Source organism: Streptomyces sp. Z423-1, from assembly GCF_013009255.1.
Taxonomy (GTDB): domain Bacteria; phylum Actinomycetota; class Actinomycetes; order Streptomycetales; family Streptomycetaceae; genus Streptomyces; species Streptomyces gossypiisoli.
This window is the reverse complement of sequence record NZ_CP053109.1, coordinates 1,416,765-1,531,171: the sequence shown is the minus strand read 5'-3', so window position 1 is coordinate 1,531,171 and position 114,407 is coordinate 1,416,765. Positions and strand designations below refer to the sequence as shown.

General features: G+C 70.6%; 102 protein-coding genes and 10 pseudogenes (2 of these 112 cut by a window edge). 69 read left to right on the top strand and 43 right to left on the bottom strand.

The features are described from left to right. Positions 1-716, top strand: the 3' portion of a protein-coding gene (gene alc, locus HJD23_RS07155) for an allantoicase (RefSeq protein ID WP_171116838.1). The gene continues 409 nt to the left of window position 1, outside the view; the window shows 716 of its 1,125 coding nt (coding positions 410-1,125); its start codon lies beyond the left edge, outside the window; it ends in the stop codon at positions 714-716. A 79-nt stretch (positions 717-795) separates the two neighbouring features. On the opposite strand, the gene HJD23_RS07150 is transcribed toward alc, so the two are convergent. After that, positions 796-1,563: an SDR family oxidoreductase gene (locus tag HJD23_RS07150; RefSeq protein WP_171116836.1), complete on the bottom strand. Its 768-nt coding sequence runs from the start codon at positions 1,561-1,563 to the stop codon at positions 796-798. Between the two features lie 100 nt (positions 1,564-1,663). Here HJD23_RS07150 and HJD23_RS07145 point away from each other — a divergent pair, with 100 nt between their 5' ends. Both HJD23_RS07145 and HJD23_RS07140 read left to right on the top strand, forming a co-directional pair. After that, on the top strand, positions 1,664-2,488 hold the full coding sequence (locus tag HJD23_RS07145; protein WP_171116834.1) for an AIM24 family protein: 825 nt from the start codon (positions 1,664-1,666) through the stop codon (positions 2,486-2,488). Positions 2,489-2,586: 98 nt separating this feature from the next. Continuing rightward, positions 2,587-3,213, top strand: a complete 627-nt coding sequence (locus HJD23_RS07140) for a dihydrofolate reductase family protein (protein ID WP_171116832.1) — start codon at positions 2,587-2,589, stop codon at positions 3,211-3,213. Between the two features lie 294 nt (positions 3,214-3,507). Here the strand turns inward: HJD23_RS07140 and HJD23_RS07135 are convergent, their stop codons facing one another. After that, entirely contained in the window at positions 3,508-5,577 is a 2,070-nt protein-coding gene (locus HJD23_RS07135; RefSeq protein WP_171116830.1) for a glycoside hydrolase, read from the bottom strand. A gap of 268 nt (positions 5,578-5,845) precedes the next feature. On the opposite strand from HJD23_RS07135, the gene HJD23_RS07130 reads away from it, so the two are divergent. Then, positions 5,846-6,844: a LacI family DNA-binding transcriptional regulator gene (locus HJD23_RS07130; RefSeq protein ID WP_171119050.1), complete on the top strand. Its 999-nt coding sequence runs from the start codon at positions 5,846-5,848 to the stop codon at positions 6,842-6,844. 122 nt (positions 6,845-6,966) lie between these two features. Here HJD23_RS07130 and HJD23_RS07125 read toward each other — a convergent pair whose 3' ends face one another. Next, positions 6,967-7,167: a hypothetical protein gene (locus tag HJD23_RS07125; protein ID WP_171116828.1), complete on the bottom strand. Its 201-nt coding sequence runs from the start codon at positions 7,165-7,167 to the stop codon at positions 6,967-6,969. A 171-nt stretch (positions 7,168-7,338) separates the two neighbouring features. Here HJD23_RS07125 and HJD23_RS07120 point away from each other — a divergent pair, with 171 nt between their 5' ends. The 6 genes from HJD23_RS07120 to HJD23_RS07095 all read left to right on the top strand — a co-directional run bounded on the left by HJD23_RS07120 (position 7,339) and on the right by HJD23_RS07095 (position 12,965). Then, the gene (locus tag HJD23_RS07120; protein WP_171116826.1) at positions 7,339-8,607 is read left to right on the top strand and encodes a histidine kinase; all 1,269 of its coding nucleotides are present in this window, start codon (positions 7,339-7,341) and stop codon (positions 8,605-8,607) included. Between the two features lie 240 nt (positions 8,608-8,847). Further along, complete coding sequence (locus tag HJD23_RS07115) at positions 8,848-9,519, top strand: response regulator transcription factor (RefSeq protein WP_171119048.1); 672 nt, start codon at positions 8,848-8,850, stop codon at positions 9,517-9,519. A gap of 157 nt (positions 9,520-9,676) precedes the next feature. Beyond that, positions 9,677-10,159: a VOC family protein gene (locus HJD23_RS07110; RefSeq protein ID WP_171116824.1), complete on the top strand. Its 483-nt coding sequence runs from the start codon at positions 9,677-9,679 to the stop codon at positions 10,157-10,159. A 12-nt stretch (positions 10,160-10,171) separates the two neighbouring features. Then, positions 10,172-10,528 carry a YciI family protein gene (locus tag HJD23_RS07105; protein ID WP_171116822.1) on the top strand — a complete coding sequence of 119 codons (357 nt, stop codon included), beginning with the start codon at positions 10,172-10,174 and terminating at the stop codon, positions 10,526-10,528. Next, the gene (locus HJD23_RS07100) at positions 10,525-11,793 is read left to right on the top strand and encodes a sigma-70 family RNA polymerase sigma factor (RefSeq protein WP_171116820.1); all 1,269 of its coding nucleotides are present in this window, start codon (positions 10,525-10,527) and stop codon (positions 11,791-11,793) included. Before HJD23_RS07105 ends, HJD23_RS07100 begins: the two co-directional genes overlap by 4 nt. Further along, a complete protein-coding gene (locus HJD23_RS07095) occupies positions 11,781-12,965 on the top strand; it encodes a cytochrome P450 (protein WP_171116818.1) in 1,185 nt (394 codons plus the stop codon). Before HJD23_RS07100 ends, HJD23_RS07095 begins: the two co-directional genes overlap by 13 nt. A 511-nt stretch (positions 12,966-13,476) precedes the next feature. Here HJD23_RS07095 and HJD23_RS07090 read toward each other — a convergent pair. Further along, positions 13,477-14,499 carry a Gfo/Idh/MocA family oxidoreductase gene (locus tag HJD23_RS07090; RefSeq protein WP_171116816.1) on the bottom strand — a complete coding sequence of 341 codons (1,023 nt, stop codon included), beginning with the start codon at positions 14,497-14,499 and terminating at the stop codon, positions 13,477-13,479. A gap of 130 nt (positions 14,500-14,629) precedes the next feature. On the opposite strand from HJD23_RS07090, the gene HJD23_RS07085 reads away from it, so the two are divergent. The 8 genes from HJD23_RS07085 to HJD23_RS07050 all read left to right on the top strand — a co-directional run bounded on the left by HJD23_RS07085 (position 14,630) and on the right by HJD23_RS07050 (position 25,323). Continuing rightward, positions 14,630-15,367 carry a GntR family transcriptional regulator gene (locus HJD23_RS07085; RefSeq protein ID WP_171119046.1) on the top strand — a complete coding sequence of 246 codons (738 nt, stop codon included), beginning with the start codon at positions 14,630-14,632 and terminating at the stop codon, positions 15,365-15,367. Between the two features lie 270 nt (positions 15,368-15,637). Next, positions 15,638-16,609 carry a sugar ABC transporter substrate-binding protein gene (locus tag HJD23_RS07080; protein ID WP_240980975.1) on the top strand — a complete coding sequence of 324 codons (972 nt, stop codon included), beginning with the start codon at positions 15,638-15,640 and terminating at the stop codon, positions 16,607-16,609. Beyond that, positions 16,606-17,634, top strand: coding sequence for an ABC transporter permease (locus tag HJD23_RS07075; RefSeq protein WP_171116812.1), 1,029 nt, complete (start codon positions 16,606-16,608; stop codon positions 17,632-17,634). Before HJD23_RS07080 ends, HJD23_RS07075 begins: the two co-directional genes overlap by 4 nt. Continuing rightward, entirely contained in the window at positions 17,631-18,422 is a 792-nt protein-coding gene (locus HJD23_RS07070; RefSeq protein ID WP_171116811.1) for an ATP-binding cassette domain-containing protein, read from the top strand. The genes HJD23_RS07075 and HJD23_RS07070 overlap by 4 nt, the downstream gene beginning before the upstream one ends. Positions 18,423-18,527: 105 nt before the next feature. Continuing rightward, positions 18,528-19,673: an ROK family glucokinase gene (locus HJD23_RS07065; protein ID WP_171116809.1), complete on the top strand. Its 1,146-nt coding sequence runs from the start codon at positions 18,528-18,530 to the stop codon at positions 19,671-19,673. Further along, the gene (locus HJD23_RS07060; RefSeq protein ID WP_171116807.1) at positions 19,670-20,263 is read left to right on the top strand and encodes a sugar kinase; all 594 of its coding nucleotides are present in this window, start codon (positions 19,670-19,672) and stop codon (positions 20,261-20,263) included. Before HJD23_RS07065 ends, HJD23_RS07060 begins: the two co-directional genes overlap by 4 nt. 114 nt (positions 20,264-20,377) lie before the next feature. Further along, positions 20,378-23,191: a DEAD/DEAH box helicase gene (locus HJD23_RS07055; RefSeq protein ID WP_232107566.1), complete on the top strand. Its 2,814-nt coding sequence runs from the start codon at positions 20,378-20,380 to the stop codon at positions 23,189-23,191. 59 nt (positions 23,192-23,250) lie between these two features. After that, positions 23,251-25,323 (top strand): SWIM zinc finger family protein, encoded by a 2,073-nt coding sequence (locus HJD23_RS07050; RefSeq protein WP_171119044.1) that lies wholly within the window; start codon positions 23,251-23,253, stop codon positions 25,321-25,323. Positions 25,324-25,405: 82 nt separating this feature from the next. On the opposite strand, the gene HJD23_RS07045 is transcribed toward HJD23_RS07050, so the two are convergent. Next, the gene (locus HJD23_RS07045; RefSeq protein WP_171116803.1) at positions 25,406-26,521 is read right to left on the bottom strand and encodes a transaldolase family protein; all 1,116 of its coding nucleotides are present in this window, start codon (positions 26,519-26,521) and stop codon (positions 25,406-25,408) included. Between the two features lie 262 nt (positions 26,522-26,783). Here HJD23_RS07045 and asnB point away from each other — a divergent pair, with 262 nt between their 5' ends. The 9 genes from asnB to HJD23_RS07000 all read left to right on the top strand — a co-directional run bounded on the left by asnB (position 26,784) and on the right by HJD23_RS07000 (position 37,048). Then, positions 26,784-28,637 (top strand): asparagine synthase (glutamine-hydrolyzing), encoded by a 1,854-nt coding sequence (gene asnB, locus HJD23_RS07040; protein ID WP_171116801.1) that lies wholly within the window; start codon positions 26,784-26,786, stop codon positions 28,635-28,637. Between the two features lie 4 nt (positions 28,638-28,641). Next, positions 28,642-29,334, top strand: coding sequence for a dithiol-disulfide isomerase (locus tag HJD23_RS07035; protein ID WP_171116799.1), 693 nt, complete (start codon positions 28,642-28,644; stop codon positions 29,332-29,334). A 115-nt stretch (positions 29,335-29,449) separates the two neighbouring features. Next, positions 29,450-30,712: a multidrug effflux MFS transporter gene (locus tag HJD23_RS07030; RefSeq protein WP_171116796.1), complete on the top strand. Its 1,263-nt coding sequence runs from the start codon at positions 29,450-29,452 to the stop codon at positions 30,710-30,712. 209 nt (positions 30,713-30,921) lie between these two features. Further along, positions 30,922-32,094, top strand: a complete 1,173-nt coding sequence (locus tag HJD23_RS07025; protein WP_171116794.1) for a 3-deoxy-7-phosphoheptulonate synthase — start codon at positions 30,922-30,924, stop codon at positions 32,092-32,094. A 62-nt stretch (positions 32,095-32,156) separates the two neighbouring features. Then, a complete protein-coding gene (locus tag HJD23_RS07020; protein ID WP_232107565.1) occupies positions 32,157-32,954 on the top strand; it encodes a 2,3-dihydro-2,3-dihydroxybenzoate dehydrogenase in 798 nt (265 codons plus the stop codon). Beyond that, a complete protein-coding gene (locus HJD23_RS07015) occupies positions 32,951-33,643 on the top strand; it encodes an isochorismatase family protein (protein ID WP_171116790.1) in 693 nt (230 codons plus the stop codon). Before HJD23_RS07020 ends, HJD23_RS07015 begins: the two co-directional genes overlap by 4 nt. Beyond that, on the top strand, positions 33,640-35,517 hold the full coding sequence (locus tag HJD23_RS07010; RefSeq protein ID WP_171116788.1) for a chorismate-binding protein: 1,878 nt from the start codon (positions 33,640-33,642) through the stop codon (positions 35,515-35,517). Before HJD23_RS07015 ends, HJD23_RS07010 begins: the two co-directional genes overlap by 4 nt. Then, a complete protein-coding gene (locus HJD23_RS07005) occupies positions 35,514-35,861 on the top strand; it encodes a hypothetical protein (RefSeq protein WP_171116787.1) in 348 nt (115 codons plus the stop codon). Before HJD23_RS07010 ends, HJD23_RS07005 begins: the two co-directional genes overlap by 4 nt. Continuing rightward, on the top strand, positions 35,858-37,048 hold the full coding sequence (locus HJD23_RS07000; protein ID WP_171116785.1) for a 3-hydroxybenzoate 6-monooxygenase: 1,191 nt from the start codon (positions 35,858-35,860) through the stop codon (positions 37,046-37,048). Before HJD23_RS07005 ends, HJD23_RS07000 begins: the two co-directional genes overlap by 4 nt. Positions 37,049-37,128: 80 nt before the next feature. On the opposite strand, the gene rfbB is transcribed toward HJD23_RS07000, so the two are convergent. Further along, positions 37,129-38,118 (bottom strand): dTDP-glucose 4,6-dehydratase, encoded by a 990-nt coding sequence (rfbB, locus tag HJD23_RS06995; RefSeq protein ID WP_171116783.1) that lies wholly within the window; start codon positions 38,116-38,118, stop codon positions 37,129-37,131. Then, a complete protein-coding gene (locus HJD23_RS06990; protein WP_171116781.1) occupies positions 38,115-39,176 on the bottom strand; it encodes a glucose-1-phosphate thymidylyltransferase in 1,062 nt (353 codons plus the stop codon). Before HJD23_RS06990 ends, rfbB begins: the two co-directional genes overlap by 4 nt. A gap of 162 nt (positions 39,177-39,338) precedes the next feature. On the opposite strand from HJD23_RS06990, the gene HJD23_RS06985 reads away from it, so the two are divergent. Beyond that, positions 39,339-40,469: a nucleotide disphospho-sugar-binding domain-containing protein gene (locus HJD23_RS06985; protein ID WP_171116779.1), complete on the top strand. Its 1,131-nt coding sequence runs from the start codon at positions 39,339-39,341 to the stop codon at positions 40,467-40,469. An 81-nt stretch (positions 40,470-40,550) separates the two neighbouring features. On the opposite strand, the gene HJD23_RS06980 is transcribed toward HJD23_RS06985, so the two are convergent. From HJD23_RS06980 to HJD23_RS06965, 4 genes are all read right to left on the bottom strand, one after another. Next, positions 40,551-41,396, bottom strand: coding sequence for an AfsR/SARP family transcriptional regulator (locus tag HJD23_RS06980; protein ID WP_171116777.1), 846 nt, complete (start codon positions 41,394-41,396; stop codon positions 40,551-40,553). 153 nt (positions 41,397-41,549) lie between these two features. Next, positions 41,550-42,449 (bottom strand): LLM class flavin-dependent oxidoreductase, encoded by a 900-nt coding sequence (locus HJD23_RS06975; RefSeq protein WP_171116776.1) that lies wholly within the window; start codon positions 42,447-42,449, stop codon positions 41,550-41,552. Positions 42,450-42,481: 32 nt separating this feature from the next. Beyond that, positions 42,482-42,787: an antibiotic biosynthesis monooxygenase gene (locus HJD23_RS06970; protein ID WP_171116774.1), complete on the bottom strand. Its 306-nt coding sequence runs from the start codon at positions 42,785-42,787 to the stop codon at positions 42,482-42,484. Positions 42,788-42,867: 80 nt separating this feature from the next. Beyond that, positions 42,868-44,388, bottom strand: coding sequence for an MFS transporter (locus HJD23_RS06965; RefSeq protein WP_197972321.1), 1,521 nt, complete (start codon positions 44,386-44,388; stop codon positions 42,868-42,870). Between the two features lie 209 nt (positions 44,389-44,597). On the opposite strand from HJD23_RS06965, the gene HJD23_RS06960 reads away from it, so the two are divergent. Next, complete coding sequence (locus HJD23_RS06960) at positions 44,598-45,902, top strand: NDP-hexose 2,3-dehydratase family protein (RefSeq protein ID WP_171116772.1); 1,305 nt, start codon at positions 44,598-44,600, stop codon at positions 45,900-45,902. After that, positions 45,899-46,867 (top strand): Gfo/Idh/MocA family oxidoreductase, encoded by a 969-nt coding sequence (locus tag HJD23_RS06955; protein ID WP_171116770.1) that lies wholly within the window; start codon positions 45,899-45,901, stop codon positions 46,865-46,867. Before HJD23_RS06960 ends, HJD23_RS06955 begins: the two co-directional genes overlap by 4 nt. Positions 46,868-46,884: 17 nt before the next feature. Here the strand turns inward: HJD23_RS06955 and soxR are convergent, their stop codons facing one another. Then, positions 46,885-47,340 carry a redox-sensitive transcriptional activator SoxR gene (gene soxR / locus HJD23_RS06950; protein ID WP_171116768.1) on the bottom strand — a complete coding sequence of 152 codons (456 nt, stop codon included), beginning with the start codon at positions 47,338-47,340 and terminating at the stop codon, positions 46,885-46,887. Between the two features lie 235 nt (positions 47,341-47,575). Between soxR and HJD23_RS06945 the strand changes: the two genes are divergently transcribed. After that, the gene (locus HJD23_RS06945; RefSeq protein WP_171116766.1) at positions 47,576-48,712 is read left to right on the top strand and encodes a transposase; all 1,137 of its coding nucleotides are present in this window, start codon (positions 47,576-47,578) and stop codon (positions 48,710-48,712) included. Here the strand turns inward: HJD23_RS06945 and HJD23_RS06940 are convergent. Continuing rightward, entirely contained in the window at positions 48,688-50,658 is a 1,971-nt protein-coding gene (locus HJD23_RS06940; protein ID WP_171116764.1) for a helix-turn-helix domain-containing protein, read from the bottom strand. The genes HJD23_RS06945 and HJD23_RS06940 overlap by 25 nt on opposite strands. A 194-nt stretch (positions 50,659-50,852) precedes the next feature. On the opposite strand from HJD23_RS06940, the gene HJD23_RS06935 reads away from it, so the two are divergent. From HJD23_RS06935 to HJD23_RS06920, 4 genes are all read left to right on the top strand, one after another. Continuing rightward, positions 50,853-51,563: a class I SAM-dependent methyltransferase gene (locus HJD23_RS06935; protein WP_171116761.1), complete on the top strand. Its 711-nt coding sequence runs from the start codon at positions 50,853-50,855 to the stop codon at positions 51,561-51,563. Positions 51,564-51,595: 32 nt separating this feature from the next. Then, positions 51,596-53,695 carry an aminodeoxychorismate synthase component I gene (gene pabB, locus HJD23_RS06930; RefSeq protein ID WP_171116759.1) on the top strand — a complete coding sequence of 700 codons (2,100 nt, stop codon included), beginning with the start codon at positions 51,596-51,598 and terminating at the stop codon, positions 53,693-53,695. A gap of 134 nt (positions 53,696-53,829) precedes the next feature. Further along, positions 53,830-54,006 carry a hypothetical protein gene (locus tag HJD23_RS06925; protein ID WP_171116757.1) on the top strand — a complete coding sequence of 59 codons (177 nt, stop codon included), beginning with the start codon at positions 53,830-53,832 and terminating at the stop codon, positions 54,004-54,006. Between the two features lie 111 nt (positions 54,007-54,117). Beyond that, on the top strand, positions 54,118-54,945 hold the full coding sequence (locus HJD23_RS06920) for a transglutaminase domain-containing protein (RefSeq protein WP_171116755.1): 828 nt from the start codon (positions 54,118-54,120) through the stop codon (positions 54,943-54,945). Between the two features lie 178 nt (positions 54,946-55,123). On the opposite strand, the gene HJD23_RS06915 is transcribed toward HJD23_RS06920, so the two are convergent. Further along, a complete protein-coding gene (locus tag HJD23_RS06915; protein WP_171116753.1) occupies positions 55,124-56,002 on the bottom strand; it encodes an alpha/beta hydrolase in 879 nt (292 codons plus the stop codon). A 357-nt stretch (positions 56,003-56,359) separates the two neighbouring features. Between HJD23_RS06915 and HJD23_RS06905 the strand changes: the two genes are divergently transcribed. The 9 genes and pseudogenes from HJD23_RS06905 to HJD23_RS06865 all read left to right on the top strand — a co-directional run bounded on the left by HJD23_RS06905 (position 56,360) and on the right by HJD23_RS06865 (position 63,828). After that, positions 56,360-56,929 (top strand): TetR/AcrR family transcriptional regulator, encoded by a 570-nt coding sequence (locus HJD23_RS06905; RefSeq protein ID WP_171119040.1) that lies wholly within the window; start codon positions 56,360-56,362, stop codon positions 56,927-56,929. Between the two features lie 69 nt (positions 56,930-56,998). Next, positions 56,999-57,382 (top strand): hypothetical protein, encoded by a 384-nt coding sequence (locus HJD23_RS44960; RefSeq protein ID WP_171116751.1) that lies wholly within the window; start codon positions 56,999-57,001, stop codon positions 57,380-57,382. Positions 57,383-57,400: 18 nt separating this feature from the next. After that, the gene (locus HJD23_RS06895; protein ID WP_197972330.1) at positions 57,401-58,216 is read left to right on the top strand and encodes an oxidoreductase; all 816 of its coding nucleotides are present in this window, start codon (positions 57,401-57,403) and stop codon (positions 58,214-58,216) included. Positions 58,217-58,227: 11 nt separating this feature from the next. After that, a pseudogene (locus HJD23_RS43585) lies at positions 58,228-58,329 on the top strand (short-chain dehydrogenase); the annotation flags it as partial. A 111-nt stretch (positions 58,330-58,440) separates the two neighbouring features. After that, a complete protein-coding gene (locus tag HJD23_RS06885; RefSeq protein WP_171116747.1) occupies positions 58,441-59,472 on the top strand; it encodes an alpha/beta hydrolase in 1,032 nt (343 codons plus the stop codon). Positions 59,473-59,742: 270 nt separating this feature from the next. After that, positions 59,743-60,717, top strand: coding sequence for an NmrA family NAD(P)-binding protein (locus HJD23_RS06880; RefSeq protein ID WP_171116745.1), 975 nt, complete (start codon positions 59,743-59,745; stop codon positions 60,715-60,717). Between the two features lie 28 nt (positions 60,718-60,745). After that, entirely contained in the window at positions 60,746-61,432 is a 687-nt protein-coding gene (gene lipB, locus HJD23_RS06875) for a lipoyl(octanoyl) transferase LipB (protein ID WP_240980654.1), read from the top strand. Between the two features lie 19 nt (positions 61,433-61,451). Continuing rightward, the gene (locus tag HJD23_RS06870) at positions 61,452-62,801 is read left to right on the top strand and encodes an SCP2 sterol-binding domain-containing protein (RefSeq protein WP_171116743.1); all 1,350 of its coding nucleotides are present in this window, start codon (positions 61,452-61,454) and stop codon (positions 62,799-62,801) included. 64 nt (positions 62,802-62,865) lie between these two features. Then, a complete protein-coding gene (locus HJD23_RS06865) occupies positions 62,866-63,828 on the top strand; it encodes a PDR/VanB family oxidoreductase (RefSeq protein WP_171116741.1) in 963 nt (320 codons plus the stop codon). Between the two features lie 737 nt (positions 63,829-64,565). Here the strand turns inward: HJD23_RS06865 and HJD23_RS06860 are convergent. The 3 genes from HJD23_RS06860 to HJD23_RS06850 form a co-directional block, all read right to left on the bottom strand. Next, the gene (locus HJD23_RS06860; RefSeq protein ID WP_171119036.1) at positions 64,566-65,633 is read right to left on the bottom strand and encodes a MerR family transcriptional regulator; all 1,068 of its coding nucleotides are present in this window, start codon (positions 65,631-65,633) and stop codon (positions 64,566-64,568) included. A gap of 176 nt (positions 65,634-65,809) precedes the next feature. Beyond that, positions 65,810-67,144 carry a cytochrome P450 gene (locus HJD23_RS06855; RefSeq protein WP_171116740.1) on the bottom strand — a complete coding sequence of 445 codons (1,335 nt, stop codon included), beginning with the start codon at positions 67,142-67,144 and terminating at the stop codon, positions 65,810-65,812. A gap of 415 nt (positions 67,145-67,559) precedes the next feature. After that, entirely contained in the window at positions 67,560-68,012 is a 453-nt protein-coding gene (locus tag HJD23_RS06850) for a helix-turn-helix domain-containing protein (protein ID WP_171116738.1), read from the bottom strand. A 132-nt stretch (positions 68,013-68,144) separates the two neighbouring features. Between HJD23_RS06850 and HJD23_RS06845 the strand changes: the two genes are divergently transcribed. Both HJD23_RS06845 and HJD23_RS06840 read left to right on the top strand, forming a co-directional pair. Next, positions 68,145-69,017: an aldo/keto reductase family oxidoreductase gene (locus tag HJD23_RS06845; RefSeq protein WP_171116737.1), complete on the top strand. Its 873-nt coding sequence runs from the start codon at positions 68,145-68,147 to the stop codon at positions 69,015-69,017. 139 nt (positions 69,018-69,156) lie between these two features. Then, positions 69,157-69,480, top strand: a pseudogene (locus HJD23_RS06840) (HAD-IA family hydrolase); the annotation flags it as partial. 194 nt (positions 69,481-69,674) lie between these two features. Here the strand turns inward: HJD23_RS06840 and HJD23_RS06835 are convergent. Further along, positions 69,675-70,556, bottom strand: coding sequence for a helix-turn-helix transcriptional regulator (locus tag HJD23_RS06835; protein WP_171116735.1), 882 nt, complete (start codon positions 70,554-70,556; stop codon positions 69,675-69,677). A 236-nt stretch (positions 70,557-70,792) separates the two neighbouring features. Between HJD23_RS06835 and HJD23_RS06830 the strand changes: the two are divergent. Further along, positions 70,793-71,318 (top strand): annotated as a pseudogene (locus HJD23_RS06830) (IMP dehydrogenase); the annotation flags it as partial. 49 nt (positions 71,319-71,367) lie between these two features. Here HJD23_RS06830 and HJD23_RS06825 read toward each other — a convergent pair. From HJD23_RS06825 to HJD23_RS43570, 5 pseudogenes are all read right to left on the bottom strand, one after another. After that, positions 71,368-71,889: pseudogene (locus HJD23_RS06825) on the bottom strand (xanthine dehydrogenase family protein molybdopterin-binding subunit); the annotation flags it as partial. Further along, positions 71,886-72,865 (bottom strand): annotated as a pseudogene (locus HJD23_RS06820) (xanthine dehydrogenase family protein subunit M). The pseudogenes HJD23_RS06820 and HJD23_RS06825, both read right to left, overlap by 4 nt. A gap of 12 nt (positions 72,866-72,877) precedes the next feature. Continuing rightward, positions 72,878-73,180, bottom strand: a pseudogene (locus HJD23_RS43580) (2Fe-2S iron-sulfur cluster-binding protein); the annotation flags it as partial. A gap of 216 nt (positions 73,181-73,396) precedes the next feature. Continuing rightward, a pseudogene (locus HJD23_RS43575) lies at positions 73,397-74,821 on the bottom strand (methyltransferase); the annotation flags it as partial. A gap of 24 nt (positions 74,822-74,845) precedes the next feature. Beyond that, positions 74,846-75,253 (bottom strand): annotated as a pseudogene (locus HJD23_RS43570) (AMP-binding protein); the annotation flags it as partial. Between HJD23_RS43570 and HJD23_RS06810 the strand changes: the two are divergent. From HJD23_RS06810 to HJD23_RS43565, 4 genes are all read left to right on the top strand, one after another. Beyond that, positions 75,203-76,348 (top strand): salicylate synthase, encoded by a 1,146-nt coding sequence (locus HJD23_RS06810; RefSeq protein WP_346770301.1) that lies wholly within the window; start codon positions 75,203-75,205, stop codon positions 76,346-76,348. The pseudogene HJD23_RS43570 and the gene HJD23_RS06810 sit on opposite strands and share 51 nt — an antisense overlap. After that, positions 76,345-77,079, top strand: coding sequence for an alpha/beta fold hydrolase (locus HJD23_RS06805; protein ID WP_171116729.1), 735 nt, complete (start codon positions 76,345-76,347; stop codon positions 77,077-77,079). The genes HJD23_RS06810 and HJD23_RS06805 overlap by 4 nt, the downstream gene beginning before the upstream one ends. Next, on the top strand, positions 77,072-77,449 hold the full coding sequence (locus HJD23_RS06800; RefSeq protein WP_171116727.1) for a hypothetical protein: 378 nt from the start codon (positions 77,072-77,074) through the stop codon (positions 77,447-77,449). The genes HJD23_RS06805 and HJD23_RS06800 overlap by 8 nt, the downstream gene beginning before the upstream one ends. Before the next feature lie 101 nt (positions 77,450-77,550). After that, entirely contained in the window at positions 77,551-77,694 is a 144-nt protein-coding gene (locus tag HJD23_RS43565; protein WP_232107563.1) for a hypothetical protein, read from the top strand. A 165-nt stretch (positions 77,695-77,859) separates the two neighbouring features. Here the strand turns inward: HJD23_RS43565 and HJD23_RS06790 are convergent, their stop codons facing one another. The 9 genes from HJD23_RS06790 to HJD23_RS06750 all read right to left on the bottom strand — a co-directional run bounded on the left by HJD23_RS06790 (position 77,860) and on the right by HJD23_RS06750 (position 83,201). Then, positions 77,860-78,687 carry a class I SAM-dependent methyltransferase gene (locus HJD23_RS06790; protein ID WP_171116725.1) on the bottom strand — a complete coding sequence of 276 codons (828 nt, stop codon included), beginning with the start codon at positions 78,685-78,687 and terminating at the stop codon, positions 77,860-77,862. Between the two features lie 94 nt (positions 78,688-78,781). After that, the gene (locus HJD23_RS06785) at positions 78,782-79,093 is read right to left on the bottom strand and encodes a metalloregulator ArsR/SmtB family transcription factor (RefSeq protein WP_171119035.1); all 312 of its coding nucleotides are present in this window, start codon (positions 79,091-79,093) and stop codon (positions 78,782-78,784) included. Positions 79,094-79,164: 71 nt separating this feature from the next. Further along, positions 79,165-79,467, bottom strand: a complete 303-nt coding sequence (locus tag HJD23_RS06780) for a hypothetical protein (protein WP_171116722.1) — start codon at positions 79,465-79,467, stop codon at positions 79,165-79,167. Positions 79,468-79,628: 161 nt separating this feature from the next. Then, entirely contained in the window at positions 79,629-79,988 is a 360-nt protein-coding gene (locus HJD23_RS06775; protein WP_171133997.1) for a metalloregulator ArsR/SmtB family transcription factor, read from the bottom strand. Between the two features lie 4 nt (positions 79,989-79,992). Further along, positions 79,993-80,388 carry a (2Fe-2S) ferredoxin domain-containing protein gene (locus HJD23_RS06770; RefSeq protein ID WP_171134141.1) on the bottom strand — a complete coding sequence of 132 codons (396 nt, stop codon included), beginning with the start codon at positions 80,386-80,388 and terminating at the stop codon, positions 79,993-79,995. A gap of 38 nt (positions 80,389-80,426) precedes the next feature. Next, on the bottom strand, positions 80,427-81,461 hold the full coding sequence (locus tag HJD23_RS06765) for a hypothetical protein (protein ID WP_171115831.1): 1,035 nt from the start codon (positions 81,459-81,461) through the stop codon (positions 80,427-80,429). Then, positions 81,458-82,489, bottom strand: coding sequence for a GTP-binding protein (locus HJD23_RS06760; RefSeq protein ID WP_171115833.1), 1,032 nt, complete (start codon positions 82,487-82,489; stop codon positions 81,458-81,460). The genes HJD23_RS06765 and HJD23_RS06760 overlap by 4 nt, the downstream gene beginning before the upstream one ends. 5 nt (positions 82,490-82,494) lie before the next feature. Continuing rightward, positions 82,495-82,707, bottom strand: a complete 213-nt coding sequence (locus tag HJD23_RS06755; protein ID WP_240980653.1) for a hypothetical protein — start codon at positions 82,705-82,707, stop codon at positions 82,495-82,497. Between the two features lie 8 nt (positions 82,708-82,715). After that, a complete protein-coding gene (locus tag HJD23_RS06750) occupies positions 82,716-83,201 on the bottom strand; it encodes a Fur family transcriptional regulator (RefSeq protein ID WP_240980652.1) in 486 nt (161 codons plus the stop codon). Positions 83,202-83,839: 638 nt separating this feature from the next. Here HJD23_RS06750 and HJD23_RS06745 point away from each other — a divergent pair. The 3 genes from HJD23_RS06745 (at position 83,840) to HJD23_RS43555 (ending at position 85,687) form a co-directional block, all read left to right on the top strand. Further along, positions 83,840-85,087 (top strand): hypothetical protein, encoded by a 1,248-nt coding sequence (locus HJD23_RS06745; protein ID WP_171115838.1) that lies wholly within the window; start codon positions 83,840-83,842, stop codon positions 85,085-85,087. Positions 85,088-85,159: 72 nt separating this feature from the next. Then, a complete protein-coding gene (locus HJD23_RS43560) occupies positions 85,160-85,441 on the top strand; it encodes a hypothetical protein (RefSeq protein ID WP_240980651.1) in 282 nt (93 codons plus the stop codon). Positions 85,442-85,447: 6 nt separating this feature from the next. Next, positions 85,448-85,687 carry a hypothetical protein gene (locus tag HJD23_RS43555; RefSeq protein ID WP_232107562.1) on the top strand — a complete coding sequence of 80 codons (240 nt, stop codon included), beginning with the start codon at positions 85,448-85,450 and terminating at the stop codon, positions 85,685-85,687. Between the two features lie 38 nt (positions 85,688-85,725). On the opposite strand, the gene HJD23_RS06730 is transcribed toward HJD23_RS43555, so the two are convergent. The 4 genes from HJD23_RS06730 to HJD23_RS06715 form a co-directional block, all read right to left on the bottom strand. Further along, positions 85,726-86,748 carry a LacI family DNA-binding transcriptional regulator gene (locus tag HJD23_RS06730; RefSeq protein WP_171115840.1) on the bottom strand — a complete coding sequence of 341 codons (1,023 nt, stop codon included), beginning with the start codon at positions 86,746-86,748 and terminating at the stop codon, positions 85,726-85,728. A 77-nt stretch (positions 86,749-86,825) separates the two neighbouring features. Continuing rightward, a complete protein-coding gene (locus tag HJD23_RS06725) occupies positions 86,826-87,662 on the bottom strand; it encodes an ATP-binding cassette domain-containing protein (RefSeq protein ID WP_171115841.1) in 837 nt (278 codons plus the stop codon). Next, positions 87,659-88,672: an ABC transporter permease gene (locus HJD23_RS06720; RefSeq protein ID WP_171115844.1), complete on the bottom strand. Its 1,014-nt coding sequence runs from the start codon at positions 88,670-88,672 to the stop codon at positions 87,659-87,661. The genes HJD23_RS06725 and HJD23_RS06720 overlap by 4 nt, the downstream gene beginning before the upstream one ends. A gap of 142 nt (positions 88,673-88,814) precedes the next feature. Continuing rightward, a complete protein-coding gene (locus tag HJD23_RS06715) occupies positions 88,815-89,837 on the bottom strand; it encodes a sugar ABC transporter substrate-binding protein (protein WP_171115846.1) in 1,023 nt (340 codons plus the stop codon). A gap of 246 nt (positions 89,838-90,083) precedes the next feature. Here HJD23_RS06715 and HJD23_RS06710 point away from each other — a divergent pair, with 246 nt between their 5' ends. Then, complete coding sequence (locus tag HJD23_RS06710; protein ID WP_171115848.1) at positions 90,084-91,046, top strand: carbohydrate kinase; 963 nt, start codon at positions 90,084-90,086, stop codon at positions 91,044-91,046. A 56-nt stretch (positions 91,047-91,102) separates the two neighbouring features. After that, positions 91,103-91,405: a putative quinol monooxygenase gene (locus HJD23_RS06705; protein WP_171115850.1), complete on the top strand. Its 303-nt coding sequence runs from the start codon at positions 91,103-91,105 to the stop codon at positions 91,403-91,405. Positions 91,406-91,475: 70 nt separating this feature from the next. Here HJD23_RS06705 and HJD23_RS06700 read toward each other — a convergent pair whose 3' ends face one another. Continuing rightward, on the bottom strand, positions 91,476-94,052 hold the full coding sequence (locus HJD23_RS06700; RefSeq protein WP_171115852.1) for a glycoside hydrolase family 32 protein: 2,577 nt from the start codon (positions 94,050-94,052) through the stop codon (positions 91,476-91,478). A 464-nt stretch (positions 94,053-94,516) separates the two neighbouring features. Between HJD23_RS06700 and HJD23_RS06695 the strand changes: the two genes are divergently transcribed. The 9 genes from HJD23_RS06695 (at position 94,517) to HJD23_RS06660 (ending at position 107,687) form a co-directional block, all read left to right on the top strand. After that, complete coding sequence (locus tag HJD23_RS06695; RefSeq protein WP_171115854.1) at positions 94,517-95,524, top strand: LacI family DNA-binding transcriptional regulator; 1,008 nt, start codon at positions 94,517-94,519, stop codon at positions 95,522-95,524. A 398-nt stretch (positions 95,525-95,922) separates the two neighbouring features. Next, the gene (locus tag HJD23_RS06690) at positions 95,923-97,221 is read left to right on the top strand and encodes an extracellular solute-binding protein (protein WP_171115857.1); all 1,299 of its coding nucleotides are present in this window, start codon (positions 95,923-95,925) and stop codon (positions 97,219-97,221) included. Positions 97,222-97,263: 42 nt separating this feature from the next. Next, on the top strand, positions 97,264-98,241 hold the full coding sequence (locus HJD23_RS06685; protein WP_232107561.1) for a sugar ABC transporter permease: 978 nt from the start codon (positions 97,264-97,266) through the stop codon (positions 98,239-98,241). 6 nt (positions 98,242-98,247) lie between these two features. Continuing rightward, a complete protein-coding gene (locus HJD23_RS06680) occupies positions 98,248-99,135 on the top strand; it encodes a carbohydrate ABC transporter permease (RefSeq protein ID WP_171115860.1) in 888 nt (295 codons plus the stop codon). A 250-nt stretch (positions 99,136-99,385) separates the two neighbouring features. Further along, positions 99,386-101,602 carry a glycoside hydrolase family 3 N-terminal domain-containing protein gene (locus HJD23_RS06675; RefSeq protein WP_240980974.1) on the top strand — a complete coding sequence of 739 codons (2,217 nt, stop codon included), beginning with the start codon at positions 99,386-99,388 and terminating at the stop codon, positions 101,600-101,602. A 112-nt stretch (positions 101,603-101,714) separates the two neighbouring features. Further along, the gene (locus HJD23_RS43550) at positions 101,715-102,233 is read left to right on the top strand and encodes a glycoside hydrolase family 32 protein (protein ID WP_240980650.1); all 519 of its coding nucleotides are present in this window, start codon (positions 101,715-101,717) and stop codon (positions 102,231-102,233) included. Positions 102,234-102,467: 234 nt separating this feature from the next. Next, on the top strand, positions 102,468-103,178 hold the full coding sequence (locus tag HJD23_RS43545) for a GH32 C-terminal domain-containing protein (RefSeq protein WP_240980649.1): 711 nt from the start codon (positions 102,468-102,470) through the stop codon (positions 103,176-103,178). A 28-nt stretch (positions 103,179-103,206) separates the two neighbouring features. Then, complete coding sequence (locus HJD23_RS06665) at positions 103,207-106,143, top strand: discoidin domain-containing protein (RefSeq protein ID WP_171115862.1); 2,937 nt, start codon at positions 103,207-103,209, stop codon at positions 106,141-106,143. 419 nt (positions 106,144-106,562) lie between these two features. Further along, positions 106,563-107,687 (top strand): isoaspartyl peptidase/L-asparaginase, encoded by a 1,125-nt coding sequence (locus HJD23_RS06660; RefSeq protein ID WP_171115864.1) that lies wholly within the window; start codon positions 106,563-106,565, stop codon positions 107,685-107,687. Positions 107,688-108,087: 400 nt separating this feature from the next. Here the strand turns inward: HJD23_RS06660 and HJD23_RS06655 are convergent, their stop codons facing one another. Together HJD23_RS06655 and HJD23_RS06650 are read right to left on the bottom strand one after the other, a co-directional pair. Continuing rightward, entirely contained in the window at positions 108,088-108,612 is a 525-nt protein-coding gene (locus tag HJD23_RS06655; RefSeq protein ID WP_171115866.1) for an AAA family ATPase, read from the bottom strand. Next, positions 108,609-108,872, bottom strand: a pseudogene (locus HJD23_RS06650) (TetR family transcriptional regulator C-terminal domain-containing protein); the annotation flags it as partial. The pseudogene HJD23_RS06650 and the gene HJD23_RS06655, both read right to left, overlap by 4 nt. 7 nt (positions 108,873-108,879) lie before the next feature. Here HJD23_RS06650 and HJD23_RS06645 point away from each other — a divergent pair. Beyond that, positions 108,880-109,650 carry an IS3 family transposase gene (locus HJD23_RS06645; RefSeq protein WP_171118956.1) on the top strand — a complete coding sequence of 257 codons (771 nt, stop codon included), beginning with the start codon at positions 108,880-108,882 and terminating at the stop codon, positions 109,648-109,650. 233 nt (positions 109,651-109,883) lie between these two features. Then, complete coding sequence (locus tag HJD23_RS06640; RefSeq protein WP_171115868.1) at positions 109,884-110,375, top strand: hypothetical protein; 492 nt, start codon at positions 109,884-109,886, stop codon at positions 110,373-110,375. A gap of 24 nt (positions 110,376-110,399) precedes the next feature. Here the strand turns inward: HJD23_RS06640 and HJD23_RS06635 are convergent, their stop codons facing one another. The 3 genes from HJD23_RS06635 to HJD23_RS43010 all read right to left on the bottom strand — a co-directional run bounded on the left by HJD23_RS06635 (position 110,400) and on the right by HJD23_RS43010 (position 113,722). Continuing rightward, a complete protein-coding gene (locus HJD23_RS06635) occupies positions 110,400-112,490 on the bottom strand; it encodes a beta-galactosidase (RefSeq protein WP_240980648.1) in 2,091 nt (696 codons plus the stop codon). A gap of 348 nt (positions 112,491-112,838) precedes the next feature. Beyond that, positions 112,839-113,108 carry a substrate-binding domain-containing protein gene (locus tag HJD23_RS43015; protein ID WP_240980647.1) on the bottom strand — a complete coding sequence of 90 codons (270 nt, stop codon included), beginning with the start codon at positions 113,106-113,108 and terminating at the stop codon, positions 112,839-112,841. Next, positions 113,105-113,722 (bottom strand): substrate-binding domain-containing protein, encoded by a 618-nt coding sequence (locus HJD23_RS43010; RefSeq protein WP_197972319.1) that lies wholly within the window; start codon positions 113,720-113,722, stop codon positions 113,105-113,107. Before HJD23_RS43010 ends, HJD23_RS43015 begins: the two co-directional genes overlap by 4 nt. 92 nt (positions 113,723-113,814) lie before the next feature. Between HJD23_RS43010 and HJD23_RS43005 the strand changes: the two genes are divergently transcribed. Further along, positions 113,815-113,997, top strand: coding sequence for a hypothetical protein (locus tag HJD23_RS43005; protein WP_180685422.1), 183 nt, complete (start codon positions 113,815-113,817; stop codon positions 113,995-113,997). Here HJD23_RS43005 and HJD23_RS43000 read toward each other — a convergent pair. After that, positions 113,994-114,215 carry a hypothetical protein gene (locus HJD23_RS43000; protein WP_180686817.1) on the bottom strand — a complete coding sequence of 74 codons (222 nt, stop codon included), beginning with the start codon at positions 114,213-114,215 and terminating at the stop codon, positions 113,994-113,996. The two genes, HJD23_RS43005 and HJD23_RS43000, sit on opposite strands and share 4 nt — an antisense overlap. Here HJD23_RS43000 and HJD23_RS43540 point away from each other — a divergent pair. Continuing rightward, positions 114,121-114,407 (top strand): annotated as a pseudogene (locus tag HJD23_RS43540) (Gfo/Idh/MocA family oxidoreductase) (its annotated part continues 37 nt past the right edge of the window); the annotation flags it as partial. The gene HJD23_RS43000 and the pseudogene HJD23_RS43540 overlap by 95 nt on opposite strands.

Genomic DNA, 114,407 nt, shown 5'->3' with positions numbered 1-114,407 from the left:
GCGCGTCGGTCCCCGGCTCCCCGTCCCCCGAGGAACTGCTGGCCGACGACGTGAAGTGGACGACCCTCGTCCCGCGCACCCCGGTCGGCGGCCACGCGGCGAACGGGTTCGCCGTCGCGGCCGAGCAGCGCTTCACGCACCTGCGGGTCAATCAGCACCCCGACGGCGGCATCGCGCGCCTGCGCGTGTACGGCGAGGTGGTCCCGGACCCCGAGTGGCTGTCGGTGCTGGGCACCTTCGACGTGGTCGCCCTGGAGAACGGCGGCCAGGTCGAGGACGCCTCGAACCTCTTCTACTCACCGGCCACGAACACCATCCAGCCGGGCCGCTCCCGCAAGATGGACGACGGCTGGGAGACGCGCCGCCGCCGCGACCAGGGGCACGACTGGATCCGCTACCGGCTGGTGGCGCAGTCCCAGATCCGCGCGATCGAGATCGACACCGCGTACCTGAAGGGCAACAGCGCGGGCTGGGCGTCGGTGTCCGTGCGGGACGGCGAGGACGGCGAGAACGGCGAGTGGACCGAGGTCCTGCCCCGCACCCGCCTCCAGCCCGACACCAACCACCGTTTCGTGCTCCCGACCCCGGCCGTCGGCACGCACGCGCGCGTGGACATCTTCCCGGACGGCGGCATCTCCCGCCTGCGCCTGTTCGGTTCCCTGACGGAGGAAGGCGCGACACGGCTGGCGGCGCGGCACCAGGAGCTGGGTGGCTGAGGCCCGTCCGGTAGCGGACGACGCCCGTTCGACTCGCGGGGCACATCGGCCCGGACAGCACCGGTGCGCCCCGCGTGGCTCACGCCGCGTGCCCGCCGTCGATCGAGAACTCGGCGCCGGTGACGTACGAGGTGCCCGCGAGGTGGGCGACCATGGACGCCACCTCCTCGGCCGTCCCGAACCGCCCCAGCGCGGTCAGCGCCGCCTGACCGGCCGCGTACGGCCCGTCGGCCGGGTTCATGTCGGTGTCGATCGGCCCGGGGTGGACGATGTTCGCCGTGATCCCGCGCCCGCCCAGCTCCCTGGCCAGGGCCTTGGTCAGCCCGATCAGCGCCGCCTTGCTGGTCGCGTACAGCGTCCCGCCGGGCCCCGGCACCCGCTGGGTCATGCAGGACCCGATGGTGATGATCCGGCCGCCCTCCGTCATCCGCGCGGCCGCCGCCTGGGAGGCCAGGAAGACACCCCGGACATTCACCGCGAGAACCCGGTCCACGTCGGCGAGCGACAGGCTCTCCAACGGCCCCAGCACCCCGACGCCCGCGTTGTTCACCAGCACGTCGAGCCCACCGAGCGCCTCCGCCGCACGCTCCACGGCCCCCGCAGCCTCGGCCGCGTCCGCGGAGTCCGCCCACAGGGCCACCGCCCGGCGTCCCAGCGCCTCGACGGCCCGTACGACGTCCTGCGCCGCCTCCTTGCCGTTCACGTACGTCAGAGCCACGTCGGCGCCCTCCCGCGCCAGCCGCACCGCCGTTGCCGCACCGATCCCGCGGCTGCCGCCGGTGACCAAGGCCACCTTGCCTTGGAGGATTGTCCGAGAAGTCGGATTATGCGTCGCTTGAGAAGTCATACGCCCATTCCATCGCCCGCCCCACGACAACGCTGGCGGCGAACGGACACCGAGATGGCGCGCGAGGAACTCCTGGCTTCACCTCCCGCGTTCTCCCCACGTGACACTTCGGCAAGAGATCGTCGGCAACGCCATGCAGATGGCGGTCGTCACCCTGCGACCGGGCCAGACCGTGTACTGCGAGGCGGGAAAGTTCCTGTTCAAGACCGCGAACGTGACCATGGAGACCCGGCTGACCGGCCCGTCGGCCGGCGGCGCGGCACAGGGCGGTGCCTCGGGCGCCGCGGCTGCGGGCATGGGCGGCCTGCTGCGCCAGGCCATGGGCACCGCCATGCAGGTCGGCCAGCGTGCGCTGGCGGGCGAGTCGCTGGCGTTCCAGTACTTCACCGCGCAGGGCGGCGAGGGCACCGTCGGCTTCGCGGGCGTCCTCCCCGGTGAGATGCGCGCCCTGGAACTCGACGGCACGCGCGCGTGGTTCGCCGAGAAGGACGCCTTCGTGGCCGCCGAGTCCACCGTCGAGTTCGGCATCGCCTTCCAGGGCGGGCGGACCGGCATGAAGGGCGGCGAGGGCTTCATCCTGGAGAAGTTCACGGGGCACGGCACGGTGGTCATCGCGGGCGCCGGCAATTTCATCGACCTCAACCCCGCCGACTTCGGCGGCCGCATAGAGGTCGACACCGGCTGCGTGGTGGCCTTCGAGGAGGGCATCGAGTACGGCGTCCAGCGCGTCGGCGGCCTCAACCGCCAGGGGCTGATGAACGCCGTGTTCGGCGGCGAGGGCCTGTCGCTGGCGACCCTGGAGGGCAACGGCAGCGTCATCCTGCAGTCGATGACCATCGAGGGCCTCGCGAACGCGCTGAAGAAGGCCCAGGGCGGCGACAAGCAGGGCCCCACGGGAGGACTGTTCTCGACACACGCCGGATGAGTTTTCGCGCGGGCCACCGATGAGTTGCGGGTGCCAGTGGGGTCTGACCTGTTGAAAGCAACCCCACCCCCACGGATCCCTCAGGAAGAAGGCACCCCATGGGCAAGCTCGTTCTCAACAGCTTCGTCACCCTCGACGGCGTCTACCAGGCCCCGGGTGGCCCTCAGGAGGACACCCGCGACGGCTTCGAGCAGGGCGGCTGGGTCTTTCCCTACGCCGACGACGACTTCGGACAGTTCATCGACGACGTCTTCCAGCACGTCGGCGCGTTCCTCCTCGGCCGCCGTACGTACGAGATCTTCGCCGCGTACTGGCCGAAGGTGACCGACCCCGACAACCTGATCGCCTCCCGGCTGAACAGCATGCCGAAGTACGTCGCCTCCGCCTCCCTCACCGACCCCGAGTGGTCCGGCACCACCGTCATCAGCGGCGACCTCGCCAAGGAGGTCACCGCCCTGAAGGAGAACACCGAGGGCGAGCTCCAGGTGCACGGCAGCGGCGCACTCGCCCAGTCCCTGCTCAACCTCGGCCTCGTCGACACCGTGCACCTGCTGACCTTCCCGGTCGTGCTCGGCGCCGGCCGCCGCCTGTTCACCGAGGGCATCGTCCCGACCGCCTTCCGGCACACCGGCGGCCGCATCACCTCGACGGGCGTCTCCATCCAGACGTACGACCTGGCCGGACGCCCCGAGTACGGCTCGTTCGACCTCCCCGAGAACGCCTAGCCGTCCGGCGGCCGCACGGGTGCGGCATCCCCGCGGACGGGCAGCTTCTGTCCGCCACCCCACATGATCGGGCAGCCGGTGCGTCTACTACTGCCAGGGGTTCATGTGGTTGGTTCATCCCGAGGACCTCGCAGACGTCGAGACCGTGCCCCTGCACACGGTGCGCCGTGTCGACCGTCAGGTACTGCGGCACCAGCCGAATGACGCGACGCCCCGGCCCGGCCGCCGCGATGCGGCGGGAGGCGGGGGCGTCGCAGACGGACACCCGTGACGAGGTGCTACCGGGCTGACGCGCTACTCGGTCCGCGCACCCGCGTCGCCGGTCACGTCAGTCACCTTCCAGCGCTGGTTGGAGCCGGAGTTCGGCCACCACACCCCGACGGTGGCGCCGTCGCTCGTGGACTGGCCGAAGACGTCCGGGAGCTGGCCGGTGGCGGCGTTGACGAGGGTCCAGGTGCCGTCACCGGTCGTCGACATGATCCACTGAGCGGCGCGGTCGCGGCGGCCCTCATCGGGCTCGGCCACCAGGGCGCCGTCGCGGACGGCCAGGCGCTTTCCTTCCGCGGCCTCGGTGAACACGTACCGCTTCCGGTTGTCGGTGCCGCTGATCTGCTCCAGCCGCCAGTGCTGACCGCTGGGGTCGGCGGCGTCGGCGCTCTTGATGACGAGGCCGGTTCCGTTGTCGGCGATGGTGAGGTCCTTGCCGCTCTGGACGCCGGTCAGCCGGTAGGTGTGGCCTTTCTTCAGCTCGGCCGCGTCCTTGGCGACGCCGGACACTCCCTTGACGAGGAAGGAGGTCACGGACTGGGCCGGCACGGTGACGGTGGCCTGCTTGCCGGTGACCCGGACCGGCTTCTGGCGTGCGAGCTTGCCGTCGGCGCTGGTCACCACCGGGGTCACGGTGGCACGGGAGGAGACGCGGCCGAACTTCGACAGGTCGAGCGTGACGTCGCGGGCCTCGGTGGTGCTGTTGACGTGGACGACGGTCGCCGCGTCGCCCTTCTTGGAGAGCGCGGCGGTGCTGGAGGTGTCGTTCGTCTTGATCAGCCGGTCGCCGGGCTTGATGTAGTGGGTGAAGTTGCGGGCGGTGTCGAACTTGGTGTTGGTGCGGATCGGGCAGGTTTCCAGGGTGTCCTTCGACGTGCAGTTGAAGGGGATCTGGATCTCGCCCCAGTTGCCGCCCTTCGCGGACTCGCCGCCGGGCTTCATGTTGTCGTAGTCCTCGACGGGCTGCCAGAACACCCAGGCACGGGGCTCCAGTTCACGCAGGTCGTCGACGATGCGCTGGGCCAGACCGAGACCGGGCCGCATGTCCGTGAAGCTCTGGCCGTCGCCCCAGTCGCCCTCGACCTCGCTCATCCACAGCGGCTTGTCCGCGGCCTTGGCCAGGTCCCGCACGGTGGTGCGCTGGCCGGTGCCGTAGGTGTGGACGTTCATCTGGCCGACGAGGTCGCGGACCTCCTGGGGGTAGGAGTTCCAGTTCGTGGCGAAGGTGCCCGGGTTGGTCTCGTCCATCGCGGAGATGTCCGCGTCGGTCCGGGACTTCTCCAGGGCGGGGGCCAGCGCGCGGAGCACCTGCTGCTGGAGTTCGGGACCCATGTGGGCCCCTTCCTGACGGCCGCCGACCGGCTCGCCGTCCTCGCCGAGCCGCGTGCCCCAGTAGGGGGTGTTCGGCTCGTTGAACGGGTCCAGGGTGTCGACCTTGATCCCGTGCGCCTTCTCCAGCCGCTCGGTGGCGCCCACCAGGTACTCGGCGAAGTCCTCGACGGACTCGGTCTTGAGCTGGTCCTTGCTCGAGTCGAACCCACCGGAGACATAGCCGCTGACGGTCATGAACCACGGCGGCGAGTTGCTGAACGCCTCCCAGTGGGTGATGTCCTTCTTGATGCGGTCCACCCACCAGCGCTGCGTGGCGTCGGCGTTCTTGTTCCAGTCGGCGGGGTCGTCGGCGTCCCACCAGTCGACATCCTCGCGGGTGGTGCCCGCCGGGGCCTTCCACCAGCCCTCGACCGCTCCGCCGGGGCGCAGGTAGTCCTTGACGTCCGGGGCGTTGCCCCCGCCGATGTTGTATCGGGCGATGTTCAGGGCGAGGCCGTCGTCGCCGAAGAGGAGCTGGGCCAGCTTCTCCCGTATCTCGGGCGGGTAGTCGCCGGTGGCGTTGGCGAACCAGACCAGGCTGGTGCCCCAGCCCTCGAACCTCTGCTGCTGGTAGGAGGGGTCGGGCCGGACGGTGACCGAAGCCGCGGCAGCCGTCGTCTCGGCGTGCGCGGCGGGCAGTGAGGTGGTGGCCAGCACGGTTCCGGTCGCGAGGGCGGTGATGCCGATGGTGCCCAGGAGCCTTCTCTTGCGGGTGCGGTGTGCCATATCGAGTACTCCAACTCTTCTGCGTGCCGCGCGTCCCGGTTCGGTTCGATTCGGTTCGATTCGGGATGTTCTCGTATGGTTTCGGCAGCGAATGTTTACGTAAACATTCGCTCGCGCGATGTCTACACTGTCCGAATCGCGACGGTCAAGGAGTCGTTCCGGACCGAAAGTTGCGCAGCCGGGGAACGGAGGGGCCAGGGTGGACACGGCCAACGGTGAGGGAGCCCGTACGAGAAAACGCGCCGCCCGCCCCCGGCAGGGCGCCTCCATGGCCGACGTCGCCCGGCTCGCCGGCGTCTCCTCCCAGACGGTCTCCCGTGTCTCCAACGGCTTCCCCGGAGTGACCGAGGAGACCCGTCGGCAGGTCCTGGCCGCGATGCGGGAGTTGGGCTACCGACCCAACAGCGCGGCACGGGCGCTCCGGCGCGGCGAGTTCCGCACCCTCGGCGTGATCACCTTCTCCCTCTCCACCATGGGGAACATCCGCACCCTGGAGGCGATCGCCACCTCCGCCGCCCAACACGGTTACGCCGTCACGCTCCTGCCCGTCGCCGTTCCCACCCAGGACGAGGTGAACGGTGCCTTCTCCCGGCTGGGCGAACTCGCCGTGGACGCCGTCATCGTCATCATGGAGATCCACCTGCTCGACGCGGCGACCGTCTCACTGCCGCCCGGCGTCCAGGTGGTGGTGGCCGACTCGGACGCCGGCGACCGCTACACCGTGGTCGACACCGACCAGGCGGGCGGAGCCCGTGACGCCGTACGACATCTGCTGGACCTCGGCCACGACACGGTGTGGCACCTGGCCGGTCCCGAGGACTCCTTCGCCGCCCAGCGCCGTGCCAACGCGTGGCGTGGCACCCTCACCGAGGCGGGCCGCGTTCCGCCGCCCTTGGTGCGCGGCGACTGGTCGGCCGAATCCGGTTACCGGGCCGGTCTCCGGCTGGCCGACCGGCCGGACTGCACGGCGGTGTTCGCCGCCAACGACCAGATGGCGCTGGGCCTGCTGCGCGCCCTGCACGAACGCGGCCGCAGGGTTCCCGACGACGTCAGCGTCGTCGGCTTCGACGACATCTCGGAGGCGGCGTCCTTCCTGCCTCCCCTCACCACCATCCACCAGGACTTCGCCGAGGTGGGACGGCTCTGCGTCGAGAAGGTCCTCAGCAAGATGCGGCAGGCGGGACCTCATGGGACGGAACACGGTACGACGCTCGTCCCGACCCGACTCGTACTGCGCCACAGCACGGCACCGCCGCCCGCACGCTAGCCATGGCGAGGGAGGTCGGTCATGCCGAGGCCGCCGGTTCCCCAGGCGATCAGTGTCGGCGGGCGATGCTCGCGCGGCCACGCCTCCCGAGTCTGCGCCTCCCGAGTCTGCGCTTCCCGGGTTCAGCCGGGCCGTCGGCTCTCGGCGGCGGCGAACAGCGCGAACGCCAGCACGACCAGGGCGACGCTCGCGTAGATCTCGTATCCGTCGAGGAAACCGACCCGCTGAACGAGGCCGATGTGCCAGTCGGTGAACTCGTGCACCAGGCCCATGACGCCCTGCACGAGGGCGATCAGTCCGAGGAACTCCAGCAACTGCTTCATGGGGACGACCCTCGCCCCGCAGACCCCCCGCACGCATCGGCCGCGGGGCGAGGCCCGGCCTACCGAAGTCGGTGATCTTCGCCCCGTGACCGCGCCGAAAGTAGCCGGTGCGCCGACTTTGGTCGGCGATCCCGCGCGCGGGGCGGTGGCACGGTCCGGTCCTGCGTAGATTTGTCGACCGTGAAAAGTGACAGGACGGCGCAGACGGCGTCGGCGTTCGAGGGGCGCCGGTGGCTCTTCCCGTCGGCCCTGATCCACGCGCTCGACCCCGATGCCGGACGGCCAGGCCGACGGCCCCGGCGCACCGCGCGCGACTGGCTCGTCGACTTCTGCTGCTTCTTCGTGGCCATCTTCGTCGGCCTGCTGGCCGCGGACTCCATAACCCCGGAGAACACGCCGCGTGCCCTCCTGGTCGTCGACCAGTGGCTCGGCGCGCTGTCCTGCGCCGCGGTGTGGCTGCGCCGCCGCTGGCCGGTCGGGCTCGCGATCGCGATGATCCCGGTCGGCTTCATCTCCAACACCGCGGGCGGCGTCGGCCTGGTCGCACTCTTCACCCTCGCGGTGCACCGGCCCTTCCGGTACGTGGCCTGGATCGGCGGCATCTCCACCGCCCTGATCCCGCTCTTCTTCTGGCTGCGTCCGGAACCCGACCTGCCGTACCCGGTGGCCGTCGCGTTCACCGTGCTGCTCGGCGTCTGCGTCATCGGCTGGGGCATGCTCGTCCGGTCCAAACGGCAGCTGGTGTTCAGCCTGCGCGACCGCGCCCAGCGCGCCGAGACGGAGGCCCATCTGCGCGCCGAGCAGGCGCAGCGGCTCGCGCGCGAGGCGATCGCCCGGGAGATGCACGACGTGCTGGCCCACCGGCTGACCCTGCTGAGCGTGCACGCCGGCGCGCTGGAGTTCCGGCCGGACGCGCCCCGCGAGGAGGTCGCGCGGGCCGCCGGTGTCATCCGGGAGAGCGCGCACGAGGCCTTGCAGGACCTGCGGGAGATCATCGGCGTTCTGCGGGCGGGCGAGCCCGATGACGCGGGCCGCCCCCAGCCGACGCTCGCCGCCCTCGACGCGCTGGTCGCCGAGTCCCGCGAGGCCGGTACCAAGGTCACCCTCGACCTGCGGGTCACCGACCCGGCCGCCGTCCCCGCCTCCATCGGCCGCACCGCCTACCGCATCGCCCAGGAGGGCCTGACCAACGCCCGCAAGCACGCCCCCGGCACCGAGGTCACGGTGTCGGTGACCGGCGCGCCGGGCGAGGGCCTCACCATCAGCGTGCACAACCCCGCCCCCGACGGCGACGTCCCGCACGTCCCCGGCTCCGGGCAGGGCCTGATCGGACTGACCGAGCGCGCGACGCTGGCCGGGGGACGGCTGGAGCACGGGGCACGGCCGGACGGCGGCTTCGAGGTGCGGGCCTGGCTGCCGTGGGGGACGCCCGGCCCGTGAGCGATCACATACCCTCCCATGTCGCTGCCGAGGGGGCAGTTGAGCAGTGCGTGGCGGTGGCGATGGGCCGACGGTGGTGCGGCCATCAGGAGCGCGTTCCGGGAAGGACGGGAAGGACTCCTGTACGTCGAGGACGTGGACGCCGTCGTCGCCCGGGCCGTGGAGCGCGGCGCGATGCTCCGGCGGCCGCCCCAGGACCAGTTCTACGGCGACCGGCACAACCGTGATTACGTGAGGGCCATGACTGCGATCAGAGTGCTTCTCGTCGACGACGACCCCCTGGTGCGGGCCGGGCTGTCCTTCATGATGGGCGGCGCCGACGACATCCGGATCGTCGGCGAGGCCGCCGACGGCGGCGAGGTGGAGACGCTCGTCGACCGCACGCGCCCGGACGTCGTCCTGATGGACATCCGGATGCCGACGGTCGACGGCCTCACCGCGACCGAGCGGCTGCGCGCCCGCCCGGACGCCCCTCAGGTCGTGGTGCTGACCACCTTCCACGCCGACGAACAGGTGCTGCGGGCGCTGCGCGCGGGCGCCGCCGGGTTCGTCCTCAAGGACACGCCGCCCGCCGAGATCCTCGACGCCGTGCGCCGGGTCGCCGCCGGTGACCCGGTGCTGTCGCCCACCGTCACCCGCCGGCTGATGGAGCACGCGGCCGGCACCGCCGCCGACACCCGGCGCGCCCGCGCGCGGGAGCGCATCGCCGCCCTCAATGACCGCGAACGCGAGGTTGCCGTCGCGGTCGGCCGGGGCCTGGCCAACGCCGAGATCGCGACGGAGCTGTTCATGAGCGTGGCCACCGTCAAGACCCACGTCTCCCGCATCCTCGCCAAGCTCGACCTCAACAACCGCGTGCAGATCGCGCTGCTGGCGTACGACGCGGGACTCCTCGAAGGAGACGGGGACTAGCGTCGGGCTAGCGTTCCGGGGAGCTTCCGCCTCGAAGGAGACAGGCCCTGGCGTTCCGGCGAGAAACTTCCTCGGTGAGGTGTCGTATCGGGGCGTACGCCGGACGTCTTACTGGTGAGAGGGCATGAAGCCCGTCGACCCAGTGGAGGCACACGCCATGACAACCAAGCCGAAACCGATCCCGGACGCATACCGTCGCGTCACCCCCTGTCTCATCGTCCAGGGCGCGGCGAAGGCCCTCGACTTCTACGCCGAGGTGTTCGGGGCGACCGAGCGCATGCGCTTCCCGGGCCCGGGCGGGACCGTCGCGCACGCCGAGCTGCAGATCGGGGACTCGGTCGTCATCGTCGAGGACGAGTCGCCGGAGCGGGGCACCAAGGCACCGCCGCTCGGCGGCCTGACCGGCTCGCCCGTGTTCCTGTTCCTGTACGTCGAGGACGTGGACGCCGTCGTCGCCCGGGCCGTGGAGCGCGGCGCGACGCTCCAGCGGCCGCCCCAGGACCAGTTCTACGGCGACCGGGACGGCTACATCGTGGACCCCTTCGGGCATGGATGGGTGGTCGCGACGCACGTGGAGGACGTGGCGCCGGACGAGATGGCACGACGGCTGGCCGACCTGCACAGCGGGGCCGAGGGCTAGGAGGTGGAGCGCATGAAGTACGTGCTGATGTTCGTGGAGACCGAGCAGTTCGCCGACGAGCTGCGGGCGATGGGACCTGCCGAACGGGAACGGGCGTTCGCCCGGGTCCACGAGTGGTGGGAGGCCCACGCAGGCAGGATCACGGGCGGCCAGAAGCTCCAGCCCGCGGAAACCGCGACGACGGTGCGGCTGGAGGGCGGCGATCCGGTCGTCGTCGACGGTCCTTTCGTGGAGGGCAAGGAGGTGATCAGCGGCTACGTGGAGATCGACGTCGCCGATCTCGACGAGGCGCTTCGCATCGCCAAGTCCTGGCCGGGCTGCCCGGTCGTGGAGATCCGCCCGGTGGACGTCAGCACACCGGTCGGATGACTCGGGCGCCGCACGACCGGCTGGCCCGCGAGGTGCGAGAGCACGCGGGCCGGCTGGCGGCCGCGCTCGTGCAGGTGACCGGGGACTTCGCGACGGCGGAGGATCTCGTCCAGGACGCCGTGCTGGCCGCCCTCCGGCACTGGCCGGTGGACGGCATCCCCGAACGGCCGGACGCCTGGCTGTTCACCGTCGCCCGGCGGCGCGGCCTGGACCTGCTGCGCCGCGAGAGCAGGTTCCGGACCAAGGTGGAGCAGCTGAAGCCACTGGAAGAGCTCCAGTGGCCGGTCCAGCCCGAACCGGACGCACGACTGCGGCTGATCTTCACCTGCTGCCATCCGGCCCTGTCCCAGCAGGCGCAGATCGCGCTCACCCTGCGCGTGGTCTGCGGGCTGACCACCGCCCAGATCGCCCGGGCGTTCCTCGTACGGGAGTCCACCGTGGCCCAGCGGATCACCCGCGCCAAGCGGAAGATCACGGATGCGGGCATCCCGTACCGCGTCCCCGACTCCGACGAGCTGGGCGCCCGCCTGTCCGGCGTCCTCGCGGTCATCTACCTGTTGTTCAACGAGGGCTACCTGTCCACCGCCGAGCGGGCGCAGTCACACGACCTCGTCGACGACGCCGAATGGCTGGCGACCCTGCTCCACCAGCTCATGCCGGCCGAGCCCGAGGTCGCGGGGCTGCTCGCACTGATCCGGCTGCACCGCGCCCGTACGGCCACCCGCTTCGACCCTGACGGCGGACTGGTGCTGCTCCAGCACCAGGACCGGTCCCTGTGGGACCGGGAGGCGATCGACGAGGCCACACGGCTGCTGACCCGCGCGGCGAAGATACGACGCCCGGGGCCGTACCAGCTCCAGGCCGCGATCGTCGCCTGTCACGCCGAGGCCGAACGCTGGGAGGACACCGACTGGCAGCAGATCGTGATCCTTTACGACATGCTGCTGCACCTCGCGCCGTCCCCCGTCACCCGCCTGCACCGGGCCATCGCCCTGCGCTACGTCTCGGGCCCGCGGGCCGCGCTCACCGAGGTGGACCGCCTCGCGGCCGAGCTGGACCGCTACCACCTCTTCCACGCCACCCGCGCCGAACTCCTGCGTGCGCTCGGCCACCCCGACCAGGCCCGGGACGCCGACCGGCGGGCCCTCGAACTGACTGCCAACCCCGCGGAACAGGCCGTCCTGCAGGAGCGGATTGCCTGGAACCAGGCGGCGGCGTCGTCCGTTGTCGCGGTGACGGGAGGGGGAGCGACATGGCGGAAGTGATCGACCTGGGGGAGATGGGTGCGGATTTCCTGACGGATCCGCACCCGGTGTACGAGCAGCTGCGCGCCCGCGGTCCGGTCCACCGGGTGCGGTTGCCGAGGCCTGAGGCGCATCGCGAGGCCTGGCTCGTGGTGGGGTACGAGGAGGCGCGCGTCGCGCTCGCCGACCCACGGCTGTCCAAGGACGGTGCCGGGATCGGGGTGACGTTCCTCGACGAGGAGCTGATCGGGAAGTATCTGCTGGCCGCCGACCCGCCCCAGCACACGCGGCTGCGCGGCCTGGTCTCACGCGCGTTCACCGCCCGCAGGGTGGAGGCGCTGCGGCCCAGAATCCAGCAGATCGCCGACGAACTGCTGGACGCGATGCTCCCGCACGGCCGCGCCGACCTGGTGGAGTCGTTCTCGTACCCGCTGCCCATCACCGTCATCTGCGAACTGCTGGGTGTCCCCGAGCTGGACCGGGCCGCGTTCCGCGCGATGTCGACGGAGGTCGTCGCCCCCACCGACGGCGACCGGGAGTACGAGGCCGTGGTGCGGCTCGGCGAGTACCTCACCGAGCTGATCGAGGACAAGCGCTGCGCCGGACCGGCCGACGACCTGCTCAGCGACCTGATCCGCACCACCGCCGAGGACGGCGACCGCCTCTCCCCGACGGAGCTGCGCGGCATGGCGTACATCCTGCTGATCGCCGGCCATGAGACGACCGTCAACCTCCTCACCAACGGCGTGTACGCCCTGCTCACCCACCCCGGCCAACTCGCCGCGCTGCGCGCCGACATGAGCCTGCTCGACGGCGCGATAGAGGAGATGCTGCGCTACGAGGGCCCGGTGGAGACGGCGACGTTCCGGTATGCCGCCGAGCCGTTGGAGATCGCGGGCACCCCCGTCGAGAAGGGCGAGACGGTGCTGGTCGGCCTCACCGCGGCCGACCACGACGAGGCCCGCTATCCGGACCCGCACCGCTTCGACATACGCCGCGACCCACGCGCCCACCTCGCCTTCGGCCATGGCATCCACTACTGCCTGGGCGCCCCCCTGGCCCGCCTCGAAGCCCGCATCGCGCTACGGACCCTACTGGACCGCGCCCCGGGCCTGACCCTGGACGGCCCACCCGGCCCATATCTGCCGGGAATGCTGATGCGGGGGATGCGCAGCTTGCCGGTGCGCTGGTAGCGCCGATGGCGGCGGGGGCGCGGCTTGCCGGTTGCTCGCTGCGGGTGGGTGGACCGTGGGGGGCGGCTCGTCGGTTGCTCGCCGCGGGTCGTTGCCAGTGGCGGTCGCAGCTCGTCGGTTGCTCACTGCGCCACGGCAGCCCGTGAGCGGTCGCGGCTCGGCGCTCGCCCGCCGTGCTGGTAGCGCTTGGTGGCCCGCGCCCTGTTGGCGGGGGACTGCCGCGTCGGCTGCACGCGGCGGCCTGCTGCCCTGTCAGCAAGCGATGGCCTGCCGCGCCTGGCGCCCCCCGGCCGGCCGCCGCCCTGTCAACGCACGGTGGCCCTGCGCGCCCGCAGCCGCCCACGGCGGTCTGCCGCCCCGCAGCCGTACGCCCCCGCGGCCCGCCGACCTGCAAGCGCACGGTGGGTGCCCTTCGCGTCAGTGGCACGCGGCGGCCCGCGCCCTGTCGGCCCGCAGCAACCGCACGCCCCCGGCCCCTACCGCAGCACGGGCTCCGCCCGCCCGCCCGTTTCTAGCGCAGCACCGGCTCCGCCCCGCCCGGGATCTCCGCGAGCCGGACGGGTCTGTGCTCACGGCGGGACAGTTCGCAGGCCTCGGCGATCCGTAGCGCCTGCAGCGCCTCGCGGCCGTCGCACGGGTTGGCCCGCTCGCCGCGCACCACCTCGACGAAGGCGTTCAGCTCGGTCTCGTAGGCGGGCCCGAACCGCTCCAGGAAGGTGGTCCACGGCTTGCTGGCGGCCGGCGGCCCGGTCGGCTCGGTGGACGCGATCGGCGTACGGTCGTCCAGGCCGACCACGACCTGGTCCAGTTCCCCGGCGAGCTCCATGCGTACGTCGTAGCCCGCGCCGTTCAGCCGCGTCGCGGTGGCCGTCGCCAGGGTGCCGTCGTCGAGGGTGAGCACCACGGCCGCGGTGTCGACGTCCCCGGCCTCGCGGAACATCGCGGGACCGGCGTCGGACCCCGCGGCGTACACCTCCGTCACCTCGTGCCCGGTCACCCAGCGCACTACGTCGAAGTCGTGGATCAGCGTGTCCCGGTACAGCCCGCCGGACAGCGGCAGATACGCCACCGGCGGCGGCGCCTGGTCGGATGTCACCGCCCGCACGGTGTGCAGCCGGCCGAGCCGCCCGGAGCGGACCGCCTCGCGGGCGCCCGTGTAGCCCGCGTCGAAGCGGCGCTGGAAGCCCATCTGGAGGATCGTTCCGGCCGTCTCCACCTCGGCGATCGCGTGCAGCGAGCCGGGCAGGTCGAGCGCGATCGGCTTCTCGCAGAACACCGGCAGCCCCGAGCGCGCTGCCCGGCCGATCAGATCGGCGTGCGCCGAGGTCGCCGTCGTGATCACCACCGCGTCCACGCCCCACCGGAAGATCTCGTCCACACCCGGCGCGGCCGTCTCCCCCAGCCGGTGCGCCAGCTCCTGCGCCCGCACGGGGTCCGCGTCCGTGAGGATCAGGGAGCCCACGTCACGGTGGCGGCTGAGCGTGTTCGCATGAATGGTGCCGATACGGCCCGTACCGATGACCCCGATGCGCATGAGAACAAAGTGGGGCTCGACTCACCACACTGTCAATGTTTATGTCCGGACAATCGGACTTCACGACTTCCCGTCAACCCGTCACAGAGCTACGCTCAGGCCCGTGCCGAAACCAGACGTGGACCCGACCGTGCAGCTCGACCTCAGCGTGGACCGGAGCTCGCCCGTGCCGTTGTACTTCCAGCTGTCGCAGCAGCTGGAGGCCGCCATCGAGCACGGCGCACTCACGCCCGGCAGCCTGCTGGGCAACGAGATCGAGCTCGCCGCCCGGCTCGGCCTGTCCCGCCCCACGGTCCGCCAGGCCATCCAGTCCCTGGTCGACAAGGGCCTGCTGGTCCGCCGCCGGGGCGTCGGCACCCAGGTCGTGCACAGCCAGGTCAAGCGCCCGCTGGAGCTGAGCAGCCTCTACGACGACCTGGAGGCGGCCGGGCAGCGTCCGGCCACGAAGGTCCTGGTCAACACCGTCGTCCCGGCGTCCGCCGAGGTGGCGGCGGCGCTCGGAGTGGCCGAGGACAGCGACGTACACCGCGTCGAACGGCTGCGGCTGGCGCACGGCGAGCCGATGGCGTACCTGTGCAACTTCCTGCCCACCGGCCTGATCGAACTGGACACCGAGCAGTTGGAGGCCACCGGCCTGTACCGGCTGATGCGGGCCGCCGGGATCACCCTGCACAGCGCCCGCCAGTCCATCGGCGCCCGGGCCGCCACGGCCGCCGAGGCCGAGCGGCTCGGCGAGAGCGAGGGCGCCCCGCTGCTGACCATGCAGCGCACGACGTTCGACGACACCGGCCGCGCGGTCGAGTACGGCACGCACACCTACCGTCCGACGCGTTACTCCTTCGAGTTCCAGCTGCTCGTACGGCCCTGAGAGCCATGTGAGCCCTGAGAGCCCTGAGAGCGTGTGAGCCCTGACGGCCCTGACAGCCGCCCTGCCCCGCCGGCGTGATTCGTCGCAATGTCCGGACAATGCGACCGAGTCGCGCTCCCCGGTCGCGGCCCGCGTGATCCCTGTGTTCGATACTGGGGCGTTTGGGGTCGGTGGGATGACCGGCCCCTTGCGTACCGGAGAACACAGCAAGAAGGGCACGGCCTCGTGGCACGGTTTGGGACCGGGTTTCGGACCTGGGTAGGCATCGCGGTGGCAGGGGCGCTGTGCGCGTCCCTCGCGGGGTGCAGCAGCACCGGCGGCAAACGCGCCGAGGACGCCCGCAAGGCCGCGGCCGCGCAGGGGAAGGCGGCGGTGAACACCCCCCGCTGGACCTTCGCCATGGTCACCCACTCGGGCGATGGCGACACCTTCTGGGACATCGTCCAGAGCGGCGCGGAGCAGGCCGCCGTGAAGGACAACATCAACTTCCTGTACTCCCACGACGACGAGGCGCAGCAGCAGGCGCAGCTGGTGGACGCGGCCGTCGACAAGAAGGTCGACGGCATCATCGTCACCCTCGCCAAGCCGGACGCGCTGAAGGCCGCCGTGGCCCGTGCGGTCAGGGCGGGCATCCCGGTGATCACCGTGAACTCGGGCTCCGCGGAGTCCAAGGAGTTCGGCGCGCTCACCCACATCGGCCAGGACGAGACCATCGCCGGCCAGGCCGTCGGCGCGGAGCTGAACAAGCGCGGCAAGAAGAAGGCGCTGTGCATCCTGCACGAGCAGGGCAACGTCGGCCACGAGCAGCGCTGCGCCGGTCTGAAGGAGACCTTCGAGGGCACCGTGCAGAACCTCTACGTCACCGGCACCAACATGCCCGACGTGCAGTCCACCATCGAGGCCAAGCTCCAGTCCGACAGCTCGGTCGACGCCGTCGTCACCCTCGGCGCCCCGTACGCCGACACCGCCGTCAAGGCCAAGCAGAGTGCCGGCAGCGAGGCCGAGATCGACACCTTCGACCTGAACGCCAAGGTGGCCGCCGGACTGCGGGACGGCACCCTCGGCTTCGCCGTCGACCAGCAGCCCTACCTCCAGGGCTACGAGGCGGTCGACCTGCTGTGGCTGTACAAGTACAACGCCGACGCCCTCGGCGGCGGCGAGCCGGTGCTCACCGGCCCGCAGATCATCACCAAGGACCAGGCGGGCGCGCTGGCCGCGTACACCGAGCGGGGCACCCGATGACCGCGATCACTGACGAAAGGATTCTGCACACCTCTCCGCTGCGGAAGCTGCTCAGCCGCCCGGAACTGGGCTCGGTCGTCGGCGCCGCCGCCGTCTTCCTCTTCTTCGCCCTGGCCGCCGACAGCTTCCTGAAGGCGCCGAGCCTGAGCACGGTCCTCTACGCGTCCTCGACGATCGGCATCATGGCGGTCCCGGTGGCGCTGCTGATGATCGGCGGCGAGTTCGACCTGTCCGCGGGCGTCATGGTGACGTCGTCCGCGTTGATCTCGTCGATGTTCAGCTACCAGATGACCGCCAACGTCTGGGTCGGCGTCGGCGTCTCCCTGCTCGCCACGCTCGCCATCGGCGCGTTCAACGGCTTCGTGCTCACCCGCACCAAGCTGCCGAGCTTCATCGTCACCCTCGGCACCTTCCTGATGCTGACCGGCATGAACCTCGGCCTCACCAAACTGATCTCCGACACGGTCTCCACCAAGACCATCGCCGACATGGAGGGCTTCCCCGCCGCACACGACGTCTTCGCCGCCACGCTGACCCTCGGCGGCGTCGACTTCAAGATCACGATCCTGTGGTGGTTCGCCCTGGTCGCCCTCGCCAGCTGGATCCTGCTGCGCACCCGCGCCGGCAACTGGATCTTCGCCGTCGGCGGCAACCAGGACGCGGCCCGCGCGGTCGGCGTACCGGTCACCAAGACGAAGATCGGCCTCTACATGGGGGTGGCGTTCGGCGCCTGGATCTCCGGCCAGCACCTGCTCTTCAGCTACGACGTCGTCCAGTCCGGCGAGGGCGTCGGCAACGAGCTGATCTACATCATCGCCGCCGTCATCGGCGGCTGCCTGATCACCGGCGGCTACGGCAGCGCGGTCGGCTCGGCGGTCGGCGCGTTCATCTTCGGCATGACCAGCAAGGGCATCGTCTTCGCCGAGTGGAACCCCGACTGGTTCAAGTTCTTCCTCGGAGCGATGCTGCTCCTCGCGACCCTGCTCAACGCCTGGGTCCGCAAGCGCGCGGAGGCGACCAAGTGACGCAAGCGGTGGGACGTACGGCACTCGTGGAGCTGTCCGACGTCGGCAAGCACTACGGCAATGTCCGCGCCCTCGAAGGCGTCTCCCTCCAGGTGCACGCCGGGGAGATCACCTGCGTGCTCGGCGACAACGGCGCCGGCAAGTCGACCCTGATCAAGATCATCGCCGGACTGCACCAGCACGACGGCGGCACCTTGCGCATCGACGGCGAGGAGACCCGCCTCGGTTCCCCGCGCGAGGCCCTGGACCGCGGTGTCGCCACCGTCTACCAGGACCTGGCCGTCGTATCGCTGATGCCGGTCTGGCGCAACTTCTTCCTCGGCTCGGAGCCCCGCAAGGGCGTCGGCCCCTTCAAGCGCATGGACGTCGACTTCATGCGCCGCACCACCCACTCCGAACTGCTGCGCATGGGCATCGACCTGCGCGACGTCGACCAGCCCATCGGCACCCTCTCCGGCGGCGAGCGCCAGTGCGTGGCGATCGCCCGGGCCGTCCACTTCGGCGCCAAGGTCCTCGTCCTGGACGAGCCGACGGCGGCGCTCGGAGTGAAGCAGTCCGGGGTTGTCCTGAAGTATGTGGCGGCGGCACGGGACCAGGGCCTGGGTGTTGTCTTGATCACCCACAACCCGCATCACGCGTACATGGTGGGGGACAGGTTCGTACTGCTGCGGAGGGGAAGCATGGTCGGGAACCACCTACGGGACGACATCACGCTGGACGAACTGACGGAGCAGATGGCAGGCGGGAGCGACCTCGCTGATCTACGCCATGAACTGCAGCGTGGTTAGGGGCGCGGGGAACTGCGCGAGCACCCACAACGGTGCCGCACCCGGCACAGAACCGGATCCACGCGGTTCGGCACCCCGCACCCCCGTGAGGCAGAATCGGCGGCGATGAGCACCTACGGCACCTTCAACGCCCCCATCGGATCCCGGCGCGCCCCCGCACTGAAAACCATCGGCACCCGGGAACGCCGCTCACACCTGACCGCCCCCCGCGTGCCCACCGTCGGCATCGACATCGGCGGGACGAAGGTGATGGCGGGCGTCGTGGACGCCGACGGCAACATCCTGGAGAAGCTCCGCACGGAGACCCCGGACAAGTCCAAGAGCCCCAGGGTCGTCGAGGACACCATCGTCGAACTGGTCCTGGACCTGTCCGACCGGCACGACGTGCACGCGGTCGGCATCGGCGCGGCCGGCTGGGTCGACGCCGACCGCAACCGCGTCCTGTTCGCCCCCCACCTGTCCTGGCGGAACGAGCCGCTGCGCGACCGCCTCGCCAGCCGCCTCTCGGTCCCGGTCCTGGTTGACAACGACGCCAACACCGCCGCCTGGGCCGAGTGGCGCTTCGGCGCCGGCCGCGGCGAGGACCACCTCGTCATGATCACGCTCGGTACCGGCATCGGCGGCGCGATCCTGGAGGACGGCCAGGTCAAGCGCGGCAAGTACGGCGTCGCCGGCGAGTTCGGTCATATGCAGGTCGTGCCCGGCGGCCACCGCTGCCCGTGCGGCAACCGCGGCTGCTGGGAGCAGTACAGCTCCGGGAACGCGCTGGTCAGGGAGGCGCGTGAGCTGGCCGCGGCCGACTCCCCGGTGGCGTACGGGATCATCGAGCACGTCAAGGGCAGCATCGGCGACATCACCGGCCCGATGATCACCGAGCTGGCCCGCGACGGCGACGCGATGTGCATCGAACTGCTCCAGGACATCGGCCAGTGGCTCGGCGTCGGCATCGCCAACCTCGCCGCCGCCCTCGACCCGTCCTGCTTCGTGATCGGCGGCGGGGTCTCGGCCGCCGACGACCTGCTCATCGGGCCCGCCCGGGACGCCTTCAAGCGGCACCTCACCGGCCGCGGCTACCGCCCCGAGGCCCGCATCGTGCGCGCCCAGCTCGGCCCCGAGGCCGGCATGGTCGGCGCCGCCGACCTCGCCCGGCTGGTCGCGCGTCGCTTCCGGCGCGCCAAACGGCGCAGGGTGGAGCGGTACGAACGCTACGAGCGGTACGCGCAGGCCCGCCGCAGCCAGGAGTCGCTGTGACGAGTTCGCTGCCGACCCAGGCCGGTCCGGCCGACGAGCCGCAGGTGCCGGCCGAGGACCGCCGCCATGTGATCCGCCGCAGGGCGCTCACCCTGGTGATCATCGTGCTGCTCATCGGCATCCCCGCCGGATACCTGGTGATCTCCGCCAACCAGAGCCGCAACAGCGGCAAGGACAAGGAGGAGAAGTACTCGGCGCGGGGGCTGACCAAGGGCTGGCCGTCGAAGGTGCAGCGGCGGCTGTACCAGGTGCCGATACCGCGTCCGTCCAGCAGGGTCGCCTGGTACGAGACGAACAACTGGAAGACCAGCCGGTTGTACGTGCAGTTCCAGACCACGCACGCCGGGCTGGACGCCTTCCTCAAGCAGGTGGGCGTCAGCCGGAGCGAGCTGACGAAGGGCGACGTCACGATCGGCTCGCGCGACCAGCAGGTCACCGGCTGGAGGTTCTCGGGCCCCGGCGCCCGGCAAGGCGCGAACTGGGGCCTGGTCCACGAGCAGAGGAACCCCAGGCCGACGCACGACATCGTGGTGAACACGGGCAGTCCGAAGTATCCGATGGTGTACGTCGTCTCGCGCCTGGTTCCCTGACCGGTCCGGTTGCCACCGGTCCCTCGCGGTCAGGCCGCCGGGGCCGATTGTCAGACCCCGCCCGTAGAGTCGAAGACGACTGATCCGATGTGCGGGCGGGAGGTGACAGGACGTATGGGTGGATCCATGCCACCGGGGCTGGCGGCTGTCTTCCTTCCGGCACCCGTGCCCCGTGAGGGACGGGTGGCCTTCTGGGACCCGGACGGCGGCGGTACGTCGACAGCGCCCGGCCTCGCGTCCACGCCCCTGACCGTCGTACGACCCCATGGGTCCGGCGTCCGCCGCAAGGAGATCCCGGCGCTGACCCTGCCGGTCGGCGAGGCCCTGCCGTCGCTCGTCCGGGCCCGGCACGATCCGGCCGCCCACCCCGCCACGGCCTGCTGGGGCGCGGCGGCCCTGCACGCGCTGCGGCTCGCCGCGCGGGGACGCCTGCTGCCCGGGCTGACGCCCACCGGGCACGACGCCTGGCGGGCCGGGCCCCTCGACCCCGACGACATCGCCCACCTGCGTGCGGTGGCCGCCGCGCTGCCCTACGAGGGGCATGCGGTGCCGCTGCCCGGGCCGGGACCGCTGCGGCTGCCCGAGCCGGAGGCCCTGATGCGGGCCTTCCTCGACGCGGTCGCGGACACCCTGCCACGCACCCCCGCCGCCGAGCACGCCTGCGGCAAGCCCTTCGCGGCCCACGCACCACAGCGCCTGCCCGCCGCCCACGACTGGGCGGCGGAGATCGCCGCCGGGATGGACGCGGGCGTGCGGATCTCGCTGCGCCTGGACCTGTCGGCGCACGACCTGTTCGACGTGGGCGAGGACGGCGACCGGGTACGCCGGGCGGGCGCCGCCATCGTGCAGGTGCACAGCCTCGCTGACCCGACACTCGTCGTGGACGCGGCGGCGCTGTGGACGGGGGACGCGGACGGCGACTTCGGCCCCCGCGCGCGGGTGGACGCCGCGCTCGCCGTCCGGCGCGCGGCGCGCGTCTGGGCGCCGCTGGACCGGCTCGCCGAGCAGGACGTCCCCGATGTGCTCGCCCTGTCCGAGCCGGAGCTGGGTGACCTGCTGGGCGCGGCGGCCGCCCGGCTCGCGGCGGCGGGCGTCGCCGTGCACTGGCCCCGCGACCTGGCACGGGACCTGACGGCGGCCGCGGTGGTACGGCCCGCGCCGGGCTCGGCGACCGACGGCACCGGCTTCTTCGAGAGCGAGGAACTGCTGCAGTTCCGCTGGCAGTTGGCGCTCGGCGGGGAGCCACTCAGCGAGGCCGAGATGGACGCGCTCGCCGAGGCCCACCGCCCCGTCGTCCGGTTGCGCGACCAGTGGGTCCTGGTCGACCCGGCGCTCGTCCGCAAGGCCCGCAAGCGCGAACTGGGCCTGCTCGACCCGGTGGACGCGCTGTCCGCCGCGCTCACCGGCACCGCGGAGGTCGACGGCGAGCAGGTGGAGGCGGTGCCGGTCGGTGCGCTGGCCGCCCTGCGCGACCGCCTCACCGCCGGGGTACGGCCCGCCGAACCGCCCGCCGGGCTCCGTGCCACCCTCCGTGACTACCAACTCCGGGGCCTGGCCTGGCTCGACCTGATGACCTCGCTCGGCCTCGGCGGCTGCCTCGCCGACGACATGGGACTCGGCAAGACGGTCACCGTCATCGCCCTCCACCTCAAACGGGCCCGCACCGAACCCACCTTGGTGGTCTGCCCGGCCTCCCTGCTGGGCAACTGGCAGCGGGAGATCGAGCGGTTCGCGCCCGGCGTCCCCGTCCGCCGCCACCACGGCACGGAACGCACCCTGGACGACCTCGACGGCGGCTTCGTCCTCACCACGTACGGCACGATGCGGTCGGCGGCGGCCACGCTGGCCCGGCAGAAGTGGGGCATGGTCGTCGCCGACGAGGCGCAGCACGTCAAGAACCCCTACTCGGCGACGGCGAAGGCCCTGCGCACCATCCCGACGCCCGCGCGCGTCGCCCTGACCGGCACCCCCGTCGAGAACAACCTCTCCGAGCTGTGGGCCCTGCTGGACTGGACGACGCCCGGCCTGCTCGGCCCCCTGAAGTCCTTCCGCGCCCGGCACGCGCGCGCGGTGGAGACCGGCGAGGACGAGGAGGCGGTGACCCGGCTCTCCCGCCTGGTGCGCCCGTTCCTGCTGCGCCGCAAGAAGTCCGACCCCGGTATCGTCCCCGAGCTGCCACCCAAGACCGAGACCGACCACCCGGTGCCGCTCACCCGCGAACAGGCCGCGCTGTACGAGGCGGTGGTGCGGGAGTCCATGCTCACCATCGAGACGGCGGAGGGCATGGCGCGCCGCGGCCTGGTGCTCAAGCTGCTGACCTCGCTGAAGCAGATCTGCAACCACCCGGCGCTGTACCTGAAGGAGGAGCACAGCCCGTACGGCGGTGACCGGCTCGCCGCCCGCTCCGGCAAACTCGCCCTGCTGGACGAGCTGCTGGACACACTGCTCGCGGAGGACGGCTCGGCGCTGGTCTTCACGCAGTACGTCGGCATGGCCCGCCTGATCACCTCCCACCTGACCGCCCGCGCCGTCCCGGTGGACCTGCTGCACGGCGGCACACCCGTGCCGGAGCGCGAACGCATGGTGGACCGCTTCCAGGGCGGCGCCACCCCGGTCCTCGTCCTGTCCCTCAAGGCTGCCGGCACCGGCCTCAACCTCACCCGCGCGGGCCACGTCGTCCACTTCGACCGCTGGTGGAACCCAGCGGTGGAGGAACAGGCCACCGACCGCGCCTATCGCATCGGCCAGACCCAGCCCGTCCAGGTCCACCGCCTGATCACCGAGGGCACGGTGGAGGACCGCATCGCGGAGATGCTGGAGTCCAAGCGGGCCCTGGCCGACGCGATCCTCGGCTCCGGGGAGGCGGCCCTGACGGAGCTGACGGACCGTGAGCTGTCCGACCTCGTGTCGCTGCGGAGGGCGTCGTGACGGGGGAGCGGGGGCGGTCCTGGGCGTGGGGCGAGGACAAGGTGCCCGATGACGGGCGGATGCTGGACGCGGCGGAGGCCCGGGAGGCCGCGGGCCCGCACGACGTGGCGGAGGAGCTCGAAGAGGCGGCACAGGCACGCCCCGCTGATCTGGCGCGCCGGGCTCTGTGGGCTGCTCGGGAGCGGGGAAGCCGGGAGGCTGAAGGGGGCGGAGACGATACGCCGCCGCCGGGCGCCCGACGCTCTGGACCCGCTTCCGGCTCCCGGCCGGACAGGCCGGCGAGCCCCAAGCCCCGGCCCGGCGACGCCGCCAGGGCTGCGCTGGGGCGGGCGGTGTCGAACCGGCGAGGTGTCGCTGAGGACGCCGAGGGCTCCAGGGCGGCTGACGCACTGAGGGGCGGATCGGACCGGGAGTCCGGTGAGTCCTCGGACGCGGCTGCGGCCGAAGCGTCCACCCGCCCCTCCGACATCGCGCGCGACGCGTTGCGCGCGGCCCGGAGCGAGCGGGAGGCCGAGGCCCGTCAAGCACGGGAGGACATCGGGACGACGGGCGTGGAGCCGGAGCCCCGGTCGGCGCACCGACGCGCTCGACCCGCACCGAGCCCGTCGCACCGAGCCCCGCAGGCCCGCCCCGCCGACCGGATCCGACGCCCCCGGGACCTCGGGGAGGTGCTCGCATCGGCGTTCAAGCCACCGACCCCGGCGGCCGCGACGCAGGAGCCCGTCGACGACGTACACCGAGCTATCTCGCCCACCCGGCCCGCGAGGCAGGAGCCCGTCGACGACGTACACCGAGCCGGCTCACCCACCCGACCCCCTGACGCCCCCTCGGAGGCCACCGCCGCAACCCCCCGCGCCCCCCGCTCCATGGCCTCCCCCCACCGCGACAGCGACCTGCGCCGCACCTTCCCCGCCTTCCCGCCCCGCCCCTCGGACGACGACGCGCCCTTCGCCGAGACCTGGTGGGGCAACGCCTGGATCACCGCGTTGGAGCAGGGCGCGCTGGACGTCAAGCGGCTGGCGCGCGGACGTGGTTACGCCCAGCAGGGCCATGTGGACGCCATCACGGTGACCCCGGGCCTCGTCCTGGCCTACGTCCGCGGCAGCCGCCCCCGGCCGTACCGCGTGCAGGTGCGGCTGCGCACGCTGGACGACGCGGACTGGGAGCGGTTCCTGGACGCCGCCGCCGACCGGCCCGGCCATATCGCCGCGCTGCTCGACAAGGAGATGCCCCAGTCACTCGCGGACGGCGACGTCCCGCTGCTGCCCGGCCCCGGCGACCTCGACCCGCACTGCAGCTGCCCCGACCGCGGCCACCCCTGCAAGCACGCCGCCGCCCTCTGCTACCAGACCGCGCGCCTGCTCGACGCCGACCCCTTCGTGCTGCTCCTGCTGCGCGGCCGGGGCGAACGCGAGCTGCTCGACGCCCTCTCCCGCCGCAACGCCACCCGCGCGGCCCGCGCCGCCCAGGATCGGGAACCGGCCCCGCTGCCGGGCGTCCGGGCCACCGACGCCCTGGCCGCACGTGAATTCCCCCCTCTGCCACGTCCGTTGCCCGCCCCACCGCACCCCGAGCAGCCCCCGGTCTACCCCGCCGCCCCGGGCGGCCCGGACCCGTTCGCGCTGGACCAGCTGGCCACCGACGCCGCCGCCCGCGCCCGCGCCCTGCTCGTCACCGGCCGCGACCCGGTGGCGGAGCTGACGCTGTGGCAGGACGCGGTACGGCTCGCGGCGGCCCGCCCCGGCTCCGGCCTCACCGCGGGCACGCGGGCCCTGTACTCCTCGCTCGCCTCCGCCGTCGGCCGTACCCCGGCGGAGCTGGCGCGCGCGGTCGCCGCCTGGCGCCAGGGCGGCCTCGACGGACTGGCTGTGCTCGAAGAACCCTGGGACCCACCGGCCGGCCGCTTCGACCGCGCCCGCCCCCTCCTCCTCGCCGCCGACCTCCCCGCCTTCCGCCCCTGGCGCAACCGCCTCACCCACCCGAACGGCCACATCCAGCTCCGCCTGGGCCGCGACGCCCTGTGGTTCGCCTACGAGTCCGAACCGGGCCAGGACGACTGGTGGCCCCGAGGCACCCCCGACCCGGACCCGGTCGGCGCGCTCACCGGCATCGACGCCACCGACGAATTGTGAGCGGAGGCAGTCCTGGACCACGGTTCCGCACATGTCAGGCGCGGGAGCGTCCTCCTCCGACGGTGCACCTCCGACGGCCGTGTCACGCGGGGTCCCTCGCAGTTCCGGCGACCTCGGTCGCGTCGGTGACCTGCTCCGAACCGCGCCACAGGGCGTGCCAGAGCCTTGCTCGCCAGGCCAGCCAGGCATCTTCGAGCTCCGCCGCCAGCACCTCGTACGAGAGGCCGAACGCGTACAGCGCCTCCAGGTCCTGGCGGGCCGTGATGTGCCGCCCCGACAGAGCGTCGCCGATGAGGGCGGAGCCATGCGTGAGGGACGGCAAGGTGGTGCGGGGCAGGGCGTGGACCACGCCCCAGGCGATGAGGTGGTCCGTGTACGAGGGCCGGTCCGGCGGTTCGAGGGACGTCCAGACCAGGTGGGGCAGATGGGCGCCGTGCGCGGCGAGGGCCTGCCAGCGGGGGCCGCTCATGGCCTGTTCGTGGCGGTGGTAGACGAGGCGGGCGTGGGCCCGGGCCGCCTCGCCCGTCGGATAGCGGGACGCGTCCAGACCGCGCTCGCGCAGCCGACGGTCCACCAGCTGGTCGATCGGGGCGATGGGGAGCGAGACGGCGGTACAGATGCGGCGCAGCGGGCGGCCCGCCCGACGCGCCTGTTCCAGGCCGGTGCAGAGCGCGGCGAAGACCTGCTCGTAGCGCGCCGCGCTGAACACCGGGGAGATGTCGACGCCGATGCCGTCGGCGACCAGGGAGCCCACCAGGTCCAGGTTGCGGGCCGTGCCCGGCACCTTCAGGAGCAGGTTGGGACGGTCGACGGCCCACCACGTCGCCCGTACCTGTTCGCCCAGCGACATGTCCGGCGCGTCCGGCGGGAGATCGGCCGAGACCAGGCCCATGCGGCCGCCGCTCGCCTCGTGCAGCGGGAGCAGCACGTCGCACGCCGCCCGCGCGGCCACCGTCGACAGCCGCCGGTGTGCCCGGAGCGGGCCGGCCTCGGGCCCGCGCAGCGCCGCCGGCCGCGCGCAGCCGTCGGCCGCCAGCACGTCGTCGACGGTCCAGGTCAGCCCGGACAGATCCCACGCCGCCACCAGGCGCGCCAACTCGCCGACGGTGTCGGGGCGGTGGAACCCGCGCAGCCAGACGGCGACCCCCTCGGCGCGCAGCCGTTTGAGGTGTCGGCCGGTCGTGTCGCCGGCGTTCATCGAATGGTCTTCCTCCCCTTCCCCCGTGAACACCGTCAATCCACCACGAAGTCGGTACGCCGCTCATCCCGCGGATCGTGAAGGGCCACCGTAGGCGGACGCGGCGGACCGGGTGCAGGTGAAGGCCGCCACTTCGTCAGGTTCGCGGCCCACCGGCCCGGTGCGGACCCCGGGACCTGACGAGGTAACCATCGCCGTGTGGTCCGGGGTCGGCGCCGCGCACATGCTGCCCACGGACCCTAGTGAAAGGAACCGATTGACGATGTGCGGTCTCGCGGGATGGGTGAGTCTGCGACGCGATCTCACCCGGCACACCGACATCGCGTCCGCCATGACGCGCACCATGGAGTGCCGGGGCCCGGACGCGCACGGGCTGTGGGCCTCCGCACACGCGCTCCTCGGGCACCAGCGGCTCAGCATCATCGACCTGGAGGGCGGCCAGCAGCCGATGAGCGCCACCCCCGGTGTGCCGGACGCGCCGGTCGTCACCTACACCGGGGAGATCTACAACTTCCGTGAGCTACGAGCCGAGCTGGAACGCCTCGGGCACCGGTTCCGCACCGCAAGCGACACCGAGGTCCTGCTGCACGGCTACCTGGAATGGGGCGAGGAGTTCGCCGAACGGCTCAACGGCATGTACGCCTTCGCCCTGTGGGACCCGCGCACCGAGCAACTCCTGCTGGTCCGTGACCGGATGGGCGTCAAGCCGCTCTACTACTTCCGCACCGACGACGGCATCCTCTTCGGCTCCGAGCCCAAGGCCGTTCTCAGTCACCCGGAGGCCGAGGCCGTCGTCGACGCCGACGGGCTGCGGGAGATGTTCGGCATCGTCAAGACGCCCGGGCACGCCGTCTACCGCGGCCTGCGCGAAGTGCGCCCGGCGACCGTCGTGCGCTTCGACAAGGACGGGCTGAGCGAACGCGAGTACTGGCGGCTGACCGCGCGCGAGCACACCGACGACCTGCCCACCACGATCAACCATGTGCGTGAGCTGCTGGAGGACATCGTCGAACGGCAGCTCGTCGCCGACGTCACCGTCGGCACGCTGCTCTCCGGCGGCCTCGACTCCAGCGCCGTCACCGCGCTCGCCGCCCGCGCCCTCGCCGCCCAGGGCGAACGCCGGCCACTGCGCGCCTTCTCCGTCGACTTCACCGGGCACGACGAGCGCTTCGAGGCCAACGTCCAGTGGGAGGACCCCGACACCCCCTTCGCGATCGAGGTGGCCCGGCACGTCGGCGCCGAGCACGTCGTCGTCGAACTCGACAGCGACGACGTACTCGACCCGGACGTACGGGCCAGGGTGCTGCACGCGCAGGACCTCCCGGTGTCCACCGGTGACATGGAGTACTCGCTGTACCTGCTGTGCCGCGCCCTGAGGGAGCGGATGACCGTCGCCCTGTCCGGGGAGGCGGCGGACGAACTCTTCGGCGGATACACCTGGTTCCACGACAAGGAGGCCGTCGAGGCGGACACCTTCCCGTGGCACCACCCCTTCGAGAAGGCGGGCGGCATCGGAGCCCTGCGCGACGTCGGCATCTGGGACCGGCTCGGGCTGGGCGAGTACATCAAGCAGCGCTACGCCGAGGCCCTCGCCGAAGTCCCGCGACTCGCCGGGGAGCAGGGCCACGAGGCGCGGATGCGCGAGATCAGCTACCTCAACATCACCCGCTGGGAGAACTTCCTACTCGACCGCAAGGACCGGATGAGCATGGCCGTCAGCCTGGAGGTGCGCGTCCCGTTCACCGACCACCGGCTCGTCGACTACGTCTTCAACGTCCCCTGGGCCATGAAGAACCACGACGGCCGCGAGAAGAGCCTGCTGCGCGCCGCGATGCGCGGGATCCTCCCCGACTCCGTCCTGGACCGCAAGAAGAACCCGTACCCCTCGACCCAGGACGTGACCTACGAACTGGCCCTGCGCGCCATGGTGGAGGGCCTGCTCACCGAAGGCTCCCCGGTGCTGCAGCTCGTCTCCGGCGACGCCGTCCGCAAGCTGCTCGACCGGCCCGTCGGCGCGTACGCCATGGGTGGGCCGTGGAGCGCCCGTGCGGTCCTGGAGCGGCTCCTGGAGTTCGACGCCTGGGTCAGGCGGTACGGCGTGAAGGTGGAGCTGTGACCTCGTGACCGTGCTCACCGTCTGGTCCGACATCGGCTGCCCCTGGGCCGGGCTCGCCCTGCACACCGTGCGGGCCACCGCCCGGTCCCGCGGCCACGAACTGCTGATCGACCACCGCGCCTTCCCCCTGGAACTGTTCAACGCCGAGCCCACACCGCGGCACATCGTCGAACCGGAGGTCGTCGTCATCGGCGCCGCCCGGCCCGAACTGGGCTGGCGTGTCTGGGCGGGCCGCGACGCCGCCTATCCCGCCACGACCCTGCCCGCGCTGGAGGCCGTACAGGCGGCGAAGGACCCGGCGATCGGCGGCCTGCGCGGCTCGGACGCGCTGGACGCGGCGCTGCGGCACGCCTTCTACGCCGAGAGCCGCTGCATCAGCGTCGTCCCGATGATCCTCGACGTGGCCGCGGGCTGCCCCGAGGTCGACGCGGACGCACTGGCCCGGGCCCTGGCCCGCGGGGCCGGCCGCGCCGAGGTGTTCACGCAGTGGCACGCCGCCCGCGACACCGGCGTACAAGGCAGCCCGCACCTGTTCGGGCCGCACGGCTGGGCCGCGCACAACCCGGGCGTCCGGCTCGCCTGGACGGGTGACCCGAACGACGGCGGTCTGCCGCGCCTGGAGTCGTTCGACCCCGGCTGGGCCGAGGCGTTCCTCGACGCGGCCGAGGCGGGGGAGGGGGCCAGGACGGGTCCCTGAACCCACGGGACCCCTGATCCCTGTCCGCCTCCCCTCCGCTCCTGTCTCGCGTCTCACCCGCACCCGTCCGGAGCCCGGTGCCTCGGGCTCGGGCTCCTCGTCATCGGAGCCCCGTATGCCCCTGACACCGTCGTCCCCTCCGCGCCCGCCGCACACCGACCGGCGGGCGCGGACCTCTGTCGCGCTGACCGCGGTCCTGGCACTGCTGTCGTTCGTCATGCCGCTCGCCACCGACATGTATCTGCCCGCGTTCCCGACGATGGCGGACGAGCTGCGCACCAACGCGTCGGGAGTCCAGCTCACCCTGACCGCCTTCATGGTCGGACTGGCCCTGGGGCAGCTGGTGTTCGGGCCGCTGTCCGACCGGTACGGCAGACGGCGGCCGATCCTGATCGGCACCGGGATCTGCGCCGTTGCCACCGCCCTGTGCGCCGTGGCGCCCTCGCTGGAGTGGATGATCCTGCTGCGCTGGATGACCGGCGTCGGCGGGGCGGCCGGGCTCGTCGTCGGGCGCGCGGTGGTCGCCGACATCGCGCGGGGCGAGCAGGCGGCACGGCTGTTCGGCATCCTCATGGCGCTGGGCGGCGTCGCCCCGATCGTCGCGCCGATCGCGGGTGGCGCCGTGGTCACCGCGGCCGGATGGCGGGCGGTGTTCTGGGTCCTCGCGGCGGCCTCCCTGGTGACCTTCGCCGCCGCCTGTGTCATCGTTCCGGAGAGCCTGCCCGCCGCGCGCCGCACCCCCGTCGGGACGGCCGCGGTGGCCCGGTCGGTGCGCTCCGTCCTCGCCGACCGCGCGTACCTGGGGTTCACCGGCGCCTTCGCCTTCGGCAGCGCCGCCCTGTTCTGCTACATCTCCGGATCGCCGTTCCTGCTGCAGAACGTGCTCGGCCTGAGCGTCGGACAGGCTTCGGCGGCGTTCGCCGCGGGCGCCCTCACCGCCACCCTTTCCAGCGCCCTGAGCGCCCGCCTCGTCGGCCGCTTCACCCCCTGGTCGCTGCTGCTCACCGGTCTGGTCATGCTGGCCACGGCCGCGACGGTCGCGCTCGCCGTCACGGCCGCGGACCGGCTCGGCCGGATCGCCGCCTTCACCCTGCTGGCGCTCGCCTTCGTCGGGCTCGGCCTCGTCTTCGCCAACGGCACGACGCTCGCCATCGGCGCGGTGCCGCACGCGGCCGGCGCGGGTTCCGCCGTGCTCGGCACCGCGCAGAGCGCGCTCGGCGCACTGGCCGCCCCCTTGATGGGACTCGGCGGTGACCGCACCGCGCTGCCCCTGTTCCTCGGGATGACCGTGTCCGCGGGGATCGCCCTGCTGTGCCTCGCGGCCGCGCGGTCCCGTCCCGCGGCCGCGCCCCGGAAACAGTTTCTGGGGAATTCTTGATGTCATTCTGGAGGCGACCTATAGGGAAACCAGTGAGATCGCACCCGAGTCGAAAGTGGATTTCCGCAGGACATTCGACCGCCCGTGAAGTGCGGTGATGCCTCTCTTCCCCTTCCGTGCGGGGGACTTGACGGAGTACCGAGTCATTCCTTTCCGGGGCTATTTCGGGCCCCGGAGAATTCACGGCACCCGTCCAGAAGGAGGTTTCAGTGGAGCACTATCTCGCGCTCCTGAGCCGGCTGCCCGCCGCCCAGCAGCCGGAATGGGAGGACGACCGGGCTCTGCACCAGGTACGGGACGATCTGGCGGCCCGGCCCGCGCTGGTGCGGGCGGCGGATGTCCACCGGCTGCGTTCCCTGCTGGCACGGGCCGCCTCCGGAGCCGTCCAGGTCATCCAGGCGGGGGACTGCGCGGAGGACCCCGAGGAGTGCACCCGCGGCTACGTCGCGCGCAAGGCGGCCCTGCTCGATCTGCTCGCCGGCACCCTCAAGTCGCTGTCCCACAAACCCGTGCTGCGCGTCGGCCGGATCGCCGGCCAGTTCGCCAAGCCCCGCTCGCGGCCGACCGAGACCATCGCCGGACGCACCCTCGCCGTCTACCGCGGTCACCTCGTCAACAGTCCCGAGCCCGACCCGCTGCTGCGCCGCCCCGACCCGCGCCGGCTGCTCACCGGCTACGACGCGGCGAGCAGCGTCCTGCGCCATCTCGGCTGGCACCAGCCCACGCCGGGCCGGGACGGGGACGCCACCGTGTGGACCAGCCACGAGGCGCTCGTCCTCGACTACGAACTGCCCCAACTGCGCGAGGACGGCAACGGATCCCCCTACCTGGCGTCCACCCACTGGCCCTGGATCGGCGAGCGCACCCGCCAGGTGGACGGCGCGCACGTCGCCCTGCACGCCGCCGTCGTCAACCCGGTCGCCTGCAAGGTCGGCCCCGGCATCACCCCGGAGGAACTGCTCGCCCTGTGCGACCGGCTCGACCCGCACCGGGATCCGGGCCGGCTCACCCTCATCGCCCGCATGGGTGCCGCCGCCGTGAGCACCCGGCTGCCCCGCCTGGTGCGCGCCGCCCGGCAGGCCGGGCACCCCGTCCTGTGGCTGTGCGATCCGATGCACGGCAACACCGTCAGCGGCCCGGACGGTCTGAAGACCCGTTTCGTCGAGACGGTCGTCCACGAGGTCGAGGCCTTCTACGAGGCGGTCGCCGAAGCCGGTGGCACCGCGGCCGGACTGCACCTGGAGACCACGCCCGACGACGTCGCCGAGTGCCTGTCGCGCGAGGCGCCCGACGAGCGGGACGCGGGCAAGTACACGAGCTTCTGCGACCCGCGGCTCAACCCCGCCCAGGCCATGACGGTGGCCGCGGCCTGGCGCGGCTGACCCGTATGGCACCCCAACGACACGTACGGCACCCCAACGACACGTCAGTCACTGGAGGCGAGTTGAATCCGAACACGGACCTGCCTCGGGGCACGGCCCTGGTCACCGGCGCGGCCGGCGGCATCGGCGGTGCGATCGTCCGGGCCCTCGGCGAGCACGGCGTCACCGTCGCCGCCGTGGACCGGGCCGCGGCCCGCCCCGACGCCCTGGCGGAGAAGGCCCGCGCCGACGGGCTCGACGTGCACCCGTTCACCGCGGACGTCAGCAACGAACGAGACGTCGAGGCCCTGCTCGACGACGTCGAACGCAGCCTCGGCGCCGTCGGCAGCCTGGTGAACGCGGCCGGTGTCCTCAGGCCCGGCCCCGCCCACGCCCTCAGCCACGAGGACTGGGCCCGCACCTTCGCCGTCAATACCACCGGTGTCTTCCTCGTCTCCCGCGCCGTGGTGCGCCGCATGCTCGACACCCGTCGAACGGGAGCCGTCGTCACCGTCGCCTCCAACGCCGCCGGCACACCCCGCACGGACATGGCGGCGTACGCCGCGTCGAAGGCGGCCGCGACGATGTACACCAAGTGCCTGGGCCTCGAAGTGGCCCGGCACGGCATCCGCTGCAACGTCGTCGCGCCCGGCTCCACCGAGACCGCCATGCTCACCTCCCTGTGGCGCGACCCCTCCGGGCGCACCGGCACCCTGGAAGGCGCCCCCGACCAGTACCGGGTCGGCATACCGCTGGGCCGGATCGCCGACCCCGTGGACATCGCCGAAGCCGCCGTCTACCTGCTCTCCGACCGGGCCCGGCACATCACCCTGCAGTCCCTCGTCGTCGACGGCGGCGCCACGCTGGGGGTGTCCGCATGACCCGCGCACTCCCCGCCCCCGGCATCCCCGCCCCCGGCATCCCCGCCATCGAGGCGTACCCGCTGCCCGGCCCCGGCGACCTGCCCGCCAACACCGCGCGCTGGACGCCCGATCCGCGCCGCGCCGTGCTCCTCGTGCACGACATGCAGCGCTACTTCCTGCGGCCCTTTCCGGCGACCGTGCGCACCCCGCTGATCGCCAACGCCGCACTGGTGCGGCGCGCCGCGGCCGACACCGGCATGCCCGTCGCCTACACCGCGCAGCCCGGCGGTATGACACCGCGTCAGCGGGGCCTCCTGGAGGACTTCTGGGGACCGGGCATGACCCCGTCGGCGCAGGACCGCGAGGTCGTCGACGAGCTCGCGCCCGGCCGCTCGGACCACACCTTCACCAAATGGCGTTACAGCGCGTTCGTCAACTCCCGGTTGCTGAGCTGGATGCGGCTGCAGCGGCGCGACCAGCTCGTCATCTGCGGCGTGTACGCGCACGTCGGCGTCCTGATGACGGCGTGCGAGGCGTTCTCGCACGACATCCAGCCGTTCCTGGTGGCCGACGCGGTCGCCGACTTCAGTGCCGACGAGCACCACATGGCCCTGCGGTACGCGGCCCGGCGCTGCGCCGTCGTCACCAGCGCGAAGCAGTGCGAAGCCGAACTGCGCGTGGCGCACGGGCAGGAGGAGCGGCGATGACCGACGACCTGCTCGGCCGGGTCCTCGACGGCGCCGTCGGCGCGTACGCGCTGCTGTACCGGCCCGAGGCCACCGGACCCGGCATCGTGGAGCTGCTGGCCGGTGACACCGTGCGCCTGGACCGGCTCGCCGAGCTGTCGGCCTTCACCGGCCTCACCGGCGACCCGGGCGGCGACGACGCGCGCCACGAGGTCCTCGCGCTCGTGCCGTACCGGCAGCTCGCCGAACGCGGCTACGAAGCGCCCGACGACGGTGCCCCGCTCACCGCGCTCGTGGTGCGCGAGCAGACCCGGGTGGCGCTCGCCGACGTCCTGGCCCGGGTGCCCGCGGCCCCCGCCACCCTGAGCGGCGGCCGCTTCGAACCGGACGACGACAGCTACGCCGCGACGGTACGGCGGATCGTCGACGACGAGATCGGCACCGGCCAGGGCGCCAACTTCGTCGTCAAGCGCTCCTTCGTCGCCCACGTCGACGACCACGACGCGCACACCGCCCTGCGTTTCTTCCGCCGGCTGCTCGGCCAGGAGACCGGCGCCTACTGGACGTTCCTGGTGCACACCGGGGACCGCACCCTCGTCGGGGCCTCCCCGGAGCGGCACATCAGCCTGGACGCCGGGCGCGCCGTGATGAACCCGATCAGCGGCACCTACCGCTACCCGCCCACCGGTCCGGTGCTCGACGAGGTGATGGCGTTCCTGCGGGACACCAAGGAGACCGACGAGCTGTACATGGTCGTCGACGAGGAACTCAAGATGATGGGCCGCATCTGCGAGAGCGGCGGCCGGGTCGTGGGGCCGCGGCTGAAGGAGATGGCACGGCTCGCCCACACCGAGTACTTCATCGAGGGCCGCTGTACCCGCGAGATCCCCGACATCCTGCACGAGACCCTGTTCGCCCCCACCGTCACCGGCAGCCCCTTGGAGAACGCCGCCCGCGTCATCGCCCGCCACGAACCCGCCGGCCGCGGCTACTACGCGGGGCTCGCCGCGCTCATCGGCCGCGACGGGCAGGGCGGCCCGGCCCTCGACTCCGCCATCCTCATCCGCACCGCGGACGTGGCCGCGGACGGCCGTGTCGAGATCGGCGTCGGCGCCACCCTCGTACGCCACTCCGATCCGGCCGCCGAGGTCGCCGAGACCCGGGCCAAGGCCGCCGGGCTGATCGACGCGCTCGCCGGGCGCGGCGGCAGGCTCGCCGACCACCCCGAGGTGCGCGCCGAACTCGCCCGCCGTAACGCCACCATCGCCGGTTTCTGGCTGGCCTCGGGCAGCGACGACGACGCACCGGCCGGATTCGGCGGGCGCACCGCCCTGGTGATCGACGCGGAGGACACCTTCACCGCCATGCTCGCCCACCAGCTCCGCGCGCTCGGCATGACCGTCACCGTGCGGCGCTACGACGAGCCGTACGTCCTCGACGGGCACGACCTGGTCGTCATGGGGCCCGGTCCGGGCGACCCCACGGACGTCGGACACCCGAAGATCGCGCAGCTGCGGGCGGCGGTGCACGAACTCCTCGACCGCAGGCTGCCGTTCCTCGGGGTCTGCCTCAGCCACCAGGTGCTGGCCTCGCTGCTCGGACTACAGCTGCGGCGCAGGCCGCGGCCGAGCCAGGGCGAGCAGCGGCGCATCGACCTGTTCGGCGAGAGCGTCCGGGTCGGCTTCTACAACACCTTCGCCGCGCACGGCACCGACGACAAGACGCACGTCGACGGCGTCGGCGTGGTCGAGATCTGCCGGGATCCGGACAGCGGTGAGGTGCACGCGCTGCGCGGACCGGGTTTCGCGTCCCTGCAGTTCCACCCCGAGTCACTGCTCACCCAGAACGGCCCGCGCATCGTGGGCTCGCTGATCAAGGAGGTACTCAGGTCGTGAAGGCCGTCATTGCCTGGTGGGATCTGGCGCCGTCCGGACGTGACGCGGCATCGCTGCGGGCGTTTCTGCGGGACGAGGCCGTCGCCCGGTTCGCCCAGGTCCAGGGTTTGCGGCTGAAGGTGTGGATGTCCGACGAGCCGACCGCCCGCTGGGGCGCGGTGTTCCTGTGGGAGTCCGCCGAGGCCGCGGGGCAGCGGCTGCCGCAGCGCGCCGCCGAGATCATCGGCTACCCGCCCACGGAGGTGCACGTCTTCGACGTGGAGGCGGTCACCGAGGGACGGCACGGCACGCCGGACCTCGCGGGGCTCGGCCTCGCCTACGCGGAGAGGAGCCCGGCCGCGTGATGGACCTCGTCATCGTGGGCGGTGGCATCGGAGGACTCGCCACCGCCCTGGCCGCGGCGCGCGCCGGATGCCGGGTCACCGTGCTCGAACGCCGCGACGCCATGAGCGAGTTGGGCGCCGGTATCCAGCTCGCTCCGAACGCCTTCCACGCTCTGGACCGGCTCGGCGTCGGCGACGCGGTCCGTGACCGCTGCGTCCGTATCGAGGTGCTGCGCCTGATGGACGGGACCACGGACGAGACGCTCGCCGCGATGCCGCTGACCGGCGCGTACCGGACCCGGTTCGGCCATCCGTACGCCGTCGTGCACCGTGCCGATCTGCACCGCCCGCTCCTGGACGCCTGCCGGGACGCCGGGGTGGAGTTGCGTGTCGACAGCGGTCTGACGCGCTACGAGCAGGGCGCGGTGGACGTCACCGCCGTCCTGGCCGACGGGGAGCGGGTGCGCGGTCACGCCCTGATCGGCGCCGACGGCATCCGCTCCACCGTGCGCGCCCAGCTGCTCGGCGACGGGGAGCCACGCGTCTCGGGGCACACCATCTACCGGTCCCTGGTGCCCATGGACTCCGTGCCCCAGGAGCTGCGCTGGAACGCCGTGACCCTGTGGGCCGGGCCGAAGTGGCACCTCGTCCACTACCCCATAGCCTCCGGCGAGTTCCTCAACCTTGCGGTCACCCGGGACGACGGCGCACGGCAGGCCGTGGCCGGGGTGCCCGTGCCCGGGGAGCGGGTCCTCGGCGAGTTCCCCGGCCTCGGCTCGTATCCCCGCCGGCTGCTGGAGCTCGGCCGGGACTGGCGCACGTGGGTGCTGTGCGACCGCGACCCCGTCGGCACCTGGACGGAAGGCCGGGTGGCCCTGCTCGGCGACGCCGCCCATCCCATGCTCCAGTACGCCGCCCAGGGCGCCTGCCAGGCGCTGGAGGACGCCGTGGTACTGGGCGGACTCCTCGACGGGGCCGGCCCCGACGACGTGCCGCAGCGCCTGGAGAAGTACGCCGCGGCGCGCCACGAGCGGACGGCGAGGGCGCAACTGCTGGCCCGTCGGATGGGGGAGCGGCTCTACCACCCGCAGGGCCGGGCCGCCACCGAACGCAACGCGATGCTCGCGGCGTTGTCCACGAACGACATGTACGACGCCGTGCAGTGGCTGCACGGGGAGCGGATGTTCCTCGCCCCCGGCGTCGGCTGAACCCCGCCTGCCGGTCGAACCGGCGCAACGAAAGAGCCGCCCCGTCGTGCGGGGCGGCTCGATCGTTGTGCGGGGCCGGGTCACACCGGGGCGGCCGGGATCTCCTTCAGAGGGCGCCACCAGGCCTCGTGTGTGCGGTACCACTCCACCGTCTCGCGCAGCCCCGTGTCGAACGGCTTCAGCGGCCGGTACCCGAGCTCCTCACGGATCTTCGTGTCGTCGATCGCGTACCGCAGATCGTGGCCCTTGCGGTCCGCCACGAGCCGGATGCGGGAGGAGTCCGCGCCGCACAGCTGAAGGAGCCGCTCGGTGATCTCACGGTTCGTCAGGCCCGTGCCGCCGCCGACGTTGTAGATCTCACCGGCCCGGCCACGGGTGAGCACCAGGTGCACGGCCCGGCAGTGGTCGTCGACGTGCAGCCACTCCCGGGACTGCCGGCCCGTCCCGTACAGCGGCACGGTCAGGCCGCCGAGCAGGTTGGTGGTGAACAGCGGGATCAGCTTCTCGGGGTGCTGGCGCGGCCCGTAGTTGTTGGAGCAGCGGCTGATCCGCACGTCCAGCCCGTGGGTACGCCAGTAGGCGCGGGCGAGCAGGTCCGAGGACGCCTTGGAGGCCGCGTAGGGGGAGTTGGGCAGCAGCGGCTCCGTCTCGTCCCAGGTGCCCGTCTCGATGGAGCCGTAGACCTCGTCGGTGGAGATGTGCACGAACGTCTCCACACCGCAGTGCAGCGCCGCCTCCAGGAGCGTCTGGGTGCCCAGCACGTTGGTCCGTACGAAGGCCCGCGGACCCAGCAGGGAGCGGTCCACGTGCGACTCGGCCGCGAAGTGCACGACCTGCCGATGACCCGGCATCAGTGCCCGCACCAGCTCCTCGTCGCAGATGTCGCCCTTGACCAGGGTCAGACGCGGGTGGTCCAGCGGCAGATTGGCGGTGTTGCCGGCGTACGTGAGCAGGTCCAGGACGGTGACCTCGGCGTTCTCGTAGCCCTCGTAACGGCCCTCCAGCAGGCAGCGCACGAAGTGCGAGCCGATGAATCCGGCGCCGCCGGTGACCAGGACGCGGTGTGTCATGCGACCACCGCCCGGCAGTCGTCGCCCACCACCAGCTGGTGCGCCCGGGTGCCGGGCGGCGAGGTGACCTTCGCGCCGCGGCCGATCAGCGAGGCGCGCACCGGTCGGACCCCGTCCAGCACCGCGCCGTCCAGCAGGATCGAGTCCTCGATGTCGGCACCGTGCACGGTGCAGCCGGCGCCGAGCGAGGTGTGCGGGCCGACCCGGCTGTCCTGCACGACCGTGTCGGCGCCGACGACGAGCGGGCCGGTGAGCCGGGAGCGTACGACGGTGGCGCCGGGCTCCACGATCACGGCGCCGTCCAGCACGCTCTCCTCGTCGACCCGGCCGCGCACCTCGGCCTCGACCCGGTTCAGCAGGACCCGGTTGCACTCCAGCAGACCGTCGATCTTCCCGGTGTCCTGCCAGTACCCGGAGTACTCGACGGCGGTGACCGGGCGGCCCCCGGTGACCAGGTGCTGGATGGCGTCCGTGATCTCCAGCTCGCCGCGCGCGCTGGGCGGGACGGCCCGCACCGCGTCGTGGATGGCGGGGGTGAAGAAGTACACGCCGATCACGGCGAGATCGCTGCGCGGGTGCCGTGGCTTCTCCACCAGGGCCCGCACCACCCGGTCCGCGCCGACCTCGGCCACTCCGTACTGCCGCGGGTCGAGGACCTTGGTGACCATGATCTGGGCCGCCGGGCGGCGCGCCGCGAAGGACTCCGCGGCGTCGCCGATGCCCTCGACCAGCACATTGTCGCCGAGGTACATGACGAAGTCGTCGTCGCCGAGGAAGTCCTCCGCGATGGCCACGCAGTGTGCCAGTCCCAGCGGCGCCTGCTGCCGTATGTAGGTGATGCGCAGGCCGAGCCGGGAACCGTCGCCGATCGCGGCGGCGATCTCGTCCGCGTGGTCCCCGACGATGATGCCGACCTCGCTCACGCCGATGGCGCGGATGTTCTCCAGGCAATGCACCAGGACCGGTTTGTTCGCCACCGGGACCAACTGCTTGGCCATCGAGTGGGTAAGGGGACGGAGCCGGGTTCCCATTCCGCCCGACAGTACGAGTGCTTTCATTGCGACCTCTCACTCAATAGGTGGGGCAGCGGTGGGAATGACAATGCCGCAACGGTCTTGCGGTGTCCTTGAGAAGACTTAGCGTCCCGACAGGGGATACCGGTGAGCGGTCTCCAGAGATCCTCTGAGAATTCCCTAGACCGCATTCCTAGGGTGACCGTCATGCGCATTCTCTTTCTGGCCGGGGGAAGCCCGGCGACGATTTTCGGCCTGGCGCCGCTCGCCACGGCCGCACGGAACGCGGGACATCAGGTGTTCCTCGCGTCCACCGAGGAGATGATGCCGGTCGCCGCCGGCGCCGGACTGCCCGGTGTCCCCGTCACCGGGCGCTCGATCCGCGACTTCATGACGACGAGCCGTACCGGCGAGAGCCTTCAGTGGCCCGAGGACCCGCAGGAGCACATCCACTTCATCGGCCGCGGCTTCGGCCGCATGGCCGCCGCCAGCCTCCCGGCGCTGATCGAGCTCGGCCGCGTCTGGAAGGCCGATCTCGTCGTCGGCGGCATGCTCTGCTTCGCGGCACCGCTGGCCGCCAGGCACCTCGGCATCCCGTACGTGCGGCAGGCCTGGGACACCGGCGAGCCACCCGAGGTGGACGGCGCCGCGGCGAGTGTCATGGGGCCCGAACTCGCCGAACTGGGCCTGGACCGGCTGCCGGAGCACGACCTCTTCATCGACATCTGCCCGCCCGGCCTGCGCCCCGCCGACGCGTTCGACGCGCAGCCCATGCGCTACATCCCCGGCAACGGACAGCGCGCCCTGGAGCCGTGGATGTACGTCCCCGGCGAGCGCCGCCGCATCCTGGTGACCGCGGGCAGCCGGGTCAGCCGGCACCAGTACTTCGACTACGTGCGCGAACTCGCCCGCAAGGTAGGCGCGCTGGGCACCGAACTGCTCGTCGCCGTGCCCGACGAGGTCGCGGCCGAGCTGACCGAGGGGCTGCGCCATGTGCGGGCCGGCTGGATGCCGCTCGACGTCGTCGCGCCCACCTGCGACCTCGTCGTGCACCACGCGGGTGGCGGCACCGCCCTGGCGGCGATGAACGCGGGCGTGCCGCAGCTGCTCATCCCCAACATGCCGAAGCTGGTGCCGCCTTCGCGCCGGCTCGTCGACTTCGGGGCCGCTTTGATGGTGCCGGACGGCGAGGACTCGCAGGACGCCGTGGTCGCCGCCTGCGAGAAGATCCTCGGTGACTCCTCCTATCGGGAGCGCTCGCAGGCGCTGGCCGCGGAGATCGCCGGTATGCCGCTGCCCGCGCAGGTGGTCGGCGCCCTGGAGGACCTCGTCGGCTGAGCGCACGGACACGACGTCGGGGCGGCACCGGGAGTCGGTGCCGCCCCGCTCGCGCTCGCGCCGGACGCCCGGTGCGGGCCGTCACCCCGACGGGCGGGTCACGGAGACCGCCGCCGTCCGCTCCCGGCCCGGCGTGAGCCCGTCCACCAGATCGGTGTCGAGCCGCGGATCACCGGTGAGGATGGCCTCGTGCAGCAGCCGGACGCGCAGGCAGGGTTCGATGCCGAGTTCCTCGTCGAGGGTCCTCCGCAGCCGGTGGAACGCCTCCAGGGCCTCCACCTGCCGGCTGGAGCGGTACAGAGCCAGCATGTACTGGGCGGTGAGGTTCTCGTTCAGCGGATGCCGGGCCGACAACGCGCCCAGCTCGCTCAGCAGGTGATGGTGCAGACCGAGCCGCAGCTCGGCCTCGAAGCACTGTTCCATCATGCCGAGCCGGGTCTCGGCCAGGCTGTTCACCCGCTCGCGCAGATGAGGCCCCGGCGTCACGTCGGCCAGGGCCTCACCCCGCCACAGCGACAGCGCCGCGCGGAAGGTCCGGGACACGGCCCGGTCGTCCCCGTTGCGCTGCGCCACCCGGCCCTCCTGCAGCAGGCGGTTGAAGCGGGTCAGATCGAGCGCCTCGGGTTCGGTGACGATGCGGTAGCTGCGCGAGCCCGTGACCAGTTTCTGCCGAGCGGACTTCAGCGAACGCACCGAGGGCGAGCGGGCGAGGGAGCGGCGGATTTGCAGGATGTACGTCTGGAGCGTCGGTAAAGCGCTCGGCGGGGGATCGTTCTCCCACAGTTCCTGGCTGCATATTTCGGTGGACACCGGCAGATTCGCGTGCAGCAGTAAAAGCGCGAGCAGATGCCGCTGTTTCGGTGCCGTCGGAAGATACTCGATCCCATCGTCCATGGCGGAGATCGGCCCCAGGACTCGGAATTCCATTGCTTCCCCTGAACGATAAGGGCAGTTCGGATCCTGCCGCGTGAGGTCCCCACCTTCTGGCAGGATCCTTCGGGATGCAACGGAACCGGGGATATTGTGTCAGGTGGCCAGGTGCCGGTGTCCGAAATTCGTTGCCGGTGTCTCCGGCCGCGTTCAGGCGATCAATCCCCTTGCTTTGCCGAGCAGTTCGATCTGCAGTTCCCAGGCCCCGCCGACGGGGCAGACGACCACGTGCTCGGCGCCCGCCGCCGCGTACGCCGCGATGCGCTCGGCGATCAGCTCGGGCGGTCCGCACACCGCGACCGCGTCGGCGAGTTCACCCGGGAAACCGAACTGGCCGTGCAGCACGCCCACCAGGGCGTCCTTCGACAGCCCGCCCAGATGCCCGTCGAGCGCGGCGAACACCGTGACCGCGACGCGCGGCACCGGCCGCCCCGCCGCGCCGCTCAACTCCGCCAAGGTGGCCAGTCCCTCGGCCACCCCCTCCGGCGTGATCGCCGCCGGCAGCCAGCCGTCCCCGAGCGTGGCGGCCCGGCGCAGCGCGGCCGGTGAGCCACCGCCGATCCACACCGGCGGCACCGGCACCGCCGGCGCCAGGGTCACGGAGGCGTCCGGCAGGTCGGGCAGCTCGGTGGTCCGCCCGGCCAGCAGCGCGGGCAGCGCACGCAGCGCCGCGTCGGTGCGCCGGGCCCGCTCGGCGACGGGCACCCCGGCCGCCGTCCACTCATCGGCCGGTACGCCGCCCAGACCCACGCCCAGGTGCAACCGGCCCGGCGCGAGCGCGTGCAGCGAACCGATCTGCTTGGCCGCCCAGGACAGTCGGCGCAGCGCCAACTGCAGCACGCCGAAGCCTACTTCGAGCCGGGTGGTGCACCCCGCCGCGGCGGCCAGCGCGACCGTGCTCTCCAGGAACGGGGCCCCGGTGGCCAGATGGTCGCTGGCCCACAGCGAGTCCAGGCCGGCCTGCTCGGCGTGGCGGGCCACCTCCTGCGGCGCGGGCAGCGTGCCGTCGGGCGAGCTGAGGGACGAGTACGAGATGCCTGTCTTGACCATCGGGTCTCCTTGAACGGTGCGGGAAGCGGCGGTCACCGCGCGGCCGGGGCGGGCTCCCCGGCGCTGACGACGGCACAGCGGTGATGGTCGATGTCGACAAGCCCCTTGGTGCGTCCGAAGATCTCCTTGAACTCGCGCTGCCGCGCGCACCGTTCGAAGGACTCCCGGTCCGCCCACAGGGCGAGGCTGAAGTACACGTCGGGCTCGTGCAGCGACCGCACCAGCTGATGCCGGACCAGCCCCGGCTGTCGCTCCATGAAGGCGCCGCCCTCGGCGTAGATCTCCTCGTACAGCTCGGTCGAACCGGTCACGGTGATCCTGTTCGCAATCACGTACATACGGGCTCCCAAAACGGCGGGGTGACAGGGGGGCGGACGGTGCCGACGGCGGGGGAGGTCGGCGGCACCGCCCGCCGGTCTCAGACGTGCTGGTTCTCGGACTGGGGCGTCCGCTCGGGCCGCGCGGCCGCGGGCCGCGGCGCGGAGGAGCCGGAGAGCATGGCCACCACGAGGACCGCACCGATGGCGCAGACACCCGCCACCCACCACAGGGCGATGTGCCAGGCGCTGGTGAAGTGGTCGGCGAGGACGGCGTGTTCGGGGCCGTCGGGCAGATTGCCCGCGGAGACCTCCTTGGCCAGGTGCGCCGAACCGACCCGGCTCTGGATCAGGCTGACCAGGAGCGACCCGAAGATGGCCAGGACGAGTGCCTCGGCGCCGCCGCGGATGGTGTTGAGGAAGCCGGCCGCCATGCCCGCCCGCTCCGGCTCCACCTGGCTCATGGCCTGGCCGTCGGTGATGCCGAACGAGATGCCCATGCCGACGCCGATCACGATCAGCGGGCCCGCGAGCCGGCCCGCGCCGATCCCGGGTTCCAGGACGGTCAGCCACGCGCTGCCCGCCGCGATGAGCAGCAGCGCGAGCCCCATCAGGACGCGCGGCGGGAAACCGCGGGTGATCAGCCAGCCGCCGACCTGCGGAGCGACCAGCACCGGCACCGTCATCAGCAGCATGGTCACACCGGCACTGGTCGCCGACGCGTCGCTCGCGCCCTGGAAGTACGTGGGCAGGAACGTCAGCGTGCCGACGAAACCGATCGACGTGATGAGGGTGCCGACGCACCAGGCGGTGTACCGCCGGTTCTTGATCAGCGTCAGATCGAGCACCGGGTGGTCGCTGCGCCGCTCCACCACCGCGAACACGATCAGCAGCGCGACACCGAGGACCAGGCTCCCGACGATGAGCGGATCGCCCCAGCCGCTCTCCGGACCCTGCACCAGGCCGATCATCGCCAGGGCCAGACCGAGTACGAACGTGACCACGCCGGGGACGTCGACGCGGGGTCGCTCACCGGCCCGCGACTCGGCGACCCTGACCGTGCCCAACAGCACGAACACCAGCACCACGACGTAGAACAGGAAGCTCGCGCGCCAGCCGAGGCTGCCCACGAGCCAGCCGGACAGCGTCGGCCCGAACGCGATGCCGATACCGACGACGGTGCCCATCGCAGCGAACGCGCGGGTGCGCGCCGCGCCGTCGAACGTGGTCGCCAGGATCGCCCCCGAGCTGGCCAGGACGCCCGCGGCGCCGATGCCCGCGACGGCCCGGGCCAGGTCCAGCACCACGATGTGCGGGGCGAGCGCGCTGATCAGCGAGCCCACGGCGAACAGGCCACCGCCCAGCACGAAGATCCGGCGCCGCCCGAACAGGTCGGACAGCGAGCCCGCGACCAGGGTGATCGCCGCGAACAGCAGGTTGTAGACGTTGACCACCCACATCAGGGGGGCGCCCGAGGTGTCCAGGTCCTTGCCGATGTCGGGCAGCGCGACGGCCGCGCCGGAGATGGACATCGGCACGACCAGGACGCCGAGCAGTACGACGACGAGCGTCATGGCCGGACTCGACCGTGGTGGAGATGACTTGGTGCCGGCTGTGCTCATCGCTCTTCCTTCCCGGATGTGACTCGGACAGCGACGAACGTAGAAGGTGAAGTTCGGTTGAGGTCCAGTGCGGCGCCGGCACTTCGTCAGGTCGTGAGCGGGCCCAGATCCCTCCCAGGAAGTCTCTAGAACGGTGGGCGAGGCTGGAGGGGACGGTCCGCGCCACCCACCGCGGGCCGGTCCACGAAGCCCCCAAGGAGTGTGCGACGGTGTTCACGGACCTGGCGGATTTCCACCAGTGGCTTGCGCAACGTCACGAAGCGAACGAGTACCGGGTGACCCCCGCGCCGCTGAACCGGCTCGACGGCTGGGCCGCGGACCCGGTCACCGGCGACCTCCACCACGCCAGCGGCCGCTTCTTCGCCGTCCACGGCCTGGACGTCACCGGCTCCCAGCGCGAGGTCGGACACTGGCAGCAGCCGGTCATCAACCAGCCCGAGCACGGCGTCCTCGGCATCCTGGTCAAGGAGTTCGACGGCGTACCGCACTGCCTGCTGCAGGCCAAGATGGAGCCGGGCAACGTCAACACCCTCCAGCTGTCCCCGACCGTGCAGGCCACCCGGAGCAACTACACCCGAGTCCACCGCGGCCGCGCGGTCCCCTACCTGGAGCTGTTCATCGCGCGCGGGCGCGGCCGACCGCTGGCCGACGCGTTGCAGAGCGAACAGGGCTCGTGGTTCCTGGCCAAGCGCAACCGCAACGTCATCATCCGGATCGACGACGACATCCCCGTCCTGGACGACTTCTGCTGGCTCTCCCTCGACCAGATCGGCCACCTGCTGAAGGTGCACGACCTGGTCAACATGGACACCCGCACCGTGCTGTCGCATCTGCCGGACGCGCTGCTGCCCGCCGGGGACCGCTTCCGCGGCACCCCCGCGCATCCCCTGCCGGAGCTGCTCAACTGGCTGACCCACCACAAGACCATGGACCGCACCGTGCGCCGCGCCGTCCCGCTCGCCAAGACCGAGGGCTGGCGGATGACCGACGAGGAACTGCGCCACGAGCACGGCCGCTACTTCCGCGTCATCGGCGTCGACGTACAGGCCCAGAACCGGGAGGTGGCCAGCTGGTCCCAGCCGATGCTCGCACCCTGCGGCGAGGGCGTCATCGCCTTCGTCGTGCGGCGCATCGACGGCGTCCCGCACGTCCTCGTCCAGGCCAGGGCCGAGGCCGGCACTCCGGACGGCGTCGAGATCGCACCGACCGTGCAGTGCAGCCCCGGCAACTACGCCCACCTCGCCACCGGCCTGCGCCCCCGCTACCTCGACACCGTCCTGTCCGCGCCGCCCCGGCGCGTCCTGTTCGACGTGGTGCACTCCGAGGAGGGCGGCCGCTTCTACCACGCCCGCAACCGCTACCGGGCCGTCGAGGTCCCCGACGACTTCCCCGTCGACGTGCCCGACGGCTTCCACTGGGCGACCCCGGGCCAGCTCGCCCAGGTCAACCAGTACGGCGGACTGCTCAACGTGGAGGCCCGCAACCTGCTGACGTGCATGGGATTCATCGCATGACGGCCCAACGCCCCTTGCGCCTGGGCGTCATGGGCTGCGCCGAGTTCGCGCTGCGCCGCATGCTGCCCGCGGTCGCCGACAGCCCGGACATCGAACTGGCCGCCGTGGCCAGCCGCCGGCCGGGCACGGCCCGGGAGGTCGCCGCGCGCTTCGGCGGCACCCCCGTCGACGGCTACGAGCAGCTGCTCGCCGTACCGGACCTGGACGCCGTGTACGTGCCGCTGCCCAACGCGCTGCACGCCGAGTGGGTGCTGCGCGCCCTGGACTCGGGCCACCACGTCCTGGCCGAGAAGCCCCTCACCACCCGTGGCGACCTCACCCGGGAGGCGGTGCGCCGAGCCGCGGAGCGTAGGCTCGCCCTCGTCGAGAACTTCCTGTTCGTGCACCATCCACAGCACGCCCGGGTACGCGCGCTGATCGGCGACGAGATCGGCGAACTGCGGCAGATGTCCGCCGCGTTCGCCATTCCACCGCGCCCCGCGGGTGACATCCGCCACCGCCCGGACCTGGGCGGTGGCGCTCTGCTCGACGTCGGCGTCTATCCCCTCAAGGCCGCGCAGTACTTCCTCGGCACCGGCCTGCACGTCGCCGGCGCCGCCCTCCGGTACGGCAGTACCGGCGTCGACGTGGAGGGCTCGGTGCTGCTGCGCCGCGCGGACGGCGTCTGCGCCCAGCTGTCCTTCGGCATGGACCACGCCTACACGTCCCGCTACGAGCTGTGGGGCACCCGGGGCCGCGTCACCGTGAACCGCGCGTTCACCCCGCCCGCGGACCACCGCCCCGAGGTGACGGTGGAGCGGGACGGCCGGACCCGCGGCGTCGGGCTGCCCGCCGCCGACCAGTGCGCGGCCGCCGTCGCCGCGTTCGCGGCGGCCGTCCGCGACCCGGCGACGTGCCACGAGGCGGCGGCCCACTCCCTGGACCTGGCCCGCCTCACCGACGAGGTGCGTGCCGCCGCTGTCTGAGCACCCCGCACCGACCGTCACGTCAGCCGCCGGGCCCCCGGCCCCTGGCGGCTGAGTACGTCCTCCGGATTCGACAGCGTGCAGTGCTCCAGGGACAGGCAGCCGCAGCCGATGCACTCCGTCAACCGCTGCCGCAGCGCGCGCAGTCGGCGGATGCGTGCGTCCAGCTCGGGCTGCCACGACTCGGCGAGCCGCGCCCAGTCCCGCCGGGTGGGCGTACGGCCCTGCGGCAGCTCGGCGAACGCCTCCCGGATCGCGGCCAGCGACAGCCCGACCGCCTGCGCGGTGCGGATGACGGCGACCCGGCGCAGCGTGTCCCGGCGATAGCGCCGCTGGTTCCCGCTGGTGCGCCGGCTGTGGATCAGCCCCTCGCTCTCGTAGAAACGCAGCGCCGAGGGGCGCACGCCGCTGCGTGCCGACAGTTCCCCCATGGTGAGTTCCCCGGCCGGGGGACGGGACGGTACTCGGTCCATCCCCCCACGTTAGGAGCCCGGGGCCGGACCGCCCGATCGACATCCACGGACTGTGTCAGGTCTCCGGGACATCGGGCGTTCGCGCAGGTCACCGGCGCTCCTCGGTGACCGGGACAGCGAGATCGGCAGACAAGTGTGTGTCCGGCGTCCCTCCCGCCGGGCGCCCCGTGCGCCGACGGTGGAGACAGGCAGGCCGAGGTGACCGCGCCTCGACCGCAAGCGGAGAAGGAGCGTCGTGATCGAATCCGCCGGACCGGGACTGTCCACCAGGCTCTTCGCGTCCCTGCGCCGCCGTGACCAGCGCACCAAGGCGGAGCTCTACCTCACCGGACTGCTCGCCACCGAAGGCCGCAAGTCGGTGCGCAACATCTCCGCGTCGCTGCACGGCGCGGGCGACGGCGCGACGGAGCAGAGCCTGCACCACTTCATCACCAGCTCCACCTGGGACTGGATCCCCGTGCGCACGGCCCTGGCCCACGCCCTCACCGAACGCGCCCCGCAGCACGTGTGGACGGTGCGGGCCCTGCCGATCCCCAAGGCGGGCACCCACTCCGTCGGCGTGGACCGGCTCTACGTGCCCGGCCTCGGCCAGTCCATCCACGGCCAGCTGGCGTTCGGCCTGTGGTGCGCCGGCGAGCGGCTGACCGCCCCCGTCGACTGGCGGCTGCATCTGCCGGGCAGCTGGCTGAACGACGCCCGGCGGCGCACCCGGGCCGAGATCCCCGCGTCCGCCGTACCGGAGGACCCCGACGAGTGCGCCGTCGCCCTCGCCCTCGCCGGCCGCACCACCGCACGCCCCGTGGTGCTGGACCACGTGACGGCCCGGCCCGCAGCCGTGGCCGGCGCGTTCGTCCGCGCCGGTGTGCCGTTCCTCGCCCGCGTCACCGCACGGACCCCGTTCGCCGTCGCCGACCCGGCGCTGCCCGGCGCCGGTGCCGGGCAACTGCCCGCCGGGCAGATCCTGCAGGCGCTGCGCGGGCTGCGCCGCCCGGTGGAGTGGCCGGACCCCGGCCGCAGACCGGCGCGCCGCACCTCCCTGGTGGCCGCTGTCCCCGTCCGTGCCGGCCGCCTCGCCCACCGGCACCGACTCCTGCTGCTGGGCGAGTGGAGCGATGCGCACCGCCCGCCGACCGCGCTGTGGCTGACCGGGGTGCGCGGCGCCTCCACGGGAGCGCTGCTGCGCCTGACGAAGTACGCGGCCCGGGTGCGCGCCGAGGGCGAGCCGCTCGGCGACCGCGTAGGACTGCGCGACTTCGAGGGCCGCTCCTTCCCGGGCTGGCACCGCCACATGACCCTCGCCTCCGTGGCCCACGCGATGTCGGCGGTCGCGTCCGTCGCGGACATCGCCTACGAGCTGCCGCTGTCCGCCTGACCCCGGGCCGTGCGCGGCAGCCGGCCGAGCAGGGTGCCGCGGGTCCGGTGCAGCCTGAGCGCCAGCTGGATCTCCAGGGCCCGCTCGGGGGACTGCCAGTCGTCGCCCAGGAGTTCGGTGATCCGGTCGAGGCGACGGGCGACCGTGTTCGGGTGGATGTGCAGCACCCGGGCCGCCCGCCTGGGACTCGACCGCGAGGCGAAGTACACCTCCAGCGTCCGGGCGAACTCCGTGTACCGCTGCTCGTCGTGGGCCAGCACCGGCCCGAGCACGGACTCCACGTACGACGGCACGCTCAGCACGTCCGCCAGCAGCACACCCAGGAAACCGAGTTCCTCCGGAGTGGCCACCCCGCCCTGGTTGCCGAGCTCGGTCAGCGCCGTCAGGCAGCGCTGGGCGTCGTCGTGCAGCCGCGCCACCTCGGGCAGGCCCGTGCGGGGCCCCGCCGCCCCCACCGTCACCGGCACATCCAGCAGCGGCGACAGTTCCTTGTGCGCGGCCCGCGCGGCGGCCGCCGCGTCGTCGCCGGGCAGCAGCAGCGACAGACACTCGTCCCGCACGCTCTTCAGACCGCTCTTGCGATGCGCGTACGACGCCGCCCAGGCGGTCGCCCGGCGCAGCGAACCGCCCTCCGGGCGGGCCACGATCACCACGTACGGCGTGTCCGGCGCGATCCCGAGCCGCGTCGCCTGCTCCTCCAGCTGCCACCACGCAAGGCCCATGGAGTCCGGCGCCAGCAGCGCCTCGAACAGGTCGTCACGGGTGCGTCCCTCGGCCAGCGCCCGGTTCCGGTCGCGCTGCAGGGACAGGGAGATCGCCCGGACCACCACCCGCAGCGGGCGCGGCCCCCGCTGCCCGAAGAACGGCGTGTCCGGCAGGAACAGCACCGTGCCCAGCGGGTCCCCGCCGCCGGTGACCGGCGCCACCCACGCCCCGTCGTCCAGCGGCACCGGCTCGCCCGCCGCCATCGCGTCCAGGCTGCGCTGGGTGAGGATCTCGTCCTCGTACTCGGGCAACCGGCCGTGCGCGGCCAGCAGTTCACCGCCCAGCTCCCGCACCGCGAGCGCCCCGCCCAGCGCGGTCGCCGCCACCTCCGTGATCGCCTCCAGCGGGCTGCCGTCGTGCACGAGGGTCAGCAGATGGTCGTACGCCGCCTCCATCCGGCGATGGGCGCCGACGATGGACCACGCCTGCGCCCCGTCCCGCTCCAGCTCCGCCTTCTGCGCGCCGAGCGACTCCATGAGCCGCGCCGTGCCCAACGTCGTCGCCGCCAGCGAGGCCAGCGTGGACAGGGAACTGATCTCCTGAGCGGTGAACCGGCGCACCTCACGATGCGCCCCGTACAGTGCGCCCGACACCCCGCCGGGCCCCTGGAACGGCACCGCCACCACCGCACGGACGCCTTCCGCACGCACCACGCGGTCGATCTCCTCCGCGTGCTCGATGGAGCGGTCCGCCAGGTAGTCCGGCGTCGAGAACGGCGCGCCCTTGTCCAACGCCGCACGCCCGAGCCCGGCGGGGCCGGTGATCCTCAGCCCTATGTTGAACGCCGTCGCGTCGCCCTCCGACGCCACGACCGTGAGCGGCCCGTCGGCCTGCTCGTGCAGCCCCAGATACGCCAGATCGGCGCGGAGTAATCGACGCGCCCGCTGGGTCGCGGTGCGCAGGGTGGCCTGCACGCCTTCGGCCATCGCCTCGGCCAGGTCACGACAGGTGTCGACGAGCGAGACCAGCGTCGTCTCCCGCTCCTGTGCCAGCGCGAACCGGTCCAGAACCGACGTGCCGAGCAGCGTCGCCTGCTCCAGCTCCTGTATCTGCCGCGGCGTCGCACCGAGCGTCCTGGCGTCCGAGAGCAACTCGTCCAGACGCTGCGCCGCCCCGTGTTCGGCCAGCGTCGCCAGGATGTCCATCACCGTGGGGAGCTGCCGGGGCGTAGCTGCTGACATGGGATTTGTTCTCCTGGAGGGTGTGGGGGGTGACGTCGGGTGGTGGTCCGAGCACTGTAGAGCTCCCCCGACAGTGTCATGTGATCACCTTTTGCATGCTCATTACCTTGCACAGAATGGCATGTGCAACTGATCGCGGTGTGCGACAGCGGGAGGCGGTGATACGCGCCCGCGAACCCAGGGGGAGGGGACCGATGGAGAGCGTCCGCAGTTACGAGCGCTCGCTCGCCCGCAGCAGGGCCTCACGCACCCGGCATGACCGGCCCGAGGTCTTCACGCTGCACGGCCGTGCATGGGATCTGCTCGACGACGTGTTCGCCCCGCCGTTCTCCCCGTCGACCGGGGTGGCCATGGAACTCCTCGGCCTCACCGGGACCGGCCGCCCGCCCGCCGGCTCCTTCCTGGAGATCGGCTGCGGCACCGGCGTCATCGCCGTGTCGGCGGCCCTGGCCGGCTGCGACCGGGTCCTCGCCACCGACATCAATCAGCACGCGGTCCGCAACACCGAGCTGAACGCCGCACGCCACGGCGTCGCCGGGCGGGTGCGGGCCCTGCGCAGCGACCTGTTCGCGGGCATCCCCGCGACAGCACGCTTCGACACCGTGTACTGGCACTCCAACTTCGTCCTGGCACCGTCCGACTACCACCACCGCGACGTCCACGAGCAGGCCTACGTGGACCCGGGATACGAGGCACACCTGCGCTACCTGCGACAGGCCCCGGACCACCTGACCGAAGGCGGCCGGGTGTTGCTGCACTTCTCCAGCCGCGGCGACCTCGCGTTGCTGCGCCGGAGCGTCGCCGACGACGGCAGGGAACTGCGCACGGTCGCCTCCGCCACCGTGCGGGAGGACACGGAGGACGTCGAGTACATGCTGCTGGAACTGATCACCGCTGCCTCCTGACCGGCCGCGGCCCACTGACCACCGGAGCAGATGTGCGCACGCTCATCGTCGACAACTACGACTCGTTCACCTTCAATCTCGCCCATTACGTCGCCGAGGTGACCGGTGTGGAACCGACCGTGATCCGTAACGACGACCCCACCTGGCACCGCGGACTGCTCGACGCCCACGACAACGTGATCCTCTCGCCCGGCCCCGGCACCCCCGCACGCGCCCGCGACGTCGGCATCTGCCGGGAGATCGTCGAGCACGGCACACTGCCCATGCTCGGTGTCTGTCTCGGCCACCAGGCACTGGCCCTGTGGCACGGCGCCACCGTGGGCCGCGCCACCGAGCCGCGGCACGGCCGGCTCTCACCCGTCCTGCACGACGGCATGGACCTGTTCGCCGGGCTGCCCGACGGGTTCCAGGCGGTGCGCTACCACTCGCTGGCCGCCACCGACCTGCCCGAGGAACTGGAGGCCACCGCCCGCACTCCGGACGGCGTCCTCATGGGGCTGCGCCACCGTCACCGCCCGTTGTGGGGCGTGCAGTTCCACCCCGAGTCCATATCGACCGAGTACGGGCACGAGATACTCGCCAACTTCGCCCGGCTGACCCGCGAGCACCGGGCCCGTCACGGCCGGCCGGTCCGCCTGGCCGCCGCCCGCCCCGCCGGGCACCGGCCGGGGAGGTCCGCCCCGCAGCGCCGCCGGCTCAAGGTCCTCGCCCGTCAGCTGCCGACCCGCTGGGACAGCGAGACCGTCTTCGGGCACCTGTTCCGCGCGAGCAGCCATGCGTTCTGGCTCGACAGCAGCCGCAGGGACGGCGCCAACGGCCGGTTCACGATCATGGGCGACGCGGCCGGGCCGCTGGCCCGGGTCGCCGTCGCCGACGTGTGGCACGGCACCGTCACGGTCTCCTCCGCCACCGGCACGCGGTCCGAAAGCAGCGCCTTCTTCGACTGGCTCGACGCCGACCTGCGCTCGCTGGACACCGAAGTCCCGCCGCTGCCCTGCGACTTCGCACTCGGCTGGGTGGGCGCGCTCGGCTACGAACTCAAGGCCGAGTGCGGTGGCGCCCGGGCCCACCGCTCGACCGAGCCCGACGCGGCGATGATCTTCGCGGACCGGGCGGTCGTTCTCGACCACCTGCTGGGCACCACGCACCTGCTGGCCCTCGCCGAGAACGACGACGAGACATCCGCCACCGCCTGGCTCGACAGCACGGCGGCCCGCCTCGAACGGCTCGCCCCCGGCACTCCGCCGCTCCTGGAACCCTTCTACCACCCCCTCACCGCCATCCGGCTCCGGCACGACCGCGGCGCCTACCTCGCGCTCATCGACCGCTGCCAGGAGGAGATCAGGGCGGGCGAGACCTACGAGGTGTGCCTGACCAACATGATCACGGCGGCCGGTGAACTCGACCCCTGGCGGGCCTACCGGCAACTGCGCCGCATCAGCCCCGCCCCCTTCGCCGCCCTGCTCACCTTCGGACCCGACCTCTCCGTCCTGAGCACCTCACCGGAACGGTTCCTGCGTATCTCCGCCGACGGTGTCGCCGAGTCCAAGCCCATCAAGGGGACCCGGCCGCGCGGCGCCACCGCCGCCGAGGACTCGGCGCTCGTCGCGGACCTGCGCGGCAGCGAGAAGGACCGCTCCGAGAACCTCATGATCGTCGACCTGGTCCGCAACGACCTGGGCCGCACCGCCCGCACCGGCTCGGTCACCGCCGACGAGATCTTCCAGGTCGAGAGCTACGCCACGGTCCATCAACTGGTCAGCACCGTCCGGGCACGGCTGCGCGACGACGCGGGCGTCGTGGACTGCGCGCGGGCGGCCTTCCCCGGCGGATCGATGACGGGCGCCCCGAAACTGCGCACGATGGAGATCATCGACCGTCTCGAAGGCGGACCGCGCGGCATCTACTCCGGCGCGCTCGGCTACTTCTCGTTGTCCGGCTCGGCCGACCTGAGCATCGTCATCCGCACGCTCGTGGTCACGCCGGGCCAGGTGCGCTACGGCGTCGGCGGCGCGATCGTCGCCCTGTCGGACCCGGAGGACGAGTTCGAGGAGACCGCCGTCAAAGCCGGCCCGCTGCTCACGCTCTCCCGGCAGGACTTCCCGGGACGCACCCTGGAGCCGGTCCGCTGACCGGGCACGCGCCGCCTTTCGTGTGGCCGGGTCCCGGCCCTGTGTGAGGGGGTCCGCCCGGGGCATACGGGAGGCACGGCACCCATCGGGCCGATCCCCCCATCGGGCCGATCCCCCTCCCAAGGAGGCACACCGTGTTGGCCATCATCGCGGCGGTCCTGTTCTTCATCGCCTTCCTCATCAACGCGGCCGACATCACGACCAACGAGATCTTCACCTCGACCAACGTCATGCTGATCGGGCTCGCGCTGCTGGCCCTGCACCTCGCGGGGATCGGCGGCGGCTGGGCGGCACGGCGCCGCAGGCGCTGACGGGCACAGTACGGTTCCCTGGCCCCGCCCTGTTGAACGCGTTCAAAACGTCTGCGAGGATGTGCCCGCGGGCCGGGTCCGCCGCCACGCCCGCCGGAAAGGACGGCTGCCATGACGAGCTCGCTTCTCATGCCGAGCAGACGAGCACGCACGGGCCCCGCGCCCTCCCGCGCGGACGTACCCGGGAGCACAGCGCCGACACGCATCCTCGACTGGCGGCATCACCGAGTAACGGAACTGCTCCGGACCATCGCCGCAGCACCGGAAGGCCAAGACACCGCAACGCACCCCGTCGGCCAACTGGAGACCCTGCGGCGAGCCCACAGGACCATCACCGGCGCGGTGCGGCCGGTCTACTCGGTGCAGGACGAGCGGCCCGTCTCCGAAGTGCTGCGCCGCGGCCGTGGCTCGTGCAGCCAGCGGCTGGCCGTCCTGGAAGCCGTGGCACGGGCGGGCGGGACCGCCACGCGGGTGCGGGGCCTGTTGGTCGACGGAGCGTTCTGGTACCCCCGCTTCCCGCGGATGCGCCGGCTCGTCCCCGACCGGGTCGTCCTCGCATGGCCGGAGTTCCGCATCGAGCCGACGCCGGAGAACGAGCAGCGGGCCGCGCGCTGGCTGCCGGCGTCCGAGATCTTCGGCGAACTGAGCGAACTGAGCGGACGGGACGGCGGCGGCCTCACCAACAGCGCAGCGGAGACGCTGTTCGAGGCGCTGTCCAGGACGGCGATCGACTGGGACGGAGCGACGGCATGCCCGGCCGGCCGCAGCACCTGTGACCTCTCGTCCCATGTCCTGGCAGATCTGGGCCACTTCGACTCCCGCGACGAACTGTTCGCCCGGCACGGCCAGACCCTGTGCACCATGGCAAGGCTGCTGGCCGAGCCGATCCTGGGCAAACGGGACAGCAACCGCCAGGCGGCCCTCATGAAGACGATGTGAGAGTCCCCCGGAGATCTACCGCACTCAGGTGTAATGCGGACCGCTCATCGAAGGGGGGGAAGCCGCGCCGTCAGACAGGCGATGGCTGCTCCAAGTGCGTACAGAGAATCAGATGGACCCGCACGTGACGGGTGTGTGTCCGGCAGTGCCGGAAACGCCCGCCAGGGTCTCGGGGCGGTCACGCCACCGCGTTCAACAGGTCGGCCAGGACGTCGGGCCTTTCCAGAGCCACGAAGTGGCCCGCTCCCGGCACCTGCGTGAAATCGGCGGCCGGCAGCAGTTCCCTGTTGGCTTGCCGGTCCGACCGCCGGGACCAGTCCTTCTCCCCGTAGACAAGGTGGACGGGTGCCTTGACCTCGAGGTAGCGCGAGCGGGCCGCGATGAGGCTGGGCATGTTCTGGTACACGGCCCGGGCGACGGTCGGATAGCCGGGGCGGCTGCCGACCTGGAGGAGCTCATCGACGTAGTCCTCCCGCAGTGCGCTCTTGTCGCCCAGGCCGCCCTGCAGGATCCTGCGGAGGGCGGCCTTGGGTTCCACCCCGGCGACCACCGGGCCCACTCCCGGCGTGAGGACACCGCTGACCACCACGCGGGCGAGGAGACCGGACCGGGCGATCCCGCCGCGAAAGTCGTACGTATTCACCGCGACGACGCGCCGGACCCGTTCCGGCAGATCGGCCGCGGTGGTCAGGGCGAGCACCGCCCCCATGGACTCCCCGACCAACGTCACGTCATGGAGGTCGAGTTCGGTGAGCAGCCGTTCCACGCCTGCGCGCATCGCCGGCTCGTCGTACGACGCGCCGGGCACGATCTCGGAGTAGCCCATCCCCGGCAGATCAAGGGCGTACACGGTGTACTGGTCCGCGATCAGTGGGACAAGGAGGCGGAAGTGCTCGGCCTGTGTGCGCACGGTGTGCAGCAGGACCAAGGGGGCACCGGTGCCCGCCTTGAGGTAGCGCAGGGTTCCCTCGTGTCCGTGGCGTCCTGCGCGCGGGGCGATGGTGTGGCTGGTGGTTCCGGGAAGGCGAAGCGTGGGACGTGGCTCTTGGACGGGCATCTCGCCGACTCCTTGGTGTGAACTGCGGATGGTGACTCAGGGTTCGGTCGGCGGGAACGGTGGTGACGCCGACGACACTCGGCCGGCAGCCCCTGCCCCGGCGACTGCAGCCACGACGAGAACTGATCGGTTTCCCTCGCAAGCTGTGTGAGGGAGCGCATGAGGATTTCAGAGCTCACGCGCCGGTCCGGGGTGTCGGTGGGGACCATCGAGTACTGCCGGCGGGAAGGGCTGCTCCCCGAGGTGCGCGCGCCCCGCCGCGACGAAGCCCGAGAAGGCCGCCGCCCTGGCGTAGCGGCGGCCGACCGTGAAACCGATCGGTTTATATTTCGCCCGAATCGAGTTAACCTCACCCCTATGAGCACCGAAGTGAAGGCAAGTCCCCGAGAGCGGCTGCTGGAGGCGGCGGCCACGCTCACCTACCGGGACGGCGTCGGCATCGGCATCGAGGCGCTGTGCAAGGCGGCGGGGGTGTCGAAGCGCTCCATGTACCAGCTGTTCGAGAGCAAGGACGAACTGCTGGCGGCGAGCCTGGAGCGACGCGCTTCCGCCTTCGTGGCGACACTCCTGCCCGCGGCGGATGACGGCCGTTCACCCCGCGAGCGGATCCTGCATGTCTTCGAGCAGGTGGAACTGCAGGCGGGTGCGCCCGAGTTCCGGGGCTGCCAGTACCTGGCTGTGCAGATCGAGCTCAAGGATCAGAGTCATCCTGCGAGTCGGGTGGCCCATCGGGTCAAGGGTTACCTGACGGCCTTCTTCCGGGGCGAGGCCGAACAGGGTGGTGCGGGCGATCCCGACCTGCTGGCCCGACAGCTCAGCCTGGTCTTCGACGGCGCCAGCGCCCGCGCGGGGATCGGAGCCGACAACCTCACCGGGCTCATCGTCCCGACGGTGGCGACCCTGCTCGACGCGGCAGGCGTGCGCTGACGCATCACCTTTCGAGCATGCCCGGCGACCGATGCGCCCTCTGGTCGCAAGGGCGTTGATGAGCATGCCGTGCGCGAGGAAGGCCGTGGCCTCGTCGGCCTCCGCGCCCAGCGGCAGGCGCACGGTTTCCCGGAGCCTCATCCAGCCGGCCCGGACGAGTTCGCCGATCCGGTCATCGCCCTGCGCCTGGGCGGCTGCTACGAGGGCGTATCCCTGCATCTGTATCAGCAGCCTTTCGGGCGGCGCCGAGATCAGTCGCGTGTAGGTGTTTGCCATGGGGTGGAGGGCCTGCTCGCTGCCCTCCGCCCCTTCGGCTGCCTGCTCGAAAGCCGACCGGGCGGATCTTGTCCTGCCCATGCCGCCCTTCCGTCCGATGCCGGCCTGACGGTGCCTGCTGGGCTTGCGCGTTGTAAACCGATCGGTTTACGGTGGGTGAAACCGATCGGTTTCTAGCGAGTCCGGGAGTCCATGATGAGCACGCATCGACCAGTAGCACTCGTAACGGGTGCGTCATCCGGTATCGGGAAGGCGGCCGCGCTCGCGCTCGTCGGAGCGGGATTCGAGGTGGTCGGCACAAGCCGCGACACCTCCCGCGTCACCCCGCTCGACGGTGTGACCTTCCTCGACCTCGACGTGACCGAGGACGCGTCGGCCACCGCGGTGGTCCAGCAGGCGGTCGACCGGTTCGGGCGGATCGACGTCCTGGTCAACAACGCCGGTATGGGCCTGATGGGTGCGGCCGAGGAGAACTCCGTCGCGCAGGCCCAGGATGTCTTCGACGTCAACGTCTTCGGCGTGATGCGTATGGTGAGGGCGGTTCTGCCGCGCTTGCGTGCCCGGGGACGCGGACGCATCATCAACCTGTCCTCCGTGGTCGGCTTCCTCCCCTCGCCTTACATGGCCGTCTACGCCGCGTCCAAGCATGCGATCGAGGGGTACACCGAGTCCCTGGACCACGAGATCCGCCAGCACGGCGTCCGGGCGCTTCTCGTCGAACCCGCCTACACCAGCACCGGATTCGAGGCCAACAGCCCGCGGCCCGACGCGCCCCTGCAGGTCTACGAGGCCCAGCGGCGCGCTTTCGACCGCATGATGGAAACGGCGATCAAGGACGGCGACGACCCCGCCGTCGTCGCCAAGGTGATCGTCGCGGCGGCGACCGACCCGAAGCCGAAACTGCGCTACACCGCCGGATCCCTGGCCGGGCGCGCAAGCGCACTGCGCCGCCTGGCCCCTGCCGGGGTCTTCGACAAGCAGATCCGCAAGCTCAACCGGCTGGCCGGCTGACGCCTGCCCGCATCAACAACGCCGGCGCCTCGGTCCGCGCCACGTACCTCGACTCCGCGATGGAGGGCGTGCGCCGGGACCTGGAGACCAACTTCTACGGGCCGCTGCTGGTGCCGGCCGACGACCTCACACGCTGGGTCAAGCCACAGCTGTCCGCCGATTCGGAAGCCCTGTACCCGCAGTTGAACAAGTAGTACGCACTCACCGATGGCTAGGAAATTCTCGTGGAAAGTTCGCTCACCCACCGCTTCGTCGACGTGAATGGAGTCAGGCTGCACATCGCCGAGCAGGGACAGGGACCGCTGGTCCTGCTGCTGCACGGCTGGCCGGAGAGCTGGTACTCCTGGCGTCACCAGTTCGGGGCGCTGGCAGCGGCCGGATACCGGGTCGTCGCCCCGGACCAGCGCGGCTATGCCCGCAGCGAGCAGCCGCCGGACGTCACCTCGTACACGCTGCTCCACCTGGTCGGCGACGTGATCGCCCTGATCGAGGAACTCGGCGAGGAGCAGGTGATCGTCGTGGGTCACGACTGGGGCGCACCCGTCGCCTGGACCGCGGCGATGCTGCGCCCCGACAAGATCCGCGCGGTGGCCGGGCTCAGCATTCCGCCGATCCTGCCCGGCGGCATGGTCCCACCCTCGATCACCCGCACCCAGTACGGCGAGGGTTTCTACCAGGTCTACTTCCAGCAGCCGGGAGTCGCCGACGCCGAGTTCGCCAAGGACATCCCGGAATCCTTCCGCCGCCTCCTGGTCGGTGCCTCGGGCGACAACCCGCTCGGCAAAGAGCCCCGCCCGTTGGTCATACCCGACGGTCTCGGCCTCCTGGACACCATGCCGGAGTCGCCCGACCTCCCGGCCTGGCTGACGGAAGCGGACATCCAGGCGTACACCGAGGACTTCGCCCTCCACGGCGAGCAGGCGTTCACCGGAGCCTTCAACTGGTACCGGAACATCGAGCGCAACAACGAACTGCTCGCTGCATTCCGGGGGCGCGGAATCGACGTCCCCGCGCTGTACGTGGTGGGAGACCGCGACATGGTCACCTCACTGCGCGGCCCGGACGGGGGACCCTCGCTGAGCGAGATGCTCCGGGGCGAGGGCGGGGCAGGCAACCCGCTGACCGCTGTCCCGCGCCTGCACGACGTGGTGGTGCTTGAGGGCTGCGGGCACTGGACACAACAGGAGCGGCCCGCGGAAACCAACGCCGCTCTCCTGGACTTCCTCGCTCACATCGACGGCCCCGCGCCCCGATGACACTGCGCAGAATCCGCCTGCCCGGCACGGTTCGGCCGGAGCAGGGTCCAAGGCCCGCGTGGAGGCGGCCACCGAGCCAGGCGGCTTCGTCGTCATCGACCGCCTCCGGCGGGCATGGCCACCTCCACGAGTGCGACCGAGACCCTGGCCCGCCACCTCGCCGAGCGACGAAATAGACGCCCAGGCGACCAAAGCAGCCCAAGACGATCAGCGGCCACATCCCCTGGCCTTCCCTACAGCTGAACCCCCAACCAGACAGAGGAATCATCGATGTCAGAGCGCCATCCCATCCTGATCACCGGAGCCGCCGGCCATATCGGCGGTGTGAGCCGAACGATCGTCGACATGCTGCTTGAACAAGGGCACCCCGTGCGCGCGTTCGTACGGCAGGACGACGAGCGCGCGCAGGCGCTCCGCCAGGCCGGAGCCGAAGTCTTCGTCGGAGACCTGCTCACCATCGCCGACGTGACCGCCGCGCTGAAGGGCGTCCGGCGCATCTACTTCAGCATGAGCCTGTCGCCGTACTACACCGACGCCGTCAGCCTGATGGCCGCGGCGGCGCGGGCCCAGGGCGACATCGAGGTCTTCGTCAACATGTCCGAGTTCGAGCAGTCGTTCATGACGTTCGAGGAGATGACCGCGCCGGACGAAGAACGGCGTGCGTGGCTCGGCGGACTCGTCGCGGACTGGTCGCCGCAGCAGCGCGCCCACTGGATCGCCGAGCGGGTCCTGGAGTGGTCCGGCCTCCCGACCGTCAACATCCGGGCGGCCATGTTCGTCGAGAACCCCCTGATGACCTGGCTGGCACTGGGCCCGCTGGGCAACGGCGAACTGCGCCTGCCCTTCGGCCACCACCGGCTCGCGCCCATCGCCGGTTACGACGTGGCGGAGGCGTGCGCGAAGATCCTGGCCGAGCCGGTGCCGCACATCTCCAAGTCCTACGAACTCAACGGCCCGGAACTGAAGGACATGCACGGGTTCGCGGAGGACTTCGGGGCCGTGCTGGGACGCCGGGTCACCTACGTTCCCGAAGAGGTCGAGACCTGGAACGAGACCTACGTGGACCCTGCCCTGGCCGAGTTCCCGCACACCGCGGAGCACATGAAGACCCTGACCCGGCTGATCGGCGGCGGCGGGTACCGCGGTGTCACCGACCAGCTGGAAACCCTGCTCGGGCGTGCGCCGAAGACCGTGCGGTGGGCGCTGGAGAACCATCCGCGCATCCAGCAGCTGACGGCTGCCTGAACCGTGGTCATGGGTGAGGAGACGAGCGGTGAGGCTGCCGGAATCGGCGGAGGAACAACCTTCACACTGCCGGCTGGAGCGCGTCGACCTGGGAGAAGTACCCTACGCGGCGGCGCAGACGGACATGGTCCGCTGGGTTGAGGAGCGCAAACAGGGCCTCGCGGCCAACCGGCTGTTCCTGCTCACGCACCCGGCGGTGATCACCTACACCGCCCGGACGCCGAACGACCAACTGCCCGACATCGCCTCGGCCATCGACCTGGTGCGGACAGACCGCGGCGGACATGCCACCTACCACGGTCCCGGCCAGCTCATCGGCTACCTCGTGCTCAACGTGCGCGAGCTCGGTCCCCGTGGACTGATCCGCCGTGTCGAGCAGGCGCTGATCGACGCACTGGACATCCTCGGCTTCCCAGCGGTCCGCCGTGAGACGCCGCCGGGGGAGGAGAGCCTGGTGGGCGTGTGGACCCCCGATCACCGCAAACTCGCCTCGATCGGCATGCGCATCAGCGGGAGCGTCTCCAGCCACGGCTTCGCCCTCAACATCGACCCCGACCTGAGCGTCTACACCACCTTCACCGCCTGTGCCCTGCCCGGCGTCCGGATGACCTCCCTGGCCGAACTCGCCGCCGAACGCGGGCTGCCCACCCCAACCCATACCGAGGTGCGCGACACGGTCGCACGAGCAGTCACTGCACACCTGACCCCAGGTTAGGAAACCGAAAGGATGCCCGATGGCCAGCAAGAACAAGCTCGACGCCCATCCCAGCGTCGTCAAAGTCCGCCAGCGGCACGACCACGGCATCGCCCGGCCCGCCGAGCCGCTGGATGCGTCCTGGCTGCGTGAGCTATGTCTCGACGCGGGTGCGGACGACGTTGGTTTCGTCGAAATCGACCGGCCGGAAATCGCCGACCAGCGAGCGGACCTGGAAGCCGCGCTGCCGGGTGTCCGAGTGCTGATCAGCATCGTGACCCGAATGAACCGGGAGAACATCCGCACTCCCTCGCGCTCGGTGGCCAACCTGGAATTCCATCACAGCGGCGACCACAGCAACGAGGCGGCCCGGCAAGTGGTGGGCAAGCTGGAGGCGATGGGAGTGCGCGCCCTCAACCCTGCGATGGGTTTTCCGATGGAGATGGACAAGTTCCCCGGGAAAACGTGGGTCGTCTCGCACAAGCCGGTCGCCGTGGCGGCCGGGATGGGCAAGATGGGCCTCCACCGCAACGTCATCCACCCCACATTCGGCAACTTCATCCTGCTGACCACCATTCTGATCGACGCCGAGGTGAGCGACCTCTCCCAGCCTCTCGATTACAACCCTTGCGTGGAATGCAAGCTGTGCGTGACCGCATGCCCGACCGGGGCGATCGCCTCCGACGGTCACTTCAACTTCTCCGCCTGCTATACGCACAACTACCGCGAGTTCATGGGCGGCTTCGGCGACTGGGCCGAACAGGTCGCCGAAAGCCGCGACGCGGCCGACTACCGCTCACGGGTGACCGACCAGGAGAGTGCGTCCTGGTGGCAAAGCCTCTCCTTCGGCGCCAACTACAAGGCCGCCTACTGCATGTCGGTCTGCCCGGCCGGCGAGGACGTCCTCGGTCCCTGGTTGAACAATCGCAAGGCACACGTGGACACGGTCGTCCGCCCGCTGGTGAACAAGGAAGAGACCATCTACGTCATCCCGGATTCCGACGCCGAGAAGTACGTGGCCAGCAAATTCCCGAACAAAAGCACGAAGCGAGTGGGGCAGAGCCTGCGACCGATCAACATCGAGGGTCTGGTGGAAGGCATGCCGCTGATCTTTCAGCGCGAGCAGGCCGCAGACATGTCCGCGACCTACCATTTCACCTTCACCGGCGCCGAGTCCCGTCAGATCACCGTGACCATCCGCGACCGCGAACTCGACATCACCGAGGGGCTTCACGGAGAGCCGGATCTCAGGATCACCGCCGACTCGCAGACCTGGATGCGATTCCTCACCAAACGGTCAGTGTTGCCGTGGGCGCTGCTGCGCGGCCGCATCAAGATGCACGGCTCGCCGCGGCTGCTGCTCACCTTCGGCCGTCTCTTCCCGTCCTGACCGGTCGGGAAGCAGCGGAATGCCGCGGAATGCCGAACTATCACCACGAAAGGGAAGACCGATCATGAGTACTCTCCGCACCGAGGTCGAGCGCGACCTTGTGCTGGAACGCAAGGAAACGGTGGCCGAAGGCGTTGTGCTGCTGACGTTGCGCGACCCGGAAGGCCGGCTGCTCCCGGAATGGGAGCCGGGAGCACACATCGATCTGATGCTGAAAACAGACCTGATCAGGCAGTATTCACTGTGCGGGGATCCGAGGGATCGCTCCCGTCTTCAGGTCGCGGTGCTGCGCGAACCGGAAAGCCGGGGCGGGTCCAGCTATGTACACGACGTGCTCGCCGAAGGTGACTCGGTCCGCATGCGCGGGCCCCGTAACAACTTTCCGCTGGAGAAGGCCAAGCGCTACCTGTTCATCGCAGGCGGGATCGGAATCACCCCGATGCTGCCCATGATTGCGGCCGTCCACGCGCGCGGCGCCGACTGGAGCCTCGTCTACGGGGGCCGCACCCGGGTGTCGATGGCGTTCCGCGAGGATCTGCAGCGGGCCTACGGAGAGCGGGTGAACCTGCGGCCGCAGGACGAATACGGGCTGCTCGACCTGCCTTCGCTGCTCGGCAAACCGCAACGGCGGACCGCCGTCTATGCCTGCGGCCCGGAACCGCTGCTTGCGGCGGTCGAAGCCGGCTGCCAGAAGTGGCCGAACGGGGCACTGCACGTGGAGCGCTTCGCCACGAAGGAGGACCTCACCGCCCAGCCGCACAGCAGCTTCGAGGTGGAGCTGGCCCAGTCCGGCAAGACGCTGCTGGTCTCTGAGGACATGTCCATTCTTGAGGCCGTCGCAGATGCCGGGGTGTCGGTGATGACGTCGTGCGAGGAGGGGATCTGCGGAACCTGCGAGACGAAGGTGCTGTCCGGGGAGATCGACCACCGTGACTCCGTCCTGGACGACCAGGAGCGCGCCGCAGGCGACACCATGATGATCTGCGTCTCCCGAGCCAAAGGCGACCGCCTGGTCCTCGACCTCTGACCCACTGCAGAACCATTCCGGACGCTGCGTCAGCTGCCCCGCCCGATCGGGCCACACCGCTACGCCAGGGCGTCAGGCCTTGGGCGGCTGTCGCCACCGGAGGACAGGCACGGGGCGCGAGTTCGGTCCCCGTGGGTCCAGTGTGTACGCCTGCACGGTGCGCGGATGTCGGTCCCGCTGGAACTGGTACTTGCTGGATGTCTTGCAACTGGGCGTGGACGGCGGTGATCTGCTCGGTCAGCTCCGCATCCTGCACGGCCCGGGGGCCGACGGCGCCGGTGCGGCGGGCATAGTAAGGCGGCACGGGAGACCCAGCCACCTTCGCACGCGGTGGATAGACCCCGCGTCCAGGCCAGGCGCCGTCCCGCCTCCGGCACAGCGTTTCGCGGGCGAGGGGTCTATCCGATGGCGCGGGCCTGTCGAGTGATCGTTGGTCTGGGCGGGAGACCAGGCAGGGGCGGAGCTGGGCATTTCAGAGTGGAACGACGGCCAGTCGGAAGCCGAGCCCGATGAGTGCGGAACCCATGACCCCATCGAGCACTGCCGAGAGTCCGGGTCTCGCGAGTCGGCGGCCCACCCGGGTAAGCACATGACTCACCCCCGGATACCACGTCATGACCACCGCGGCGTGAGCGGCGAGTAGCGCAGTGGCCGCCGGGACGACCGCTTCCTCCGGCCCGATGAACTGGGGCTGCGTCCGATTGGTCTGGGCGGGCCGGATCAGGGTGAACGTACTGTCAGTCCTCCAGGCGGACCGGCATCAAGATCGAAAAGGTGTCCTCGTCGTCGGGCCGGCGGATCGCGATCGGCGCTGTGGGGGCGCCGAGCTCCAGAATCAGTCGGTCCCTGGCCCCGGCGGCCAGCGCGTCCAGCAGGAACTCACGGTTGACGGCGACGCGGTTCGGGTCTTCGTCACCGTCAGTGCAGAGGGTCACCGTGCCGCCCTCCTCCACCCTGAGCACGCTGAGGTCGAGCGCTCCCGCCTCTCCGGAACGGACAGGACCGGTTTCCAGGGCCTTCCGGAAGGCCGCCACCTCGATGACGGTGCGGTGCCCTGCGGCCTGGGGGAGGAGACGACGGTAGTCGGGGAAGTCGTGGTCGAGGCACTGGCCGGCTGCCTGCCTGTCCCCAGCCTCCAGTGTCACGCGGTCACCGTCGACAGAGAGCCGCACGGGTCCCTCGCTGTTCAATAGCGCCCGCATCGCGTCGGCGAGCGGGGTGGGCACGATGACCTGCACCCGGCTCCCGTCGTGCCCGGCGATCCCGGCCTGCGCGACAGCCATTCGGTACCGGTCGGTGGCCACGACGTGGAGACTCTCGCCCTCGATGTCGAACAGGACCCCGCCGAGCATCGGCAGTTCCGGGTCGGTGCTCGCCGCGAAACGAACTGTGTCCAGCACGGCTGCCAGCTCGGGTGCGGCGATGGACAGCCGGACGGTGGCGATGCGGAGCGAGGTCATGACATTCTCCCTGTGATCGAGTAGTGCTCGAAGCGCGGAGAACTCATCGCGGGCATCGGACAGTCCCTGTTCGAGTCGGCGCAGGTGCGCCTTGAGCAGTTTCCGGACCAGATCGGTGTCCGGGCCGGACCAGCTGGCCAGCACCAGCCGGATGTCCGCCAACGGCATCCCGGCCCGGCGCAAGCGGGCCAGCAGCCGGGCCTCTTCGAGCTGCTCGGGTTCGTACCAGCGGTAACCGCTCACCGGATCCACCCAGGCCGGTACCAGCACACCGGCACGGTCGTAGAACCGCAGGGCACTCACGCCCAAGCCGCTGTCACGGGCCATCTCGCCAATGCTGCGCATGTCGTTCTCCACACCCAGCACTCTGAGCCCTGTACAAGGTCGAGGGTCAACCCGGCTCCGGAGCGGATCTCGCGACAGTGGAAGACGAGTGCTGCGGATCGACGGCACTGAGGCGGGACTGTTGGCATCGGCTGGCATCGGCCTGGCCGGCCCATGCACTCCGTTCTGGGCCGCGGTCAAGCGCCGCCCGCGGCGCCGCCGGGCGCCGTCCGGGCGGGGCACTCGCCGGCATGCGTCGCGCGGCTGAGGCCGCGTGGGAGACCATCGGCCGGCGGGTCCTGCGGGCCTCTGTCGCGTTCGTCCGTGAACGGGGTGAAGGCGACGTCCAGACGGGTGAGCCCGCGGAAGTTGAGGCTGCGCTGCCACTGCGGCGCGGTGCCGTCGAGGCGCAGGCCGGGGAGCCGGGTGAGGAGTGCTTCCAGTGCGATCGCGCCTTCCAGCCGGGCCAGCGCCGCGCCGAGGCAGAAGTGCGGTCCGTGCCCGAACGATATGTGCCGTCCGCCGGGCCGATCGAAGTCCAGTACATGGGGATCGGGAAACACGGCCGGATCTCGGTTGGCGGCACCGCACACGAGGAGCACTGTCTGTCCTTCGACGATGGTGCGGCCCGCCAGGTCCATGTCCTGCCGCGCCCGGCGCAGCATCAGCTGTACCGGGGCGTCGTAGCGCAGGAGTTCCTCGACTGCGGCGGGCATCAGGTCGGGCCGGCGGCGCAGTTGGTCGGCCGCGTGCGGGTGGTGGAGCAGGGCGAGTGTGGCGTTGCCGATGAAGTGGGTGGTCGTCTCGTGGCCGGCGATCAGGAGCAGGGCGCAGTTGGCGAGGAGTTCGTCGAAGTCCTGGTCGGTGTCCTGTGCTTGTGCGGTCACCAGGGCGCGCAGGGTGTGGGGGGTCGGCGGGGTGTCGTGGCGGGTGAGGAGTTCGCGGAGGTAGGCGAGCATGTCCGCCATGCTCTGCGAGGCCGCGCGGTTGCCGTCGGCGTCGAGCCGGGAGTTGCCGATGGCTTCGGCGATCGGCTCGGACCAGGCGGCGAGGGCGGGGCGGTCCTGCTGCGGTACGTCGAGGAGGTCGCAGATGATGGTGAGAGGCAGGGGGCGGGCGAGGTCCGCGACGATGTCCATCCGGCCGGTCGGCGCGGCGTGGGTGATGATCTGGTCGACGGCTTCGACGATCCGGGGGCGGAGTGCCGCTACTGCCCTGGCGGTGAAGGCCCTGCTGATCAGGGACCGCAGCCGGGGGTGGTCGGGGGCGTCGCTGTAGAGCATCTGCCGGCTCAGGACGCGGGCCAGCGGCCGCAGTTCCTCGGAGACGGCCTCGATGTCGGGATAGCGCACCGAGGACAGCCTCGGATCACCTGCGGCGGTGCTGACCACTGCGTGCCCGGTCGCGACCCAGGCGTCCAGGTGGCGGTCCCAGAAGAGGTCGTCGGCGCTCCGCAGCTCTTCGTAGAAGTCATAGAGGCGCTCTTGGACTTGGGGACGAAAGGCCCGTAGCAGCGATGAGGATGTGCGCATTGCCCGATGTTAGTGGTTGCGCCGGGGCACAGGGTCTCGTCGGCGCTCGTCATCCAGATGGAGGAGTTGGGCTTTTGGGCCGCGACGACGAACTGTTCCACCTGCTCGTCGGAGAAGGCGGTCGACGCCATCACCGCAACCCAGAGCATGACTCACTGCTTCACCTCTCAATGACCGCGCCTGCCATGACTCCGTGGCCGACGGCCTGATCGGGCCGTCGGCGCCGGCCTGCCCCGCGGGTGCCGCCGAGGATCTTGCCCGCTTCGTCGCGCGGCCCGAGTCGCTGCGCTGACCTGATGGCCGGCCATGGCTGCGCTACCCGTCGCTCGGTGCCGAGCGCTGCGCTCAACCGGGACGTGACCTGTGCCGTTTCGGTCCTCGCGGCACGATGTGGTCCGACCTCATGCAGCCCCCGCTAGAAGGGCTCTTCGCGAGCGTCGTAGTTCTCGCGGTTTGCGAGGACCTCGCCCATGTGCGTCTGCGCCCAGTTTCTGAGCCCGCGCGTCATGTGGTGGAGCGAGAGGCCGAGGTCGGTCAGCTCGTAGGAGACGGTGACAGGGACGGTTGGCGTCACGGTACGGGTGAGCAGACCATCGCGCTCCAGCGACCGTAGCGTCTGGGTCAGCATCTTCTGGCTGACCCCGGCCAGAAGCCGAGAGATCTCGGAGTAACGCATCGCCCGCGGAGCGTCTGCGTGTGCTGCACCAGGCTGGCCAGGGCTGTTGTCGCCGCCCAGGGCACACAGGATCAGGACGACCCACTTGTCCGAGATTCGGTCGAGCAGCTGTCGGCTGGGGCATGCTGCCAGGAACGCGTTGTACTCCACCTTGGCCTGAGCCCTCTTCTGGGCCGCCTTCATCGTCGTCACTGATCGCGCCTCTCACCGATGGGTGGGTTACGCACTCCGAAGTGCCTACTTCCCGACAGGAAGTTTCTCTCCAATGCTGATGCAGGGACGCAGGAGGCGCCACCCCCCAAGTGCACGACGAAAGGCAACAAGATGAGCACACCCTCCCTCTCTCTTCCCGGCGGCACCTGGACTCTGGGTGACCTGACCGTCACCCGGTTCGGCTACGGCGCCATGCAACTGGCCGGCCCGTGGGTCATGGGGCCGCCCGCCGATCACGACGGTGCCCTGGCCGTTCTGCGTGCAGCGGTCGACCTCGGTATCACCCACATCGACACCAGCGACGCCTACGGGCCGCGCGTCACCAACGAGTTGATCCGCGAGGCACTGCACCCCTATCCCGAGTCGCTGCACATCGTGACCAAGGTGGGCGCGACCCGCGACGAACAGGGTGGCTGGCCTCCGGCCCGGCGACCCGAAGATCTGCGCCGCCAGGTCCACGACAATCTCAAGTCCCTCCGGCTCGACGTACTCGACCTGGTCAACCTCCGACTCGGCAACGCCGAAGGTCCCCAGCCGGGCTCGCTCGCCGAGGCGTTCGAGACGCTGGTCGAACTCCAGCAGCAGGGCCTGATCCGCCACCTCGGGGTCAGCAACGCCACTGAGGAGCAGGTCACCGAGGCACAGAGCATCGCGCCGATCGTGTGCGTGCAGAACAGGTACAACCTCGCCCACCGCCACGACGACAAGCTCATCGACCGGCTCGCCACCGACGGCGTCGCGTACGTGCCCTTCTTCCCCCTCGGGGGCTTTACACCGCTTCAGTCCTCGGCGCTCTCGGCGGTCGCCGCTCGTTTGGAGGCGACATCGATGTCCGTCGCACTGGCCTGGCTGCTGCAGCGATCACCGAACATCCTGCTCATCCCCGGCACGTCCTCGACGGCACACCTGCGCGAGAACATCGCCGGCGCGGGACTCTCCCTCTCTCATGAGGACTTGACCGAGCTGGACGACATCAGCCGCTGAATGCCCCGGAGCTGAACGGCCCACAGACCGCGACCGAAGCCACGATTGTAGTTCCGGCCCCGGTCACCTTCGCGCGACCAGGGCCGAGTATCCCTCCCAGGAAGGCCGTGATCTCACTTCCGCACAGCACCGCCGCGCCATGTGGGGATGGTGGGAGCAGGTGGACTTCCTGCGCGGCGCGGAGGAGGCGGCCGACCGGGAACTCGCCGCTCCGGACGCCTGGGTTCCCTATCCCGACACCGAACCGGTCCTGCGTGCCCTGCACCAGCGCGGACTGCGCGTCGGCATTGTCAGCGACTTCGCCTGGGACCTGCGCATCCACCTTGCCCGCCACGGGCTGGACACCTTGATCGACACCTGCGTGATCTCCTACGAGCAGGGCCGGGAGAAGCCCGACCCGCAGCTGTTCCTCAAAGCCTGCGCCGACCTCGGCGCGGACCCCCGCGCCACCCTGATGGTCGGCGACAACCCGGTCCGCGACGGCGGCGCGGCCGCCTGCGGTCTGCTGACCGTGGTGGTCCACGGGCGTAGGGGAATCCGCCCCGACGGATCGTTTGACGCCGTCGATGAAGGCGTGGCGTGTCTCCTCCTCAGGACAGCACCGTCAGCGTTCGGAACAACTCCTCCAGCCGCCTTCATGGCGGCGGCCCGTCGCGGTCAGCTGACGGGGGAGGAGGCCGGCAGGTCCTGGTCGGCGGCCCAGGAGGCCAGGATGCGCAGCCGTTCGTGGGTGGGGGAGCCGGGCGCGGCGGTCCAGACGGTGAGGTGCTGGTCGGGGTCGGTGTTGGCGGTGAGGGTGTCCCAGTCCAGGACGAGTTCGCCGACGACCGGATGGTTGAGCGTCTTCGTGCCCACGGTGCGGGCGGCGACGTGGTGATCGCCCCACCAGCGGGCGAACTGCTTGTCGCGCATGGACAGTTCACCGACCAGCTCGATCAGGCGCGGGTCTTCGGGATACTTCGCGGCCTCCATGCGCAGTTGGGCGACGGCGATGTGCGCGGAGGTCTCCCAGTCGGCGTACAGGGTGCGCATGGCGGGGTCCGTGAAGATGATCCGCGGGTAGTTGCGGTGCTTTTCCGGGATGCGGGAGAAGTCGGTGACCAGGGCGGCGGCCAGCGCGTTCCAGGCAAGAATGTCCCCGCGCCGGCCCTGCACGATGGCCGGAGTGGCGGTGAGGTCGTCCAGGACCCGCTGCAACTGTGGCTGGACCTTCTGCCGGCCTCGGCGTCGGGTGCGGGTGGTGGTCTTGCCGGCGAGCTGGAAGAGGTAACCCCGCTCGTCGTCGTCCAGGTGGAGGACCCGGGCGAGGACGTCCAGCACGGGCGCCGATGCCTGCATACGGCCTTGTTCCAGGCGGGTGTAGTAGTCGGTGCTGATGCTGGCGAGCTGGGCGACCTCCTCGCGGCGCAGCCCCTCCACCCGGCGGGGCCTGTCGGTCTCGGGCAGTCCGACCGTGCGCGGGCTCAGCTCGGAGCGGCGCTTCTTGAGGAATTCTCCCAGCTCATTGAGGGGAACGTTGGCGGTCATGCTTCCCAGCATGGCACCGATCGCACCTGCGTAAGGGGGGAGAATTTCCTCCCCGGATGTTTCCCTCCCGGGATACTTCTCTCCGATTCTCGCGCCTGCCCTCGCGTGTGAGGCTCGACCGTGAGCAGTCGCATTCCTCACCACAGCTGCGGTCCACAGACCCCCGCACTGAAGGAAGCACCCCATGCGCGGAGCAGTCATCCACGCCGTCGAGGTTCTCGAAGCGCACGTCGCCGGGGTCGAGCCGGGTCGGCGACCCGCACTCGATGGGGCACGAGTACGTCGGCATCGTCGAGGAGCTGGGCAGCGAGGCCGCCAACGTGAGGCCGTGCCAGTTCGAGTACGTGCGCATCCCCAACGCCCACGGCACCCTGGTCGCCACGGACGAGCCGAGGTGAAGCCCGGCTCGACGGCCGTAGTGGTCGGTGACGGTGCGGTCGGCCTGTGCGGTGTCATCGCCGCGAAGGAACTGGGTGCGGTCCCCCCGGCCGAAGGCTGGGGGAGGATCATCGCCATGTCCCGGCACGCGTCCCGCCAGAAGCTCGCCCTGGACTTCAAGATTCGATGCGGCAGGCCCTGCACTCCGCCCGCCCCCGGCGGCAACGTCGGCTTCGTCGGCGTCCCGCACGAGGTGGCCATCGACGGCGGGGAACTGATCTTCTCCCACGTCGGCCTGCGCGGCGGCCCCGCCCGGTGCGCCGCTACCTGCCCGACCTGATCGACCGCGTGCTGACCGGCCGTATCAACCCGGGCAAGGTCTTCGACCTCACTCTGTCCCTGCGTCCCCACCCGGGGCCGCACCGAGGAGGTGCGGCCACAGGACCGCCAGCTCATAGGTCAGGTCCAGCCGTACGGCCGAGGAACGCAGACCGGCTTCCGCGTCACCGCGCGCGTAGTTCGTCGGCTCGCCCGGCTCGGCCTTGGTGAGGTCGGTCGAGGGCTTTTCGGCGTCGTAGCGGACCTTGACCAGGCTCGCGCCGTGCTGCGCGGCCTCCAATGTGTTCGCCACCACGACGGCGACCGGCTGACCGTGGAAGAGCACCCGGTCGTCCTGGAAGACCCGAAGCCTGCGCCCGGCCGGGTTGTTGGACCCCGCGTTGTCGCGGTACGGGAGCTTCGGCGCGTTGCCGTGGTGGATCACCCGCAGCACACCGGCGTGCTTCTCAGCGGCGCGCGTGTCGATGGACCTGATACGGCCGCGTCCGATGCTCGCGTCGACGATGACGGCGTGCACGACGCCCTTGATGCCGTACTCGGCGGCGTACTCCGCCTTGCCGGTGACCTTCAGCACGCCGTCCACCCGGGACGGCGGTGCGCCTACGGCTGCCTGCGGCTGGGGGCTCATTCCATCTCTCCTACGGTGCGCAGCTGGCGTTCGACGGTCCGCTTCAGGAGCTCGACCTTGAACTGGTTGTCTGAAGGGGGCGGGCGCCGTCAGTCGCGTGGGCGGCGGCCTCGGCCCACAGTCGGTCCGAGGGGCGCTCGCCGATCAGGGCCCGCTCGACGGCCGACAGCTTCCACGGCACCGTCGCCACACCGCCGGCGGCGACCTTCGCCTCGCGGATCACGCCGCCCCGGATGTGCAGTGCGACGGCCGCTGAGGCCAGCCCGAACGAGTAGGACTGCCGGTCGCGGAGCTTCAGGTAGGCCGACTTCAGCGGACGCGGATACGCCGGGATCTGGACGGCTGTGATCAATTCGCCCTGCCTGAGGGCGTGTTCACGGTGCGGGGTGCTGCCGGGGCGGAGCAGGAAGTCGCCGAAGGGGAGGCTGCGCTCCTTGCCGTCCGGGGCCTGCAGGTGGACGGTCGCCTCCAGGGCGGTGAGGGCGACGGCGAAGTCGGACGCGTGGGTGGCCACACAGTGGTCGGAGCCGCCAAGGATCGCGTGGCCGCGGTTGTAGCCGCCCAGGGCGGCGCAGCCGGAGCCGGGTTCGCGCTTGTTGCAGTCGGCGGTCACGTCACGGAAGTACGTGCACCGGGTGCGCTGCATGATGTTGCCGCCGACGGTGGCCATGTTCCGCAGCTGGGCCGAGGCGCCCCGCAGCGCTTGGGCGGCCACCGGGAAGAGGGAGTTCAGCTTGGCGTCGGCGGTGGCCACGGACATCGGGACCAGGGCGCCGATGCGTATGCCGCCGCCCGCGGTGGCAGTGATCTCACTCACGGGCAGGGCGCTGATGTCGACGAGCGTCTCGGGGGTTTCGACGGTCTCGCGCATCAGGTCGACCAGCGTCGTGCCGCCGGCGATGTAACGACCGCCGCGTCTCCCGGCGTCCAGGGCTTCCCGGACGCTGCTGACGCGGGTGTAGGAGAAGGGATGCACGGGGGCCGCTCCTTACTTCCGGGCGGCGGTCTGCTCGACCGCGCGCACGATCTTGACGTAGCAGCCACAGCGGCAGACATTGCCGCTCATGTACTCCCGGATCTCCTCCGGCGAGCCGGTGTGGCCCTCTTGGATGCAGCCGATGCCGGACATGATCTGGCCGGGGGTGCAGTAGCCGTACTGGAAGGCGTCCTCGTCGATGAACGCCTGTTGCAGCGGGTGCAGTTCGTCGCCCTTGGCCGCCAGGCCCTCGATCGTGGTGACCTCGGCTCCCTCCAGCCGCACCGCCAGCGTCAGGCAGGAGTTGACCCGCTGCCAGGCCGCTTCCAGCCGTGGCAGGTCCACGTCGGTGCCGTCGAACTCCGAGTAGTAGTGCGCCCCGACCCCACCGAGCCGCATCTCCTCCGCCCGCCCCAGCCAGTAGGCGCGCTGCACATCGGTCGCCGGGAACGGTTCGTGCGCGTGCTCCGGGTCCGGCACGAGGGCAGGCGTGGCGGGCTGCGCGGCGTCCATGCTGAGCGTGGCGGCGTAGTCCTTCAGCACGGGGCTGGTGAACAGGTCGGCGATGCGGGCGCCGGGCACCCCTCGCTCGCCGAGCCGGTGCAGCATCCGCGTGGCGAGCAGGCTGTCCCCGCCGAGCGCGAAGAAGTCGTCCTCACGGTGCACGCTCCGGGCGCCGAGCAGGTCCCGCCACACCTCGGCGACCAGTTCCTCCACACCCGGTCGGGGCGGTGTGCCCCGCCGTACGCGGTCCCGTGCGGACGCGACGTGCCGGGCGAGGAGTTCGCGCACCGCACGCCGGTCGACCTTGCCGTTCGCGGTGAGCGGCATGACCGGCAGCAGGACCAGCCGGTCGGGGACCATGTACGACGGCACCTGGCCGGCGGCGAAAGCCCGTATGCCGTCGGTGTCGCAGGGGCCCGCGTCCGGATCGCGCACCGCGCGGATGAGCAGCGCGGGCTCCTGGTCCCGTACGGCCGTGTCGGCGCGCGCGAAGCCGTGGGCGCACAGCAACTGCTCCCAGGCCGAGGGCGGCAGCAGCGGGCTGCCGGCCGCCCGGCGGGCCGGGTCCGTGTTCGCGAAGCCCCGTGTGGGCAGCGCGGCGCAGATGAGCCCCAGCGGCGGCAGACCACCCTGCTCCACCGCGAGCAGGACGCCACCGGGAGCCAGCAGGGCCGCCGCCTGGGCGACTCCGGCGGCCGGGTCGTCGAAGGCGTGCAGGGCGCCGAACGCGAGTACGGCGTCGAACGCGCCGGGCAGCCCCTCGGGCAGCACACCGTCCGGCAGCGCCTGGCACCGCACATCGTGCGGCAGGCCCGCCAGCCGTTCGCTCGCTCGCTCCAGAAGCCCGGCAGAAGTGTCGAGCAGTGTCAACCGCACGGAATCGACGGGTAGTTGCTCTGCCACACGCAGAACACCCAGCCCGCCGCGCGCCCCGAGGACCGCGACCCGCAGCACATCCCGGCCGGGCTCTGCGGCGAGGGCGCGCAGCGCCGCCGCACAGTCCCCGGCGGCCGCCCCGCTGGCGGGCAGCGCGTCGAGCGCCGCCTCCGGTGCGAGAACGGGGTCGTCGAGGAGTTCGAGCGGATCGCGTTCGCCGGTGAGCATGGCTCGCAGGTCCGGCAGCCGCTCGGTCAGTCGGGCGAGCACGGGTTCGAGGCGGGTCCCGACGACCCGTTCGGCGAGGCGCTCCACCTCGCCCGGCCTGGCATGCCGGCGCATCCAGTCCCGCCACAGGTCCACGAGGCCGTGCATGTGCTCGGCCGGGCGCGGCTCGCCGTCCAGGATCCGGCCGATGGCGTACGCGACGACCTCGGTCTCCAGCGGGTCCGGCCGCCCCGCCACGACCTGAGGACTGATCTCGTCGTTCCGCTGTGACCCGTTGCCGAGCGCGGGCGCGTACGCCGCCACGAGCGCCCGCGACGCCCCGTCCGCGCCCCCGACGACCGCCGCCACAGCACGTCCGGCCCCCGGCGCCCGCTCCAGCGCCGCCTCCACCTCGCCCAGTTCCACTCGGTGGCCGCGCAGCTTCACCTGGGAGTCGGCCCGGCCGAGGAACTCGACGGTGCCGCCGGGCCGGTAGCGGGCGAGGTCTCCGGTGCGGTACCAGCGCAGCCCCTCGTGCCGGACGAACCGGTCGGCGGTGCGCTCCGGATCGCCGAGATAGCCGTCGGCCACCCCCGCCCCACCGATCCACAACTCACCCGGCACCCAGTCCGGGCAGTCCCGGCCCCGGGCGTCGACGACCCGGCACCGCACATTGCGCAGCGGTGTGCCGTACGGGACCGCTGCCCAGTCCTCGGGCACCGCGGCGCCGGTCACCTCGCACACCGTGGAGTGGATCGCCGTCTCCGTCGTACCGCCCAGCGCCACGAACCGGCAGCCCGGCGCGCGCTCCGCCAGCCGCCCGGGCAGGCCGGCTTCGAACTGGCCCATCTGCTGCACACCGACACGGGCGAGACGGGGCCTGACCCGGTGCTCCACCTCATGCTGCCGACCACAGAGGTCACCCTCGCCCCGGGCAAGGCACGGATACGGACGGCCGAACCGGAACACGTACCTCTCATCACCAAGGCCCTGGCCGGCCCCGGCGGATCGGCGGGGGAGGGGCTCACCGACGCGGAGGACCTGGTGCGGGGGGCCGATCCGGGCCCCTACCGGCACGCCGTCGCCCGCACGGTGGCCGACATCCGGGCCGGGCTCCTCCAAAAGGCCGTCCTCTCCCGCCCGTTGCCGCCGCCCGCGCACCCGACCGCCGACCTGACCGCCACCTACCTGGCGGGCCGCCGGGCCAACACTCCCGCCCGGTCCTTCCTGCTGGACCTGGGCGGCTGGCGGGCGGCGGGCTTCAGTCCGGAGACCGTCGTCGAGGTCGAGGCGGGCAGCCGCCGCGTGTCCACCCAGCCGCTCGCCGGCACCCGCGCCCTCGGCACGCGCGCCGAGGAGACCGCGCGGTTGCGGGCCGACCTGCTCGGCGACCCCAAGGAGATCCACGAACACGCCCTCTCCGTACGCCTCGCCGTCGACGAGCTGACCGCGATCTGCGGTCAGGACACGGTCGTCGTCGAGGAGTTCATGACGGTGCGGGAACGCGGCTCGGTGCAGCACCTCGCCTCGCGCGCCACCGGACGCCTTTCCGACGACCGGGGCCCCTGGGACGCGTTCGCGGCGCTGTTCCCCGCGATCACTGCGACCGGCTGCCCGAAACCGGAGGCACTGCGCACCATCAGCCGGTACGAGGCCGAGCCCCGAGGGCTGTACGCCGGGGCTGTGTTGACCGCCGACGCCGACGGCTCCCTCGACGCGGCGCTCGTCCTGCGCACGGTCTTCCAGCGCGACGGCCGCACTTGGCTGCGGGCAGGCGCCGGCATCATGGGGCAGTCGACTCCCGAACGCGAGTGGGAGGAGACCTGCGAGAAGCTCCGCAGTGTGGCCCCGCACCTCCGCCTGAGCCCTGGCACGCCTCCCGTGGAGCCGCGGTGAGCGGCCAGGGCCACGCGGCCCTGGTCCTCGTCCACGGCGGCTGGTTCACCGGCGCCTGCTGGAAGCCGGTCCTGCCCCACCTGTCCGCCACATGCCTGACCCCCGACCTCCCCGGCCGCGCCGGCAGGCCGGCGGATCTCACCACGCTGACCATCGGCGACCTGGCACGAGCGGTGGCGGACGACATCGACGCGGCCGGACTCGACCACGTCGTCCTGGTCGGCCACTCGCTGGCAGGCGTCGTCATCCCTCAGGTCGCCTCGCTGCTCCCGCACCGGATCCGCCGCCTGGTGTTCCTCTCCGCCACCGTGCCGCGCGAGGGCACCTCCGCCCTCGACGGCTTCCCGCCCCTCATCCGCGCGGCGATGCGCAGGCGCCTGCGCTCCGGCCTGTCGCCGCGTCCGCCGCGCGTCCTGGCCCGCTGGAGCTACTGCCGTGACCTGCCGCCCAGCACGGCCGAGCACGTCCTGTCCCACCTGGTGGACGACGCCGCGGGAGCCCTTCTCGAACCGGTGTCCCGCACCGGCCTGCCCGCCGTCCCGCGCACCTACATCCGCCTGCGCCGCGACAGAGCGCTGCCCCTCACCGCTCAGCAACGCCAGATCACCCATCTCGGCGACACCGACATCACCGACCTCGACTGCGGCCACTTGGCGATGTACGAGCAGCCCGCCCGCCTGGCGTCCCTCCTCGACCACCTGACCGCACGGAAGGAGCCTGTGCATGAGTGACACCGCACGAGGCCGCCGGGACCAGCCCTTCACCCTCGTCGTCTGCGCCTCCTGCGATGCCGCCGACGAGGAGGTGATGGAGGGGTTGCGCCGAGCCGTGCGGAGCTGCCGCCAGGGGATCATGGTCTCCACCGGCTGTCTGGAACGGTTCCTGCACTGCCGCCGGCGGCGCGGCGTCCACGCTGCCGTGCAGCCGTGCGCGGCGGATCGCAGGCCCACGGGAGCCGTCGTACGCCTCGGCCCGATCGTCACCGAGGCCGAGGCCGCGGCGGTCGGGGCGTGGTTGCGGGCCGGATTGCCGGACGACGGCACGCTGCCCGACACCCTGCGCGCGGCGCCTGCTCCGCGGCAGGCCGCCCACCTCAACTGAGGGACACCCACGGGGCCGGCCGAGCCCCTGGGTCAGCGGATCCGCCGCTCCTCCAGCGGTGCGGCCCGCAGCCGATCCTGCACTCCAGCCTGCGCAACGCCATGCGCCTGCACGGCCTGCCAAGTACGACATCGCCATCATCTCCCGACACCGACGACAACCTGATCGCGCGGAACGTCGAGAACATCGGCCACTACATCCGCCTCACTCCCGACAACCGCCTCGCCTTCGGTGGCCGGGCCTGACCCGACGCCGACGGCGGTGTCGCTGAAGTCGGTGTGTTGTGGCACGACCGGTACCAGGCACGGCTTGCTGCCCGCCCGTAGAAGCCGGCCTGGGGCGATGCGGAATCCGCTGCTGAGCGGTGTCGATCCGCAGCGACGATGGGCGTTGGCGCGGGCGTGCGGTTGTCAGGGCAGTCGCACCAGGTTCAGTCGGTAGTCCTCGACCCGGGGAAGTCGCTGGGCGGCCAGGCCGCTGAGCATGTCCTGGACAGGGGCCGGGAGTTCGTCGTACATCGGGGCGGGGAGGTTGCTCAATGTGTGGGTGGCCAGTACTTCGACCCCCGGTCGCCACTCGGCGAGCTGCGCCGGATCGGCACAGTTCCACTGCATCCGGGCCTCGACCTTGCTCAGCGCGTCGTGCTCGTCCTGGGTGTCGAAGTGGCCGGGGCCGGAGGTGTCGAGGGCCAGCAGGGAGCCGGGGAAGCGGTCGGCGAGCAGGCCGATGACGTCGCGGGCGTCCGTCTCCTCGAGGTAGGGCAGGACGGCTTCGGCGGCGAAAAGGTACGGGCCGCCGGAGCGCGCGGTGACGGTGTCTGCCCATGCCACGTCCGTCACCGACGCGGCGATCATCGTGCGGCGTGGCGTGTCCGTGAAGAAGGTGCGGCGCAGTTCGATCACGTCGGGCAGGTCGAGGTCGAACCAGCGGGCCCGGCCGTTGTCGGCGCGTTCGTAGCGGGTGTTGAGGCCGGTGCCGATCTCTACCACGGTGCCGGTGGGATGTTCCGCGAGGAAGTGCGCCACCCAGCGGTCGAACAGGCTGGTGCGCAGGACCGTGCCGAGCAGACTGGGCAGGCCGTCGAAGCGGGCGAAGTCGTAGTCGATCGCCGCGACGAGCTGCTCGGCGACGGGGTCGCGCAGGACCGCTTCCTGCTTGCGGGTCTCCACCGCCCGGCCGTACAGCGGTATCAGCAGGGTTTCCTGGATCGTGCCCAGGCGTACGTCGCGCTCGGTCATGACTGCCTCCACAGTCCTTCGCGTGCTGCGACGCTATATGAAAATGGATCCCATTAACAAGAGTGTGGCGCCGTCGTGCCGTGACGGCGCCGGACTACTCCTGTGCGTGCCGGATGGCGTCCAGGACGATGTGGGCGATGTGTTCGTCGGTGAGGTGGTACCGGATCTCGCGGGCCTGGCGGCGGGTCGTCACGATCCGTGAGTTGCGCAGGACCCGCAGGTGCTGCGAGACCAGCGGCTGGCTCACCCCGAGCGTGGCGACGAGTTCGTGGACGTACTTTCCGCCCTCCGACAGCTCACGCACGATGCCGAGACGGACCGGGGAGGCCAGCGCCTTCAGCAGGTCGCTGGCGGCCTCCAGGGCGCGTAGCGGTTCGTCTGCCGGGGTTGTCGAGGGGGGAGTCATTGCCACATGCGCATATTAGCAAGTGGCAATGATTTCCGGTCCGGATTCGTGTCGGCGAAGGCCGGCCCGGATCAGTGGTCGTCCCAGTGGCCGTCGTGTGCGGCGTGACGGTGGCCGTCGTGCACGTAGTCCACGTGGTCCTCGTGCGGCACGGCCACATGTCCGCAGCCCTCGCCGTGCTGGTGGTCGTGGCTCTCGTGGGTGGTGTGGCCGGCGCTCGCGCACTCATCGACGTGGCCCTCGTGGGCCCTGTGGAGGTGGCCGTCGTGTGCGTAGTCGGTGTGGTCGCCGTGCGGGATGGCGACGTGGCCGCAGCCCTCGCCGTGGGCGTGCGTGTGGTTGTCGTGCGTGCGGTGCTCGGTGGCGGTGGTCATGTGGTGCTCCTGGCGATGCTCTTCGGGTCCCTGCGGCTCGTTGTCCGCAGGCAGTGCGTGGCCACATTAACATATGGCAATTCGCGCATGTGTGGCTCGAAGTGCCCCCGCCGTGGGCGAAGTTGTCTCCAGCCTGCCGGGCGCGACTGCCGACCGGATCGTCAGCCGGGGTCCCGCACGCCGAGGCGCAAGTGTTCGATGTGGTGGACGGCCTGGTCGAGGAGCTGTGCCACGTGGTCGTCGTAGAGGCGGTAGACGATACGGCGACCGTCGCGCCGCCCGGTGACCAGGCCCAGGGCGCGCAGCAGTCGCAGTTGGTGGGAGACCGCGGATTGCTCCATGCCGACGGCGGTGGCGAGTTCGGTGACCGAGTACGCGGACTGGCGCAGGGCGGTGAGGATCAGCAGGCGGGAGGGTGTGGCCAGTGCCTGGAGTGTGGCGGCCACGGAGACGGCGGTCGACTCGTCGAGGTGGGCGGCCGCGATGATGTCGCGGCCGCCCACGGTGTCGCCGGGAGGCATCGGCTCACCGGCGTGCACGGAGCCGGGCCTCGCGCGGTGGGCGGATGAACTGCAGTTCCAGTGTGGCCGGGGGCTGCGCTGTCCCGGGACCGCCGTCGGCGGCCCAGCGCAGGACGTCGTCGGTGACGTCGTCGTCCATGGCGAAGCCGATCCAGGTCGCCCGGCCGCCGGCCCGGCGTCCGGCGGTGGAGGGCTGGACGACGATGACGTTGGCCTGGTCGCAGGGGCCGAGGCAGTCCGTCGTACGGACCTGGAAGCCGTGCTCGGCCGCCGCGGCACGCAGCCGGTCCAGCTGCCAGGCATGGTCGGTGCCGGGGTGCTTGCGTGGGTTGCCGCAGCAGCAGCCCCGGCAGACGACCAGCGTGCACGGACGGTTGGCCGCGCCGCCGATCGTCACCATGCGGGCAGTGGAGGTGGCGGTCGGCGGCTTACGGCGGTTCACAGCGTCGTCCGCGAGGGCAGTCCGTAGGCCCTAACGCGGCCGTCGCGGTGCGCGGCGATCAGCAGGTGCGGTCCGGCCCAGGCCAGCGCGGCGACGGGCGAGTCCAGGTCGTCCAGCGTGCGCACCGGCCGGAGCCGGTTGGCGGGCTGTCCGGCGGTGGCGTACCAGAGCGCGACCGTGCCGTCGTGGCCGCCGCTGGCGAGGTGTCCGGCGGGGCCGGGCCGCCAGGCCAGCGCGGTGATGGACTCATGGCAGCGCAGCTGGCGGGGCGCAGTGCCGGCTGGCCCCTTGCCGGAGAAGTCCCAGACCGTCAGATCGGGGGCGCCGTCGGCGGCCAGCCAGAAGCCCGTGTCGTCGAAGGCGAGGCGGGAGACCTTCTCCGGGTAGCCGGACATGGTCAGTTCGCTGCCGTCCCTGGTGCGCCAAATGTGGATGGAGGCGTCCTGGTTGCCGCTGCAGATCCACTTCTCGGTCGGGGCGACCGCGAGCGCCAGGTGCGAGCCGATGTAAGGGTAGGTGACGACGGGCTGTGTGGTGTGCCGCTCGTGGCCGCGCACGGCCCCGTACGCGGCCACGGCCAGCCGTCGCCCCCGGCGCAGCCAGGCGAGGTCGATGACGGTGGACGCGGCAGGTTCCGTACGCCACAACTCCTCGCCGTCGGTGTCGAGTACGAGCGCCGTGCGTCCGGAGGCGACGGCCACCCGTTCGTCGTTGGCCCAGGCGGCGGAGGAGGACCAGGCGCCGGATTCGCGTACGACGGTGCGGCCGTCGGAGCGCCGCCACAGTGCGTACCCCATGGGTCCGGTGACCGCCAAGTGACGGGCATTGGGGGAGACGTGGGCCTTCAGGGCGCCTCCGGGCAGCTCGAGCGCGCCCATCTCGGCGCCCATCGCGGCATCGAGCACGCGTACCGTGCCCTCGGCTCCGGCGACGGCCACCAGGTCGCCGCGGGCGCTGAGCGCGACGGGGGCGTCGTCGATGGTGATCTCCCAGGCGACGGTCAGGGCCTGGTCGGGTGCGGTGATGCTCACGCGGCCGCTCCCGCAGTGGCCAGGCAGTCGGCGAAGCCGCGCTCCAGCTCATCGCGGTCGAGGTTGCGGCCGATGAAGACGAGCCGGTTGCGACGCGGCTCGTCGGTCCGCCACTGGGCGCCTTCCTCGCCCATGAGCAGCATGTGGACGCCCTGGAAGACGTACTGCCTGCTCGAACCGGCGATGGCGAGGATGCCCTTGGAGCGGAAGATGTCGGCGCCCTTGGTGCGCAGCAGGTTGCCGAGCCAGGCGTTGAGGCGGCGGTCGTCGACCTCGCCGTCGAGTTCGATGCCGACCGAGGTGACGGTGGTGTCGTGCTGGTGCTCGGTCTCGGTGAGGAAGGACGGGTCGTCCTTCAGGACCCGGTCCAGGTCGAAGGCGCCGACGTCGAGGACCTGCTTGAGGTCGACCTCGGCGTTGCGGGCGCGCAGGATCTGCACGGGTGCGTTGATGGCCTTCACGCGGGACTCGACTTCGGCGAGGGTGGTTTCGTCCGCCAGGTCGGTCTTGTTGAGCACGATCCGGTCGGCGAAGGCGATCTGCTCGACCGCCTCGTTCTCCACACCCTCCGGCTTCACCTCGTCGAGGTGCTGCAGCACATGAGCGGCGTCGACGAGGGTGATGATGGCGTCCAGGCGCAGCTGGGCGGCGATCTCGTCGTCCATGAAGAAGGTCTGAGCGACGGGGGCGGGGTCGGCCAGGCCGGTGGTCTCGATGAGGATGTGGTCGAACTTCTCGCGGCGGCGCATCAGGGCGCCCAGGATGCGGATGAGGTCTCCTCGCACGGTGCAGCAGATGCAGCCGTTGTTCATCTCGAAGATCTCTTCTTCGGCGTCGAGGACGAGGGCGTCGTCGATGCCGATCTCGCCGAACTCGTTCTCGATGACGGCGATCCGCAGGCCGTGGTGTTCGGTGAGGATGCGGTTGAGGAGGGTGGTCTTGCCCGAGCCGAGGAAGCCGGTCAGGACGGTGACGGGCACGCGCTCGTCGAGCGGTGCGTCCGTCGCGGTCGCTTCGGTTGTCGTCATCAGGGTCAGGCTCCTTCGGGTGCGGTGGTGAGCAGGGCGGCCTTGAGGTCGTCCTTGGTGACTTCGTCGGTGGGTTGGTGCAGGGTCCAGCGGCGGGCCGGCCCGTTCATCGGCAGGACGGCGACGACCGTCTCCAGGGGCGGGCAGCCCGGTTCGGTGCAGGCGAGTTGGCGGATCATGACGGCGGTGTCGTCGTCGAGGTCCAGGAGGGTGCGCACGGTCTCCTTCAACTCGCGCAGGTGCGGGCTCGGCGTGGTGGGGCTTCCCGGCCCGAATCCCAGGGGCATGGCGGCAGTTCTCCTCGCGCGGTGGTGGGTTGGCAGTCGGCGCAGACGCCGGTGAGTTCGACGGTGTGCTCCACTGCCGCGAATCCGGAGTCGGAGGCGATCCGTCCGGCCCACTCCTCGACGACCTCGGAGTCCACCGGCCGGCTGCTGCCGCAGGCGCGGCAGATCAGGTAGTGGCGGTGGCCGTCGCCCGGCCGCCATCTGTAAAGCCGTTCACCGGCGCCGGCTTGGATGACATCGACCGCGTCCGCGGCCTCCAGGTCACGCAGCCCTCGGTAGACGGTGGTCAGCCCGATCCGTGTGCCGTCGGCAGTCATGCGCGCGTACAGCTCCTGCGCGGAGATGAAGTCGTGACAGTTCGCGAGAGCTGCCAGAAGGGCCGAGCGTTGCCGGGTGGGCCGCTGTTGGGTCGTCAGGTCGCTCACACCACGTTCACCCCCTGGTGCCGTGCCAAATCCAAGGCTAGATGAAAATGAAACCCATAGCCATATGAACGATAGATCATGTGTGAGTGGGGAGGCGAGTAGGGCCTGACTGAGGGGGTGGTTCCGGGGAGGGGCAGCGAATCTCAGGCCGACGGCAGGGGGGAGGCGTCGGCTGTTCGCCGCCTGGTCGACCAGTGCCTCGCCGGACTCGGCGGTGCCGTCGACGGGACGAAGGCGCAGGAGCTGATCGATCGGCTCGTCGCCGAAGGGCGCGTCCGGATTACTGATCCCGATGACGACGAGGTCGCGGAGTGGCGGCGCGTCGTCAACTACGCGAAGCGGCACGGCCTGGAACCGGTGGGCAAACGCATCGAGAAGGTCCCGTACGGCAGGCCGGGGCTGGAGCTTTTCCTCGCGGAGGGCCCGCATCCCAACGCGCGGGTCGTGACGGCCCGGGCTCGACCTCGGCGACGGCCTCGCCGACTTGGTACCAGGCACCTCAGATCTCCCTCAAGCCCCAGAAGCCTCGTGATTCGCTGGACTAGCCTCCCTGCCCGTAAGCACTGGCCCAGTCATTGCTCGTGCGGCTGGCCGGCGACTCCTGGCCCCGAAGAGGCAAACCGCAGATGAAGCACCGCATGAAGAGCCGTACCAAGAAGACCGTGATCATCGCGGCGGCGGGCACCGGCGTGCTGGCCCTGACCGTGCCGATCACCGCGTTGGCCACCACCGCCGAGCCCGGTCCTGAGGCGGCCGGATCACACTGCACCGTCGACATATCCGGCGGTCCCGTCCGATGCTTCCCGACCTACCGGGCGACCATCGCGGCAGCCACCGACGGCCGGGTCAAGGACGCTCCCCTCGACGTCCGCACAGCCGCCGCCAGCCCGGCCTTCCAGAAGAAGATCGACGTCGCGGGCACCGCCGCAGAGCAGGGGGACGATGAGGAGTCGTCCGTCGTCATCGGCACCGAGTATCTGGACGCGGACCACAAGGGCAAGTCCATGAGCTTCACCGCCGACAGCAAGTGCACCCCCGACGGGCCGGGCTTCCAGGTCGACCAGGTGCCCGCCGAGTTCAACGACGCCATCAGCTCGTACCAGACCTTCAACGACTGCCAGGCCAGGCACTTCGCCGACCCCGGGCTGAAGGGCGACTCGACCAGCTGGCAGATCGGCGGTCAGCTCGCGGTCGGGGACGGGGTGGACAACCGCACCAGCTCCATCCAGTGGAACTATGCGGAAGCGCCGACCGCCGCCCAGCTCTTCGAGGACTGCGACAAGAAGATCGCCACCTGCAAATTCGAGCACAAGGGCGACGTCACCTACAGCTACGGCGGGGCGCACGAGGTGGCCCGCGCGTACAACTGCACCAGCATCGAGCAGGTGAAGAAGATGACCTGGACGGACGCGACCGGCGGCAAGAACTCGCTCAGCGTCGAGCTGGGAGCCACCTACAAGATCGGAAACACGGCCGTCGGGGCGGAGTACAGCCTCAGCTTCAAGACCACCTACGGACACGAGTGGAGCTGGGAGACCAGGGTCACCGACGAGACGGACCTCACCGTCCCGGCCGCGGAGGTCGGCTGGGTCAACCGGAACACCAAGATGCAGACCGCGGGGGGTGAGTACACGGTGACGTACGAGGACCGCAAATGGGGGCACTACATCTGGTACGTCCGTGACTTCACCGCCACCGGTCCCGTCCCGCAGGAGATGGGCGTCGTCGACTGGGTCTCCCGCCCCATGACCGCGGCGGAGAAGGCCGAGCACTGCAAGGATGTCGCTGCCGTGGTCACCGCCACCCCGAAGAAGACGAAGAAGACCGCGTCCGCAACCACAAAGAGCCTCCCCAGCACCGCTCACGTCCTGTCCGGCCCGCGTTGATCCGAACGGCTTGACCCCGTTGGCAGTCGACCGACCATTTCCTGCGGTCGGCTGCCGTACGCGGAGGCCGCTGTGGCCGCGGCGCGCTGGATGCGGTGCCGGGGCGGATCAGGCGGAGTCCGGTCGGGGGAAGACGCCGGGGCGCCGGCTGGGAAGGCCGGATCCGAGCTGCTGCTGCACCTGCACCAACAACCATGCGCCTACTGGATCTTCGAGGTCTACCGGGACGAGGACGCCTTCAAGGCACACCTGGTCGCCCCGTACGGCGCCCCGTTCAACGCCGCCCTCACCCCGCTGATCGAGGAAGAGGCCTCCGTACCGACGTTCCTCGATCCGCTGGCCACGCATCCGTAGCGAGCGTTGAACACCGGCGGCGGCACGGAGCCGGAGCGCAGGGAGATCGACTGCACACCCACCTGGATCGGGGGCGGCTGGGGCATCGACGCCCTGGTCCGCGAGCAAACGCGCCAGCACCGTGATCTGGACGGCGGCCCCTTGTTCTTCGATGGCCCGGAGCGGGTCACGCGTGAACTCCGCCCGCGCAGGTATCGGAGACATGGGTTGGTTACGACTCCCGAGAGGCTCCGCGAGGACATCTGAGCGTGACCCCGGCTCGTCGGCCGACAGGGGCAAGCCGCCTACGGCTTGGGCACCGGTTGCTCCCCCGAGCCCCGGACGATCAGCCGGGTGGGAACGGTGATGGTGCGAGCCCGGGAGCGGTCGCCGTCGAGCCGGGCCAAGGCGGTCGTCGCGGCGCTGCGGCCGATCCCTTCCGGGTCCTGGGCGACGACGGTCAGGGCCGGTTCCAGTGCCTCGGCGAGGGAGACATCGTCGAAGGCGACGACGGCTACGTCCTTGCGCTTGCTGCGGGCGAGTTCGGCGACGATGCCGAGCGCCATGATGTTGTTGCCGGCGAACAGGGCCGTGGGGGGATCGGGCAGTGCGAGGAGCCCGGAGGTCGCGGCCTCGGCCCCCTGCTGGTCGTGTGCGCTGGCGACCAGCGAGCGGTTGTAGAGGATGTCGGCCTCTTGCAGGGCCGCGCGGTATCCGGCGAGGCGTTCGCGGCGGGTGTACAGCTTGACGGGCAGGTCGCCGACGAATCCGATGCGGCGGTGACCGTGGGTGATCAGGTGGGCGACGCCCTCTTGGGCCCCCGCACGGTTGGAGCTGACGATGCTGTCCGTGGACAGGCCGACTCCTGGTCGGTCGAGGAAGACGATGGGCAGTCCCGCCGTGCGGTGGGACTTGAGGTGGGTGTGGTCGGCGCCGACGGACGGAACGACGATCAGGATGCTGACGCGCCGGGCGAGGAACTTGTCCGTCAGGGCGCGTTCGCGGTCGGGGTCGTCCGCGGAGGAGCCCATGAGCAGGGTCAGTCCGCGGTCGCGGACCGTGTCCTCGATGCCGCGGGCCACGGCTCCGAAGAAGGGGTTGCCGAGGTCGGGGATGACCAGTCCGATGGTGGTGTCGGGACCGCCGACGCGGATGTTGCGGGCCATGAGGTTCGGCTGGAAGCCCAGCTTGGCCACCGCGGCGAGTACCTGTTCCCGCGTCTGCGCGGAGACGGGTCCGTCCTCGTTGAGGACACGGGAGACCGTCTTGGCGCTGACACCGACCTCTCGGGCGACGTCGGCCAGCGTGGGGCGGCGGCTCGCTGCCATGGAGGAAACCGTCTCCTGGGTGCTCCCGGGTTCCGGCCGCGGCCTCGGCCGGAACATGCGAGAGCTGGGTAGTGCTGTCAGGTGGCCTGTACTCCGGCGGCCTTCGCGGCCTCGGAATCCGCTACGACAGTATCTCCGGCCTCATCGATGCTCAGCGCGCCGGTCATGATGGCGACGACCTCCGCCATGGAGTAGTCGGAGGGCTTGATCACGGCGGCGCGCCGGCCCAGCCGGTGGACGTGGATGCGGTCGGCGATCTCGAAGACGTGCGGCATGTTGTGGCTGATCAGGACGACCGGCATGCCCTTGTCGCGGACGCGCCGGATGAGGTCGAGGACCTGTCCGGACTCCTTGACGCCGAGGGCGGCGGTGGGTTCGTCCATGACGACGACGCTGCGGGCCCAGGCGACCGCGCGGGCGACCGCCACGGCCTGCCGCTGTCCGCCGGAGAGGGTCTCGACCGACTGGGTCAGCGAGCGCAGGCCGATCTTCAGATCGGCCATGTGCTCGGCGGCCTCCTGACGCATCCGCTTCTTGTCGAGCATGCGGAAGGCACTGCCGAGGACGCCGGGGCGGCGCAGTTCACGGCCGAGGAACATGTTGGAGGCGATGTCCATGGAGGCCGCGACGGCGAGGTCCTGGTAGACGGTTTCGATGCCGTGGGCGCGGGCGCTCTGCGGACCGGAGAAGGTGATGGGTTCCCCGCTGAGGCGTATCTCGCCCGCGTCCGGAACGAGTGCGCCGGTGAGGGCCTTGATCAGGCTGGTCTTGCCGGCGCCGTTGTCGCCGATGACCGCGAGGACCTCGCCGGGCAGCAGGTCGAAGTCGGCGCCGTCGATGGCGGTGACATGGCCGTAGCGCTTGACCAGACCGCGGGCCTGAAGGACAGGGGTGGGGGAGCTGGTGGCGGTCATCGGGCCTTCTTCCGGGAGATCTGGTCGACGGTCACCGCGAGGATCACCAGAACACCAGTGATCAAAGTCTGGTAGATCGAGGCGACGCCCATCAGCTGCAGGCCATTGCGGAACACGCCGACGATCAGGACGCCGATGAACGTGCCCAGGACCGAGCCGCGCCCGCCGAAGAGACTGGTGCCGCCGAGCACCACGGCCGTGATGCTGTCGAGGTTGTCGGTCTGCCCCGCCTGCGGGTCGCCGACTCCGGTACGGGAGATGAGCAGCAGGGCGGCCATGCCGTACAGCAGGCCGGCCACGGTGTAGACGCCGATGGTCAGCCGGGAGGTGCGGATGCCGTTCAGCCGCGCCGCTTCCGGGCTGTTGCCCAGGGCGTAGACGTGCCGGCCCCAGCTGGTGCTGCTCAGGGCGTAGGCGAAGAGGAGGAACAGGGCGATGGTGACCAGAGAGCCGTAGGTGATGTCGGTCTTGCCGAGCGGGAAGGTCTGTCCGAGCGCCGTCAGCGGTCCGGGCAGGTTGGTGACCGTCTGCTCCTCGGAGTAGATGTGGGTCAGTGCGAACGCCACGTTGAGCATGCCGAGGGTGACGATGAACGGCGGCAGCGGGATCTTCTGCACCAGCGCCCCGTTGAGCAGGCCGAAGCCGCCGCAGACGACCAGGCCCAGCGCGATGGCGACCAGCGGCGGCAGGGTGCCCTCGGCGGCCATCTTGGCGATCATGATGCTGCCGAACGCCATCACGGCACCGCAGGACAGGTCGATGCCCGCGGTGAGGATGATCAGCGTCTGGCCGATGGCCAGCGTGCCGACGACCATGACCTGCTGCACGATCAGCGAGAAGTTCCCACCGGTGAGGAACTGCTCGGTGGAGACGGAGAAGAAGACGCACGCCAGGAGGAGGGCGGCCAGTGGGCCGGTGGTCGGTTGCGTGAGCAGTCTGCGGACCGTTGTGGGTGCTTTGAGCTCGGCGTACGGCGTGGACGTGGAGGGTGGCGTGGACGTGGCAGTCATGCGAGGTCCTTGTCGGAAGACTCAGGTCCTTGTCGGTCCTTGTCGGACGGCAAGAGAGGGGGCGGCCGTCCCCTGTCGGGGAGTAGGGGCCGGCCGCCCCGCTGAGGGGAGATGCGGCGAACGTACGGTCGTCGGGGGCGGCTCAGCCCCAGCAGTTCTCCAGGCCGTAGGCGGTGTCCTTGGAGGTGACCCCGTCCTGCGCCTTGTCGGTGATCAGTGTGACGCCGGTGTCGGTGTAACCGGACGCCTTCTTGCCGTCCTTGGCGTACGTCGCGACGGCCTTGACGCCCTCGGCGGCCATCTTCAGCGGGTACTGCTGCGAAGTCGCGGCGATCTTGCCGTCCTTGACGGCCTGGGTGCCGGTGCAGCCGCCGTCGACGGAGACGATCAGGACATCCTTCTCCCGGCCCTTGGCCTTCAGCGCGGTGTACGCGCCCAGGGCCGCAGGCTCGTTGATGGTGTAGACGACGTTGATGTCGGGCGACTTCTGCAGGCAGTTCTCCATCGCGGTCTGGCCCTTGGCCTGGTCGCCGCCGGTGTCCTGGGAGCAGACGATGGACGGGTCGCCCTCCTTGACGCCGAAGCCCTTCAGGAAGCCGTTGTGCCGCTGGACGCCCACGGAGATGCCCGGCGCGAGGTCGAGGGTGGCTATCTTGGCCGGCTTGCCCTTCATGGCGGCCTTGGCGTACTCGCCGATCAGCTCGCCGGCCTTGAGGTTGTCGGTGGCGAAGAGGGCGTCGACCGCGCCTTCCGGCTCGGTCGGGGTGTCCAGGGCGATGACGAGGACGCCCTTGGCCTTGGCCTTCTCGATCGCCGGCACGATCGCCTTGGAGTCGCTCGGGGTGATCAGGATGCCCTTCACGCCGGCGGCGACCATGTTCTCGATGGCGGTGACCTGACCGGCGTTGTCCCCGTCGAACTTGCCCGCCGCGGTGGACAGTTCGACACCGTTCTCCTTGGCGGCCTTCTCCGCGCCCTCCTTCATCTTCACGAAGAACGGGTTGGTGTCGGTCTTGGTGATCAGACCGACCTTGACGCTGCCCGATCCGGCGCTCGCCGTGCCCGATCCGGATCCGGATCCGCAGGCGGTCAGGGTGAGGGCTGCGACACCCGTGCAGGCGGCGGCTCTGAGCAAGGAGGAGGGCAGACGAGAGATGCGAGACATGAACGACTCCTGCGGGATTGCGGGCGAGCGGCCGGCATCGGGGCATGCCGTCCCGAGGTGTCATCGATGACTTATGTCATCGTTGACACTGCATGGCGAGGATGATGGACTCCGCCTCCAGGCAACGTCAATGCCTTCCACCCGTCACAAATCGGCAACGCCCGTGGCCGTCGCCTGCCCGAAACCGCTCAGCGGCTGCCCGCGACGTGCCCGTTCTGCCCGCGCGTTCTCAGAGAAGAGCAGCCCATGAGCCCGCATCAGATCACCGTCCTGGGAGAGTGCGTCGCCGACGCGTTCACCGAACCCGCAAGCACCCGGAACGAACTCGCCCTGCGGGTGCTCCCGGGCGGCGGACCCGCGAACACGGCCGTGTCCCTGGCCAGGCTGGGCACCCCGGCCCGCTTCCTCGCGCGTCTGTCCGGCGACGTGTTCGGCCGCCTCTTCCGGGCTCACCTGGAGGCGTCGGGCGTGGACCTGTCGCACGCCGTGGCGGCGGCCGAGCCCAGCACGCTGGCCGTGGCGGAGCTGGACGCTCAGGGACAGGCCGCGTTCTCATTCCACGCGCAGTACACGGCCGACTGGCAGTGGACCTCGGGGGAGCTGGCGGGGGTGGACCTGTCCGAAACGGCCTGTGTGCACACCGGGTCGCTGGCCCTGGTCCGTGAACCCGGCGCGGCGGTGGTGGAGGAGTTCCTGGCGACGGCCTCTCGCCAGGCCACCGTCAGCATCGATCCCAACGTCCGGCCGCTGTTGGTGCACCCCGACGTGTACCGCGCCAGGCTGGCCCACTGGTGCGCCCTCGCCGACATCCTGCGGCTGAGTGAGGACGACCTGGAGCTGCTCCTGCCGGGCACCCCGCCGGAGCAGGCATGCGACACCTGGCACGCCGCAGGGGCACGGCTCGTCGTGATCACGCTCGGCGCCGACGGTGCCCTGGCCTCACTCGACGGCGAACGGCTGCGGGTGCCCGCGGTGACGACAAAGGTGGCCGACACGGTGGGGGCGGGCGACTCCTTCACCGCCGGGCTGCTGCACCACCTCGCGGCCCGCGGCAGCCTCGGCGGCAGGCTGACCGATCTCGGTCTCGACGAGGTCGCGGAAGCCTGCCGGTTCGCCACCCGGGTCGCCGCCATGACGTGCTCGGTCGCCGGCCCCAACCCGCCATGGCACGGCCAGTTGGCACTGTTCGCGACCGTCGGCGACGCCTGACGGACCGTACGCCGTCCACCACCCCGACTCCACCCCCCTGACAAGGAGACAAAACCATGACGAAAACCCTGCTCGCCGAGTTCACCGCCCGAGAGGGAGCGGAGGACGAGGTCGCCCGCCTGATCCGGGACTACGCCCTGAAGGTACGAGAAGAGGAAGGCAACCTGGCCTTCGACGTCTACACCAAGGCGGCCAACCCGCGCGCCTACTGGATCTTCGAGGTCTACCGGGACGAGGACGCCTTCAAGGCACACCTGGATGCCCCGTACGGTGCGCCGTTCAACGCCGCCCTCACGCCGCTGATCGAGGAGGACGCCTCCGTACTGACGTTTCTCGATCCGCTGGCCACGCATCCGTGACGAGCGTTGAACGACGGGGGTTTGTGCGGCCGGGCCAGGTGGGGCCGGGCCGCACGGACCCCGCGACTCGTCACCGCCAGATGGACTTCAGCCGCCACACCTGCATGTGGCCGAGGGTGGCGGTGCCGTCCTCGGCGAAGACCTCGACGCCGGTGCTGGAGGGGTCGGGGAAGATCTGGTCGGTGATCACTGCCTCGCCGCTGCCGCCGAAGACCTCGACGGACGACCAGTCGACCAGGATCCGCAGCTTGACCTTGCCGTTCTTTGGCTTCAGGGGTGCGGTCTGGACACCGGGGAAGGTGCTGTTGAAGTCCCCGGCACCGGAGCGGGTGCGGTCGACGTACAGCTCCTGGGTCGTGGTGTCGTAGCCGATGACGGTCTCCTCGCCATTGGCGCCGGTGCGGACCTTCAGGCCGAAGCGTTCGGCATCCTTCAGGGAGAACGTGGCCTCGATGTCGAGTGCCCTGCCTCGTAGCCCACGGCTGTTCAGGGGCTTGGAGGTGCTCGTGACGGTGACGCCGGACGCTGTCGCCGGGCGCTTCTCCCGGAGGGACTTCAGGCTGCCCACCGGCTTGCTGGTCAGCCGTATACGGCCGTCGACGGTGCGCAGGGCCATCTCCCTCGGGACGCTCTGCGCGCCGCGCCAGGGGGAAGTGGGGATGGACTGGCCGTAGTCCCAGTTGTTCATCCAGCCGATCATGTAGCGCTTGCCACCCGGCGCGTTCTCCCAGGACACCGTCGCGTAGTAGTCCTTGCCGTAGTCGGCCCAGTCGGCGCGCTGGACGACGGACTTGGCGGGCTTGTCGGCGGCGGTGAACTGGTCGGCCAGGACGTGGCCCCAGCCGCCGGTGTTCATGTCGAGGATCTGGATCTGCGCCTTCTTGCCGACGTACGGGCGCATGTCGAAGGAGGCCCAGTCCAGGGTCTCGCTGTCGGCGCCGGTGGCACTGCGGACGACCTTGCCGTCGACGAGCAGGTTGACGGACGTCTCCTGGGAGACGCGCTGGGCCTCGGTGTCGGACAGCACGATGTGGTCGACGTTGATGTGGCCCCAGCCGCCGGTGTTGTCGTCGACGATCCTGATCTGCGCCTTCTTGCCGGCGAGGTCGCTGACGTCCCAGGAGGCCCAGTTGAGCGCCTCGGCGTCCCTGCCGGTGGCGCTGCGGACGACCTGGCCGTCCACGAGTAGTTCTACGGCGGTGGTGTTGGCGGAGCCGGCCGGGTGGTTGCCGCCGCCGATGAGGAAGTTGACGTACTTCTTGTCGATGGTGAACTCGGGTGAGGTGAGGGTGCCGGTGGTGGAGTCGCCGTTCAGGAAGGTGTTGACCAGGCCGCTGCCCAGGTATCCGGAGACCTGTTGCTGGCCGGGGAGGGTGCCGGTGGCCGGTGCGGTGCCGAAGGCGTCCCCGGTCTTGGTCCAGTCGCCGTAGGTTCCGCCTTCGAAGTCGGCGAGGACCGTGCCCTCGGGCGGTGTCGTGTCCAGGACGGTTCCGGCCTCGTGCGGGTGCCGCCCGCCACCGATCTTGAAGTTCAGATAGGGGCTGTCCACGGTGAAGGAGGGAGAGGTGAGGATGCCGGTGGCGCCGTCCCCGCCGTGGAAGCTGTTGGCGAGGCCCTTGCCGTCGAAGCCGGAGACCGCCCCCTGCCCGTCCACCGCCCCGGTCGCCGGTCCCCGGCCGAACGCGGTGCCGGTCGTCGTCCACTCCCCGAAGCCGGCGCCCTCGAAGTCCTGCACGACCTCGCCGGTGGGCGGCGTGTACGTGCCCTTGTCCTCGGCGGTGAACTTCCTCCCGTCGAAGTCGCCGATGAAGTACTGGGCGGCCGAACCGCCCGCGATACCGCCGGGGTTGATGTTGACGACCAGCACCCACTTAATGTTGTCCGGGTCCCCGTCGACCGCGAGAGGGAACAGGTCGGGGCATTCCCACACGCCGCCGGTCGCACCGGCCGGCCCGAACTCGCTGAGCAGATCCCAGTCCTTGAGGTTCTTGGACGAGTAGAACTGCACCTTGTGCTCGGCGGACAGCGACACCGTCATCAGCCAGCTCTTGGTCGGCGTGTACCACTGGACCTTGGGGTCGCGGAAGTTGGTGGAGCCGATGTCGATGACGGGGTTGCCCTGGTACTTGGTCCAGGTGCGGCCGCGGTCGGTGCTGTAGGCGAGCGACTGGGCCTGCTTGCCGCCGTTCTTGTAGGCGCTGGTGTAGATCGCCACCATGGGCGGGTTCCTCTTGGTGCCGAACCCGGTGGTGTTGTTCCAGTCGACGACGGCGCTGCCGGAGAACACCATCTCCTCGTCGTCGTGCGACAGGGCCAGCGGCAACTCCTCCCAGTGCACGAGGTCCCGGCTCACCGCGTGCCCCCAGGACATGTCGCCCCAGGAGTTGCCGTTCGGGTTGTACTGGTAGAAGAGGTGGTACTCGCCCTTGTAGTACACGAGGCCGTTGGGGTCGTTCATCCAGTTCTTCTCCGAAGTGAAGTGGAACTGGGGTCTGTAGGTCTCGGTGTACGTCGGGGTGTTGGTGTACGTCGGGGTGTCGGCCGCGACGGCCTGGGGGGCGAGCGGGGCTGCGGACAGGGCGCAGACGGTCGCCACCGCCGCCATCATCCGTATGCGGGCATGCCGGGATACGCGTGCAGAGCTCATGGAGTCTCCTTGTCCCGCGGCCGTCCGCGCAGCGGTGACTGCGGCCCCGACGCGGACGGACCGAAAAGTGATGCCCTGGGCCGGCGCCGACGTCCACGCCGCCGACCAGGGGTGTCAACGTTGACCTGTGTCAGCGATGACATCGAGTGCCCGATTATGAGGCGCGATCCGGCCAGTGCGTCAACGGTGCGGGCGCGATTGGGCGGCTGGGATCGCAAACCGGCAGGTCAGCGCGGTGAGGGCAACCGGCATGCTGTCGTGGCGTCGTCGAGCCCGAGATCGGCCAATTAACGAGTTGTTTCCGGCGTGTTGACCGCTCGGGCCTCTCGGTGCTTCACTTCCGGAACCGGTACCGAAACCGGTTCCGGGACCGATTCCGGTACCGGTTCCACGAGCCTCTGTACGATCGGCTCTTCGGTGCGGGAGGACGTCTTCCGCCTCTGCAGGAAAGGAGGGGAGGTGACATGGGAGTCACTATCGCCGACGTGGCTGCACGGGCCGGGGTCAGCAAGACGACGGTCTCGCGGGTGCTGAATGCCAAGGGCGAGATCAACGAGAACACCGTCTTGAAGGTCCGCCAGGCGATCTCGGAGCTCGGTTATGTGCCGAGCGCCGGGGCGGTGGGGCTCGCGCGCGGCACGACACAGATGATCGGCATGCTGGTCCCTGATTTGGCCTGGGCCTGGGCCGGCATAGTGCAGTCGGTCGTCGAGACGCTGGAGACCGAGGGCTTCGGACTGCGCATGCTGACCGTGAACCGCGGTGAGGAGTCGCTGCGCAGGTTGGGCCTGCAGGTCGCCGCCAAGTCGTTCGACGGTCTGCTGGTGATAGAGCCTGAGGGGACCCTGGGGTACATCACGGAACTGCACGGAGCGGGGCTGCCGGTCGTACTGATCGACGACCGCTTCCACCGGCCGGGATTCCCCTACGTGGCCACCACCAACCGGGAGGGCGGTGAGCAGGCGGCGCGCCACCTGCTGGACCTCGGCCGCCGTCGCCCTCTGGTGGTGACCGGTCCCGAGGAGTACGGCTGTACTCAGGAACGGCTGGCCGGCTTCGTCGACGTCTATGCGCAGGCCGGGATCGAGCTCGACCAACGCAGCATCATCTGCGGCGACTTCCTGTTCGACAACAGCCGGAACGCGGTCGCGGGGGCTCTTGCGGACGGCGTGGAATTCGACGCGGTCTTCGGACACAACGACCCCATGGCGGCCGGGGCGCTCGCGGCCTTGCACGAGGCGGGCCTCAAGATTCCGCGGGATGTCGCCGTGGTGGGGTTCGATGACATCGAACTGGCGTCGTACACCTATCCGGCACTGACCACCATCCGCCAGCCGATGCGGGAAATGGGTGAGGCAGCGGCCCGTCTACTGCTCGACCACGTGCGGAGATCGCCGGAGGCTGCCCCCTCGCGCATCATTCCCACCAGCCTCGTGATCCGTGGCTCGACGTCAGAGCAGAGCGCGAACTGACGCGACGTCATCGCGATGCGCAAGCGATGGCGCCTCGCAGCCGGGCGGTGCGTTGCCGGTGAACGCACCGCCCCCCTCTCCTCGAAACCTCGGCGAACCTCTTCTGACTCGCCTTCCACGCAACCCGTAGCCGCTGCCCCTGCGTTCACACGTGACGCAGAAGTGCACGTTTCCGCCCGCAGGTTCCCGCTCTGGGACACCGAACGGTACGCCTGGGCTCACCCCGCCCGGCCGCTACCCACTCCGCGTCGGACGCTCCGGCCGAGACCTCTGGCTCACCGCCGATGCCGCTTCACCGCAGACAGCCTCCACTCGGGGTCCATCTGTCCGGGCCCCGGCCTGTTCCCACCTTTCGCCGCCCCCCGCGCCTATATCGCTCAACGGCAAGGAGCCGCACGATGCGTATCACCACCCGTCACGCCGTCAGAACCGTCCAGTCCCTGTGCGTCACCGTCACAGCAGCACTGGTGGCCACCGGCTGCGGCCGGAGCGAGGATTCCGGCCCCGGCAATGACGCGCCCGCCGAGATCGGCGCGGGCAAGGCCAAGGGGACGGTGGTCATGTGGTCCATGGGCGACCCGGACGAAGACCTGAAGGCGCTGGCCAAGAAGTTCGAGCAGGAGAACCCGGACGCGGACGTCAAGATCACCGCGGTCCCGTGGGATGGCGCCCACGACAAGCTGACCACCGCGATAGCCGGCGGCAACACACCAGACATGTCCATGATCGGGACCACCTGGATGGCCGAGATGGCCGCGCTGAACGGCTTCCAGGCCACCCCGACGTCGATCAAGTCCTCGGACTTCTACCCCGGCCAGTGGGACACCACCAAGTACAAGGGCACTTCCTACGGGGTTCCGTTCATCGCCGACACCCAAGCGGTCTACTACCGGACCGACATCACCGAGAAGGCCGGTATCAAGGGCGCCCTGGCCGGCGACTGGGCCGGATACCTGAAGGACCTGAAGGCCATTCAGGCCACCGCCGGCAAGGAGAACCCCAAGCTGCGCCATGCCAGCGGGCTGGTGATGGGCTTCAATTCCTGGATTTTCTGGGTGCCGATGGTGTGGCGGGAGGGCGGTGACATCTACGACGCCGAGACCGGGAAGTTCACCTTCGACTCGCCCGAGGTCGCCAAGGCGCTGGAGGACTACGCGAGCGTCCCGAAGCAGGGCCTGGCGCCGATCGACAGGTCGGACAACGTGCAGGGCTTCCGCGACGGGCTGATCGCCGTTTACCAGGAGGGTGCGTGGGCCGGCGGCAGCCTCCACAAGGACGCCCCGGAACTGGACGGCAAGTGGAAGACCATGCCGATGCCGTACACCAAGCAGCCCGCCGGGTTCGCCGGCGGCAGTGACCTGGCGGTGTTCAAGGAGGCCAAGAACCCCGAGGCAGCATGGAAGTTCGCGCAGTTCCTGACCGAGCCCGCCAACCTCGCGACCTATTCCAAGGCCACCGGTAGCCTGCCTCCTTCGCCTCAGGCGTGGACGGAGGGGAAGCTGACCGAGGATGAGAACCTGAAGGCGTTCGCCGAGCAGCTTGAGGTCGGCAAGGCGCCGCCCGCCATCACGACCTGGCAGCAGATCGCGGACACCATCGACTCCGAACTGGAGAAGCTGACCCTCGGCAAGGCCACCGTCGCCGAGGTGCAGAAGACGCTGCAGTCCAAGGCCACCAGTATCGGCACCGGCCGCTGAGCGCCGTCGCGTGAGTATCCCTCGTACGGACGGATGCCATCCATGTCCATAAAAACGCTCCCCGGGCCGGGCGACACCCACGAGCAGAGCACCGCACGGCCGGAACAGAACCCCGGTCGCCGGCGCTTCGCGCTCCGGGGCACGGCACGCGGCAGGCAGGCCCGGGCCGCCTGGGTCCTCGCCGCCCCGTTCCTCGCGCTGTTCGCGGCCTTCATGCTGCTGCCGGTGGTGTGGTCGCTGCTGATGGGCCTGACCGACACCAAGAGCTCGGACCTGCGTACGCCGCTGAACGTGGCGTTCGTCGGCTTCGACAACTACGTACGACTCTTTGAGGACCCGCAGTTTTTCACGGCCCTGCGCAACACGGCCGTGTTCGTCCTGGTGGCCCTGCCCCTGACCCTGGCCGCCGGGCTCGCGGCGGCGGTTGCCCTCGACCGGGGCATCCGCCGCTTCCGGGCCGTCTTCCGGGTCGGCTTCTACCTGCCGGTGATCACCAGCATCGTGGCCGTCGCCGTGGTCTGGAAGACGCTGCTCGAACCTCGCGCGGGACTGATGAACCTCGTCCTGGGCTGGTTCGGGATCGACGGGCCCGCGTGGCTGGCGGACACCCGGTTCGCTCTGCCCGTCATGATCGTGATGGCGGTGTGGCGCAACCTCGGCACGGTCATGATCATCATGCTGGCGGGACTGCAGTCCGTACCCCAGTCCCTGATGGAAGCGGCCGAACTCGACGGCGCCGGGCCCTGGCAGCGGTTCTGGCGGGTCACCTTCCCGCTCCTGCGTCCTGCGCTGCTGCTGACCGCCGTGACCACGGGCATCGGCTATCTGCAGTTCTTCGACGAGCCGTTCGTGATGACCGATGGCGGGCCGCTGGACTCCACCTTGTCGGCCACGTTGTACGCCTACAAGCAGTTCGGCAACGGCAACTACGAGATGGCGTCGGCCGCCGGCTACGTCATCTTCGTCCTCATCGTCGCGCTGACGGTACTGCAGTTCCGGCTGCTGCGAGACAAGGACTGATGCCTCATGAGCACCCTCTCCACCCTTCCAACGGCACACCCGGGCACGGACCGCTCCATGAGGCGCCGCCGCATCCGGCAGAACTGGGGCCAGCCCTGGCTGTACCTACCGCTCGCCGGCGCCCTGCTGCTGATGATCGCGCCGTTCCTGTGGATGCTGTCCGGGTCGTTCAAGCCCGAGGCCGACATCCGCAGAGTCCCGCCCGTCCTGATACCCACGGTGCCCACGACCGCCAACTACGGCGAGCTGTTCAGCTCGCTCGATTTCACGAGCATGTTCGCCAACTCCGTGATCGTGGCCCTGGCCGTCACCGCCGGGAACCTGATCTTCTGCTCGATGCTCGGATACGCCCTGGCCAAGCTGGAGTTCCGCGGACAGCGCGCCGTTTTCCTGCTGGTCATGGGGACGCTCATGATCCCCGGCCTGGTCACGTTCGTCCCGCTGTACGTGCTGGTGGCCAACATGCAGCTGACCGGCTCGCTGCTCGGGCTGATCCTGCCGTTCCTGGCCACCCCGTTCGGGGTGTTCCTGATGCGGCAGTTCATCTCCACCCTGCCCGACGAGCTCATCGACGCCGCCCGCGTCGACGGCTGCCGCGAACTGGCCATCTTCGCGAAGATCATCCTGCCGCTGACCAAGCCGGCCCTCGCGACCCTCGGGATCATCACCTTCCTCGGCTCTTGGAACAACTTCCTGTGGCCGCTGGTCGTGGCCCAGAACGAGAGCCAGTACACCCTCCCCGTCGGCCTCGCCCTGGCCAGCAGCGGACAGTCCTTCACCCGATTCGGCATCCTGCTCGCCGGAGCCGTCGTCGTCCTGCTGCCGGTGATGATCGTTTTCCTCATCTTCCAGCGCCAGTTCGTGGCCGGGATCGCCACCACCGGTCTGAAGTGATACCCCGGCTTCTGCCCCGCCGCCCTCTGCAGCGTTGGTCGCGTCCGGTGCGGCGGACGGACGGCCCGCGAGGCCCACCGCGGCAGGCGCGGCGGCGTCGCGGCGGCGAAGCGCCCGCCGTCGCCCATCAACTCTCTGATCTGTGACGACTCATCTCTTGGAGAACAACGTGGGACAGCCGGTCCGCTCTGCCGTGTACCTGGATCCGGAAGCATCCGTGGAAGCGAGAATCGAGGACTTGCTGTCCCGGATGACCCTGCCGGAGAAGGTCGGGCAGTTGCTGATGCTCGACGCACAACACGGGGACCTGGCGGACATCGTGTCGGCCAAGCTGGCTGGATCTGTCCTGCATGTGTCGCCCGACTTGATGCCTCAGGCCATGGAACTGGCCCGGCGGACACGGCTCGGCATTCCGCTGCTGACAGCCGACGACGGCATCCACGGCCACTCGTTCTGGCCGGGCGCGACCATCTTCCCGACCCAGCTGGCCATGGCCTGCACCTGGGACCCCTCTCTGCTCCACCGGGTCGCCCGTGTGGCCGCGACCGAGATCGCGGCGACCGGCATCCACGGGACGTTCTCCCCGGTGCTATGCATCACCCGGGATCTGCGCTGGGGCCGGATCGACGAGACGTTCGGCGAGGACCCGTACCTGATCGGTGAGTTGGGGGCCGCGATGGTGCGCGGCTATCAGGGGGAGGGTCTCGGCGACCCGACCGCCGTGCTGGCGTACGCCAAGCACTTCGCGGGTTACTCCGAAACCCTGGGCGGGCGAGACGCGAGCGAAGCCGATCTCAGCCCGCGCAAGCTGCGCTCGTGGTTCCTGCCCCCGTTCGAGCAGGCGGCTCGGGCCGGCTGCCGCGGCTTCATGCTCGGCTACCAGTCGATCGACGGGGTGCCCATCACCGCGAACCAGTGGCTGATCAACGACGTGCTCAAGGGCGAGTGGGGCTTCACCGGTACGCTGGTGACCGACTGGGACAACGTCGGCCGGATGGTCTACGACCAGCGTACCTGCGCCGACTACGCCGAGGCGGCGGCGGTCGCCGTCAACGCCGGCAACGACCTCATCATGGCCACACCGGCGTTCTTCGAGGGCGCGCAGGAGGCGGTCGCCCGCGGCCTGATCGACGAGAAACAGATCGATGACGCGGTACGGCGGGTTGTGCGGCTGAAGTTCGAGCTCGGGCTCTTCGAAGACCCCCGCACCCCCGACCCCGAGCGGCAGGCACAGGTGATCGGCTGCCGGGAACACGCCGACCTCAACCTCGAGACCGCCCGTCGTTCCCTGGTGCTGCTGCGTAACGACGGGGTTCTGCCCCTCGAAGGCGGGCTGGCAGCGGACGGCATGGGCCGCGCCGCAAGCCGAGGCAAGCCGCGGACCATCGCCGTGATGGGGCCAAACGCCGACAGCCCGGAAGCCATGCTCGGCGACTGGGCTGGTGCCACCGGCCAGGTCCCGTGGATGCCTGACGGACATCCACGCGAGTCGGTGGAAACGGTGCTCGACGGCCTTCGCGCCGTCGCCCCGGCCAACTGGACCATCACATACGCCCGCGGTGCCGACATCGCGAGCCCTCACCAGGACCCCGAGTGGTCCGTCGGGCCCGACGGCCAACCGCAGCCGCCCATTTTCAACCCCGCCCCGGTCGACCAAGCACAACTCCGGGAGGCCACCGCCGCCGCAGAGGCCGCCGACTACGCCGTCGTGGTCGTGGGAGACATCATCGCCCTCACGGGCGAGGGGCGCTCGACGGCCACACTCGACCTCCAAGGAGGCCAGATCGCGCTGCTGGACGCGGTCGCCGCCACCGGCACACCCATGATCGTCATACTCGCCCAGTCCAAGCCGAGCACCCTCCCGGACTCGGCACTGAACGCGGCGGCTCTCATCGAGGCGTTCAACCCGGGCATGCGCGGTGGCCGCGCCCTCGCCGAGTTCCTCCTCGGACTCATCGAGCCCAGCGGCCGACTCCCGGTCTCCTTCGCACGCCACGCCGGACAGCAACCGGTCTTCTACAACCAGGTGCGAGGCCAGCACGGGCACCGCTACGCGGATCTCACCCAGGACCCCCTGTTCGCGTTCGGCGAGGGCCTCACCTACACCACCGTCACCTACTCCGACCTGGTCGTGCACGAACAGGACGTCCGCGCTGACGGCACCGTCCACGCCACCGTACGACTCACCAATACCGGCAGCCGTCCGGCCCTGGAAACCGTCCAGGCATACATCAGCGACCTGACCACCAGCGTCACCTGGGCCGAGCAGGAACTGAAGGCGTTCACCCAGGTCGAGATCGCGCCCGGCGAAAGCCAGGACGTCGACATCAGCATCCCTGCCGCGCACTGCTCACTCGTCACGGCCGACAACCGCCGCGTGGTCGAACCAGGTGAGTTCATGCTCCGCATCGGCCCCAGCTCACGACGCGAGCACCAGCTGAGCGCAGGATTCCGCATCCGGACCTGAAGGCCGCGTACGGACCGTACGGGCTTGAAGACCCCCGCCTCGCCGGCCTGCCGCCCCGCCGAACCGAGGGCCGGCGGGGCGGGCCCACCCTGAAACACCGAAAGGCACGCGTGTGTCCACCACACCCCGCGATCCGCACCACCCCGTGGCGCACCTGCGCCCGCCCCGCAACTGGATCAACGACCCCAACGGGCTGGTCTTCCACGACGGCCACTACCACGTGTGCTACCAGTACAACCCGTACGGGGCGACCCACGCGAACCTGCACTGGGGCCACTTCCGCAGCCCCGACCTGCTGACCTGGGAGCCGCTGCCGATCGCCCCGTCCCCGACCCCCGGTGGCGTGGACGCCGACGGCTGCTTCTCCGGCAACGCCGTCTCCGACGGCGAAAGGCTGGTCGCCTTCTACTCCGCGCACCGTGAGGACCGCTCGTTCCAGCACCAGCCGGTCACCTGGGCCGTCTCCCGCGACGGCGGCCGCACCTTCACCCCACGCGGAGAACTGCTCATCCCCGAACTGCCTGAGGGCTGCACCATGTACCGCGACCCGTACGTCTGGCAGGACGGCGACGGCTGGCGGATGCTGGTCGGCGCCGCCCTCGCGGACGGCCGCGCCGCCGCCCTCCTATGACTCACCCGACCTGGAGACCTGGACCTACCGGGGTCCCTTCACGGCCCGCGAGAAGGAGCCGATCAGCGGCACCGACCTGCTCACCGGCGAGGGCTGGGAATGCCCCCAATACCTCCCGCCAGCCGACGGACGTGGCGCCCTCATCGTCAGCGCATGGAACCTACCCACCGGCCCGCAGAGCGTCGCGGCCCTGATAGGCGCAGAGGACGACGATCACTTCGAGGCCGGCCCGCGGTGCCCGCCGATCACGGCCCCGACTGCTACGCACCGGCCCTGCTGCGCGCGCCGGGCAACCGGTGCCTGCTGTGGGGCTGGTCATGGGAAGCCCGCGACGAAGCCTGGGCCGTCGCGGACGGTTGGGCCGGCGTCCTCACTTTGCCCCGCGAGATGCATGTCCACATCGACGGCACACTGCGCCAGCAGCCCGCCACCGAACTGCTCGCCCTGCGTGGCAGGCACACCATCCACTCCGCAGGCGTGACACACGGCCCGCAGCCGGTGGACCTCGGCAGCGTGGGCCGCGCCTTCGACCTGACGGCCCGTCTGGAGCCGACCGGAAACGCCGGTCTGCGGCTGCTCACCACCCCGGACGGCTCCGAGTACCTCGACATCCGCCTCGATTCCGACGCGGGCGAACTGGTCGTCGACCGCGACCACGCCTCACTAAATACCCGGGCCCGCGGCGGCTCCTACCGGATGCCCTGCCTGACCGACCGGCCCGTCGACCTGCGCGTGGTCGTCGACCACTCCATCGCCGAAATCTTCCTGACCACCACCGGCCAGGTCCTCACCCTGCGCTTCTACCCCACAGGTCAGAGCCCGTGGCGACTGCAGGTCCGCACTGCACCGGATACGCGCCTCGGCTACGCGATCGACACGTGGGAGCTGCACCCGCTCGTCATCAAGGAACCGAGCACCGACGCCACCTCTACCCCCGGCCACTGAACACATCAGGTCCGAAGGAGGATCTTCAATGAGCACGTACGGTCTCGGACGACGCCAGTTCCTGGCCACCGCCGTTGGTGTCGCCGCCGCCTGGACCCAGGTTTCCGGGAACGCCGTCGCGGCCCCGCACCTGAAGCAGGCCGCACGCAGCAATTCCGTGCGCGTGTGGCTGACGGACATATCGGCCGACAAGTGGGTTGCCGGTCAGGACGATGTGCTGTTCAAGGCAAAGAGAACGGCCAACCCGCTCACCATCAAAATCGACGACAGCGTCAAGTACCAAAAGATCCAAGGCTTCGGGGCGGCCATGACCGACTCCTCCGCCTGGCTCATCGACAAGCTGTCCACTGCCGAGCGGGCCAAGCTCATGACGAAACTGTTCGATCCCGCGAAGGGCATCGGCCTCAGCCTGCTCCGCTCTCCGATGGGTGCCACGGATTTCAACGCGTCCGGGAACTACTCCTACAACGACATGCCCGCGGGGCTAACGGACCCGACGTTGTCCCACTTCTCCATCCAGCATGATGTGCCGTACATCATTCCGGCCTTGCGGCAGGCCCTCTCACTCAACCCGTCCCTCAGGGTCATGGCCAACCCGTGGAGCCCACCAGGTTGGATGAAGACCTCCGACTCCATGATTGGCGGCACCCTCAAGAGCGAGTACACGTCCACGCTGGCCAACTACTTCGTCAAGTTCATACAAGCCTATAGCGAAGCCGGCGTGCCCATCTCCTACATCTCCCCGCAGAACGAACCCTTGGGCACTCCCACCTGGCCCGGCATGTTCCTGTCCGCTTACCAGGAATCCGAGTTGATCCAGGAGATCGGCAAGGCATTCGAGGCCAACCGAATTTCCACGAAGATCCTGGCCTGGGACCACAACTGGGATGTGCCCTCGTATCCCGAGACGATCTTCAGCGACCCCGCTGCCTCCAAGTACACCGCGGGAACTGGATGGCACATCTACAGCGGCAACCCGACCTACCAGACCCTGGTTCACAACGACTACCCGAGTAAAGAAACCTACATCACGGAAGCCACCGGAGGTGTTTGGCAGGACAGCAACCGGACAGCGTTCAGCGAAGCACTTGGTACGTGGATCATCAAGGGCACGCGTAATTGGGCGAACGGGGTGATGCTGTGGAACATCGCACTCGACCCCGACAGGGGCCCGCTCAACAGCGACACGGCCGGTATACCCATGCTTCGGGGATTGCTTACGATCGATCCGGCCGACGGACGGGTGTCCTACAACGTGGACTACTACGCTCTCGCTCACGCCAGTAGGTTCGTCAAGCCTGGAGCACGCCGGATCTACTCGAACACCTTCGGGGAAGGAAGCATAGAGAACGTCGCGTTCCAGAACCCGGACGGATCGAAGGTCCTGATCGCGTACAACTCGGGAAGCACAGCGAAAACCTTCAGCGTTGCCGACGGGACGCACTCGTTCGACTACACCCTGAATGCCGGCGACGCCGTCACCTTCACGTACACCGGGCCTGCGCAGAGCGGCCATACCCCCGCAGCGACCAAGATCCCGGAACCGACACACGACTTCACGTTCAAATCGGCATCCGGTCCGGTCGCCGTCACGTACGACCCGGCACTCCTGCCCTACCAGAACTCCATCCGTACCGGAAACAAGCTGCTCACGTACTCCCTTCCGATCGGAGCTTCCATCCAGACGACAGGAAGGGCACTGAGCCGGAGCAAGTGGACTGCCACGGCTTCCGCGCAGCCGGACTGGGGCGTGGCCGCGAACGCGATCGACGGCGACATCAACACCAGGTGGAGTCTCGGGCACGGGACGACGAGCGGCGACTGGTTCCAGATCGACCTGGGAAGCCCCACGAGCTTCAATAAAATCGTTCTCGACACCGGCGTCAACAATTCGTTCGACTACGTCACCAAGTACCAGATATACGTTTCGAACGACGGTGCCGATTGGGGCAGCGCGATCGCAAGCGGCAGCGGGGCCATAGGAAAGGTAGCCGTCACATTGCCGACCCGGACGGCACAGTACATTCGCATCGTCAGCACCGCAGCATCCGGCTTCTGGTGGGCCATCGGCGACATCGAAGTGTACGGGTCCTCGCGTGAAACCGGCTCGATCACAGTTCCGACAGCGGTATCAAACGGCCTCCAGATGAAGACCTGGACCAGCAAGGAAGGGTCGCAGGTCACCGTCGTATTCAACGGGACCGCCGACAGCAAGAGTTTCAAGATATCCAGCGACGGCTCGTATACCTATACGCTGCCAAGCGGAACCTCGGCGATGTTCACCACCAAGAAGCTGTCGAACTTGCCATCGCCGACCTTCAGCAGTTTGACGCCGGACCAAGGCATGCCGCGCTCCAAGTTCACGATCCGCGGCTCTGGCTTCGGTGACACGCAGGGGCTGGGGACAGTGTATTTCGGATCCAGCTATGCCGAAATAGACAGCTGGTCGGACACGCGCATCAGCGCCTACGTTCCGAAGGGGCTTCCGGCGGGGAAGGTCACGGTCTCCGTGAAGGAAACCAGCGGAGCAGACGCAGGTGGATCATCATTCGACGTCATAGATCCAGGCCCTGAACTGCCGCGGACGGGCTGGACCGCAAAGGCTTCGGACGAAAGCCAGTGGGATGCGCCCGGAAACATGCTCGACGGCAATTTCGGCACTCGGTACAGCTCCGGAACAGGGCAGTACGACGGCCTCTGGATCCAAGTGGACATGGGGCAAACGCAGACCTTCAACAAGATCGTGTTGGATGTCGGCGTCAGTGTCAGCGACTATGCGCGAAGCGCAGACGTATACGTATCCACGGATGGAACCGACTGGACCAAGGTTTCTTCCGTAGCAGACGGCCAACGAGTCCACCTCATTTCCTTCCCGACGCAGACAGCTCGCTACATCAAGGTCGTCAACACCGGTAACGTGGCGCGTAATTGGTGGTCAGTCGCAGAATTCAACCTCTACAACTGACCTCGGTCCTTCATGTGGGTCGGGCCGCCGGTGGTGGTGCTGGCGGGCGCGATGATGCAGAAGCCGCCGGTGCCGACGATCGTGCTGTCCTCGGTGGGGTGGGGGCGGCCGTCCTGGGCAGGGCCGTCCAGGGTTTCACGATCCCTCCCAACTTCCCGCAGCCGCCGATACGTTGCTCAACCGTGGCGGGACGGCCTCCACGGCGCAGACCATTCTCATCGGCCTGGTCGGCTTCGCGCTCGCCGGGATCCTCACTGAGGCGGGCTGCATGAACGGTGCCCCGACCAGGCGTTCAAGAACGTCTACCCCGCCGACGCAACCGGCAACGACGAGCCAGGCGACGGAACGTCAGCCCCACCCCACGGGGTGCTCATGAAACCAACGCAATCCGAAGCAGCGAACCGGAGAGGTACACGCATATGCGATCTGTGAAGTTCATTCTTCCCGCTCTGGCAGCAACCGCCGCGGTGGCCGCGGCACTCGCCGCCCCCCAGGGCGGGGCCTCGGCCACCGAGCGGGCTCTGCCCGCCGCCCAGCAGACGGCAGACAAGACGGGCACGAAGCCCGAGCCGGAAGCCAAGGACGTCGTGCTCGCCGTGCACGGCGGCGCCGGAACGGCACTGGACCGCGCCACGACCTCGCCGGAGCGTGAGAAGGCGTACCGGGACGGAATCGCTGAGGCCCTGCAAGCAGGGCAGAAGGTACTCGACCGGGGCGGCAACAGTACCGACGCCGTGCAGGCGGCGGTGGAGAGGCTGGAGGACAATCCGCTGTTCAACGCCGGAAAGGGCGCGGTGTTCACCGCCGACGCCGGACACGAGCTCGACGCCTCCATCATGCGCGGCTCCGACCTGAAGGCAGGCGCCGTCGCCGGGGTGCGCAACGTGCGCAACCCCATCCAGGCGGCCCGCCTCGTGATGGACGAGTCGAAACACGTCATGCTGGCCGGGGAGGGAGCGGACGACTTCGCCGCGCAGCACGGGCTGAAGACGGTGACCCAGGACTACTACTTCACCCAGGCCCGGTGGGACGCCCTGATGAAGGCGAAGGCCGCCGTGGCGGGCGACACCAGCGCCGCCAAGTCCAAGGAGGCCCTGGCCGACGAGCAGGCCAAGGGCACGGTCGGCGCGGTGGCGGTCGACCGGGACAAGGACCTCGCGGCGGCGACGTCGACCGGCGGACTGACCAACAAGCTGCCCGGCCGGGTGGGCGACTCGCCGATCATCGGGGCCGGCACCTACGCGAAGAACGGGACCGTGGCGGCGAGCGCCACCGGCGCGGGTGAGGTATTCATCCGGGGCGCGGCGACGTCGACGATCTCCAACCTGATCGAGTTCGGGAAGATGAACGTGCCCCAGGCGGCGTACCAGGTCATCGTGAAGCGGCTGCCGCAGCTGGGCGGGACCGGCGGAGTGATCGCGCTCGGACCCGACGGCACCTTCGACGCCCCGCACAGCAGCCCCGGCATGCTCTACGGCTACCTCACCAAGGACGGCACGATCACGACCAAGATCTTCCCGGACGAATCCCCCGCCAACTCCTGACTGGGCGCTCGGTAGCGGCCCCGGGCCGAGTCTCGGACACGAGCGCCTGGCTCGGGGCTGATCGGCATAGCCACAGCCGTCCGTCGATCGCACGCAGGGCGACGATCCGCCGACCGATGGTCCGGCGGCATCTGCGGCACGACCTCTCTGGCCCGGACGACCGCGGCAGCGGGGGCCAGCACACGACGACATGCAGGGGGCGGGTGCGCACTCTTGCGACATATCGGCTCAGGTCATCCCCGATGGGCGGCCCGGGGCAGCTGCGAGGCCAGGAGCTCGGCCACGGCGGATTTCCCCGACGCCATCACGCGGGTGATCAGAACGACTGCGGCGCCAAGCTCGGTACCCACCCATGCGGGCCTTTTGGTGCGGGCCTGCCGAGGCAAGGTCGTCATACCGCTCAGCCGACATCAGCCATCCCCATGATGATCTCCGCGACGCGGGACGGAGCGACGTCAGTTGTGTCGATCACCTGGGCTTCCCGGCGGAGCCACGGCAGGGCCTGCTGATACTCGGCCAAGTGGTTGAGGCGCCACTGCCGGGCGTTGACGCTCTCCGGCTTGGTGTCGGCCTCTATACGTTCCACCAGGGTCTCCCGGTCGGTGTCCAGCAGGAAGTGGTGCACAGGGATGCCGACTTGCGTCAGACCGCGATGAATCTCCCGCCAGTACTGTTCGACCAGCACTGTCTGGGTGACAACCAGGGTTCCGCCCACATAGTCGAGCACCTGCCGCGCTGCCTCCACCACCAAGCCTCGCCACGGTGGGAAGTCCTGGAAGTCCCGTTCGGGAACTCCCAGTACATGCCAGAGCATTTCCCCGACCTTCTCGGCGTCGAAGAGCCTGGAATCCGGGACGCGTGCGGTCAGTTCCTTCGCGGTGGTCGTCTTGCCGGCACCGAAGGTGCCGTTCAGCCAGACGATCACGTGTCCGACCCTCCCCTGAGGTCCGCCAGGAGTGCGGTGATCACGCGGTCGGTGGAGGCGGCCATGTCGACGGAGTCGGGGGCGAGCAGCCACTGGACCTGGAGGCCGTCCATGACGGCGATGATCGCGTTGGCCGCGTCCTCAAGGTTCAGATCCGTCCGGGTCTCGCCGAGTTCGCGTGCTTCGGCGAGGGCCTCGGTGACCATGGCGCGCAGTCCCGCGTAGCGGTCGCGGAAGTACTCCTGCGCGGGGTGGACGTCCACGGCGCTGAAGGACTCCGCGCAGATCAGCGACAAACGCGATGCCGGCGAACAAGACGCTGCAGGCCGACTACGTCAAGAGCTTGGACCAGGGGCACGAGGTGGCCCGCTGCACGGTCGAGCGCCTCATGCGCGCGGTCGGTCTGCGCGGGGTGATCCGGCCAAGGGCCCACGCACCACCCGCCCCGCACCCGAGACCGACCGGCCCGCCGACCCGGTCGAGCGGCAGTTCACCGCGAGTGCGCCAAACCAGCTGTGGGTCGCGGACATCACCTGCATCAGAACCTTCTCCGGCTGGGTCTACGCCGCCTTCCTCATCGACGTCTTCTCCCGCATGGTCGTCGGCTGGCAGGCTGCCACCTCCCTCTACACCGACCTCGCCCTCGACGCGCTGGAGATGGCGATCTGGCGCCGCCGGCACACCGGCGCCGACCCCACCGGCCTCACGCACCACTCGGACCGCGGAGTCCAATACCGAGCTCTGCGCCACACCGAACGTCTCGAACATGAGGCCGCCGTGGCCTCGGTCGGCTCCAAGGGCGACTCGTATGACAACGCCCTGGCCGAGGCGTTCAACAGCCTGTTCAAGGCCGAACTGATCCGGAACAAGGGGCCGTGGACCGGCATCAACGACATCGAGATCGCGGTCGCCGAGTACATCGACGGGTTCAACCAGCGCCGCCTCCACGGCGAACTCGGCCACATCACCCCCGCCGAACACGAGGCCGCCCACTACCTCGCGGCCGAACCCCCTACGTCACTCCAGAAAACCAGCTAACGCAGTATCCACGAAACCCAGGGCTTGACACGGGGGCCTGTTCGCCCTGGCGCGTGTGCCGGCCGCGGCAGGCGGGTGAACTGCCGTGCGTGGACGGGTCCTTCTTGTGTTGCCCGGGTGAATGAAAGCCGCTCAGCACAAGAAGGAACCCGGTGGCAACCTACCCCCAGCAAGTCCCCGTCCATGACGACTACGCGGCCTCGCGTGCCCAACTCGAGCCGATGATCGCCTGTTTGAGTGGCACAGACATGGCCGCATGCACCCAGGAGCGGCTCGAGGACTACCTCACCCAGTCCGGACGCGAGCTCCAGCGCATCGCGATGCAGGACTACCTGGACGCCGCCGCCCGCCGGGAGGAACGCCTTGCCGTGGTGACCGGGGCCGACCAGGTGGCCCGCAGGAGGGCCGAGCCCGGGCACACCCGCCAACTCCTCACCAAGGTGGGTCCGGTGGAAGTCTCCCGCATCGCCTACCGCGCCCCGAAGTCTGCGAACCTGCACCCCGCCGACGCCGTGCCGGCCCTGCCTGCCCGCCTGCACTCCGCCCCGCTGCAGCGGGCGGTGGTGCACGAGGTCGCCGACGGCCCCCTGCGCTCCGCCCGCGAAGCACTCGCCCGTACCATCGGCCAGCGCCTGGGCACCCGCCAACAGAAACGCACCCTCGTCGTGGGGAGTGGAAGGGAACGTAGTGAACGTTCACCTTTGCGTCAAGGGATTCCGCAGTAATCGCTTGCTTGGGGTGTGGGCGGCTCAGGAGCCGGCTTGCGTGCCGCGCCCCGGCTTCAGCACCGCAGCGCCGTACGGCGGCAGGGTGAGGGGCTTGTCCCCGACCGGCGGAGCTCCGGGCGTCAACAGGTCCGCCGCGTCCCGCGGTGCGGCGCCGCGCAGGTCGACCACCGCCTCCCGTGCGGAGTGGTTGAGCAGGAAGAGATGAGGGGTGCCGTCGGCGTCCCGCCGGCGGACCGCCTCCACTCCGTCCGGGGTGTCGAGAACCGGCTCCGCGCCCGCGGCGGCCGCAGCCTCAAGGACCAGCAGCCGCATGGTCTCCCGGTCGAAGGAGGTCCCCAGGTAGGTGGCGACGCCCCGGCCGTACCGGTTGCGGACGGCCGCCACATGCCCCTGCAGCTCCCCGTCGGTGTACACGGCCACGGACTCGGTGCCGTGCCTGGGAACGATGACGTCCTGCCAGTCCGTGGCCGTGCCGCGGTGCTCCCCGCAGCGCACAGCGCGGGTCTCGCCTACCTGGAGGGGGTTGAAGTCGTCGATGTCGATGCCGAGCAGGTCCCGGAAGGCGCCCGGGTGGCCGCCGGGCCACACCCGGTCGTGTTCGTCGACGATCCCGGAGAAGTACGACATGAGCAGGTGCCCGCCGTCCTGGACGTACCGGGCGAGGCGGCGGGCGGCGGGGCCGTCCACCAAGTAGAGGTTGGGGACCACGAGCAGCCGGTAGCCGCTCAGGTCGTCGGCCGGCCGGACGAAGTCCACGGGGATGTTCGCGCCCCACAGGGGCCGGTAGTGCTCCATCACCTGTGCGGTGAAGCTCGGATGGTCGGACGGGTGGTCGGGCCCCTCCAGGGCCCGCAGGCTGTCGTAGTCCCAGGCCATGGCCACCCGCGCCCGGTCGCAGGCCCCTCCGGACAGGTCGCTCAGCCGGGCGAGGTCGTGGCCGAAGGCTGTCACCTCCCGCCATGTGCGGGTGCGGGTCCCGCCGTGCGGCAGCATCGCGGAGTGGAACCGTTCGGCCCCCGCCCGGGAGGCCCGCCACTGGAAGTACATGACCGAGTCCGAGCCGCGCGCCACCGCCTGCAGCCCGCGGCCGCGCAACTGCCCTGCCGGGCGTGCCGGGTTGCGAGGCGCGGCGAGGTTGTTGCCGGTGGCGGACTCCAGCAGCAGCCACGGGCGGCCGTGGCGCAGCGAGCGCATGAGGTCGAAGTTGTAGGCGGCCAGGAGGTGCCCGTCGGGGTCGTGCGGCTTGGGATAGATGTCGAGCGCGGCGACGTCCTCCTCGGCCGCCCACGACCAGTAGTCGAGGCTGCGGAACGACCCCATGAAGTTGGTGGTGACCGGCAGATCGGGGGTGTGGCGACGGACCGTGTCGCGCTCGGCGGTGAAGCACTCCAGGGCAGCGGCGTCGCAGAACCTGCGGAAGTCCAGCAGCTGACCGGGGTTGGGACCGGACACCAGGCGGCTGCGCGGGGCGGGGGTGCCGATGTGGTCGAAGGAGTCGTAGCGCTGGCCCCAGAAGGCGGTTCCCCATGCGTCGTTGAGCGCCGCGATGCTGCCGTCGTACCGGTCGGCGAGCCAGCGGCGGAAGTGCGCGGTCGAGACGGGACAGTGGCAGGCGAGGCCGACGTACTCATTGGCGATGTGCCACATCGCCAATGCCGGGTGCCCGGCGTAGCGGTCGGCCAGCCGCTCGGTGATGCGCGCCGCGTGGTCACGGTAGACGGGCGACGAGGGGCAGTAGTGCAGCCGGGCACCGAAGGCGATGGTGCGGCCCTCGCCATCCACCGGGAGCGTCTCGGGGTGTTCGTGCGCGAGCCAGGAGGGCGGGGCGGCGGTCGGTGTGGCCAGGTCGACCGCGATGCCGTTGCGGGCCAGCAGGTCCATCACCTCGTCCAGCCAGCCGAAGTCGAAGGTGGCGGGCCGCGGTTCCAGCAGGCCCCAGGAGAACACTCCGACGGTGACCAGGTTGACCCCGGCCTCGCGCATCAGCCGGACGTCCTCCCGCCAGACCTCGGGGGGCCACTGCTCGGGGTTGTAGTCGCCGCCGTATCCGAGGCCGCCCAGTCGCTTGCGCAGGGCGGCCAGACGTTCATCGGCGGTCGTGGATCGGGGCACGGGTACTCCTTGTCGGGACGTGAGATCTCGATGCGGCGGGAGGGAGCCGGAATTGGCAGACCGGTGTCTCGGGGCGAAGCAGGGGCGAGATACGCCGTGATGCACCGGAGAAGGGTCGTATGCGCCGCGTGGGGACAAGGCTCATGTCCGCGGTGGCCGCTGTCAATGGAGCGGCTGTCGATTTCTGATGAAGTCCGCGTACTCTGAAGTCGGTTGATGCTCGTTCGTGTGTGGTTCCGTCGCGGCGCGCTGTGTGTGCTCCGGGTGCCGGCGAAGCGGGCACCCCGGAGTCCGTTGTCGGCCTGACCGAGAGGGCCGGGGAGTGGATCGACGCGAACCGGGAGGTGGTCAGGAGGTGGGCGGCGGCTGCATAGCCAGGGGCGGGGCGACCGACTCGCGCCAGATGACGGTGTTCACCGGGTTCCGGGACTGCTCCGGCGCCTGCCCGCTGATCGTCTCGACCAGCCGCACCATGGCGTTGCGGTCCACGCCTTCGAGGTCGACGTGGACCGTGGTCAGCGACGGTGGGAGGCAGCGGCAGATGTCGTTGTTGTCCCAGCCGGTCGCGCTCAGGTCGCCGGGAACGTCGAGGCCGCGGTCGTGGGCGCCGCGGATCACGCCCGCGGCGACCACGTCATTGGCGGCGATGACGGCGGTGGCCGGCCGGCGTCCAGTTCATGGATGGCCGTCACCCCGGATTCGCCGGACCAGTCGCCGTCGGCCACGCCGACGGACTCCAGCCCGAGCCGCTCGACGGCCCGCAGATAGGCGTCCTTGCGGGCGCGGGCGGAGGCGAACTGCTGGTCCCCGGCGACGTGCAGGAAGCGGCGGTGGCCGAGCCCGGCGAGGTGCTCGATCAGCTCGGCGACCGGCGAGGCGTCGGTGAGCTCGCCGATGCCGCGCATGGAGTCGTCGAAGTCGGCCGAGACGACGACGGCCGCGCCCGTCGGCAGCCGCTCCTCGATCTCCGGCCGGAACGGGACCAGCGCCAGAATGCCCTCCACCTGCTCGGAGTCGGCCAGTTCGAGCACCCGCTCCGTCCTGGCCTCGGCGCCGCCCTGGAGGCTAACGACCTCGACCGCGTACCCGGCCTCGTGCGCGGCGGCGGCTGCTCCGGCGAGCATCCGAGAGGGGCTGAAGGTCATCGGTGGCATCACGACCGCGAGGCGGCCGGTGCGGCGGGTGCGCATGGACCGGGCCACCAGGTTGGGGCGGTAGTCGAGTTCGCGCACCGCGGCGTCGATGCGGGATGGTGAACGTTCACTAGGTTGCGATGCACTGCGGAATGTGAACGATCACCATCGACGGCCCGAGGAAGAAGCCGATGTCGGCACCCAGTGCTCCGACCGCTCTCACCACGCCCACCCCGTCACCGCCCCCGCGCGCCGCCATCATCGGCGCCGGGGGCATCGCCCACGCGCACGCCCAGAGCCCCTCGCCGACCTGCCCGGACGAGTCCGCCTCACTGCGATCGCCGAACCCGACCCCGCCCGCGCCGCCGCCTTAGCCCGCCGCTTCCGCGTACCGCACGTGTACGGCGACGCCGACACGCTGCTCGCGAACGAACACCTCGACCTGGTGCAACATCTGCACCCCGCCCCAGACCCACGCGCCGCTCGCCGCCGCAGCGATGCGGGCCGGCGTCATCCCGCTCGTGGAGAAACCGACCGCGCTCAGCCTGGGGGAGATGGACCACCTCGCCGCGGTCCAGGCCGAGACCGGCACCCCCGTCCTGACGGTGTTCCAGCACCGCTACGGCCCCGCCGCCGTCCGGCCGCGCCGCCTCGTCGCCGACGGCACCCTCGGCCGCCCGCTCACCGCCACCTGCGAAACCCTCTGGTACCGCATCGACGACTACTTCGCCGTACCCTGGCGCGGCCGCTGGGAGGTGGAAGGCGGCGGTCCGACGATGGGCCA

Bases quoted from the DNA above. Each gene is read 5' to 3' on its own strand.
- HJD23_RS07150 (WP_171116836.1), bottom strand. From the start codon at position 1,563: ATGACTTCTCAAGCGACGCATAATCCGACTTCTCGGACAATCCTCCAA.
- HJD23_RS07140 (WP_171116832.1), top strand. From the start codon at position 2,587: ATGGGCAAGCTCGTTCTCAACAGCTTCGTCACCCTCGACGGCGTCTAC.
- HJD23_RS07135 (WP_171116830.1), bottom strand. From the start codon at position 5,577: ATGGCACACCGCACCCGCAAGAGAAGGCTCCTGGGCACCATCGGCATC.
- HJD23_RS07130 (WP_171119050.1), top strand. From the start codon at position 5,846: ATGGCCGACGTCGCCCGGCTCGCCGGCGTCTCCTCCCAGACGGTCTCC.
- HJD23_RS07125 (WP_171116828.1), bottom strand. From the start codon at position 7,167: ATGAAGCAGTTGCTGGAGTTCCTCGGACTGATCGCCCTCGTGCAGGGC.
- HJD23_RS07115 (WP_171119048.1), top strand. From the start codon at position 8,848: ATGACTGCGATCAGAGTGCTTCTCGTCGACGACGACCCCCTGGTGCGG.
- HJD23_RS07110 (WP_171116824.1), top strand. From the start codon at position 9,677: ATGACAACCAAGCCGAAACCGATCCCGGACGCATACCGTCGCGTCACC.
- HJD23_RS07105 (WP_171116822.1), top strand. From the start codon at position 10,172: ATGAAGTACGTGCTGATGTTCGTGGAGACCGAGCAGTTCGCCGACGAG.
- HJD23_RS07100 (WP_171116820.1), top strand. From the start codon at position 10,525: ATGACTCGGGCGCCGCACGACCGGCTGGCCCGCGAGGTGCGAGAGCAC.
- HJD23_RS07095 (WP_171116818.1), top strand. From the start codon at position 11,781: ATGGCGGAAGTGATCGACCTGGGGGAGATGGGTGCGGATTTCCTGACG.
- HJD23_RS07090 (WP_171116816.1), bottom strand. From the start codon at position 14,499: ATGCGCATCGGGGTCATCGGTACGGGCCGTATCGGCACCATTCATGCG.
- HJD23_RS07075 (WP_171116812.1), top strand. From the start codon at position 16,606: ATGACCGCGATCACTGACGAAAGGATTCTGCACACCTCTCCGCTGCGG.
- HJD23_RS07065 (WP_171116809.1), top strand. From the start codon at position 18,528: ATGAGCACCTACGGCACCTTCAACGCCCCCATCGGATCCCGGCGCGCC.
- HJD23_RS07055 (WP_232107566.1), top strand. From the start codon at position 20,378: ATGGGTGGATCCATGCCACCGGGGCTGGCGGCTGTCTTCCTTCCGGCA.
- HJD23_RS07050 (WP_171119044.1), top strand. From the start codon at position 23,251: ATGCTGGACGCGGCGGAGGCCCGGGAGGCCGCGGGCCCGCACGACGTG.
- HJD23_RS07045 (WP_171116803.1), bottom strand. From the start codon at position 26,521: ATGAACGCCGGCGACACGACCGGCCGACACCTCAAACGGCTGCGCGCC.
- asnB (WP_171116801.1), top strand. From the start codon at position 26,784: ATGTGCGGTCTCGCGGGATGGGTGAGTCTGCGACGCGATCTCACCCGG.
- HJD23_RS07030 (WP_171116796.1), top strand. From the start codon at position 29,450: ATGCCCCTGACACCGTCGTCCCCTCCGCGCCCGCCGCACACCGACCGG.
- HJD23_RS07015 (WP_171116790.1), top strand. From the start codon at position 32,951: ATGACCCGCGCACTCCCCGCCCCCGGCATCCCCGCCCCCGGCATCCCC.
- HJD23_RS07010 (WP_171116788.1), top strand. From the start codon at position 33,640: ATGACCGACGACCTGCTCGGCCGGGTCCTCGACGGCGCCGTCGGCGCG.
- rfbB (WP_171116783.1), bottom strand. From the start codon at position 38,118: ATGACACACCGCGTCCTGGTCACCGGCGGCGCCGGATTCATCGGCTCG.
- HJD23_RS06990 (WP_171116781.1), bottom strand. From the start codon at position 39,176: ATGAAAGCACTCGTACTGTCGGGCGGAATGGGAACCCGGCTCCGTCCC.
- HJD23_RS06985 (WP_171116779.1), top strand. From the start codon at position 39,339: ATGCGCATTCTCTTTCTGGCCGGGGGAAGCCCGGCGACGATTTTCGGC.
- HJD23_RS06980 (WP_171116777.1), bottom strand. From the start codon at position 41,396: ATGGAATTCCGAGTCCTGGGGCCGATCTCCGCCATGGACGATGGGATC.
- HJD23_RS06975 (WP_171116776.1), bottom strand. From the start codon at position 42,449: ATGGTCAAGACAGGCATCTCGTACTCGTCCCTCAGCTCGCCCGACGGC.
- HJD23_RS06970 (WP_171116774.1), bottom strand. From the start codon at position 42,787: ATGTACGTGATTGCGAACAGGATCACCGTGACCGGTTCGACCGAGCTG.
- HJD23_RS06965 (WP_197972321.1), bottom strand. From the start codon at position 44,388: ATGAGCACAGCCGGCACCAAGTCATCTCCACCACGGTCGAGTCCGGCC.
- HJD23_RS06955 (WP_171116770.1), top strand. From the start codon at position 45,899: ATGACGGCCCAACGCCCCTTGCGCCTGGGCGTCATGGGCTGCGCCGAG.
- soxR (WP_171116768.1), bottom strand. From the start codon at position 47,340: ATGGACCGAGTACCGTCCCGTCCCCCGGCCGGGGAACTCACCATGGGG.
- HJD23_RS06940 (WP_171116764.1), bottom strand. From the start codon at position 50,658: ATGTCAGCAGCTACGCCCCGGCAGCTCCCCACGGTGATGGACATCCTG.
- HJD23_RS06935 (WP_171116761.1), top strand. From the start codon at position 50,853: ATGGAGAGCGTCCGCAGTTACGAGCGCTCGCTCGCCCGCAGCAGGGCC.
- HJD23_RS06920 (WP_171116755.1), top strand. From the start codon at position 54,118: ATGACGAGCTCGCTTCTCATGCCGAGCAGACGAGCACGCACGGGCCCC.
- HJD23_RS06915 (WP_171116753.1), bottom strand. From the start codon at position 56,002: ATGCCCGTCCAAGAGCCACGTCCCACGCTTCGCCTTCCCGGAACCACC.
- HJD23_RS06905 (WP_171119040.1), top strand. From the start codon at position 56,360: ATGAGCACCGAAGTGAAGGCAAGTCCCCGAGAGCGGCTGCTGGAGGCG.
- HJD23_RS06895 (WP_197972330.1), top strand. From the start codon at position 57,401: ATGAGCACGCATCGACCAGTAGCACTCGTAACGGGTGCGTCATCCGGT.
- HJD23_RS06880 (WP_171116745.1), top strand. From the start codon at position 59,743: ATGTCAGAGCGCCATCCCATCCTGATCACCGGAGCCGCCGGCCATATC.
- HJD23_RS06870 (WP_171116743.1), top strand. From the start codon at position 61,452: ATGGCCAGCAAGAACAAGCTCGACGCCCATCCCAGCGTCGTCAAAGTC.
- HJD23_RS06865 (WP_171116741.1), top strand. From the start codon at position 62,866: ATGAGTACTCTCCGCACCGAGGTCGAGCGCGACCTTGTGCTGGAACGC.
- HJD23_RS06860 (WP_171119036.1), bottom strand. From the start codon at position 65,633: ATGCGCAGCATTGGCGAGATGGCCCGTGACAGCGGCTTGGGCGTGAGT.
- HJD23_RS06855 (WP_171116740.1), bottom strand. From the start codon at position 67,144: ATGCGCACATCCTCATCGCTGCTACGGGCCTTTCGTCCCCAAGTCCAA.
- HJD23_RS06845 (WP_171116737.1), top strand. From the start codon at position 68,145: ATGAGCACACCCTCCCTCTCTCTTCCCGGCGGCACCTGGACTCTGGGT.
- HJD23_RS06835 (WP_171116735.1), bottom strand. From the start codon at position 70,556: ATGCTGGGAAGCATGACCGCCAACGTTCCCCTCAATGAGCTGGGAGAA.
- HJD23_RS06800 (WP_171116727.1), top strand. From the start codon at position 77,072: ATGAGTGACACCGCACGAGGCCGCCGGGACCAGCCCTTCACCCTCGTC.
- HJD23_RS43565 (WP_232107563.1), top strand. From the start codon at position 77,551: ATGCGCCTGCACGGCCTGCCAAGTACGACATCGCCATCATCTCCCGAC.
- HJD23_RS06790 (WP_171116725.1), bottom strand. From the start codon at position 78,687: ATGACCGAGCGCGACGTACGCCTGGGCACGATCCAGGAAACCCTGCTG.
- HJD23_RS06785 (WP_171119035.1), bottom strand. From the start codon at position 79,093: ATGACTCCCCCCTCGACAACCCCGGCAGACGAACCGCTACGCGCCCTG.
- HJD23_RS06780 (WP_171116722.1), bottom strand. From the start codon at position 79,467: ATGACCACCGCCACCGAGCACCGCACGCACGACAACCACACGCACGCC.
- HJD23_RS06775 (WP_171133997.1), bottom strand. From the start codon at position 79,988: ATGCCTCCCGGCGACACCGTGGGCGGCCGCGACATCATCGCGGCCGCC.
- HJD23_RS06770 (WP_171134141.1), bottom strand. From the start codon at position 80,388: ATGGTGACGATCGGCGGCGCGGCCAACCGTCCGTGCACGCTGGTCGTC.
- HJD23_RS06760 (WP_171115833.1), bottom strand. From the start codon at position 82,489: ATGACGACAACCGAAGCGACCGCGACGGACGCACCGCTCGACGAGCGC.
- HJD23_RS06745 (WP_171115838.1), top strand. From the start codon at position 83,840: ATGAAGAGCCGTACCAAGAAGACCGTGATCATCGCGGCGGCGGGCACC.
- HJD23_RS06730 (WP_171115840.1), bottom strand. From the start codon at position 86,748: ATGGCAGCGAGCCGCCGCCCCACGCTGGCCGACGTCGCCCGAGAGGTC.
- HJD23_RS06725 (WP_171115841.1), bottom strand. From the start codon at position 87,662: ATGACCGCCACCAGCTCCCCCACCCCTGTCCTTCAGGCCCGCGGTCTG.
- HJD23_RS06720 (WP_171115844.1), bottom strand. From the start codon at position 88,672: ATGACTGCCACGTCCACGCCACCCTCCACGTCCACGCCGTACGCCGAG.
- HJD23_RS06715 (WP_171115846.1), bottom strand. From the start codon at position 89,837: ATGTCTCGCATCTCTCGTCTGCCCTCCTCCTTGCTCAGAGCCGCCGCC.
- HJD23_RS06710 (WP_171115848.1), top strand. From the start codon at position 90,084: ATGAGCCCGCATCAGATCACCGTCCTGGGAGAGTGCGTCGCCGACGCG.
- HJD23_RS06705 (WP_171115850.1), top strand. From the start codon at position 91,103: ATGACGAAAACCCTGCTCGCCGAGTTCACCGCCCGAGAGGGAGCGGAG.
- HJD23_RS06700 (WP_171115852.1), bottom strand. From the start codon at position 94,052: ATGAGCTCTGCACGCGTATCCCGGCATGCCCGCATACGGATGATGGCG.
- HJD23_RS06695 (WP_171115854.1), top strand. From the start codon at position 94,517: ATGGGAGTCACTATCGCCGACGTGGCTGCACGGGCCGGGGTCAGCAAG.
- HJD23_RS06690 (WP_171115857.1), top strand. From the start codon at position 95,923: ATGCGTATCACCACCCGTCACGCCGTCAGAACCGTCCAGTCCCTGTGC.
- HJD23_RS06685 (WP_232107561.1), top strand. From the start codon at position 97,264: ATGTCCATAAAAACGCTCCCCGGGCCGGGCGACACCCACGAGCAGAGC.
- HJD23_RS06680 (WP_171115860.1), top strand. From the start codon at position 98,248: ATGAGCACCCTCTCCACCCTTCCAACGGCACACCCGGGCACGGACCGC.
- HJD23_RS06675 (WP_240980974.1), top strand. From the start codon at position 99,386: ATGACCCTGCCGGAGAAGGTCGGGCAGTTGCTGATGCTCGACGCACAA.
- HJD23_RS06665 (WP_171115862.1), top strand. From the start codon at position 103,207: ATGAGCACGTACGGTCTCGGACGACGCCAGTTCCTGGCCACCGCCGTT.
- HJD23_RS06660 (WP_171115864.1), top strand. From the start codon at position 106,563: ATGCGATCTGTGAAGTTCATTCTTCCCGCTCTGGCAGCAACCGCCGCG.
- HJD23_RS43005 (WP_180685422.1), top strand. From the start codon at position 113,815: ATGTCGGCACCCAGTGCTCCGACCGCTCTCACCACGCCCACCCCGTCA.